This is a genomic window from Moraxella catarrhalis (assembly GCF_001632285.1).
In the GTDB taxonomy this organism is placed as follows: domain Bacteria; phylum Pseudomonadota; class Gammaproteobacteria; order Pseudomonadales; family Moraxellaceae; genus Moraxella; species Moraxella catarrhalis.
On sequence record NZ_LWAH01000016.1, the window covers coordinates 1 to 115,343 of the forward strand.

At 41.3% G+C, this 115,343-nt stretch carries 99 protein-coding genes, 3 tRNA genes and 1 pseudogene; 60 read left to right on the forward strand and 43 right to left on the reverse strand.

The window, feature by feature from the left end; genetic code table 11:
* Positions 1 to 11: 11 nt before the first annotated feature.
* Positions 12 to 507: pseudogene (locus A4U55_RS09410) on the reverse strand (IS1 family transposase).
* 202 nt (positions 508 to 709) lie between these two features.
* Here A4U55_RS09410 and A4U55_RS06410 point away from each other — a divergent pair.
* From A4U55_RS06410 to A4U55_RS06420, 3 genes are read left to right on the forward strand one after another with little or no spacing between them, the layout of a single operon-like run.
* Positions 710 to 1,462, forward strand: a complete 753-nt coding sequence (locus A4U55_RS06410) for an ABC transporter permease (RefSeq protein ID WP_063454135.1) — start codon at positions 710 to 712, stop codon at positions 1,460 to 1,462.
* A 2-nt stretch (positions 1,463 to 1,464) separates the two neighbouring features.
* Entirely contained in the window at positions 1,465 to 2,448 is a 984-nt protein-coding gene (locus A4U55_RS06415) for an ABC transporter substrate-binding protein (protein ID WP_003663511.1), read from the forward strand.
* Positions 2,449 to 2,458: 10 nt separating this feature from the next.
* A complete protein-coding gene (locus tag A4U55_RS06420) occupies positions 2,459 to 3,199 on the forward strand; it encodes an ABC transporter ATP-binding protein (RefSeq protein WP_003660212.1) in 741 nt (246 codons plus the stop codon).
* Positions 3,200 to 3,338: 139 nt separating this feature from the next.
* Here A4U55_RS06420 and A4U55_RS06425 read toward each other — a convergent pair whose 3' ends face one another.
* Positions 3,339 to 3,908, reverse strand: a complete 570-nt coding sequence (locus A4U55_RS06425; protein ID WP_003660210.1) for a septal ring lytic transglycosylase RlpA family protein — start codon at positions 3,906 to 3,908, stop codon at positions 3,339 to 3,341.
* Between the two features lie 473 nt (positions 3,909 to 4,381).
* On the opposite strand from A4U55_RS06425, the gene A4U55_RS06430 reads away from it, so the two are divergent.
* The 4 genes from A4U55_RS06430 to gloB all read left to right on the forward strand — a co-directional run bounded on the left by A4U55_RS06430 (position 4,382) and on the right by gloB (position 7,982).
* Complete coding sequence (locus A4U55_RS06430; protein ID WP_003663515.1) at positions 4,382 to 5,134, forward strand: D-Ala-D-Ala carboxypeptidase family metallohydrolase; 753 nt, start codon at positions 4,382 to 4,384, stop codon at positions 5,132 to 5,134.
* A 29-nt stretch (positions 5,135 to 5,163) separates the two neighbouring features.
* On the forward strand, positions 5,164 to 5,904 hold the full coding sequence (locus A4U55_RS06435) for a hypothetical protein (protein ID WP_003662495.1): 741 nt from the start codon (positions 5,164 to 5,166) through the stop codon (positions 5,902 to 5,904).
* A gap of 99 nt (positions 5,905 to 6,003) precedes the next feature.
* Positions 6,004 to 7,095, forward strand: coding sequence for a 3-phosphoserine/phosphohydroxythreonine transaminase (gene serC, locus A4U55_RS06440; RefSeq protein ID WP_003669445.1), 1,092 nt, complete (start codon positions 6,004 to 6,006; stop codon positions 7,093 to 7,095).
* 95 nt (positions 7,096 to 7,190) lie between these two features.
* Complete coding sequence (gloB, locus tag A4U55_RS06445; RefSeq protein WP_004461072.1) at positions 7,191 to 7,982, forward strand: hydroxyacylglutathione hydrolase; 792 nt, start codon at positions 7,191 to 7,193, stop codon at positions 7,980 to 7,982.
* A 157-nt stretch (positions 7,983 to 8,139) separates the two neighbouring features.
* Here the strand turns inward: gloB and A4U55_RS06450 are convergent, their stop codons facing one another.
* On the reverse strand, positions 8,140 to 8,616 hold the full coding sequence (locus A4U55_RS06450) for an Lrp/AsnC family transcriptional regulator (RefSeq protein ID WP_003660200.1): 477 nt from the start codon (positions 8,614 to 8,616) through the stop codon (positions 8,140 to 8,142).
* A gap of 194 nt (positions 8,617 to 8,810) precedes the next feature.
* Between A4U55_RS06450 and leuA the strand changes: the two genes are divergently transcribed.
* Together leuA and A4U55_RS06460 are read left to right on the forward strand one after the other, a co-directional pair.
* Complete coding sequence (leuA, locus tag A4U55_RS06455; RefSeq protein ID WP_003660199.1) at positions 8,811 to 10,523, forward strand: 2-isopropylmalate synthase; 1,713 nt, start codon at positions 8,811 to 8,813, stop codon at positions 10,521 to 10,523.
* A 392-nt stretch (positions 10,524 to 10,915) separates the two neighbouring features.
* Positions 10,916 to 13,507 (forward strand): YadA-like family protein, encoded by a 2,592-nt coding sequence (locus A4U55_RS06460; RefSeq protein ID WP_063454136.1) that lies wholly within the window; start codon positions 10,916 to 10,918, stop codon positions 13,505 to 13,507.
* A gap of 147 nt (positions 13,508 to 13,654) precedes the next feature.
* On the opposite strand, the gene A4U55_RS06465 is transcribed toward A4U55_RS06460, so the two are convergent.
* The 4 genes from A4U55_RS06465 to A4U55_RS06480 are packed head-to-tail and all read right to left on the reverse strand — an operon-like array spanning position 13,655 to position 15,485.
* Positions 13,655 to 14,116 carry a threonine/serine exporter family protein gene (locus tag A4U55_RS06465; RefSeq protein WP_003657408.1) on the reverse strand — a complete coding sequence of 154 codons (462 nt, stop codon included), beginning with the start codon at positions 14,114 to 14,116 and terminating at the stop codon, positions 13,655 to 13,657.
* Positions 14,116 to 15,015, reverse strand: a complete 900-nt coding sequence (locus tag A4U55_RS06470; RefSeq protein ID WP_003664726.1) for a threonine/serine exporter family protein — start codon at positions 15,013 to 15,015, stop codon at positions 14,116 to 14,118. Before A4U55_RS06470 ends, A4U55_RS06465 begins: the two co-directional genes overlap by 1 nt.
* 4 nt (positions 15,016 to 15,019) lie before the next feature.
* Complete coding sequence (locus A4U55_RS06475) at positions 15,020 to 15,268, reverse strand: hypothetical protein (RefSeq protein ID WP_003657409.1); 249 nt, start codon at positions 15,266 to 15,268, stop codon at positions 15,020 to 15,022.
* 31 nt (positions 15,269 to 15,299) lie between these two features.
* On the reverse strand, positions 15,300 to 15,485 hold the full coding sequence (locus tag A4U55_RS06480) for a DNA gyrase inhibitor YacG (RefSeq protein WP_003657411.1): 186 nt from the start codon (positions 15,483 to 15,485) through the stop codon (positions 15,300 to 15,302).
* Positions 15,486 to 15,796: 311 nt separating this feature from the next.
* Here A4U55_RS06480 and A4U55_RS06485 point away from each other — a divergent pair, with 311 nt between their 5' ends.
* The 3 genes from A4U55_RS06485 to A4U55_RS06490 all read left to right on the forward strand — a co-directional run bounded on the left by A4U55_RS06485 (position 15,797) and on the right by A4U55_RS06490 (position 18,414).
* Positions 15,797 to 17,290 (forward strand): DUF3360 domain-containing protein, encoded by a 1,494-nt coding sequence (locus A4U55_RS06485; RefSeq protein ID WP_003660191.1) that lies wholly within the window; start codon positions 15,797 to 15,799, stop codon positions 17,288 to 17,290.
* A gap of 166 nt (positions 17,291 to 17,456) precedes the next feature.
* The gene (locus A4U55_RS09055; RefSeq protein ID WP_003657415.1) at positions 17,457 to 17,624 is read left to right on the forward strand and encodes a hypothetical protein; all 168 of its coding nucleotides are present in this window, start codon (positions 17,457 to 17,459) and stop codon (positions 17,622 to 17,624) included.
* Between the two features lie 67 nt (positions 17,625 to 17,691).
* The gene (locus tag A4U55_RS06490; protein ID WP_063454137.1) at positions 17,692 to 18,414 is read left to right on the forward strand and encodes a nitroreductase family protein; all 723 of its coding nucleotides are present in this window, start codon (positions 17,692 to 17,694) and stop codon (positions 18,412 to 18,414) included.
* 177 nt (positions 18,415 to 18,591) lie between these two features.
* Here the strand turns inward: A4U55_RS06490 and A4U55_RS06500 are convergent, their stop codons facing one another.
* Genes A4U55_RS06500 through aspS form a run of 3 tightly spaced genes read right to left on the reverse strand, consistent with a single transcriptional unit; the run spans position 18,592 to position 22,054 of the window.
* Entirely contained in the window at positions 18,592 to 19,338 is a 747-nt protein-coding gene (locus tag A4U55_RS06500; RefSeq protein ID WP_004460958.1) for a hypothetical protein, read from the reverse strand.
* Entirely contained in the window at positions 19,331 to 20,254 is a 924-nt protein-coding gene (locus A4U55_RS06505) for a lysophospholipid acyltransferase family protein (protein ID WP_003673233.1), read from the reverse strand. Before A4U55_RS06505 ends, A4U55_RS06500 begins: the two co-directional genes overlap by 8 nt.
* A 3-nt stretch (positions 20,255 to 20,257) precedes the next feature.
* Positions 20,258 to 22,054, reverse strand: a complete 1,797-nt coding sequence (gene aspS, locus A4U55_RS06510; RefSeq protein ID WP_004463137.1) for an aspartate--tRNA ligase — start codon at positions 22,052 to 22,054, stop codon at positions 20,258 to 20,260.
* Positions 22,055 to 22,511: 457 nt separating this feature from the next.
* On the opposite strand from aspS, the gene A4U55_RS06515 reads away from it, so the two are divergent.
* The 4 genes from A4U55_RS06515 to A4U55_RS06530 all read left to right on the forward strand — a co-directional run bounded on the left by A4U55_RS06515 (position 22,512) and on the right by A4U55_RS06530 (position 27,616).
* Positions 22,512 to 24,374, forward strand: coding sequence for a potassium/proton antiporter (locus tag A4U55_RS06515; RefSeq protein ID WP_003660185.1), 1,863 nt, complete (start codon positions 22,512 to 22,514; stop codon positions 24,372 to 24,374).
* A gap of 134 nt (positions 24,375 to 24,508) precedes the next feature.
* The gene (sohB, locus tag A4U55_RS06520; protein WP_003662527.1) at positions 24,509 to 25,486 is read left to right on the forward strand and encodes a protease SohB; all 978 of its coding nucleotides are present in this window, start codon (positions 24,509 to 24,511) and stop codon (positions 25,484 to 25,486) included.
* 124 nt (positions 25,487 to 25,610) lie between these two features.
* Positions 25,611 to 26,465, forward strand: a complete 855-nt coding sequence (locus A4U55_RS06525) for an SDR family oxidoreductase (protein ID WP_050809201.1) — start codon at positions 25,611 to 25,613, stop codon at positions 26,463 to 26,465.
* 116 nt (positions 26,466 to 26,581) lie between these two features.
* Positions 26,582 to 27,616, forward strand: coding sequence for a mechanosensitive ion channel family protein (locus tag A4U55_RS06530; protein WP_003667103.1), 1,035 nt, complete (start codon positions 26,582 to 26,584; stop codon positions 27,614 to 27,616).
* Positions 27,617 to 27,663: 47 nt separating this feature from the next.
* On the opposite strand, the gene A4U55_RS06535 is transcribed toward A4U55_RS06530, so the two are convergent.
* The 6 genes from A4U55_RS06535 to A4U55_RS06555 form a co-directional block, all read right to left on the reverse strand.
* Complete coding sequence (locus A4U55_RS06535) at positions 27,664 to 28,278, reverse strand: DNA-3-methyladenine glycosylase I (RefSeq protein ID WP_003671207.1); 615 nt, start codon at positions 28,276 to 28,278, stop codon at positions 27,664 to 27,666.
* Positions 28,262 to 29,068 carry a serine O-acetyltransferase gene (gene cysE / locus A4U55_RS06540; protein WP_003660178.1) on the reverse strand — a complete coding sequence of 269 codons (807 nt, stop codon included), beginning with the start codon at positions 29,066 to 29,068 and terminating at the stop codon, positions 28,262 to 28,264. The genes A4U55_RS06535 and cysE overlap by 17 nt, the downstream gene beginning before the upstream one ends.
* Before the next feature lie 102 nt (positions 29,069 to 29,170).
* A complete protein-coding gene (locus A4U55_RS06545; protein WP_003662532.1) occupies positions 29,171 to 30,055 on the reverse strand; it encodes an RNA methyltransferase in 885 nt (294 codons plus the stop codon).
* Positions 30,055 to 33,777, reverse strand: a complete 3,723-nt coding sequence (gene dnaE / locus A4U55_RS06550; protein ID WP_038519326.1) for a DNA polymerase III subunit alpha — start codon at positions 33,775 to 33,777, stop codon at positions 30,055 to 30,057. The genes A4U55_RS06545 and dnaE overlap by 1 nt, the downstream gene beginning before the upstream one ends.
* Positions 33,778 to 33,783: 6 nt before the next feature.
* A complete protein-coding gene (locus tag A4U55_RS09060; protein ID WP_003660174.1) occupies positions 33,784 to 33,939 on the reverse strand; it encodes a hypothetical protein in 156 nt (51 codons plus the stop codon).
* 20 nt (positions 33,940 to 33,959) lie between these two features.
* Complete coding sequence (locus tag A4U55_RS06555) at positions 33,960 to 35,147, reverse strand: ribosomal protein uL16 3-hydroxylase (RefSeq protein ID WP_227513439.1); 1,188 nt, start codon at positions 35,145 to 35,147, stop codon at positions 33,960 to 33,962.
* 214 nt (positions 35,148 to 35,361) lie between these two features.
* On the opposite strand from A4U55_RS06555, the gene prmB reads away from it, so the two are divergent.
* From prmB to der, 9 genes are all read left to right on the forward strand, one after another.
* Complete coding sequence (prmB, locus tag A4U55_RS06560) at positions 35,362 to 36,474, forward strand: 50S ribosomal protein L3 N(5)-glutamine methyltransferase (RefSeq protein WP_003660172.1); 1,113 nt, start codon at positions 35,362 to 35,364, stop codon at positions 36,472 to 36,474.
* Positions 36,475 to 36,634: 160 nt separating this feature from the next.
* Positions 36,635 to 37,822, forward strand: coding sequence for a 23S rRNA (adenine(2503)-C(2))-methyltransferase RlmN (rlmN, locus tag A4U55_RS06565; RefSeq protein WP_003662538.1), 1,188 nt, complete (start codon positions 36,635 to 36,637; stop codon positions 37,820 to 37,822).
* A gap of 88 nt (positions 37,823 to 37,910) precedes the next feature.
* Positions 37,911 to 38,471 carry a tetratricopeptide repeat protein gene (locus tag A4U55_RS06570; RefSeq protein ID WP_013108030.1) on the forward strand — a complete coding sequence of 187 codons (561 nt, stop codon included), beginning with the start codon at positions 37,911 to 37,913 and terminating at the stop codon, positions 38,469 to 38,471.
* 58 nt (positions 38,472 to 38,529) lie between these two features.
* Positions 38,530 to 39,645, forward strand: a complete 1,116-nt coding sequence (ispG, locus tag A4U55_RS06575) for a flavodoxin-dependent (E)-4-hydroxy-3-methylbut-2-enyl-diphosphate synthase (protein ID WP_003660169.1) — start codon at positions 38,530 to 38,532, stop codon at positions 39,643 to 39,645.
* Positions 39,646 to 39,649: 4 nt separating this feature from the next.
* A complete protein-coding gene (locus A4U55_RS06580) occupies positions 39,650 to 40,606 on the forward strand; it encodes a hypothetical protein (RefSeq protein ID WP_003666483.1) in 957 nt (318 codons plus the stop codon).
* Positions 40,607 to 40,629: 23 nt separating this feature from the next.
* Positions 40,630 to 41,898: a histidine--tRNA ligase gene (hisS, locus tag A4U55_RS06585; RefSeq protein WP_003660167.1), complete on the forward strand. Its 1,269-nt coding sequence runs from the start codon at positions 40,630 to 40,632 to the stop codon at positions 41,896 to 41,898.
* A gap of 99 nt (positions 41,899 to 41,997) precedes the next feature.
* A complete protein-coding gene (locus A4U55_RS06590; protein WP_003660166.1) occupies positions 41,998 to 42,831 on the forward strand; it encodes a YfgM family protein in 834 nt (277 codons plus the stop codon).
* Positions 42,832 to 42,900: 69 nt separating this feature from the next.
* Positions 42,901 to 44,079 carry an outer membrane protein assembly factor BamB gene (gene bamB, locus A4U55_RS06595; RefSeq protein WP_063454138.1) on the forward strand — a complete coding sequence of 393 codons (1,179 nt, stop codon included), beginning with the start codon at positions 42,901 to 42,903 and terminating at the stop codon, positions 44,077 to 44,079.
* Positions 44,080 to 44,216: 137 nt separating this feature from the next.
* On the forward strand, positions 44,217 to 45,635 hold the full coding sequence (gene der, locus A4U55_RS06600) for a ribosome biogenesis GTPase Der (RefSeq protein WP_063454139.1): 1,419 nt from the start codon (positions 44,217 to 44,219) through the stop codon (positions 45,633 to 45,635).
* A 67-nt stretch (positions 45,636 to 45,702) separates the two neighbouring features.
* On the opposite strand, the gene A4U55_RS06605 is transcribed toward der, so the two are convergent.
* The 4 genes from A4U55_RS06605 to A4U55_RS06620 form a co-directional block, all read right to left on the reverse strand.
* Positions 45,703 to 46,422, reverse strand: coding sequence for a ribonuclease HII (locus A4U55_RS06605; protein ID WP_038519343.1), 720 nt, complete (start codon positions 46,420 to 46,422; stop codon positions 45,703 to 45,705).
* On the reverse strand, positions 46,415 to 47,695 hold the full coding sequence (lpxB, locus tag A4U55_RS06610) for a lipid-A-disaccharide synthase (protein ID WP_003660157.1): 1,281 nt from the start codon (positions 47,693 to 47,695) through the stop codon (positions 46,415 to 46,417). Before lpxB ends, A4U55_RS06605 begins: the two co-directional genes overlap by 8 nt.
* 213 nt (positions 47,696 to 47,908) lie before the next feature.
* Positions 47,909 to 48,613 (reverse strand): Smr/MutS family protein, encoded by a 705-nt coding sequence (locus tag A4U55_RS06615; protein WP_003660155.1) that lies wholly within the window; start codon positions 48,611 to 48,613, stop codon positions 47,909 to 47,911.
* Between the two features lie 149 nt (positions 48,614 to 48,762).
* The gene (locus A4U55_RS06620) at positions 48,763 to 49,860 is read right to left on the reverse strand and encodes a 3-deoxy-7-phosphoheptulonate synthase (protein ID WP_003660154.1); all 1,098 of its coding nucleotides are present in this window, start codon (positions 49,858 to 49,860) and stop codon (positions 48,763 to 48,765) included.
* Between the two features lie 226 nt (positions 49,861 to 50,086).
* Between A4U55_RS06620 and A4U55_RS06625 the strand changes: the two genes are divergently transcribed.
* Complete coding sequence (locus A4U55_RS06625) at positions 50,087 to 51,133, forward strand: polyprenyl synthetase family protein (RefSeq protein ID WP_003660152.1); 1,047 nt, start codon at positions 50,087 to 50,089, stop codon at positions 51,131 to 51,133.
* Positions 51,134 to 51,332: 199 nt separating this feature from the next.
* On the opposite strand, the gene A4U55_RS06630 is transcribed toward A4U55_RS06625, so the two are convergent.
* Positions 51,333 to 51,737, reverse strand: coding sequence for a thioredoxin domain-containing protein (locus tag A4U55_RS06630; protein WP_063454140.1), 405 nt, complete (start codon positions 51,735 to 51,737; stop codon positions 51,333 to 51,335).
* Between the two features lie 74 nt (positions 51,738 to 51,811).
* Between A4U55_RS06630 and mtgA the strand changes: the two genes are divergently transcribed.
* From mtgA to aroC, 4 genes are all read left to right on the forward strand, one after another.
* The gene (mtgA, locus tag A4U55_RS06635) at positions 51,812 to 52,483 is read left to right on the forward strand and encodes a monofunctional biosynthetic peptidoglycan transglycosylase (RefSeq protein ID WP_080534141.1); all 672 of its coding nucleotides are present in this window, start codon (positions 51,812 to 51,814) and stop codon (positions 52,481 to 52,483) included.
* Between the two features lie 231 nt (positions 52,484 to 52,714).
* The gene (gene ppk1 / locus A4U55_RS06640; protein ID WP_049148703.1) at positions 52,715 to 54,862 is read left to right on the forward strand and encodes a polyphosphate kinase 1; all 2,148 of its coding nucleotides are present in this window, start codon (positions 52,715 to 52,717) and stop codon (positions 54,860 to 54,862) included.
* On the forward strand, positions 54,859 to 55,344 hold the full coding sequence (locus tag A4U55_RS06645) for a YchJ family protein (RefSeq protein WP_063454141.1): 486 nt from the start codon (positions 54,859 to 54,861) through the stop codon (positions 55,342 to 55,344). The genes ppk1 and A4U55_RS06645 overlap by 4 nt, the downstream gene beginning before the upstream one ends.
* A gap of 116 nt (positions 55,345 to 55,460) precedes the next feature.
* Positions 55,461 to 56,567: a chorismate synthase gene (gene aroC, locus A4U55_RS06650; protein WP_003662565.1), complete on the forward strand. Its 1,107-nt coding sequence runs from the start codon at positions 55,461 to 55,463 to the stop codon at positions 56,565 to 56,567.
* A 119-nt stretch (positions 56,568 to 56,686) separates the two neighbouring features.
* Here the strand turns inward: aroC and A4U55_RS06655 are convergent, their stop codons facing one another.
* Both A4U55_RS06655 and lipB read right to left on the reverse strand, forming a co-directional pair.
* Positions 56,687 to 57,217, reverse strand: a complete 531-nt coding sequence (locus A4U55_RS06655) for an inorganic diphosphatase (RefSeq protein WP_003660140.1) — start codon at positions 57,215 to 57,217, stop codon at positions 56,687 to 56,689.
* 40 nt (positions 57,218 to 57,257) lie between these two features.
* Entirely contained in the window at positions 57,258 to 58,001 is a 744-nt protein-coding gene (gene lipB / locus A4U55_RS06660) for a lipoyl(octanoyl) transferase LipB (protein WP_003660137.1), read from the reverse strand.
* A gap of 212 nt (positions 58,002 to 58,213) precedes the next feature.
* Here lipB and pncB point away from each other — a divergent pair, with 212 nt between their 5' ends.
* On the forward strand, positions 58,214 to 59,446 hold the full coding sequence (pncB, locus tag A4U55_RS06665; protein ID WP_003671222.1) for a nicotinate phosphoribosyltransferase: 1,233 nt from the start codon (positions 58,214 to 58,216) through the stop codon (positions 59,444 to 59,446).
* Positions 59,447 to 59,543: 97 nt separating this feature from the next.
* Here pncB and xseB read toward each other — a convergent pair whose 3' ends face one another.
* Positions 59,544 to 59,774: an exodeoxyribonuclease VII small subunit gene (gene xseB / locus A4U55_RS06670; protein ID WP_003660134.1), complete on the reverse strand. Its 231-nt coding sequence runs from the start codon at positions 59,772 to 59,774 to the stop codon at positions 59,544 to 59,546.
* A 227-nt stretch (positions 59,775 to 60,001) separates the two neighbouring features.
* Between xseB and A4U55_RS06675 the strand changes: the two genes are divergently transcribed.
* Positions 60,002 to 61,447 (forward strand): SLC13 family permease, encoded by a 1,446-nt coding sequence (locus tag A4U55_RS06675; RefSeq protein WP_003660133.1) that lies wholly within the window; start codon positions 60,002 to 60,004, stop codon positions 61,445 to 61,447.
* A 136-nt stretch (positions 61,448 to 61,583) separates the two neighbouring features.
* Here the strand turns inward: A4U55_RS06675 and A4U55_RS06680 are convergent, their stop codons facing one another.
* Complete coding sequence (locus tag A4U55_RS06680; RefSeq protein WP_003660131.1) at positions 61,584 to 62,528, reverse strand: LysR substrate-binding domain-containing protein; 945 nt, start codon at positions 62,526 to 62,528, stop codon at positions 61,584 to 61,586.
* A gap of 204 nt (positions 62,529 to 62,732) precedes the next feature.
* Between A4U55_RS06680 and A4U55_RS06685 the strand changes: the two genes are divergently transcribed.
* The 4 genes from A4U55_RS06685 (at position 62,733) to A4U55_RS06700 (ending at position 67,362) form a co-directional block, all read left to right on the forward strand.
* Positions 62,733 to 64,277: an AmpG family muropeptide MFS transporter gene (locus A4U55_RS06685; RefSeq protein WP_063454251.1), complete on the forward strand. Its 1,545-nt coding sequence runs from the start codon at positions 62,733 to 62,735 to the stop codon at positions 64,275 to 64,277.
* 3 nt (positions 64,278 to 64,280) lie between these two features.
* Positions 64,281 to 65,168 carry a peptide chain release factor N(5)-glutamine methyltransferase gene (gene prmC, locus A4U55_RS06690; RefSeq protein WP_003660128.1) on the forward strand — a complete coding sequence of 296 codons (888 nt, stop codon included), beginning with the start codon at positions 64,281 to 64,283 and terminating at the stop codon, positions 65,166 to 65,168.
* Between the two features lie 23 nt (positions 65,169 to 65,191).
* Positions 65,192 to 65,953, forward strand: coding sequence for a HesA/MoeB/ThiF family protein (locus tag A4U55_RS06695; RefSeq protein WP_063454142.1), 762 nt, complete (start codon positions 65,192 to 65,194; stop codon positions 65,951 to 65,953).
* Between the two features lie 83 nt (positions 65,954 to 66,036).
* The gene (locus tag A4U55_RS06700) at positions 66,037 to 67,362 is read left to right on the forward strand and encodes an ABC1 kinase family protein (protein ID WP_063454143.1); all 1,326 of its coding nucleotides are present in this window, start codon (positions 66,037 to 66,039) and stop codon (positions 67,360 to 67,362) included.
* Between the two features lie 79 nt (positions 67,363 to 67,441).
* Here A4U55_RS06700 and A4U55_RS06705 read toward each other — a convergent pair whose 3' ends face one another.
* Genes A4U55_RS06705 through tusD form a run of 5 tightly spaced genes read right to left on the reverse strand, consistent with a single transcriptional unit; the run spans position 67,442 to position 70,375 of the window.
* Positions 67,442 to 68,836, reverse strand: a complete 1,395-nt coding sequence (locus A4U55_RS06705; protein ID WP_063454144.1) for a DUF3482 domain-containing protein — start codon at positions 68,834 to 68,836, stop codon at positions 67,442 to 67,444.
* A 5-nt stretch (positions 68,837 to 68,841) separates the two neighbouring features.
* A complete protein-coding gene (locus A4U55_RS06710) occupies positions 68,842 to 69,324 on the reverse strand; it encodes an acyl-CoA thioesterase (protein ID WP_003660020.1) in 483 nt (160 codons plus the stop codon).
* 22 nt (positions 69,325 to 69,346) lie between these two features.
* Positions 69,347 to 69,667, reverse strand: coding sequence for a TusE/DsrC/DsvC family sulfur relay protein (locus A4U55_RS06715; protein ID WP_003660019.1), 321 nt, complete (start codon positions 69,665 to 69,667; stop codon positions 69,347 to 69,349).
* A gap of 15 nt (positions 69,668 to 69,682) precedes the next feature.
* Positions 69,683 to 69,988, reverse strand: a complete 306-nt coding sequence (locus A4U55_RS06720) for a hypothetical protein (RefSeq protein ID WP_003660018.1) — start codon at positions 69,986 to 69,988, stop codon at positions 69,683 to 69,685.
* A gap of 9 nt (positions 69,989 to 69,997) precedes the next feature.
* A complete protein-coding gene (tusD, locus tag A4U55_RS06725; RefSeq protein WP_003660017.1) occupies positions 69,998 to 70,375 on the reverse strand; it encodes a sulfurtransferase complex subunit TusD in 378 nt (125 codons plus the stop codon).
* Between the two features lie 115 nt (positions 70,376 to 70,490).
* Between tusD and glnE the strand changes: the two genes are divergently transcribed.
* The 3 genes from glnE to A4U55_RS06740 all read left to right on the forward strand — a co-directional run bounded on the left by glnE (position 70,491) and on the right by A4U55_RS06740 (position 74,744).
* Positions 70,491 to 73,304, forward strand: a complete 2,814-nt coding sequence (gene glnE / locus A4U55_RS06730; protein WP_063454145.1) for a bifunctional [glutamate--ammonia ligase]-adenylyl-L-tyrosine phosphorylase/[glutamate--ammonia-ligase] adenylyltransferase — start codon at positions 70,491 to 70,493, stop codon at positions 73,302 to 73,304.
* 169 nt (positions 73,305 to 73,473) lie between these two features.
* On the forward strand, positions 73,474 to 74,406 hold the full coding sequence (locus A4U55_RS06735; RefSeq protein ID WP_003660015.1) for a branched-chain amino acid transaminase: 933 nt from the start codon (positions 73,474 to 73,476) through the stop codon (positions 74,404 to 74,406).
* A gap of 152 nt (positions 74,407 to 74,558) precedes the next feature.
* Positions 74,559 to 74,744 carry an oxidoreductase-like domain-containing protein gene (locus tag A4U55_RS06740; protein WP_003666498.1) on the forward strand — a complete coding sequence of 62 codons (186 nt, stop codon included), beginning with the start codon at positions 74,559 to 74,561 and terminating at the stop codon, positions 74,742 to 74,744.
* 22 nt (positions 74,745 to 74,766) lie between these two features.
* On the opposite strand, the gene A4U55_RS06745 is transcribed toward A4U55_RS06740, so the two are convergent.
* Positions 74,767 to 74,851 (reverse strand) — tRNA-Leu (locus tag A4U55_RS06745).
* Between the two features lie 320 nt (positions 74,852 to 75,171).
* On the opposite strand from A4U55_RS06745, the gene A4U55_RS06750 reads away from it, so the two are divergent.
* Positions 75,172 to 76,248, forward strand: a complete 1,077-nt coding sequence (locus A4U55_RS06750; protein WP_003660013.1) for a DUF475 domain-containing protein — start codon at positions 75,172 to 75,174, stop codon at positions 76,246 to 76,248.
* Between the two features lie 55 nt (positions 76,249 to 76,303).
* Here A4U55_RS06750 and maiA read toward each other — a convergent pair whose 3' ends face one another.
* The 5 genes from maiA to A4U55_RS06780 all read right to left on the reverse strand — a co-directional run bounded on the left by maiA (position 76,304) and on the right by A4U55_RS06780 (position 82,348).
* Positions 76,304 to 76,942 (reverse strand): maleylacetoacetate isomerase, encoded by a 639-nt coding sequence (gene maiA / locus A4U55_RS06755; RefSeq protein ID WP_003660012.1) that lies wholly within the window; start codon positions 76,940 to 76,942, stop codon positions 76,304 to 76,306.
* Between the two features lie 148 nt (positions 76,943 to 77,090).
* A complete protein-coding gene (gene cysG / locus A4U55_RS06760; RefSeq protein ID WP_063454146.1) occupies positions 77,091 to 78,440 on the reverse strand; it encodes a siroheme synthase CysG in 1,350 nt (449 codons plus the stop codon).
* Between the two features lie 24 nt (positions 78,441 to 78,464).
* Positions 78,465 to 78,842 carry a DUF934 domain-containing protein gene (locus A4U55_RS06765; protein WP_003660009.1) on the reverse strand — a complete coding sequence of 126 codons (378 nt, stop codon included), beginning with the start codon at positions 78,840 to 78,842 and terminating at the stop codon, positions 78,465 to 78,467.
* 61 nt (positions 78,843 to 78,903) lie between these two features.
* A complete protein-coding gene (locus A4U55_RS06770) occupies positions 78,904 to 80,580 on the reverse strand; it encodes a nitrite/sulfite reductase (protein ID WP_003660008.1) in 1,677 nt (558 codons plus the stop codon).
* A 175-nt stretch (positions 80,581 to 80,755) separates the two neighbouring features.
* Positions 80,756 to 82,348 (reverse strand): aminotransferase class I/II-fold pyridoxal phosphate-dependent enzyme, encoded by a 1,593-nt coding sequence (locus A4U55_RS06780; RefSeq protein ID WP_275297039.1) that lies wholly within the window; start codon positions 82,346 to 82,348, stop codon positions 80,756 to 80,758.
* A gap of 143 nt (positions 82,349 to 82,491) precedes the next feature.
* On the opposite strand from A4U55_RS06780, the gene msrB reads away from it, so the two are divergent.
* From msrB to A4U55_RS06830, 10 genes are all read left to right on the forward strand, one after another.
* A complete protein-coding gene (msrB, locus tag A4U55_RS06785) occupies positions 82,492 to 82,905 on the forward strand; it encodes a peptide-methionine (R)-S-oxide reductase MsrB (RefSeq protein ID WP_003669496.1) in 414 nt (137 codons plus the stop codon).
* Positions 82,906 to 83,253: 348 nt separating this feature from the next.
* The gene (gene carA, locus A4U55_RS06790) at positions 83,254 to 84,474 is read left to right on the forward strand and encodes a glutamine-hydrolyzing carbamoyl-phosphate synthase small subunit (RefSeq protein WP_036344465.1); all 1,221 of its coding nucleotides are present in this window, start codon (positions 83,254 to 83,256) and stop codon (positions 84,472 to 84,474) included.
* 91 nt (positions 84,475 to 84,565) lie between these two features.
* Entirely contained in the window at positions 84,566 to 85,510 is a 945-nt protein-coding gene (locus A4U55_RS06795) for a restriction endonuclease (RefSeq protein ID WP_063454147.1), read from the forward strand.
* Positions 85,511 to 85,601: 91 nt separating this feature from the next.
* Positions 85,602 to 85,901: a hypothetical protein gene (locus A4U55_RS06800; protein WP_003673204.1), complete on the forward strand. Its 300-nt coding sequence runs from the start codon at positions 85,602 to 85,604 to the stop codon at positions 85,899 to 85,901.
* A gap of 62 nt (positions 85,902 to 85,963) precedes the next feature.
* Positions 85,964 to 86,176 (forward strand): hypothetical protein, encoded by a 213-nt coding sequence (locus tag A4U55_RS06805; protein ID WP_003662331.1) that lies wholly within the window; start codon positions 85,964 to 85,966, stop codon positions 86,174 to 86,176.
* 65 nt (positions 86,177 to 86,241) lie between these two features.
* Entirely contained in the window at positions 86,242 to 86,751 is a 510-nt protein-coding gene (locus A4U55_RS06810; protein ID WP_003659995.1) for an isoprenylcysteine carboxyl methyltransferase family protein, read from the forward strand.
* A gap of 55 nt (positions 86,752 to 86,806) precedes the next feature.
* Entirely contained in the window at positions 86,807 to 90,043 is a 3,237-nt protein-coding gene (gene carB / locus A4U55_RS06815; RefSeq protein WP_063454148.1) for a carbamoyl-phosphate synthase large subunit, read from the forward strand.
* A 280-nt stretch (positions 90,044 to 90,323) separates the two neighbouring features.
* On the forward strand, positions 90,324 to 90,800 hold the full coding sequence (gene greA, locus A4U55_RS06820) for a transcription elongation factor GreA (RefSeq protein ID WP_003659991.1): 477 nt from the start codon (positions 90,324 to 90,326) through the stop codon (positions 90,798 to 90,800).
* A 15-nt stretch (positions 90,801 to 90,815) separates the two neighbouring features.
* On the forward strand, positions 90,816 to 91,178 hold the full coding sequence (locus tag A4U55_RS06825; RefSeq protein ID WP_003659989.1) for a SirB2 family protein: 363 nt from the start codon (positions 90,816 to 90,818) through the stop codon (positions 91,176 to 91,178).
* 267 nt (positions 91,179 to 91,445) lie between these two features.
* Positions 91,446 to 92,414, forward strand: coding sequence for a M23 family metallopeptidase (locus A4U55_RS06830; protein ID WP_003659986.1), 969 nt, complete (start codon positions 91,446 to 91,448; stop codon positions 92,412 to 92,414).
* A 129-nt stretch (positions 92,415 to 92,543) separates the two neighbouring features.
* Here the strand turns inward: A4U55_RS06830 and A4U55_RS06835 are convergent, their stop codons facing one another.
* Positions 92,544 to 93,848, reverse strand: a complete 1,305-nt coding sequence (locus tag A4U55_RS06835) for a peptidylprolyl isomerase (RefSeq protein ID WP_003666526.1) — start codon at positions 93,846 to 93,848, stop codon at positions 92,544 to 92,546.
* 151 nt (positions 93,849 to 93,999) lie between these two features.
* Positions 94,000 to 96,780, reverse strand: coding sequence for an LPS-assembly protein LptD (locus tag A4U55_RS06840; protein ID WP_063454149.1), 2,781 nt, complete (start codon positions 96,778 to 96,780; stop codon positions 94,000 to 94,002).
* Positions 96,781 to 97,069: 289 nt separating this feature from the next.
* Between A4U55_RS06840 and A4U55_RS06845 the strand changes: the two genes are divergently transcribed.
* The 5 genes from A4U55_RS06845 to A4U55_RS06865 all read left to right on the forward strand — a co-directional run bounded on the left by A4U55_RS06845 (position 97,070) and on the right by A4U55_RS06865 (position 100,255).
* Positions 97,070 to 98,110, forward strand: coding sequence for an aminoglycoside phosphotransferase family protein (locus A4U55_RS06845; RefSeq protein WP_063454150.1), 1,041 nt, complete (start codon positions 97,070 to 97,072; stop codon positions 98,108 to 98,110).
* Positions 98,107 to 98,823 carry an N-acetylmuramate alpha-1-phosphate uridylyltransferase MurU gene (murU, locus tag A4U55_RS06850; protein ID WP_063454151.1) on the forward strand — a complete coding sequence of 239 codons (717 nt, stop codon included), beginning with the start codon at positions 98,107 to 98,109 and terminating at the stop codon, positions 98,821 to 98,823. Before A4U55_RS06845 ends, murU begins: the two co-directional genes overlap by 4 nt.
* Before the next feature lie 216 nt (positions 98,824 to 99,039).
* A tRNA-Val gene (locus tag A4U55_RS06855) sits at positions 99,040 to 99,115 on the forward strand.
* A 3-nt stretch (positions 99,116 to 99,118) separates the two neighbouring features.
* Positions 99,119 to 99,195 (forward strand) — tRNA-Asp (locus A4U55_RS06860).
* A gap of 148 nt (positions 99,196 to 99,343) precedes the next feature.
* Entirely contained in the window at positions 99,344 to 100,255 is a 912-nt protein-coding gene (locus tag A4U55_RS06865) for a bestrophin family protein (protein ID WP_003657873.1), read from the forward strand.
* A 129-nt stretch (positions 100,256 to 100,384) separates the two neighbouring features.
* Here the strand turns inward: A4U55_RS06865 and A4U55_RS06870 are convergent, their stop codons facing one another.
* From A4U55_RS06870 to ppsR, 3 genes are all read right to left on the reverse strand, one after another.
* Complete coding sequence (locus tag A4U55_RS06870) at positions 100,385 to 101,260, reverse strand: M15 family metallopeptidase (RefSeq protein ID WP_003657876.1); 876 nt, start codon at positions 101,258 to 101,260, stop codon at positions 100,385 to 100,387.
* Positions 101,261 to 101,443: 183 nt separating this feature from the next.
* Entirely contained in the window at positions 101,444 to 103,012 is a 1,569-nt protein-coding gene (gene sthA / locus A4U55_RS06875) for a Si-specific NAD(P)(+) transhydrogenase (RefSeq protein WP_003671239.1), read from the reverse strand.
* 171 nt (positions 103,013 to 103,183) lie between these two features.
* Positions 103,184 to 104,050, reverse strand: a complete 867-nt coding sequence (ppsR, locus tag A4U55_RS06880; RefSeq protein WP_003657882.1) for a posphoenolpyruvate synthetase regulatory kinase/phosphorylase PpsR — start codon at positions 104,048 to 104,050, stop codon at positions 103,184 to 103,186.
* A gap of 300 nt (positions 104,051 to 104,350) precedes the next feature.
* On the opposite strand from ppsR, the gene ppsA reads away from it, so the two are divergent.
* The 4 genes from ppsA to ttcA all read left to right on the forward strand — a co-directional run bounded on the left by ppsA (position 104,351) and on the right by ttcA (position 112,000).
* The gene (ppsA, locus tag A4U55_RS06885) at positions 104,351 to 106,747 is read left to right on the forward strand and encodes a phosphoenolpyruvate synthase (protein WP_063454152.1); all 2,397 of its coding nucleotides are present in this window, start codon (positions 104,351 to 104,353) and stop codon (positions 106,745 to 106,747) included.
* Positions 106,748 to 106,863: 116 nt separating this feature from the next.
* The gene (locus tag A4U55_RS06890; protein ID WP_003657885.1) at positions 106,864 to 108,015 is read left to right on the forward strand and encodes a mechanosensitive ion channel family protein; all 1,152 of its coding nucleotides are present in this window, start codon (positions 106,864 to 106,866) and stop codon (positions 108,013 to 108,015) included.
* Positions 108,016 to 108,055: 40 nt separating this feature from the next.
* Complete coding sequence (gene rlmKL / locus A4U55_RS06895) at positions 108,056 to 110,863, forward strand: bifunctional 23S rRNA (guanine(2069)-N(7))-methyltransferase RlmK/23S rRNA (guanine(2445)-N(2))-methyltransferase RlmL (protein ID WP_063454153.1); 2,808 nt, start codon at positions 108,056 to 108,058, stop codon at positions 110,861 to 110,863.
* A 3-nt stretch (positions 110,864 to 110,866) separates the two neighbouring features.
* Complete coding sequence (gene ttcA / locus A4U55_RS06900; protein WP_063454154.1) at positions 110,867 to 112,000, forward strand: tRNA 2-thiocytidine(32) synthetase TtcA; 1,134 nt, start codon at positions 110,867 to 110,869, stop codon at positions 111,998 to 112,000.
* 80 nt (positions 112,001 to 112,080) lie between these two features.
* On the opposite strand, the gene aroQ is transcribed toward ttcA, so the two are convergent.
* Entirely contained in the window at positions 112,081 to 112,542 is a 462-nt protein-coding gene (gene aroQ, locus A4U55_RS06905; RefSeq protein ID WP_063454155.1) for a type II 3-dehydroquinate dehydratase, read from the reverse strand.
* A 283-nt stretch (positions 112,543 to 112,825) separates the two neighbouring features.
* On the opposite strand from aroQ, the gene A4U55_RS06910 reads away from it, so the two are divergent.
* The gene (locus A4U55_RS06910; RefSeq protein WP_003657892.1) at positions 112,826 to 113,032 is read left to right on the forward strand and encodes a cold-shock protein; all 207 of its coding nucleotides are present in this window, start codon (positions 112,826 to 112,828) and stop codon (positions 113,030 to 113,032) included.
* 173 nt (positions 113,033 to 113,205) lie between these two features.
* Here A4U55_RS06910 and msbA read toward each other — a convergent pair whose 3' ends face one another.
* Positions 113,206 to 115,071, reverse strand: coding sequence for a lipid A export permease/ATP-binding protein MsbA (gene msbA, locus A4U55_RS06915; protein ID WP_063454156.1), 1,866 nt, complete (start codon positions 115,069 to 115,071; stop codon positions 113,206 to 113,208).
* Between the last annotated feature and the right edge of the window lie 272 nt (positions 115,072 to 115,343).

The following is a 115,343-nucleotide window of genomic DNA, read 5'->3' on the forward strand; positions in this document are numbered from 1 at the left end:
GCATTGTTAAATTAAAATACATATCTTAAGCTACCATTCCACTTAGCAAATAATAAATTCAACGTGTTTTCTATCATTTTTTCGGATTTAGAATAACACTTTGACTTTCTTGTAAATCTTGCTATGAAATGCCTAATGAGACTATTATAGCCCTCTATGGTAAAAGTTTGAGCTTTGCTTGTTATATGTTTTGGCTTTAAAATGACTTGACGATAAGATTTCCAGTAGTCACTAAAAAACAGTTGAATGTTATGGGTATTTAACTGCTGATAAAGTCGTTTAAAGGTGTTAGTGTCTGTTTTACCACAGACAAAGCCTAAGATTTGTTTACTGTTTGTATCAATGGCTTGTTTTTTTAATGTCATTACTTTTTTGGTTGCTTCGTTGCTTCACAGAAAAATAGTGATTGCAACCTTTGCATTTGTATCGTTGTTTGCCATTGCCCAAACCTGCTTTTACAAAGTGTGTGCAGTAACATTTTGGGCAATTATTAAATGTTTCGTTCACAAGTTTCTTTGTGCTATGGTAAAGTATTGAGCTATTTTAACTTGGGTATTGTTTTTTAACAATACCTAATATTTAAACCTTGGCAAATCTAGCTTGCCAAGGTTTTTATTGAAATAACCAAACATGCCGCATTAAGTTTTTAGTTTTCACGGTTGGGTGGGTATGCTAAAATAGCCTATTATCTGATTTTTATAGCCGATTTATGCACCATTTGATCACATTGATTCGCCAATACAGCTTAGTGCTGATTATTTTGGTCATTTGGCAATTTGTGGTGGCAGTAGGTATACTGCCAGATTATCTTTTGCCAAGTCCTTGGCAAATTCTACACGCACTCATTGATGATGCCAAACTTTTGGCACATCATGCCAAATACACTTTAGCCACCGCCTTTATTGGCACTGTTATTGGCCTAGCGTTAAGTTTTGTGTTATCAATTTTGATGGATCTATCACGCAATTTTCGCCAAAGTGTGTACCCACTGATACTACTGAATCAGACCATTCCAACCATTGCTATCGCACCACTTTTGGTCATTTGGCTTGGCTATGGTATTTTACCTAAAGTGGTTTTGGTCGTGTTATCCGTGTTTTTTCCGATGACTATTGCACTGCTTGATGGCTATCGTTCTGTTAGTACGGATGAGTTAAATTTATTTTACTCCATGAAAGCCAACATTTATCAGACTTATCGGCATCTTAAGATTCCCTTGGCAATGGGGTATTTTTTTACAGGTCTTAAAGTTGCACTCAGCTATGCACTGATTTCAGCGGTGGTGGCAGAATGGCTTGGGGGATATTATGGTTTGGGTGTGTATATGACCCGAGTGCGTAAATCCTATGAGCTTGATAACATGTTTGCGGTCATTTTTTTGATCAGTTTTTTGACATTGGCGTTAATCGCATTGGTGAAATGGCTGGAGCGTCATGTGCTTGATTATCAATATAAGGAATAATGATGAAAATATTTTGTTTTCGACCACTGGTTGGCGTTGCCTTGGTAGCCGTATTAGCCTCATTAATGACTGCTTGCTCAAATGGGCAATCAGGCAATGAGCCAAAACTTCAAGAGTTGATTATTGCACTAGACTGGGTGCCAAACACGAATCACACAGGGCTATATGTCGCACTTGATCAAGGTTATTTTAAAGAAGCGGGTTTTGATGCTAAGATTGTGCAACCAAGTGAGGACAGTACTTCAACTTTGGTTGCAAATAAGCGTGCAGATTTTGGTGTTTATTTTCAGCCAAATATGGTTAAGCGTCTAAATAAAGGAGAACCAATTACTGCCGTGGCGGCGATTACACAGCACAGCAGTGCAGGACTGTTATCGTTAGCCAAGCTTGGTGCAGATAAGCCCCAAGACTTGCAGGGCGAGCGTTACTCAACATGGGAAGATCCTGTTGATGATGCCGTGGTTGAACAGATTGTTGGTACGCCCCTTAAGAAAATCCCCGGTGAATCTACTGATGCAACGACCGCACTACGCATGAATCAGTTTGATTATATTATGGCGTACTACAGCTGGGATGGTATCCATGCAGATATTAAAGGCGTGGATACAAACTTTTTTTATTTAAAAGATGCTGATCCAATTTTTGACTATTATGCCCCTTTATTAATTGCAAATAATGATGAGCTAAAAAATCACCCTGAAAAATATAAAAAGGCACTGGCGGCAATCAAACAAGGCTATCTATACGCCGCTCACCATCCAAATGAAAGTGCTGAAATCTTAGTTAAGTATGCACCAGAGATTAATGTAGAGCTTGCCAAACAAAGCCAAGCATATATCTCGCCGCAGTACCTTGATGAACAAGGTGATTGGGGACGATTTGACTATGATCGTTGGGATCGGTTTTTTAATTGGGTTTATCGCAAGGGTTTGATGAATGAATTTACGCCAAAATCAGGTGTGACCAATGATTATTTAACTCAATAATCTATCGCTTATGCACCCAAAGCTTGAATTTAAAAATATCAGTCATGCGTTCACCACGAATGCAAAGACGCCATTATTTGATGGTCTGAATCTTAAAGTCGCCCAAGGTAGCGTGGTTAGCATCGTTGGGGCAAGTGGCGTCGGTAAAAGCACGCTATTTAATATCGCTGCTGGTCTGATTTATCCTAGCCATGGGCAAGTAATGATCGATGGTAAGAATGTTACAGGCACATCTGGGTATGTGGGCTATATGCTCCAAAAAGACTTATTACTGCCCTATAAAACGGTTTATGATAATATCGCTTTGCCATTGATGTTGTCGCATAAAACCAAGCAAGAGATTGCAGCACAAATTCAGCCTAATTTGACAATTTTTGGGCTAGATGGGCTCACTAAAAAATATCCCAATCAGCTATCTGGTGGTCAGCGTCAACGAGTCGCATTACTTCGCACCTATTTATCCAATCGTGAACTGATGCTACTTGATGAGCCATTTTCTGCTTTGGATTTTGTGACTAAGGCGGATATGCATGAGTGGTTTGGACAGTTTCGCCAAGCCAATCAGCTGACTTGTTTGATTATCACACATGATATTGATGAAGCCATTTATTTATCTGATGAAGTTTATGTATTAAAAGGCATGCCAGCGATGTTTACGCATCATTTTTGGGTACCTAAACAGCGGGATTTTTATCAATCTACTGAATATTTAACCCTAAAGCAGCAAATTTTAACCGCCATTCGATATTAAGCATGCGTTTGGGAAAAATTTAACTTCAGGTTTTTCTAAAATTGTTTTTCTAAAATTAATACAAAAAAACCAGCTTTAGCAGCTGGTTTTGGATATCTTGATAAATAATCAAAATGATTAATATAAATAATCAAGATGATTAATCAATACGCTCAATGGTTACATTACCAACATTACCAGTCATACCAATGGCTTGGGCAGCACCATAAGACAAATCAAGCACACGATTGGTTTTGGGTCGATCGTTGATTTTGACGACCACAGATTTACCATTATCACGATTGGTCACTCTGACATGGCAATTCATTGGTAAGCTACTGTGTGCTGCCGTTAAGGCATTCATATCAAAGGTTTCGCCACTGGCAGTTTTACGACCATGAAACTGACGACCATACCATGAAGCGATGCCATTTTGTTTGAACTTATTGACAGTGCTTGAAGCGACTGCGGTCAGACGGTCAAGCACAGGAATATCTTCATCGGTTTTTTTGGATTTGGTGGATTGAGCAATCATTGGACTGTTAAGCGCCAAAGAGGCAGGTTGACGCGCTGATTTGACCAAGCTTGACGCATTATTATGCTGCGTGGTAAGCTGCTGTAGTACATTGTCGATATTGGCAGGGCTATTGCCAGCTTGTGCATTCATGCTTAAACTTGCGGTTAAAGTAATGCTCGCTAATCCAAGTAAAGATTTGCTCACTGTTTTCATGGTTACACCTTTAGTATTGCATACTCTGACAATAATTGAGAAAATCTCAACATACTGACCAAAATATGTACACAAAAATGTACAAATAGGCACAAATCAGAGTCAAAACATTATGTAAAATACCACTTTAAAAGATCAATGCAGTATCAATAAAAATTAATAAAATAAAAGGCTCATTGATGTTGTGTGCATCAAATACCTTATCTTAGCACTATTTTTTGAAATTACAAGGCTAATTATTCACCGTTTTGGCTGATATTGATCAAATTTTGTACAAAATATGGGCAAATGTTCAAAAACAACTGCTTGGAGAAATCATCATCTGATTTCATTTAATACAAAATCTAAATACCAAAACAGGTATTTATAATTGATATTATTAATAATATCTTTATAATATTGGGCTGACTGACCAAATTTAAAGTAATTAGGTATTGTTTTGACGATAAATCAAATAATTTGGTGATAAATTGATGAAAAATTTTAATCAATACTTTATAACTACACTTATCAGCAGTATGCTGGTTGCATGCAGTGCACCCATACCAACCAACCCACAAGTATCCCCAATAAAAACGCCATCGGTACTGATTACTAAAGATAAAATCGGTGATCATCATACACATGAGCACGATGAATCTGTAAGCCATGTCGGTTTGCAGGCACATTTTGAGACTTGGCTACAGACGCACCATGCCACCAAACAAGAGGTAGTTAGGTATCAGGCGTATTTACAATCAAGACTTGGTAATTATCTGCCACCAATGAGTCAACTACTAACGACTGCACGGTCATGGCAGGCATGTGGTCATGAACCTTATCAGCTGCCACCAGAACATCTTTGGGGTCAGATTGTACCAACATTGCACTTGTATCAAGATCTCAAAAGTAGGGGCATATTGCCAGCAAATACCCAAATTCGCTCAGTTTATCGCAATCCTGAACTCAACCAATGTGCTGGTGGTGCAGCTATGAGTAAGCATTTGACCAATAGTGCCATTGATATTTGGGTGCCTGACCTTGAAATAAAAAGCCAGGCACTGTATGAGCTTCAAAACCGCCTATGCCAATATTGGCTAGAGCATGGCGAAAACCAAAATTTTGGGCTGGGTTTATACGCCACAGGGGCGATTCATCTGGATACCCAAGGGTTTAGAAAATGGGGTGCTCAATTTTCTGAAACAAACTCTATTTGTCGTCATGTCTTACCAAAAAATAAGCTATAATTATTGGCTAATTTTGAGCGGTATATCGTATGTTGCCAACACGCCTTATTCAAAATCGTCATATCTTAACGAAACTTGGTATCACCATATGGGCATCAAAATATGCTGATGTGACGACGCTACCATCTGCCCATCAGCCACCACCGCAGAAGGGGGTGCCGAAAGCACTGGCCCAACAAATTCCAACCCAGCAAAATCCAAATGCCCAAACGCAGTTAGCATCAACACCCGTCACACATCGCCCAAAGCAGGTCATTGATACACCGCCAAAAACTCAGCAAACCAAAACATCTCATCTAACATTACCGCCACATCATGAAGTTTTGGAGATTAATCAGTCGTCTTTTGCAGCCAAGTCAATTGAATATCATTTGAAAGTGATGATATATCGCAACTGGATAATGATGGCTGATGTCGATGCTTTGGACGCAGCAGGGCATGAACTTTGGCTGTCGTTACATCGGTCGCTGACTCGGCAGGCAAAACAGCAGCAGCTGACATTGGTCAGCAGGCAATTTGACTACCCATTATTTGAAGATGACCTGACAGGTGATTCTGTTTTTTTGGCAAATATCAGCCTAAGAGGGTTTATATTTGGGTGCATGCGTGAATCTGGTCAGATAAAATACCTTGCACCATTGACAGCTTTACCTGATTATCTGAATTTGCAAAGTATTCAAAATTTAACACTTATTAGCGATTATCACATTGACCAAATGTTGCTAGATGGCACGACAAAAAAAGCATTTTGGCAAGCGTTGCACCGTTGAATGATGATTTTCATTGATGAAATTTTAAATACAACCAAATGCCATAAAGTTTCATGCTATACTATGATAAAAATTTAGGCATTTTTTAAGGATAATCATATGACTCGTTTTGCCAATTTTTGTGCAGGTCCCGCCAGTATGCCGACCGCCGTCCTTGAGCGTGCTCAAGCTGAAATGCTTGACTGGCAAGGTCTTGGCACATCGGTGATGGAGATTAGCCATCGCAGTACAGATTATATTGAGATGGCTCAAAAAGCCGAGGCAAATTTACGCAAGCTCATGGGTATCAGCGATGAGTACGCTGTGCTGTTTTTGCAAGGCGGTGCAACGCTACAATTTTCAGCAATTCCGCTAAATCTGATGAATGGTGGCGTGGCGGATTATCTTGAGACAGGTACATGGTCAAATAAAGCCTATAAAGAAGCTAAGCGTTATGAAGCGTTGGGTCTTGGTCAAGTCAATTTGGTGGCGGCGGGCAGTCAGACACAGTTTAGCGACATACCAGACCCAAGCACTTGGCAGCTCACCAAGGGGGCAAGTTATTTTCATTATTGCCCAAATGAGACCATTCATGGTGTTCAGATGTTTGATGTGCCGAAGGTTGATACGCCCATCGTGGCAGATATGTCATCGTGCATTTTATCTGAGCCGATTTCGGTGGATAAATTTGGTCTCATCTATGCAGGTGCTCAAAAAAATATCGGTCCAGCAGGATTGACTTTGGTCATCATTCGTAAAGATCTGTTGGAGCAAGCCAGCGAATACTGTCCGATGGTGATGAATTATAACAATCAGCATACCAATGATTCTATGCTCAATACGCCATCAACTTATGCGTGGTATTTATCAGGCCTTGTGTTTGAGTGGCTGCTTGAGCAAGGTGGCGTTGAGGCGATTGCAAAAGTCAATCACGCTAAGGCAAAAACGCTGTATGCCGCCATTGACGGTAGTGATTTTTATCATAATACAGTCAATCCAAACCATCGTTCAATCATGAATGTACCGTTTCATTTGGCAGATGACAGTTTGGATAAGCGATTTTTGGAAGAATCCAAAAAAGCAGGTTTGCTAAACTTAAAAGGTCATCGTGCGGTAGGTGGTATGCGTGCCAGCATTTATAATGCCATCACACTTGAGCAAGTTCAGGCACTGACGGCATTTATGGCGGAATTTGAACGCAGATACGGCTAAGCATACCCAAATTTTTATGGTGATTTGGTTATTAAGTCCAACGATGCTATCAATATTTAGCACACCCTAATATTATCCAAATTTTAAGGTAAGAGATGAGTGATTGTCGCATTCAAGCAGTTTTGGCATTTGAAGATAATTATATTTGGCTCATTGAAAATCAAATGACCACAATTATCATTGACCCAGGCAGCAGTCAAGAGGTGCTGGCGTACTTACAAAAAAATCAGCTGACGCCCAGTGCAATTTTGGTGACGCATCATCATGACGACCACACAGGCGGTGTCAGAGACTTACTTATTCAATATAAAAACTGTGCCTTATACGCACATGCCAATCATGGTTTTGATGATATACCCAAAGTCAATTTGGTCGATGAAGGCGATCATTTTGCGGTTGGGGACATCTGCTTTCAAGTATGGCGTACCGCAGGTCATACCGATAGCCACTTAAGCTATGTGACGGAGATTGACCAAAAAACGCGCGTATTTTGTGGCGATACGCTGTTTAGTGCAGGCTGTGGGCGAGTATTTACAGGCACGATATCGCAGTTATTTGCCAGTATGAAGCGTTTTAATGACATGGATGAGCAGACCGTTTTTTATCCTGCCCATGAATATACCGTATCAAATTTAAAATTTGCCAAAAGTGTGGCTTTGGACGAACATCAAGATGCCATCAAGCACGCCACTCACATCGCAATCACACAGCGACAAAATAACCAAATGACACTGCCTGTTAGCTTAGCACACGAACGCCAAATTAATGTCTTTTTACATGCTTGTGATGATAATAAAGCCAAAAAGCTTGCCAATCAGCATGGATTAAATGATAATTCGGCGTTGGCGGTATTTAGATGGTTGCGTGAACAAAAAAATCATTTTTAAACTTAAAGCGTGCCTGCCTTTGGTTTTTTGGATAAAAAGCGTTGACCGATTTTTATACAAATTTCATGCAGCAATAGACAAAAATCTAGGCTCTAGGCATGCCTTAATACTCTTATAAACCCATCATTTAGAATGGATATGCCCAAACTCTTAAGCGTCAAATGGCAGAACGATGAAACACCTCTCTTAAAACAAAACTGGTATGTAGCTGGCTTACGCCCTCAATTTTACTGAGCCGATGTAATAAAAACTCTTCATAATGACGCATGTCTTTGACCAATACTTTCAGTAAATAATCTTCACTGCGTCCTGTCACAACGCTACAACTGACCACCTCGTCAAAATTTTGGATTTGGCTTTCAAATTCATAAAATCGCTCAGCGGTATGCTTGTCCATACTCACCGCAACATAGACCGATAAAGCGTAGCCAAGTGCCGTAGGATTGGTAGCAGCGTGATAGCCTGTGATAACGCCAATATCCTCAAGGCGTTTGATTCGGCGGATGGTGGGGGTGGGCGACAGATGAATCTGTTCGCTAATCTCTGCTATGGATAATCGGGCGTCATCGGTCAGTATACGCAGTATTTTTTGATCGGTTGTATCTAAGTCGGTCTGTTTGGCGACATGGCTCATATGGATTATCCAAAGAATAGCGATAAAATTAGTTATTTTTACTATATATTAGCATATTTTTAGCAAAATCCTCTAAAATATCTTATAATGACTATCAAAATAAGTAAAAATTACCATACGATATTTGATACAATTGAACCATCAAAATCGTTACCATTCAATATCTAAAAGTCAATGAACTTTTTGGAGCTTTTATGCCACACATTACCCCAAAAAACCCTGCGTTTGATTTTAATAAATACCAGCCGTTTGCGTTTGCCCCTAAGCTTGAAAACCGTACTTGGCCTGATAAGACCATCACCAAAGCCCCAATTTGGGCAAGTGTTGATTTGCGTGATGGCAACCAAGCCTTGATTGATCCGATGAGCATCGAACAAAAATTAAAATTTTTTAAACTGCTTGTAGAGATTGGCTTTAAAGAAATTGAAATCGGTTTTCCGTCAGCGGCACAAGTTGAGTTTGATTTTACACGCCGCTTGATTGAAGAGGGTCTTGTACCTGATGATGTCACCTTACAAGTCTTGGTGCAGGCGCGTGAGCATTTGATTGATCGAACCTTTGAGGCGCTTAAAGGCGCACGCCGTGCGATTGTACATGTGTATAACTCCACCTCAAAAGTGCAGAGAGATAAAGTTTATCAGATGGATAAAGCACAAATTAAACAAATCGCTATCGATGGTGCGACCATGCTGCGTGATAAAGCAAAGCATTATCCAGACACGCAGTGGGTGTTTGAATATTCACCAGAAAGCTTCAGCCAAACCGAAACCGATTATGCCGTTGAGGTGTGTGATGCGGTCTGTGAGATTTGGCGGCCTGACACTGGGCAAGCAGTGATTTTAAACTTACCTGCCACTGTCGAGGCATCGACGCCAAATGTCTATGCCGACCAAGTGGAATATTTTTGCCGACATCTAAAAGCACGCCCACATGTTACCATCAGTCTACATACGCACAATGACCGTGGCTGTGCTGTGGCGGCCTCTGAGCTGGGATTAATGGCTGGGGCTGATCGCATCGAGGGTACGCTTTTGGGTAATGGCGAGCGTACGGGCAATATGGATATTTTGGTTATGGCGATGAATCTGTACACCCAAGGCATTGACCCAGAGCTTGATTTTAGTCAGGTGAGCGACATTGTACAAATTGTCAGCGAATGCAACAATCTGCCAGTACATCCACGCCATCCTTATGTTGGCGAACTTGTCTTTACGGCATTTAGTGGCTCACATCAAGATGCCATCAAAAAATCTTTAGATTATAATGAAAAACACCCCGAGACCCAGCAGCATTGGGATGTGGCATATCTGCCCATCGACCCAATACACATCGGTCGAGGCTATCAAGATGTGGTACGGATTAATAGCCAGTCAGGTAAGGGCGGTGCTGCGTATATCTTGCAGCGGCATTTTGGTTTTAATTTACCACGCTGGACACAGATTGATTTTGCCCGTGTGGTACAGGCTTATGCAGAAAGTATGGCGCGTGAGCTAAAAACTGATGAGCTGCTTGAAATTTTTACCCAAGCGTATCTTAAGCAAGATAAATTCCGCCTAAGCGACTACACCATCAGCAATAAAGGCGATGCTGTCAGCTTCCAAGGCCAAGTGGCGACACCCAAAGCGGTGTTTGAGGTGATTGGTCAAGGCAATGGTGCGTTATCTGCGTTCATTGATGGCTTGGTGAAATCCACAGGCAGACAGATTCATGTCACCAATTACGCCGAACACGCCATCGATAACAAAACCCATCAAAAAACCGATACAGATAACCAAACCGATGCCGCCGCCGCCGCTTATATCCAGCTGTCGGTAGAGGGGCAGATTTATTCAGGCATCGCCACTTGCCATAGCACCGTATCAGCCATGCTAAAAGGTGCATTATCCGCTTTGGCACAGGCGTGGTAATCTGACCCAATCAAAATCCTGCATGATGGCAGGATTTTTTTATTTAGTGGGCTGCCTAACAATGATGATCATCAGCATGTGAGCAAATGACTGGCGTAAATGACTGATGAGTGTCTATTTAATGAAAGATATCAATATATAAAAGTTGACTATAGCGATGCAATACAGTAAAATTTGTTACGGCTAAACATAACGACGGTCCAAGATGGCGGATATCGCCATTTACCAACCTGATAATCAGTTTGATAGCCATTAGCGATGGCATCAAGTTGTGTTGTTGTATTGTCATATAAACGGTAAATTTGGTTTGGTGGATGCCCCATCTGATTTACCGTCCCCCTAATAAGTAATAAGTGAGGGGGGAGACCCCAGTCATTTATTAGGAGACTAAGATGAACAAAATTTATAAAGTGAAGAAAAATGCCGCAGGTCACTTGGTGGCATGTTCTGAATTTGCCAAAGGTCATACCAAAAAGGCAGTTTTGGGCAGTTTATTGATTGTTGGAATATTGGGTATGGCAACGACGGCGTCTGCACAAAAAGTAGGCAAGGCAACCAATAAAATCAGCGGTGGCGATAACAACACAGCCAACGGCACATACCTTACCATCGGTGGTGGCGATTATAACAAAACCAAAGGCAGATACTCTACCATCGGTGGTGGCCTTTTTAACGAAGCCACAAACGAGTACTCTACCATCGGTAGTGGCGGTTATAACAAAGCCAAAGGCAGATACTCTACCATCGGTGGTGGCGGTTATAACGAAGCCACAAACCAGTACTCTACCATCGGTGGTGGCGATAACAACACAGCCAAAGGCAGATACTCTACCATCGGTGGTGGCGGTTATAACGAAGCTACAATCGAGAATTCTACCGTTGGTGGTGGCGGTTATAACCAAGCTAAAGGTCGTAACTCAACGGTTGCAGGGGGCTATAACAACGAAGCCACAGGCACAGACTCTACCATCGCAGGGGGCAGGAAGAACCAAGCCACAGGTAAAGGTTCATTTGCAGCAGGTATAGATAACAAAGCCAATGCCGACAACGCCGTCGCTCTAGGTAACAAGAACACCATCGAAGGTGAAAACTCAGTAGCCATCGGCTCTAATAATACCGTTAAAAAAGGTCAACAAAATGTCTTTATTCTTGGCTCTAACACAGACACAACAAATGCACAAAATGGCTCCGTGCTGCTGGGTCATAATACCGCTGGTAAAGCAGCGACCATTGTTAATAGTGCCGAAGTGGGTGGTCTAAGCCTAACAGGATTTGCAGGTGCATCAAAAACTGGTAATGGTACTGTATCTGTTGGTAAGAAGGGTAAAGAGCGTCAAATCGTTCATGTTGGTGCAGGTGAGATCAGTGACACCTCAACAGATGCTGTTAATGGCTCACAGCTACATGCTTTGGCCACAGTTGTTGCTCAAAACAAGGCTGATATCAAAGATCTTGATGATGAGGTGGGTTTATTAGGCGAAGAGATTAACTCACTTGAGGGTGAAATTTTTAACAACCAAGATGCCATTGCTAAAAACCAAGCGGATATCAAAACACTTGAAAGCAATGTCGAAGAAGGTTTATTGGATCTAAGCGGTCGCCTGCTTGATCAGAAAGCGGATATTGATAATAACATCAACAATATCTATGAGCTGGCACAACAGCAAGATCAGCATAGCTCTGATATCAAAACACTTAAAAACAATGTCGAAGAAGGTTTGTTGGATCTAAGCGGTCGCCTCATTGATCAAAAAGCAGATCTTACAAAAGACATCAAAGCACTTGAAAGCAATGTCGAAGAAGGTTTATTGGATCTAAGTGGTCGCCTCATTGATCAAAAAGCAGATATCGCTAAAAACCAAGCTGACATTGCTCAAAACCAAACAGACATCCAAGATCTGGCCGCTTACAACGAGCTACAAGATGCCTATGCCAAACAGCAAACCGAAGCGATTGACGCTCTAAATAAAGCAAGCTCTGCAAATACTGATCGTATTGCTACTGCTGAATTGGGTATCGCTGAGAACAAAAAAGACGCTCAGATCGCCAAAGCACAAGCCAATGAAAATAAAGACGGCATTGCTAAAAACCAAGCTGATATCCAGTTGCACGATAAAAAAATCACCAATCTAGGTATCCTTCACAGCATGGTTGCAAGAGCGGTAGGAAATAACACACAAGGTGTTGCTACCAACAAAGCTGACATTGCTAAAAACCAAGCAGATATTGCTAATAACATCAAAAATATCTATGAGCTGGCACAACAGCAAGATCAGCATAGCTCTGATATCAAAACCTTGGCAAAAGTAAGTGCTGCCAATACTGATCGTATTGCTAAAAACAAAGCTGAAGCTGATGCAAGTTTTGAAACGCTCACCAAAAATCAAAATACTTTGATTGAGCAAGGTGAAGCATTGGTTGAGCAAAATAAAGCCATCAATCAAGAGCTTGAAGGGTTTGCGGCTCATGCAGATGTTCAAGATAAGCAAATTTTACAAAACCAAGCTGATATCACTACCAATAAGACCGCTATTGAACAAAATATCAATAGAACTGTTGCCAATGGGTTTGAGATTGAGAAAAATAAAGCTGGTATTGCTACCAATAAGCAAGAGCTTATTCTTCAAAATGATCGATTAAATCGAATTAATGAGACAAATAATCATCAGGATCAGAAGATTGATCAATTAGGTTATGCACTAAAAGAGCAGGGTCAGCATTTTAATAATCGTATTAGTGCTGTTGAGCGTCAAACAGCTGGAGGTATTGCAAATGCTATCGCAATTGCAACTTTACCATCGCCCAGTAGAGCAGGTGAGCATCATGTCTTATTTGGTTCAGGTTATCACAATGGTCAAGCTGCGGTATCATTGGGCGCGGCTGGGTTAAGTGATACAGGAAAATCAACTTATAAGATTGGTCTAAGCTGGTCAGATGCAGGTGGATTATCTGGTGGTGTTGGTGGCAGTTACCGCTGGAAATAGAGCCTAAATTTAACTGCTGTATCAAAAAATATGGTCTGTATAAACAGACCATATTTTTATCTAAAAACTTATCTTAACTTTTATGAAGCATCATAAGCCAAAGCTGAGTAATAATAAGAGATGTTAAAATAAGAGATGTTAAAACTGCTAAACAATCGGCTTACGACGATAAAATAAAATACCTGGAATGGACAGCCCCAAAACCAATGCTGAGATGATAAAAATCGCCTCAAAAAAATGACGCATCATAACGATAAATAAATCCATATCAAATCCAAAATAGCCAATTTGTACCATGCTAACCATGGCTTTATAGGCAGCGATTCCCGGCATCATACAAATCAAGCTAGGTACAATCAAGGCTTTGGGTGGCAGGCCATGACGCTGAGCAAAATGTACACCCAAAAAGCTACCCGCCATCGCCCCAAAGAATGTTGCCACAACCAAATGCACACCAAAAGTTACCATCACTTGTTTTAAACCAAAACCAAGTGCTGTTACCATCATGCAATGCATGATGTATTGCTTTGGCAATGTAAACATTAAACACCAGCCCACAGTAATGATACATGACAATACAATTGTTTGGATAATCTCGATAATGCCCATCATAGTCCCCAATGTGGAATTCTAAGAAAAATCAAGGTCATCACAATCCCAACACAGGCTGATAGGGTCAGCATGGTTGCAAACATCCATCGACCTACGCCCATATTCATATAGCCTTTTAAGATATCAGATAACGCATTAATAATAGGAAAGCTTGGTACAAGTAATAGCACACTGGCGGCGACAGCAATGTCAGCATTAGTACCTAAATTTAAAAAATATGCCAAAGCTGCCAATAAAGTTGCGGTAAATGCCGTTATCATAGCGACGACAAAAGGATTAAAATGTTGCTTTAAAAGATACATACGCAATCGCATCGCAACAAAACTGGCAATAAAAGTAATCAGAGCAATCACCAATGTTGCACCGTTTAAATAGGCAAAACTGGCACATGATACGCCCACAAAAAATGATACCAAATGATTGGAATAGACCGTTTGGTAGATGGCATCAAACCCTTGTTCTACGCTACTGATACATGCGTCATGGCTTTGGGTGTTTAAACAATGGGATTGATTGGCTTGATGATTTTCGGCACTTAAGATAATTTGTTGAATTTGGACTAAAATACTGACATTAATGCCTTGATGAACTGTATTTCTCACCGTTGTGATACAGCGACCTTGATATAAAGTGGTTAAGGTGACCGCATTAAATGACAAACCGCACTCAACACCATCAATCCCAAGTGCCGCCCCAAGCCGCTTTGTTAAATCAACCACCACCACAGACTCTGCACCATATTGCATGAGTAGTAAAGCACAGCGGATACATAAACGAGTGATTCGTTGTTGCTGAGCATAGTTTAGGCGGCTGGTATGCGTATCAAATAAAATACTGGGCATCTCGTCGGTCAAATTAGTCATTGGGTGACTTTTGGTGGCTTGAATGGTTGGCATAAAATCACTTAAATTCTAAATTCAATGAAGCCGATGAAATAGCCAATTTTAGGACGCATTCATTGGCTTTAGCACCCGAATTGGCAAAAAAATACTTGCACCATGCCAGCGGCTTGACACAGCACAGTCGCCGCCTTTTCCTGCCAATCAATGCCAAATAAGCCGTACCATCTTTGGTGTACAGGTATGAACCTTCGCCACGCACAAAACTGATGGGTTGGCGGACATAAGTGGGTATGATGTGACTGTTCATGGCATATCCTTATGTTGACTTGAATGATTAATTAATAGTCTGTAACTTCATGATGTTCAGGCGATGGCAGTTCATCGCCTGCAATCAAATACTCATCAGACGCCCATGCACCCAAATCAATGAGCTTGCAGCGTTTTGAACAAAATGGACGGTTTGGGTTGTCAGACCATGTGGTTACTGCTTGACATAGTGGGCAAGGGTGGGTTATTTGGTTCATTTAATAGGTATAAGATAAAAATAAATTGTATTTTATCATAATTTGGCAAAACTAAGCAGCCAAATACTCAAGTAACTGATATGATGAGATAAAATGTGTACAAAAGTGTCGCCAAATACCAGTGGTAACCAGACTTGACGCCACTTTTACCATGGATTGTTCTTTTTATATGATAAAGTTCGTAAATAAGACATGACAGAAGTATTAAAGCAAGCTATAATCCCATGTGATTATTTTAAAATAAGACTTAAAATAAGACTAAAAACTGCAACAGCAGGTGAATTATCAATAGCAATAATAAGGAGGATATTGTGAGTGATTCAAATCTGGTCACCGATGATAATCATAGTTTGAACAAATCATACCGTGAACTGCATCGTCCTAGCTCAAGTTTTGAAAAACGAGAGGATTATTTAAAGCACGAACTACAAATTATGCAGCCTCGTCGCTGGCGTATCAATTTACCGTTTCGTGATTACCGTTTTGAATTAGAAGATACTATCCCTGCAATGGCAGGCACCATTGGTAAGATTGTGATGGTGGGTGCGATGGCAGCTGCTTTTGCTGCACCGCTAGGGCTTGGCGAGGCATTTGTTTTAGAAAATGTCCGCTATGAGATGATTATTGCTGCATTTTTTGTACTTATTTTCTCATCATTTATCCTACCGACATCTAATTTACCAGGCACGCATGGCCCTCTTCTTCCACTCATTCCCATCGTGGTAGCGGCAGGAGGGCATCCACTTGCCTTTGGTGTGCTCATTGGCGTGTTTGGGCTGATTTTGGCATTGGTAAAGGGTGGCAGTCTCATGACTCGGCTTACCAGTAATGGGGTGGCAGGAGGATTGTTGCTCTATTTGGGTTTTGTTGGGCTAATAGGTCAGGTCAAAAAGCTGATAACATGGGCAGATGCCATTGGTCTGCCACACATCGCCTTTATCATTATTTTATCTACCATCATCATGTATGCCCTATTGGAGCATTGGCAAAAACGTTGGCTTGCTGTGCCTATTGGCTGTATGTTGGCGGGTTTTTTGGCATTTATCCTAGGAGCACCGTTTGAGTTTAAGACCGAACCGGGATTGCCTCCGCTTAGCCCAATGTACTGGTGGGGGGAGAATACAGGTTGGACGCTTGGTCTGCCAGATTTGAAGGCGTTTATCGTGGTATTCCCTTTTGCAGTATTGGCGGTTGCCATGTGGACACCTGACTTTTTGGGACATCAGGTTTTCCAAAAAATCAGTTATCCCAAACACTCAGAACGTACGCATATGAGTATTGATGATACGACCATCACCTGTTCATTGCGTCAGATGGTAGGCTCTGTCCTTGGAGGGGCAAACTTTACATCATCGTGGGGAACATATATCGTACCTGCATCTATTGCCAAGCGTCCGATTCCCGCTGGTGCTGCCTTGACTGCGATTTTTTGTATTGTGGTGGCGGTGTGGGGTTATCCCATGGATTTGGCGGTGTGGCAACCTGTGTTATCAACAGCACTTATCGTGGCGGTATATGTGCCACTGCTCGAAGCAGGCATGGAGATGACTCGTAAGGGTAAGACTACACAGTCTGCCAGCATTGTGGTATTCTCATCAGCACTGGTAAATCCTGTGTTTGGTTGGTCTCTGACCATGATGCTTGATAACTTAGGCTTGATTGGGGATAAAGAACGCAGCCGTCAGTTGGGGCTGTCAGGCAGAGTAATCATTCCTGTCATTGGATTTGTGGTACTTTGCCTTGCCATGGCTTCGGTAGGTATGTTCCCTGGTGTGCCAGCGTTGATACCACAGTTTAGGGTCTAATTTAAATTGGTTTAATCAATCGCTCCACTGGTTTGGGGCGATTGTCATGACTAACAAAAGATAATGTATCGCCATAGTCATTGCAAAATGTAGACAGCTATGCTAAATTGTGCAATTTAAACTACTGACAATTAATCTATTGATAATCAAAGCCTTGGAGATTTTTATGAAACAAAGTGAGCAGACGACTTTTAATATGCGTGTAGATAAGCATTTGGTGGAGCAATTTAAGCAAGCGGCACGAGATAATAACCGTACTGCCAGTCAATTATTGCGTGATTGTATGATTGATTATGTGAAAAAAAACCGCCAAGCAGATATGTTTAAGCGTTAATTTCGTCTGAATTTAAGATGGTGTTTGATGATTGTGGTTGACAGTTACACAGTTTTAGGAGAAATTGATGGAATTTAAACAGGCTGTTGAGTATCGCCGTGCGGTGCGTGATTATGACTCAAATAGACCGCTAGATCCGACATTGGTGATCGATTGCCTAAAGCTTGCACAGCTATCACCCAGCAGCTCAAATATGCAGTTGTATGAATTTTATCATATCACAAACCCCGATATGCTCAAAAAACTTACCAAAGCTTGCCTGTCGCAACAAGCAGCTGCCAGTGCATCACAAATGGTTGTTTTTGTGACACGCCAAGATTTATATCGCCAAAGAGCCAAATCAGCGTTATTATTTGAGCGTGATAATATCAAAACCTACAGCCCACCCAAGCGGCAAGGAGCCAGAATTCAGCGTATGCAAAAATATTATGGTGTACTAATGCCGACAATTTATCGTACAACTTTTGGTGTACCAAGTTTACGCAGTGCGGCATTTTTAGCAATCCAAAAATTTAAACCAACCTATGATCGTGTATCTGTGGCTGATGTGCGTATTATGGTGCATAAAAGCTGTGCTTTAGCTGCTCAAACTTTTATGCTGGCAATGAGTGCAGCAGGTGCTGATACCTGTCCGATGGAAGGCTTTGACAGTAAGTTGGTTAAAAATCTACTCAATTTACCCAAAGAGGCTGAAGTTAATATGATTATCTCATGTGGCTATCGCACCGAAAAAGGGGTTTGGGGTGAGCGATTTCGTGTGCCTTTTGATGAGGTTTATCGGCAGATTTAATCAACCAAATCAAAATCGTTTGTTTGGTAGAGGGTTTTTAATTGAATACTTTTATCAATTGTATTGGCTGATTTATTTGCTTTGTGTTTACAAAGGCTGGTGTCAAAATCTGATTGCCATGACTGATTATAAGACAAAATGATTAATACATCATAACAGCTGTGTGATATGATGTCATCATTGCCATGCATCCTTAATCCATTTGCTTGGCAATACATGACGATACCATTTGCCACCACCGCCAGCGATGGCATCAGGCGGGTTAATCTCACCATGAAAGATGACAATTTTGGCATTGATGGGCTTTTTGGGTGGTACAAAATACGCCATAGGAATCTTTTGTAGACAGTGGTATTTAAAGCTTACGCACCAAGATGAATCCCAATATTCTAAATGGTGATGTTCTCTGAGATAATTTGATAAAAAGGCTTGTTCATGGCGAACCTCTTTACGGATTTTCTCAAAATTTTGTTCAAAATATTCCAATAAATGCGGATAAGTCTGATATCCGACATTGAAGCGATACACAGAACTATTACCCACCATTCGCCATGGTTTCTTCCAATCACGAATAATCATCACACTGTCATCATGTTGGGCTTTATGAGTAAAAAAAGCATCAATATTATCAATGATTACAATATCAATATCCAAAAATAGTGCAGTTCCTTTTAGCCCATATAAGTCAGGCTTAAAAGTGGTGAGTTTTTTCCAGCCACGCTCTGGGATATCACTTGGTAAATTTAGCTCTGGGATGGGGTAGCAGGTGATTTCATCACGAATGCCTGTGCTGTTGTCGGTTAGACACACCATCGTAAATGGTAAAGTCAGATTACGCTTGACCATATTATATAAGCGATTGACATATTCGGCACCGTATTTGGTGCCCCATTTCATACAGATGATGTAGTTGGTATCACTCATAACTATCCTTTGACATGGCTTGAAGCTTTATGGCTATTTTTTTTAGCTCATTTTCATTGAGTAAATAAGGATTATTTAATAGTGGTGTATGCTTGAACCGACGATAGCTCCACATATAATGCAAAAAATGTGGATAAATCATTTGTTCCATCGCACCATTTAAAGCAGTGGTTGCAATTTTGGTATTTTTTGAATAAAGTTGTTCATCATTTAATTCATAACAAAAAATTTCAAAACCATCGCCATCTTCACGCCGAATACAGCTTAAGCCAACAAGAGCACAACCAGTTTTTGCAGCAAGCTTTGACGCCAGCGTACTGGTTAGGGTTTTAATACCAAAAAAAGGAGCAATCTCACCACCTGATGGATCAGGTACATGGTCGGGCAGTATGATACTAAATCCACCTGCTTTGAGTGTTTTAAAAATTGCCTTAACACCACTAGCATCTGTGGGTACAAGGCTGGCATTTAGTCTTTCACGCCCCTGTAAAACAAAGCGATCTACCGCCGCATTTTTGATGGGCTTATACATGATAGTAGGGGAGCCAAAGGTATTGAGCCAAGCATTCATCATCTCCCAAGTGCCGATATGAGGCACAATGGCAAGCATACCACTTGGATTGGCAAGTGCTTTGATTAGGATATCTTCATGATGAACCGTTTTAATTTGTGCGATAGACCATTTTGGTGGCATTGCCCAAGTTTTAAGACTGTCGACTGCACTGATGAGCTGATTTTTTAGGATTTGTTTGGCGAGTTTTTGCCGCTGTGCGTCTGGCATCTTGGGGTGAACCAAGATTAAATTGGCTTGGATGCTGCGATAAATACTAAGCCTGCAATGATAGGAAATATAAGACGCACACGCCGCCAATCCATGCAGGACTGACAGCGGTACATATCTTAAAAAACCAAGCACTGACTATTCTGCTTTTTGTTTTTCACGAATGCGAATGCCCAACTCACGCAACTGGCGATTATCAACTTCAGCAGGTGCTTCGGTCAATGGGCAATCTGCCGTCTTGGTTTTTGGGAAGGCGATCACATCACGGATTGAGCTGGCACCAACCATCAGCATAATCAGGCGATCTAGACCAAATGCCAAACCACCGTGCGGCGGTGCACCAAAACGCAATGCATCCATCAAAAACTTAAACTTAAGCTCTGCTTCTTCTTTAGAAATACCCAAGGCATCAAATACCGCCTCTTGCATGTCAACCGTATTAATACGCAGCGAACCGCCACCAATTTCTGTGCCATTTAGTACCATGTCATAGGCAATGGATAGGGCGGTTTCGGGACTTTGTTTGAGTTCCTCAACCGAGCCTTTTGGGCGTGTAAAAGGATGATGAACTGATGTCCACTTACCATCATCAGTTTCCTCAAACATTGGAAAATCAACGACCCAAAGCGGTGCCCATTCACAGGTAAATAAATTTAAATCAGTACCGATTTTAACACGCAATGCACCCATAGCATCATTGACGATTTTGGCTTTATCGGCACCAAAGAAAATGATATCGCCAGTTTGGGCATCGGTACGCTCAATCAGCTCAATCAAAACCTCATCGGTCATATTTTTAATGATGGGTGATTGTAATCCTGATTCTTTTTCAACGCCATTATTGATATTGCTTGCGTCATTGACCTTAATATATGCCAATCCACGAGCGCCATAAATACCAACAAATTTGGTGTACTCATCAATCTGCTTGCGACTCATGTTACCGCCATTTGGAATGCGTAAGGCAACAACACGGCCTTTAGGATCTTGGGCGGGCCCTGAAAATACTTTAAATTCAACATGTTGCATGATGTCAGCAACATCAATAAGTTTTAAGGGAATGCGTAAATCAGGCTTATCTGAGGCATAATCACGCATGGCATCTGCGTAAGTCATGCGGGGGAAGGTATCAAACTCAACATCCAGCATGGTTTTAAATAAATTTTTGGTTAAGCCCTCGGTGATGTCCATAATCTCTTCATCTGATAAAAATGAAGTTTCGATATCAACTTGGGTAAATTCTGGCTGGCGGTCAGCACGCAAATCTTCATCACGGAAGCATTTGGCGATTTGGTAATAACGGTCAAAACCTGCCACCATCAAAAGCTGTTTAAATAGCTGTGGTGACTGTGGCAATGCAAAAAAGTTGCCTTGGCGAGTGCGTGATGGTACCAAATAATCACGGGCACCCTCAGGTGTGGCACGGGTTAAAACGGGTGTTTCAACATCCAAAAAGCCATGGTCGTCCAAATAGCGGCGAATGGTTGAGGTTGCTTTGGCACGAAATTTCATCCGCTCCTGCATTTCTGGGCGACGCATATCCAAAAAACGATACTTTAATCGCAGCTCTTCTGAGACTGTGATGTTGTCATCATTCAAAGGAAATGGTGGCGTGTCTGATTTGGCAAGCAGTTCAATCTCTTTACCCAAAAGCTCAACTTGACCGCTGACCATATTTGGATTTTCGGTACCTTCATAGCGACGACGCACACGCCCCGTAATCTTAAGCAAATATTCTGAGCGAGCAGCATCGGCGGTCGCAAATGCTTCGGGCGTATCAGGGTCAATCACAACCTGTAACAAACCTTCACGATCACGCATATCCAAAAAGATCACACCGCCATGGTCACGGCGACGATGTACCCAGCCTGCGATGGTAATGGTTTGGTCAATTAGCTCTTCGGTCACTTGACCGCAATAGGTGCTACGCATCATAATTTTGCCCCAAAAATTGCAACCAAATAAAAACAGTTGCAAGAATGATTACATAAAAAAGAATGTTAAATTAAAAGGTTTTAAACGCTACATTATGCCTTTTAATTGAATTTCGTGCAAGTATTGCCGTGATAAATTTATGATTTTTGGCAATGATTAGCTTGCTATACTTGATTGATGAAATTGACAAAAATTAGCAAGAAAGTTTTTCTCTATCTATAAAAATAAAGTTACAATTGAATACGGATAAAATTTTTAACGCTTAATCATGGATAAATTGCATAAAAATGGTGATTTTTCAAGATTTTTGATGGTATCTAAAAGGTGGCTATGATAGGATTTGATTAATTTGATGGTGTGAGTTTGAATGGATTTAACATTTAAGTCAATCACTGATACTTAACTTTGTTGTATTTGCGGTAAAATAAATCGCCTTATTTAGGATTGTAAATTATCGATGGTCACCTTAAATATTTTGTATGTTGTTGCTTCATTATTGATATTTGCCAGTATCATGACAAGCACGCTTTCAGCACGCTTAGGCGTACCTTTGCTGTTGTTTTTTTTGGGCGTGGGTATGCTGGCGGGTGAAGAGGGTATTTTAGGCATCGAATTTGCTGAATATAATTTGGCAAACTTTATCGGTCAGGCGGCACTTGCGTGTATCTTATTGGATGGCGGTCTTCGTACTTCAATGCGTTCGTTCCGTGTGGGGCTTAAGCCCGCGGTAACTTTGGCAAGCTTAGGTGTCTTGGTAACGGTGTTAGTGGCAGGTATTTTTACCACTTGGCTTTTGGATGTTGATTGGCGGCTGGGCGTCTTGATGGCGGCGATTGTGGGTTCAACCGATGCAGCAGCGGTATTTAGTCTGCTAAGAAATGGTGGTGTCAAGCTAAACGACCGTGTACAAGCCACGCTTGAGATTGAGTCAGGTGCAAACGACCCATTGGCAATTTTATTGGTTACGGTGATGATTACCTTGAATCTTGATCCGACAAGCCAAGGGATTGGTGACATTATTTTTATGCTCATCAGCCAAATCGGTATTGGTTTGGTACTTGGGTTATTGTCAGGTTGGGCATTATCTAAGATGTTGCCAAAAGTTTACTTGGCAGATGGTATGTATGCCATTTTAATTTTATCTGCTGGCTTGATTGTTTTTGGTATCACAAACCTTTTGGGCGGTTCTGGATTTTTGGCGGTATATTTGGCAGGCGTCGTGATTGGCAATACCAAAGTGCGTGCCACAGAGCATGTACTGCGTGTGATGGATAGTTTTGCTTGGTTATCTCAAGCGGTGTTATTTGTGGTGCTTGGGTTATTGGTACAGCCATCAGGCATCTTAGAGGTGATTCATTACTCATTACTGATTTTTATCTTTTTATTATTCGTCGCCCGCCCAATTGCGGTATTTAGTTCATTGTTGCCGTTTCGTTTTGGCATTCGTGAGATCGGTTTTATTTCTTGGGTTGGTTTGCGAGGGGCGGTGCCGATCACGCTTGCCATTATCCCAGTGACGATGGCGGTACCTGGTGCTGACTTGGCATTTAACATTACTTTTGGCATGGTAATTTTATCCTTATTGGTACAAGGTGCAACCATTCCACTGATGTCTCGTTTATTTCGGGTGTGGGTACCAACCAATAATGAACCAAAAGCTGAGCATGAAATTTGGGTGGCAGATCAGGCGAATATTACTTTATATGAATTTGAAGTCAAACAGGGTGCATTTGCCATCGGTCGCCATCCTCAATCCATCTCGAGTAAATTTGACGCCCAAGCCTTATCCTTATTTGCATTGGTGCGTCATAATAAGCTTGTTAATGTGAATGAAGATACCATCTTAAAGATGGGCGATGTGGTTTGGTATGCCATGCGTGGCGATGATGCACCAAGTATTGCCAAAATTTTTAATAATTCCGCCACCCAATACCAAAAAAATAGTGAGTTTTATGGCGATTGGCTACTGTCTCCTCATGCACGCATTGCAGATTTGCCATTTTATAATTTGGCAGCACGCTCACTTGCCACCAACGCATCTAGCCGCCTACCAAAGCCTGTTGCCAGTGCGCTTGATATATTCACCGTTCCGCCACAGGTTGGGGTAATGACTGGTATTGATGAAGATTTGGTGAATAAATTGACCGAAGCTAAAAATCAAACTGTCGAAGAATTTATGATGCAGTATTTTAAGACAGAACCTGTCAAAGGAGATGAGGTATATCTGAATGAAACTTGGTCGCTCATCGTGCGTGATGTGGACGGACGAGGTCGCTTGCGTGGCGTGGGTCTAAAAAATAAAATTAAAAAAGAGGTTTGATTGAGTAATGATAAACTTTCGTTTTTGATTTGTGCGATTTTTGTAATCAAGTTATGTTGGGCATTTAAATCATGTATTTTTTCCCCATTTACCACCAAATACGCTTTTATTGATTGATATTTTAAGGCAAAATTATGTTACACACTTCAAAAAAACCCATTGAGCTACACATTACCCATCTAAATAACGCTCAAAAAGATACCAAAAACAAAATCAAAACCATCCAATCTGAGCATCATGGTGCATCACACAAATTCAAAGATAAATTGTGTCAATTATTCAAAGATATTAAAACATTAGACAAAAAATGCCAGCAGTCTACCGACGATCATACACAAAAAGCAGCAATTTATGTCCTTGATTTTGATGGAGATATTAAGGCAAGTGCGGTCGCTCATTTGCGTGAAGAGATCAGTGCCATCATCAGTGTGGCAAATCGTGGTGATGAAGTGGTGCTTCGCCTCGAAAGTGGCGGCGGTCAAGTGCATGCCTATGGGCTGGCTGCCGCACAGCTTGTGCGTATCAAAGAAGCAGGGTTAAAGCTGACCATCTGTGTTGATAAGATTGCTGCCAGTGGTGGCTATATGATGGCATGTACTGCCGATAAAATTATTGCCAGTGATTTTGCGGTCATTGGTTCGATTGGTGTTGTCAGTCAGCTGCCTAACTTTCACGAGTTTTTGAAAAAGCATGATGTGCAATTTGAGCAGTTTACAGCAGGCGAGTATAAGCGTACTGTCACGATTTTTGGAGAAAATGACGATGAAGATCGTGCCAAGCACCAAGCTGATATTGAGCGTATTCACGAGTTATTTAAAGGTTTTATTCATAAATATCGCCCCCAACTGGATCTTGAGCGTGTCGCTACAGGTGAAGTGTGGTTTGGTGAAGATGCTCTAGAGCTTGGGTTGATTGATGAGATTGGTACTTCAGATGCGTATTTGCTCGATCAGCTAAAAGCTTGTGAAGCGTATTTGTTACATTCTCGTAGCAAGCCAACTTTGGCAGAGAAAATTGGCTTGGCTGAGCAACTTGGTAGCAGCGTCACAGATGTGATTGGACAAACAGGCAATTTACTTGGGCAAGCTTTGGCTAAATTTAGCAGACCTTAAGTGATGACCAAGCGTCTTTAGAAAACTTAAGCTAAATAAATTAATACTGTGATTTTTGGCTTGGCTGCGTTAAAATATGCGATTTAGTCATTTGATGATGCAGATTAGCTTGGTTGTAATTTCTATGAAAAAACTTGAAGAATTGTTTAGTAAAGCCGATAGATTTGGACGCATTGTCGCCAACCGTTTTAATAAAATTAAAGACTTAAATGACATTCGTGGCATTGGGGCGGGTAAGACAGTGCTGATTACAGGGGCAAGCTCGGGTTTGGGTGCGATGATGGCGCGTAAGTTTGCTTTTTTGGGCTATGATTTGGCGATTTGTGCACGCCGCCTAGAAAGGCTTGAGGCAATCAAGGCTGAGCTTGAGGGCGATTATGGCATTACGGTACATATCACACGCTTGGATGTGACGGATTACGAGCAGATTTTTGAAGTCTTTGGCGAATTTACCAAGCAAATTGGTCAAATTGATAAAATCATCGTCAATGCAGGCGTAGGCGACAGTCGTGTGATTGGGCATGGTCGATTTAATATTAACCGTGCGACCGCCGAAATAAACTTTATTGCCGCCATTGCCCAGTGTGAAGCGGCAATGCAGATTTTTCGCCGTCAAAATAGCGGTCAATTGGTGGTTATCTCAAGTATGTCTGCGGTGCGAGGGTTACCGCGTCATTTGACAACTTACGCCGCCGCTAAGGCTGGTCTCGCTAGACTTGCTGAGGGCATTCGCGCCGATATGATCAAAGAAAAGTTACCGATTACGGTATCGACCATTTACCCAGGTTATGTACGCACAGATTTAAATATTGGGGCGAAATATCTGCCTTTTGAAGTTGAAGAAGATGAAGGTGCTGATGTCATTATCAAGGCCATTGAAGCCAAAGTTGATGAAGCTTATGTGCCACTATGGCCATGGTTACCTATTGGACTTGGTATGAAATATTTGCCATTAAGACTAATTACTAAGTTTATGTAATTAATTGATATAATAAATAATAAAATTATTTGTTAGGTTTTTGCCATAGGTAAGATAAGTATCTAGACTTGGCAAATAGACTTAAAGGTTATAAAAATAGAATTGATGGAAAAGTCATGAGTCAAAGTAATAAAGTAGCCAACAGCGAGTCTAATACCGTTGTTCGTACAGTCGCTGATACCGCTGAAACAGCCAAAGAGGTTGTGACAGATGCAGCAAGGCTGACGAAAGATACCCTTGAGCATGGTGCCAATGATACTTTACAATTTTTGGGCGTACCAATTGATATCAATACACTAACCCAGCTGGCAATTGACTTTTCGGGGCGTTTGGTATTGGCATTGCTGATTTTCTTTGTAGGTCAATGGATTGGTAAACGCATCGTTGGCGTTGCCAAACACATTATGGTAAAAAGCCGACTGGATCGCACGGCTGCCAACTTTTTGGGTAATTTGTTATATGGTTTGATGTTGGTCACGGTCATTTTGGCATCCTTGAATAAATTGGGCGTCAATACCAATTCATTTGTTGCTGTCTTGGGTGCGGCAGGTGTTGCAATTGGTGTATCGCTCAAAGACCAGTTATCAAACTTAGCAGCAGGTGTTTTGATTGTGATTTTTAGACCATTTGGGCGTGGTGATTTGGTTGAGATTGGCGGTAAACTTGGCACAGTACTTGATATTAGCTTAGTCAATACCCGTATTCGTACCGCCCATAATCACGAGATTATTATCCCAAATGGTGATATTATGACCTCTGCTAGTATCAACTATTCCTCCTTGCCAAATCGCCGTGTAGATGTTGAGGTGGGTATCGGTTATAATGCAGATATTCGAGAGGCACGCAAGGTAATGATTGGTCTTGCCGAAGCCCATCCAAATGTTTTGGATGACCCAAAACCAACTGTCATTGTCACAGCATTGGCCGATAGCTCTGTGGATTTGGTGCTGAGAGTATGGACCAATAATGACGATTGGTTTATGACGCAAGCAGATTTGCTTGAGCAGGTGAAATATGCGTTTGATGAAGCGGGCATTGATATTCCCTTTCCGAATCGTACGGTACAGATTGAAGGGCTGCAGATGGATAAATTTAAAACAATTTTTGAATCAAATGCCAAGCATCCTGAGCCTAATTCATCCAATCTATAAACAGCCTAAGTAAATTTAATCAATCCATATATTTAAGCCCTGCGTATCTATGATGATACAAGGGCTTTTTTGCGAAAATCACAATCAATCAAATGATCATTTACCATGCCAACTGCTTGCATAAAGGCATAGCAGGTCGTTGAACCGATGAACTTAAATCCTTGCTGTTTTAGGGCTTTTGCCAATCTTGCCGAGACTTCATTTTGGGTGGGTATGTCGGCAAGTGTTTTGGGGTAGTTGATGACGGGTTTGCCATCTGGTGTTGTAATCCCCCACAGATAGTCACTAAAACTTTGATGCTCTGTGATGGCAAGGTAGGCTTTGGCGTTATTGATGATGGCGTTGATTTTACCAAGGTGGCGGATAATACCCGTATTTTGCATTAATGCTTCAATCTTAGCTTGATCATACTGAGTAATTTTTATGGCATCGAACTCATCAAAGGCATGATAATAATTATCACGCTTTTTTAAAATCGTAATCCAGCTTAAGCCTGATTGCATTGACTCTAGGCAAAGTTGAGCAAATAGCCTCTGGTCATCATAAATGGGCTTGCCCCACTCATGATCGTGGTAGTGAATGTAAAGTGGATCGGACAAGCACCAACTGCAGCGATTGACTGTTTTTGCGATTGGATTGTTCATATCAAATGTGATAATCAAGCTCTAAGCCTTCGCCATCAAAAACATCCAAATCATCTTTGCACAGTGATTTTATGCTTTGGGGATTAAAATTTGGATCTAGTTTTTTGACTGCGGCGGTGAGTTCACAGATTTGCTTATCACGCTCTTGGATATGTGCCAATAAAGCTGCAATACTTGATGCAACAGGGTCTTTGGAATCAGGTTTTAAGCCATAAGCGTTAAACAGCTCCTTAGATTGTGCGTGATGTTTGGTGGATATTTGTTCTTGTTTGTGCTTGACGACCATGCGGGCGGCACTACCGACCATCGTGGCACCAGCTGGCACTGCCTTTACGACAACAGCATTTGAGCCAATCTTGGCATCATCACCAACACGAAAGCCGCCCAAAATCTTAGCACCTGCACCAACAACCACATTGTTGCCAAGGGTCGGATGGCGTTTGGCACCTTTTTCCCAAGAGACACCACCTAAAGTGACACCATGATACAAAGTAACATCATCACCAATTTCGGCAGTCTCGCCAATAACGACGCCCATGCCGTGATCAATAAAAAAACGCTTACCGATCTTAGCGGCAGGGTGAATTTCAATGCCTGTTGTGCAGCGACTAAAATGAGAAAGCGCTCTGGCCATAAACTTATGGTCCAAATTCCACAAGTAGTGTGCCCCTCGGTGCATGATACGCGCATGAATGCCAGGATAGGTTAACAGTACTTCCATTTGGCTGCGTGCAGCAGGGTCTCGTGCAAGCACAGCTTTCACATCATCTGTGATGGTGTTTTTTAATTTCAACAGTTTTTTTAGCATGTATTTTTCCTAAAATTTCTCTCATCATATGGCTGAATGTGAGATTTATCAAATCAAGCCTAGTATACCGATATGATTGAATGAACGGCGATGCCACCCAAGCTAAGGCAAATTCTGATTAATCTTAGCAATCAAAGCACGGACTAAGGCGTATTCTTTTTGGTCTAGCTGCAAGCGACGATTCAAGCGAGATAAGCGATTTGGTAGGTGCTTAAGATCATCGTCGTGTGCAAGATTGAGCCGTTGCATCAATGTGATGATGGCACTTTCAAGATTGGCTGACTGTGCTTGAGTGATCGCAGGCTCATCCCAGTCGCTGCGTATGTGTATGGGCAGCGAGTATTCCTCTTTTGGCATGCCTTGTATCTGCTTGGTACTAACAAGAGAAGATGGTGTAAGCGTACTGGCAAATTGATCAAAAAAGGTAGCTGTGATGACTTGTATGGCACTGGCAACATTGAGTACAGGATAATTCAAATTGGCAGGAATCTGGATATGATAATCAGCCAATGACAGCTCTTCATTGGTCAAACCTCGGTCTTCACGCCCAAATAAAATGGCAATTTTAGGTAAGGCATTGACCGAATCATCAGCTGATTGATTCATATGATCCAAAGATGTCGCCAAAGTATTTTTTGAGACAGTCTGTGATAATTGCTTAAGTGCAACTTGTGCAGCCATGCTTGGCGTCAGCACAGGCCTAGGCATTTGGCGTGATCGGGCGCTGGCTGCAAAAATGAGTGTACAATCACCAATGGCATTTTTGATATCTTTTGTGATGCAAGCTTTGTCCAGTAATATGCCTGCACCTGCTGCATTGGCATAACTGCTGTCATCAATCGGTAAGCGTGGATTGACGACCACCAAATCATCTAAGCCCATGGTATGCAGTGCACGCGCCGCCGAGCCGATATTGGCAGGTAGGGTAGTACCAACCATCACGATGCGAATGTGTGATAGCCAAGATTTGAGTAAATCGTTCATCATTATCGAAACACCAAATGATCATCAGTGATATGATTTTTTAATTGAGCAATATTGTGGTCGCTGGGGTATAGCCGTAATCGGTCATTGGTTTGGATGCGTGCAACACTGCATTCATCATATAAGTATAATGATAAAGGTACACATAAATCGCCCACTTGACTGATGTCTATATCATCATGCTCTGAAGTTGGGTGAGAGCCTCGTTTGATTAGCTCAGGCGGTGGGCTATTTTCTTTTATCACACTTAAAATCCCCTCAAGTGCTTGAGTGTCATCACAAGCAAGCTTTAGATGAATTTCCTTTAGTCGGCGAATCCGAGCATTTTCGATAGACTCAATGTGATGTAGGCGAGTAAAAATCCGACCATCATCATTTTCTCGGACGCTGATTTTGGCGATGACGATATTTGCAATGGTCATATTTGCACGCTCACCTTTGGTGTATAACGGTTTGTATTCTTCATCAATACCAAGCACACGCTTACCTGCGGTCAAAACTTCTTTAAATTGATTAAAAGTCTCACCATAGCAGCTCATTTCAATGCGACCTTTGCCATCGTCAAGCTTGACGACAATACGCTCCCCAAAAAATGCCACATCATAAATCAAGCCTGCAATCCATGCAAAGCCTTTGGCGGTATCTTTTAAATCAACGACACTTTTAACAGTAGTATATAAGGGTAGCTCACTGCGATATTCATCCAAAGGATGACCAGTTAAATACAGCCCAAGCGTCGCTTGTTCATAGCGTAAGCGATCTTGTGGCTGCCAGTAGACATCTTCAAGTGGCGGTGCGACAAATAGTGAATCATCGACATCTGTAAATAAATCCATCGTCCCAATTAATTGGTTTTGGCGGTTTTGGTCGGCAGCTGCCATTGCTTCGGGGAGCTGCCGCCACAAGCCACGGCGAATTTGGTAACTGCAATCTGAGTGATCGGTGATATAATGTGGTTTTAAGGTTTCGGCTAAAATATCAAAACAGCCTGCTTTAATGAGTGCTTCTAGTGAGCGTTTACCCACTTTTTTGATGTCAACACGATTACAAAAATCGTATAAATCCTTAAAAGCACCGTCCTTGCGTGCAGCGACAATGCTATTAACCGCCTCTTCACCGACGCCCTTGACAGCACCAAGCCCATAAACAATTGTCTTGGCATCTCTGACCACAAATTTCCATTGGCTATGATTGACACTGGGTGGGATGATAGTTAACCCAAAATTATCACGGCAATCAGACAGTAAAAAAACCACCTGGTCGGTATCATCCATTTCAGATGTTAAGACCGCTGCCATAAATTCAGCTGGATAATAATGTTTTAGGTAAGCAGTCTGATAAGCAAGCACACCATAGGCTGCCGAATGTGATTTATTAAAACCGTAGCCTGCAAATTTTTCAACCAAATCAAAAATTTGTGCCGCCAAACCGCCATCGATATTTTGCTCAATCGCACCATCCACAAAAGTACTACGCTGCTTGGCCATCTCTTCGGGTTTTTTCTTGCCCATGGCACGCCTTAGCATATCTGCACCACCTAAGGTATAACCTGCTAAGACCTGTGCAATCTGCATGACTTGCTCTTGATAGACGATGACCCCATAGGTTGATTCAAGAGGTGGTTGCAGCAGTTCATGCTGAAACTGAGGATGGGGATAAGCCACTTCTTGAATACCATGCTTTCTGTCGATAAAATCAGACACCATACCAGACTCAAGCGGGCCGGGTCGATATAAAGCACACATCGCAATGACATCTTCGATATTTGAGGGCTTAAGCTGTGCTAAGTATTTTTTCATGCCGCTACTTTCTAGCTGAAATACCGCACTGGTTTTGGCCTCTTGAAGTACTGAAGTGTATACATCGGCGTCATCGAGTGGCAAGGTTTCTAAATCAATTGAGGATTGACCTTGAGCTTGACGAGTTTGGTTAATGTTATCAACAGCGGCTTGAAGTACGGTCAAATTTCGAAGTCCTAAGAAATCAAATTTTACCAAGCCGACAGCTTCAACATCGTCCTTATCATATTGGCTGACAGGATGACCTTCACCATCACAATAGATGGCCGAAAAATCACTGATGCGATTGGGTGCGATGAGTACGCCGCCTGCATGTTTGCCGACATTACGGGTGAGACCTTCAAGCTTTTTGGCCATCTCCCATATCTCAAGAGCCAATTCATGGTCTGGTGCATCTGGATTGGTCAGCAGCTCTTTGAGTTGAGGTTCTTGATCAAAGGCATCTTCAAGCTTAATACCAGGTGTTTTTGGAATCATCTTTGAGATGCGATCACCCAGACCAAAAGGCTTACCCTGAACACGGGTGACATCACGAACCACCGCACGCGCCGCCATCGTACCAAAGGTGATGATTTGGCTGACTGCTTGGCGACCATATGTTTGTGCCACATAGTCAATCACACGGTCACGCCCTTCGATACAAAAATCGATATCAAAGTCAGGCATTGAGACACGCTCAGGGTTTAAGAATCGCTCAAATAACAAATCATAGCTCAAAGGGTCAAGATCAGTAATATTAAGCGAATAAGCAACCAAAGAGCCTGCACCTGAGCCACGACCAGGACCGACAGGTACGCCATTGGCTTTTGCCCAGCGGATAAAGTCCATGACAATTAAAAAATAGCCAGGAAAACCCATCTTAAGAATGATATCAAGCTCATAGTCAAGCCTTTCATCATAAGGTTTGCGTACTTTATCCCAATCATCATCTCGCTGATCAACAGGATAAAGTTTCTCAAGCCGTCTGTTTAAGCCATCAGCGGATACTTTTTTAAAAAAAGTCTCAATGGTCTCACCTTTTGGGATGGGAAAATCGGGCAGAACATTAATCCCAAGTGTGATAGTTATATTGCATCGGCTGGCGAGTAGGCGCGTATTTTTAATTGCTTGGGGCAGATCGGCAAACAGCTCGGCCATCTGCTTTTGGCTTTTGAAATATTGAAGTTCGGTGTATTCTCTTGGGCGTCTGTCATCTGCTAAGGTATAGCCATTTGCGATACACACACGAGCTTCATGTGCATCAAAGTCTGTACTGACGGTATTATTTTTGTCATTTGTCTCAGTTGGGCTTGCGTGAATAAAGCGTACATCATTATGTGCAATGATAGCAATGCCAAGCTTAGCAGCTTGAATGATGGCACTTTCATTAAACTTATCATCGCTGGCTTTGACTCGGCGAATGCCAATGTAGAGCCTATCGCCAAAAATATCTTGCCATGTTTGTAAAATAGGCAGGGCATTGTCAGGGTTATTGCCAAGTAAAGGCTGAGCAATCTCTGAGCGATGTGTTAAGATGGCGATTAATTCATCGGAATATTCAGCCAAAGCCGCTTTGGTGATGACGGGTGTTTCAAACTCTACCGAACCATGATTATTCATTGGGCGGTTGGTATAAGCATCTGAAATCAAACGCATCAGGTTTTGGTAGCCATGATGGCTCATCGCATAAAGGATGACGCTGTGGCGTGCATCAGCTGCATCTTTATCACTATGCTCACCAACCACCACCTCAGCCCCAATGATTGGCTTAATACCAGCGCCGATACACGCTTTATAAAACTTGACTGCTGCAAACATATTATTCCAGTCAGCCAAAGCAAGTGTATCTTGACCATCAGCGACGGCGGCTTTGACCAAATCTTTGATACGGACAATTGAGTCTATAATGGCGTATTCGCTACGAATACCTAAATGTACAAAGGACATAATCTTCTAATTTTGAGTTAAGCTGACTGTGCCTAAAACACAGAAAACCACAGGAATGGGATTGACATTGTCTGAATGATGATTTTGGAATTGACCAAACACATATGCACCAATCAACAAAAGGATCATAAATAGCATCAGCATACGAATGACGCTTAACATAATATTAAACCAAAATCATATTAAACCAAAATCAGCCAATTATCATTCAGCCACTGGCTAAGCCAAGGCAGATTTTGTAAATTGGCGTCTTCGGCAGTAATGGCATCACCGTGAATCAAATGCTTAAGATATGCTCGTTCATCATCTGACAAGTCAACTTTTTCGCCATTGATATACCACACATCACGCACATGGACAAAGCGGCAGGCAGGGTTTAATACCAAGCACTCACCATCTTCAAGGCGAGTTTTGAGTGTATCAGCATCAAGCTCATCTTCAAACGCAAGTAATTCATACTGGCGTTGACTGACCAGCTCGCCGATGGCATCTGTCAATAACGCATCGCCTTCTTTGGAATTTAGCAGGTTAATTAGCTTATCTTTGAGTGCTTGAATGCTATCTTGGCTAAGCTCATAGGCATCTGGCTGGTCAGCTTGCGGTAAGGTTAGGACATGAAACAGATTGGCGTGATTGGTGGCGACATCTGCCAGCTCGTCCATAATTTGTACAAGATTGGGTCTGCGAAAACCAAATGAAAATGTCAAGCAATCATTCATCGCAATCCCATGATGGCTAAGCCTTGGCGGTACATAAAGCACATCACCTGCTTGCAAGACTTCATCAAAAATAATCTTACCCATGTCATCTAAAAGGCGTATTGGTTGATTAGGCACAAAAGGGGTATCAGAAGTACACATCTTGCCCAACTGCCATCGACGCGCACCATAACCTTGGGCAAGAAATACATCATATTCATCATAATGTGCACCCACCGAACCGCCTTTTGGAGCAACAGATACCATGATATCATCTTGTTGCCATTTGGGAATAAAATCAAAATGCGACCAAAGCTCACCAAGCTCAGGCGACCATTGCTCAAGATTTTGTACCAAGATTGTCCAAAGCTTGGGGGTTTGATAGATATCGTCTTCATCAAGCGGAGCAGATTTTAGCGACCATTGATTGATATTTTTATCACTTTGGCTGATCAATCGAGCAGACACGCCTTCTTCAAGTGCCAAACCAAGTATATCTTCAGGCTCAAACATCCCTATCAAGTCAGGCAAACCCCCCTTAATTAGCAGCGGCTTTTTTTGCCAATATTCTGCCAAAAAAGTCTTATGGCTCATGCCTTTGGGTAGGCAAAATCTTATATTATCGGTCATGATGGTCTCAAAATTAATCAAAAATGCGATAAAATTTGGCATACTTTATGCTTAATATAAACCTTTAGTTTAACAATTTTTTGGTTTAAAACCAATCACATTCACCAAATTTTAGTATTTTTGTGGTTTTTATTGAATAAGATTGTACCAAGATTTTGGTTGGCATGATGAAAACAGTGGCAAATTTGTGCTAAGTTGATTATAATAAAAATTATTTAAATAGCACTGTGACAGGGCATGACGAAAAGGCAGCTTGATGACAATTGATACCCACTTTGACGCTGACGATTTGGCGGAATATGACTTTGATTATACGATGAATGAAAATGGTCAGCTCACCCAAGCGGAGATTGCTACATTATATACCGAGCTTGGTGAAGCTGAGCAGGCATTGGTAACCATTCGTGATTTTATCCGCTTTGTGGTGACCAAGCTTCGCCAGTATGATGTCGTTGTGGCACAAGGGACGACAGATGAGTTTGCTGAAGCGGCGGCAATTGTTTTGCATTCTTTATCGCTTGAATGGTCGGCAGATGAGCAGATTTTGGCGTGTAAGCTGACTCCCAGCGAAAAGCAAGAAGTCTTGACTTTATTATCTGAGCGTATCATTCAGCGTAAGCCTTTGTCTTATTTGATTAATTTGGCGTATTTTTGTGGGCTGCCTTTTTATGTTGATGAGCGTGTTTTGATTCCACGCTCTCCGATTGCCGAGCTGATTAATCAGCAGTTTTATCCATATTTTGATGTCGATGATGTACGCAAAAACTCATTTTTTAGCCACGGTTTAGAAGAGTCGCAGTTGGCAGCACCTGAGCGTATTTTGGATTTATGCACAGGTTCTGGTTGTATTGCCATTGCACTTGCTAAGGCATTTCCTGATGCCAATATTGATGCCACAGATATTGATAAAGATGCCCTAGAAGTGGCATGGACAAATGTTGAGCATCATGAGCTTGCTCATCAAGTCAATCTACTTGAATCAAATTTATTTGCCAAACTGCCCGCTGAAAATCAGTACGAGCTTATTGTGACTAATCCGCCTTATGTGGATGCAGCGGTAATGGCAGAGCTGCCACCTGAGTTTTTGCATGAGCCTGAACATGCACTTGCAGCAGGTCAAGATGGCTTAGATTTGGTACATCAAATTTTATACCACGCACCTGATTATTTGACCAAAGATGGCTTGTTGGTTTGTGAAGTTGGTGATAGCGAGTGGGCGCTACGCCAAGCTTATCCTGAAATTCAGTTTGATTGGCTGACCTTTGAAAAAGGCGGTAGTGGTGTTTTTGCCATCACATGCGAAGAGCTTTTGGAATACCGAGAAGATTTTGCCAAACAAGTTGAGCGTGTGCAAGGTTTGACCCACTGATACCGTTTTATGATATGTTTAATAAAAAGCAAATGGAACATCCGTTTGCTTTTTATTATCTGTATCTGATTATTATCTATATCTGAGTGCATTAGCATGACTTTGATGCAAAATTTTAGTATAATAATGGGTTTAATTAAATACTTGTATAGAGTGTACCGTGAATAAAATTCCTGTCATCACCTCCGCTGAGCAGTCCGACCAAGCAGCCAAGAAAGTTAATCTTTTAGGTATGTCAAAAGATGAATTATCGGCATTTTTTGTGTCTTTGGGCGAAAAGTCGTTTCGTGCAACGCAGGTGATGAAGTGGATTTATCAATTTGGTGTGACAGATTTTTTTGAGATGACAAATATTTCAAAAAAACTTCAGCATAAGCTACATGAGGTAGCTTGCGTCGTGCCGCCGACTGTGAAATATAAAGAATTTAGCCAAGATGGTACACGCAAATGGGTCTTTGAGGTGGCGGGTGGTTCGTTGGTTGAGACAGTCTTGATTCCTGCCGATGATGGTAAGCAATTTGGGCGTAAGACTTTATGCATTTCATCGCAAGTGGGCTGTGCGTTGGATTGTTCGTTTTGTAGTACAGGTAAGCAGGGTTTTGAGCGAGATTTAACGCCAAGCGAAATCATTGGGCAGCTTTGGGTCGCCAATCAGTCTTATATGGAAAATGTGCCGCCAACCGAGCGAGAAAACCGTGTGACCAATGTCGTCATGATGGGCATGGGTGAACCGTTATTAAACTATGATCCTGTGGTGGCGTCCATGTCACTTATGCTTGATGATCATGCATTTGGCTTATCCAAACGCCGTGTCACACTTTCAACCTCAGGCGTTGTTCCAAAAATGTATGATTTGGCCAAAGATATTGATGTGGCACTTGCCATTAGCTTACATGCACCCAATGATGAGCTTCGTAATGAACTTGTGCCGATTAATAAAAAATATCCTTTAAAAGATCTTATTAAGGCTGCCAAATCTTATGTGTACGATGAAAATCCTCGCCACAAAAAACACATTACCATCGAATATGTTATGCTGGCAGGTGTTAACGATTCTGATGAACACGCACATCAGCTGGTTGATTTGCTAAAAGATTTGCCGAGCAAAATTAATTTAATTCCGTTCAATCCATTTCCGCACGCACCTTATGGGCGTTCAAGCAATAATCGGATACATGCTTTTAGTCATATTTTAAACCAAGCAGGATTTGTTTGTACAATTCGCCAGACTCGTGGTGATGATATTGATGCTGCTTGTGGGCAGCTGGTCGGTCAGGTCGCTGATCGTACACGCCGTGCCAAAAAATGGCAAGAAAGTATCCAAAAACGCCAAAGCCATCATGAATGAATTGATACATCTATTTACTAATGATATCAAAGCCTGATAGAATGGACGCTACATGAAAATCCGAGTAAAGTGGCCTATGGTAATGGCGATGGGGTTGGTTTTAAGTGCCTGTCAAAGTACACCAATACCGCCTAAAAATAATCCGCAATTGGCACAAATCCGAACCCAAATTGCAATCTCGCTACTGGACATGGGTAAGCTTGATCAAGCCAAACAGCAGTTGGATGCTGCTTTATCGGCTGATCGGCAGTTTGCACCTGCCTATCGCACCTTGGCAAAGGTTTATCAAGCTTCGGAGGATGCCACTCACCAAACCAAAGCTCAACGCTTGTTTGAAAAGGCGATTGAACTAAATCCTAAAGATATGCAAAGTTATATGGATTATGGATTTTATTTGGTGCAGATGGGAGACTTGTCAGGTGCGTTGATTTATTTTGATAAACCTAGCCGAGCCATCGGTTATGAAGGGCGTGTGGTAGCCATCGAAAATATGGCATATATTTATTATCATCAATATGAAGCTGCCAAATCACCAACAAAAGATGACTATAATAACGCCAAATCAGCACTTGAGCGTGCGTTAACTTCAGGCACTCAACATGATGAAATCAAAAAGTCTTATGACAAATTATTAAGTGATTATAAATAGTTTATGATGATTATCACGCCATGTATTTGGTCAATTGAACAAGAATAACGGTAACACCATGTCAATACACAATCCGATTAAACGCCGCCCTACCAAAAAAATCTATGTTGGCAATGTCGCCATCGGCGGCGATGCACCCATCAGCGTGCAAAGTATGACAAATACAAACACCTGTGATATTGATGCAACAGTTGCACAAATTCAGCGATGCGTGGACGCAGGTGCGGACTTGATGCGTGTATCGACACCAACGATGGAGAGCGTCGCTGCCTTTGCTGAGATAAAAAAACGCGTATCCATTCCACTCATTGCCGATATTCATTTTGATCACAAAATCGCCATTGCAGTGGCGGATGTGGGTGCAGACTGCCTGCGTATCAATCCAGGTAATATTGGCAATGATCAAAAAGTCAAAGAAGTGGTTGCAGCGGCACGCCATCATAATGTGCCGATTCGTATCGGTGTGAATGCAGGCTCACTTGAAAAGGATTTACAAAAAAAATATCGAGAACCGACAGGTGAGGCGATGCTAGAATCGGCGTTACGCCACATTGATATTTTAGAAAATCTTAATTTTCAGAATTATAAAATCTCAGTCAAAGCCTCCAATGTATTTTTAACCCTTGATGCGTATCGATTGATTTCAGCACAAATTGATAATCCATTGCATCTTGGCGTTACCGAAGCGGGTGTATATCGCACTGGCACGGTCAAATCTGCCATTGCTTTGGGCGGTTTGCTACTTGATGGCATTGGCGATACCATGCGTATCTCTTTGGCGGCAGCACCAGAAGAAGAGATTAAAATCGGCTTTGACATTCTAAAATCACTGGGTATTCGTAGTAATGGTGTCAATTTTATTGCTTGTCCAAGTTGTAGCCGTCAAGAGTTTGATGTCATCAAAGTGATGAATGAGCTTGAAGCTCGCTTAGAGGATATTCGTGAGCCACTGGATCTGTCAGTTATTGGCTGTAAAGTCAATGGGCCAGGTGAAGCCAAAGAAGCGACGATCGGTGTCGTGGGAGCAAGCCCCAATAGTTTAGTTTATAAACATGGTACAAAAAGCCATCTGATTGATACCAAAAAATTGGTAGATGAGATTGAGGCGATGGTGCGTGCTCAAGTCAAAGACATTCAAGATAAACGGGCAAATGAGATCATTCGCATAGGCTAAATGTATGAGCGATCAGGATAAATTGGGCTTTTTAGATTTGGCGGTGCATGCGATGAAAATGGTCAATCGACCAATGACAACGATGCAGCTGTGGGAGTTTGTTCTTAAAAATAAATTGCATCGTCGGTTAAGATCTTATGATGTTTCCACCGAATCTTTCATTGGCAAATCACCAGAAAGAACATTTGGTAGTTCAATTACTCGCAATAAACATATCTTCAAGGAAGTTCCAAATACAAATACCAAGCCAAAACAATATATTTTAAAATCTCAGCAAACAAAGTTAGAGGTGATAAAAAATCTTGATCAAACCACTCATCGCTTAGCAAAATATCATGAGCGAGAGTTGCACCCTGTCTTGACTTATTTTTTGAAATTTGATAAATATTTTCAAGCTTATTCAAAAACCATTTTTCATGAAATCAGTCCAAAAGGAGCAAAAGGCGAGGATAAATGGCTGTATCCAGATATGGTGGCGGTGCATTTTGAATACGCCAACTATCAAAAAAACCATGTACTTGGTTTTATTACGAAATTTAATAAGCCACCAATAAAAATCTATTCATTTGAGATTAAAAAAGAGCTAAATTTTAGTAATTATAAAGAAAGCTTTTTTCAGGCAGTCAGTAACTCAAGTTGGGCAAATGAAGGTTATTTGGTGGCGGCACAAATCCTGCCTGACGGTCAATTTATTGAGTCGCTCAAAAAACTTAGCCAAAGCTTTGGGATTGGTATCATTGAGCTTAATAGACACAATGTGAAACAAAGTAAGATTTTATCACCTGCCAAATTTAAAGAGATGATGGATTATTCGGTGGTTGATGAATTGGCGAATAAAAATGACAATTTCTCACAATTTTTAAAAACCATTATCGATTTTGATGTTAATCATCCTCATCGATATGACAGCGAGTTTGACAAAATCTTAAACCTATATGAACCGAATGACAGCAATCATTGATTGTATATAATTAAGGAATATTTATGAATAAAATTACCGCTATCCGTGGCTTTAATGATGTGTTGCCCGAGCAAACACCAGCATGGCGTGCAATGGAACGAACATTAATTGAGGTGATGGATAGCTATGGCTATAGCCAAATCCGTTTGCCTTTGGTTGAAGAAACTCAGCTATTTGCACGAGGTGTCGGTGAAGCGACAGATATTGTTGAAAAAGAAATGTTTGGCGTTGTACATGGCGGAAATAAGGGCGATGAAGGATCTTCTTTTACTTTACGCCCCGAAGGTACTGCAGGATGTGTACGGGCAATTGTTGAGCATAACTTAACTCGTGGCGATACACCAAAATTATGGTACTTAGGCCCGATGTTTCGTTATGAACGCCCCCAAAAAGGTCGCTATCGCCAATTTCATCAATTGGGCGTAGAGTATTTTGGCGCTGAGTTGCCTGATGCTGATGCTGAGTTGATCGCTATGACTTATCATATGTGGCAAAAACTGGGTATCGGTGAGCATGTGACACTCCAGCTAAATACTTTGGGCGAGACCGATGAGCGTGTTGCATACAAATCAGCACTGGTTGAATATTTGACAACACACCAAGAGGCTTTGGATGATGATTCAAAACGCCGTTTAAATACCAATCCACTGCGTATTTTGGATTCCAAAGATGAAAACACTCAACAAATCCTAAAAAATGCACCTAAGCTTGGTGAGTTTTTGGGTGAGGCATCGTTGGCTCATTTTGAAAAAGTACAAAACTATTTGTCCGCATTGGGTATTTCGTTTGAGATAAACGATAAATTGGTGCGTGGCTTGGATTATTATAACAAAACCGTTTTTGAATGGGTAACTGACAAATTAGGTTCACAAGCGACCGTCTGTGGCGGCGGTCGTTATGATGGCTTGGTGGGTATTATCAAAGGTAACGCTGAGCAGTCAGAGCCTGCGGTTGGGTTCGCTATGGGTCTTGAACGCTTAATGCTATTGATTGATGCCGTTAATCCTTATCAGGTCGCATCTTGGTGTGATGTTTTTGTGATTGCTCACCCTGATTATTATATTGATGGCTTAAAGTACGCCGAATCACTTCGCTTGCGTCAGGATAATTTACGCGTCAAAATGGCAAGTGCAACAGGCTTAAAATCACAAATGAAAAAAGCCGATAAATCAGGTGCAGCTTATACGGTCATCATCGCAGAAGATGAGGTAAATGCCAACCAAATCACCATTAAGACAATGGCAACTGGTGAACAACGCCGTGCACCCATTGATTATCAATTTATACGATAAAATATGCATGACTTATGCGATAAAATCTATATGGATAAAAACCGCATGAAAATGGTTGTGTGTGATATAATGCATGCAATTTTCAATTAGAGTTTGATTATGATTGACACTCCGAAGAATGATAATAATTTTACTGATCAAAAATCTTTAAATGCCTTAAAACTGCATGGCGAAAAGATTATTTATGCCGTACTTTTGGTATTGGCTGTCTTTTTTGGTTGGCAGTATTATCAAAAAAATTATGCCAAGATAGATACGGTCGCTGCAGATACTTATACTTCAATTTCGGTGCGTGATGAGCGACTGGTGCAAGCGTATTTAAATCCACAATTAGATGAAGTGGCTAAGCAGGCATTGGCGGAAGAAGAAAAGCAGTTATTTGGTGATATTGATGCACTTGTTGCAGCACATGGTAACACTGTTTACGCTTGGCAAGCATTGATGATCAAGGCACGCCACCAGACCAATAATAACGATCTTGACGGTGCGGTCGCAACGCTCAGCCAAGCCACTTCAATCAATCTTGATGACGACGGTTTGACAGCAATAGCCAAAATACGCCATGCACGAGCCATGTTGGCAAATGGTGATACAAACGGTGCGTTATCGATTGCCAATGAAGCCATGCCGACAGCTTTTGAAGCATCACGCCAAGAGCTTTTGGGTGATATTTATCATGCCAAAAATGAAATTGACAATGCCAAATCTGCTTATACTAATGCATGGGAGGTGCTCCGTGAGCGTCAAGAAAACCGTGCGGTATTGGCTTTAAAATTACAGTCACTTGGGGTGAATGTTGAACCAATCGAACCTACGCCATCAGTGGTATCGATACCAAATACTCAGCCAGTCATTGAAGGTGGCGAGATATTTGAGATGATTGAGCATGATTCGGCAGTGGCAGACACACAAAACCCACACACTGGCAATTAGTGCTTACAAAAGATTCGTTAATCATGGTCAAATAAACTTAATTAAAAATAGCAAAGTAAGGATATTTTTATGTATCAGCGCTTTATCAATACCGCATTGGTTGCAGCTTTGGCGGTAACTATGGCAGGTTGTGGCACCAAAGCCATCAAGCCAACCGAACGCAAGCCTGCCAAATTGGTTAATATTCAGACGCCAGTCGCTGTATTAACACAGGTATCAAGTATCCGCTTGGATCAAGGTCGATCTGGCTTTAGTCGTCGTAATACCAACCTAAGAAAGGATGTTATTGATTTACAAATTGCACCGTTGGCAGATGGTATGATTGCAGCAAGTCGCAGTGGTATCGTCAGTGGTTACATGGGTGAATCGATTGCTTGGCAATATAATGCTGAAGATGTGATCACTGGCGGTGTCGGTATTGATGATCAAGGCAGTGTGGCGGTCATTGGTACGCGTTCAGGGAAATTAATTGCATTAGATGCTCGCACAGGTGCAGCACGCTGGGTGGTAGAATTGGCTTCTTCTAGTTTGGCACCAGCATTGATTAGTGGTGATAAAGTGATTGTCATCACTAACAGTGGCACGATTTTTGGATTGGATATTAATAGTGGTGCGACAGTTTGGCAGTATGCCACTCAGGTACCAAATACCAGTGTGCGTGGTATGGCAAAGCCTTTGGCACTGGATGCTCGCACGGTATTGATTGGTGGTGCTGATGGGCGTATTCATGCACTAGATACCATGACAGGTGCACCAGTGTGGACTCGCCGTGTGGGACTGGCGATGGGTTCTGGAGAAATTGATCAGCTGCGTGATATTGATGGGACACCGACCGTCGTAGATCATTATCTATACGCTGCCAGCTACAGCGGACAATTAGCTGGGTTTGATATGACAACAGGGCGTACCATGTTTGTCAGCGAGCTATCTAGCACCAAAAAGCTGACCACTTTGGCTGATGCTGTCATCGGTAGTAGCACTGATGGTGATGTGGTTGCCTTTAACCGAATGACTGGCGAGAAGCTTTGGGAAAATCATGATCTAAAATATCGTGGATTGACCAATCCTGTAACCATCGGCACTTATATTGCTGTTGGGGATGCAGATGGTGTGGTACATATTTTAAATCATCAAGGTCAAATTATCAGCCGAGTCAATACCAAAGGTGCTTTGACCAACTTAACTGTGATCAATAATCGCTTATATGCCCAATCAGCAGATGGCGTTGTGACTGTTTGGCAATTTTAAATAATCAATAAAATCAGCATCCTTTGTCATGATATCGGTGGCAAAGGTTTTGCTGTTTTGGTTGAATGATGATTGATGCCTGATCATCCAAATCCTCATTGCGACAGATTCAATTTTAACGATATTAAGAGTAAAACATGAGTATAAAACCTGTGGTCGCCTTGATTGGTCGCCCTAATGTCGGTAAATCGACTTTATTTAATCAGTTAACAAAGAGTCGTCAAGCATTGGTGGCGGATTTGGCGGGTCTAACCCGTGATCGTCAGTATGGTGATGCACATTTTGAAAACAAGTCATTCATTGTCGTTGACACTGGCGGTATCGGTGAGATGGATGATGGTTCGGGCAATATTGATGATTATATGGCGACTCAGTCATATACGGCGATTCATGAAGCGGATATTGTTGTTTTTGTCGTAGATGCTCGTGCAGGATTGATTGGTGCAGATAGTGAGATTGCACATTTTTTACACACCTTGGGTAAGCCTGTATTTTTGGTAGCAAACAAGATGGATGGCGTTCATGAAGCGGCATATGCAGAGTTTTTTGCTTTAGGTTTTGGTGAACCGTATGCTACCGCAGCCAGTCATGGTAGAGGCGTTACCAATTTGCTTGAGTCTTTGACGGCGGATATGCCTGAAGATATGCCCAAAGATGAGCTTGATAGCAAAACCTTAAAGCTTGCCATCATTGGTCGCCCCAATGTCGGCAAATCAACCCTAGTCAATCGCTTGCTGGGCGAAGATCGTGTGGTGGTCTTTGATATGCCAGGCACAACGCGTGACAGTATTTATATTCCTTTTGAGCGAGAAGGGCGTAGCTATGTCCTCATCGATACAGCGGGCGTGCGTCGCCGTGGTCGCATTGATGAGAAAGTGGAAAAATTTTCTGTCGTCAAGACGCTACAAGCCATTAAAGATGCCAATGTTGTGGTGGTGGTCATTGATGCCAAAGAAGGTATTGTTGATCAAGATTTGCATATGCTTGGATATGCACTAGACGCAGGGCGTGCCATTGTCGTGGCAATCAATAAATGGGATGGCTTAAGCCAAGACCAAAAAGACTTTGTCAAAATTGAAATTGACCGCCGTTTTAATTTTGTGCCTTGGGTAAAAATTCATTTAATTTCTGCTTTATATGGTAATGGTGTGGGTAAACTTTATCCTTCTATTCATAAAGCCTATGAAGCATCAATGTTTAAGGTTTCAACCAATCAGCTGACACGAATTTTAGAAGATGCTGTTGCCAGCCATCCACCACCAATGGTGGGTGGTCGTAGAATTAAGCTAAGATATGCACATTTGGGTGGGCATAATCCTCCTGTCATCGTCATTCATGGCAATCAAACGAGCAGTCTGCCAAAAAGCTATCAGCGTTATCTTGAAAATGTTTTTCGCAATGTCTATAAACTCGAAGGGACACCACTACAGGTAGAATTTAAGCAAAATGCCAACCCATATGAAGGCAAGAAAAATCCTGTCGTTAAAAACAAAGCCAAGTTGATGCGTGAGAAAAAACGCATTCAGCGGTTTAAGCGTGCCGAGAAAAAACGATAAAAGCAGGTAATATGCACTTTATTAATTGGCAGTCACTGAGCTGTTATGTGCTTAATTATCTTTATTGCTATGAATGCCAATAGTTAGAATTAATAAATCCTTGATTGTATAATTCACGAATCGGTGAGAAGCTACGCCGATGCTCAGGTAAAATACCATATTCTAAGATGGCAGCTTTATGCTTGGCGGTCAGATAGCCTTTATGTTTATCAAGCAGATATTCAGGATAAGATTTGGCATGCTGAATCATCAAACGATCACGATGCACTTTAGCCAATATGCTGGCACAAGCAATACTGCTATGAGTAGCATCTCCTTTGATCATGGCATAAATCTGATGAAAGTGTTCGCCCAAACTGCCATCCATTGAAGGTAGCTGATTGCCATCTATCAAAATAGTTGTGTTTTTTTCATTTAAATTATTCTTAATAATAATTGTCTCAATGGCAATTTTCATCCCAAGCATCGTTGCTTGATAAATATTAATCTGATCAATAATAGTGCTTGGTACATCAACAATCGCATAATCAAGTGCCAAATCTGTGATGATGTCAAACAGTTGTTCTCGCCGTTTTTCGCTCAGCTTTTTACTGTCATTTAATAAAGAAATTTTAGTATTTGTTAAATCTATCTCATCAAAGCGGCCGCTGAGTTCATTGGGCAAGATAACCGCACCGACAGTCATATTGCCAAATAAAGTGCCCCGTCCAACCTCATCGATACCGACGATTGGGGCATGACTTGATAAAACCGCATTGGGTTTAGTGAAGATGGTACAATCATTCATAAGCTTTGGTGATATGGTGTGTGTCATATGATTTTTTAGTACTCATAAAATAATGATCCAGCACGGCTTTGGCGGAGTTTTGGTGACTTTGGCTGCGTAGCCACGCTGAAATATTGCTAAGCTGTTTGGTTTGTTTGTTTGGGTGGTGAATAATCCCTAATGCTTTGGTGCTGACTTTTTCGGCGGTGGCGTCAGATTGTAGTAGTTCAGGTACGATTGGATGACCAAGATACTGCTTGGCCAAGATATTGGGCAATGACACATAAGGAATTTTAACCAAACGCTTGGCAATCATAAAAGTAAGCGGATTGACTTGATAGACGACAACCATAGGACGCTCAAGTAGTAAGCATTCTAGCGTTGCTGTACCTGATGCCAAAAGTACCACATCACTGATGGTCATACACGCATGACTGATCGCAGGTTGGTTTTGTTTTTGAGACCGATTGTGATCATCCAAAATATGGACACAGTTGACCAAATTGGCATGATGAGTGTGCAAAATTTCATGCACTAATCGTGCATGCTCAGCACTCACGACTGGCAGCACAAACTGCACGGTTGGTATTTGCTGATGAATGTTTTGTGCACTTGTTAATAATAGCGGTAACATGGCTCGGATTTCAGAGGTGCGTGAACCTGCCATCAGACAAATAATATGACTTGCTTTTGTGAGTGATGTTACACTATGATGGTGATTATGATATTGGTGAATAAAATTTTCCAAACGCACCTTTGGGCTATCCTGATGGGCGTGAAGTTTATTTAAAAGTGGATGTCCAACGCAAACAGCAGGATGGGCATATTTTTGATAAACACCCAGTTCAAACGGAAACAAGCACAATACCAAGTCTGTCGCTGCTTTGATGTGATGAATGCGACCTTCTCGCCATGCCCAAATCGAGGGGCTGACATATTGGACACAAAAAACACCTTGGGGCTTTAATATTTTACCGATTCGAAGGTTAAAATCGGGTGCATCAATACCAATAAACAGATCAATCTGATGCGTTTTAAACGCTGTGATGATTTGCTTTTTGGCTTTTAACAAATCAGGTAAATGCATCATCACCTCTGCCAAACCCATCACCGATAAGCGCCCCATATCAATCACTGAGCTTAGCCCCTGTGCTGCCATTGACCGCCCACCGACGCCGACCCATCGAATATTTGGGTGTAGGGCGTTCATTTTCTGCATAAAATCACCGCCAAGTGCATCTCCTGAGACTTCACCTGCCACGATGCCGATCGTAAGTGACGATGTATTTGTCATAATTTTCTCAATACTAATCAGTAAATTTATTAAAAGATTGGCTGTATTGTCATGCCAGATTCAAATACTTGCCATAAAAGTCATAAAAATAGGTCAAAAAATTGACCTTTTAAAGATGCGATTGATGTTAAGTAATTCGGGGTAAAATAATAAACATATATTTTGTGATAACACTATTTTATTGTTAAGTGATCACAATCGCATATACAACCATCACGACTGGACGACTTTTTTGAGTAATACCAATACTGAACCATTGCCCCCGTCTTTAGCAGGTGCAGAAACAAACGCCATGACCTCTGGCATTTGGCGTAACCAGCCATTAACGCAGGTTTTAAGAATGGCATCTTTACCTTTGCCGTGTACAATTTTGACCACAGTTTCACCATGATTGATGGCTTGGCTGATGAGTAATAAGACAGCCTTGCGTGCGTCATCAATGCTTGAGCCGTGTAAATCTACCGCATCATACCACCGTAGTTTGCCTTGTTTTAACTGCTCAAAGACTTTATTTTGTAAGGTGGGATTTTTGTAAGATAAAAAAGCCTCACTTGCCACAGGATTTAATAACGCTTGCATATCAGACAAAACGCCTTTAATTGGCTCATCGCCTTCAGCTGACGCACGGCGACGCAACATATTTTCATCGGTTTGGGTGGGTTTGGTATGGCTGACGACAGCATCGGTTTTTAACGGTATGACGCCACTCATCGCCTGCATAAATAGCACGGTATCATCATTGATGGCATCATGATTAAAACGTTTCACTTCATGTAAAATTGCCTTTGAGCTGGGCAAATTGACCGTCTCGTTAGGTTTATCACTTGCCATTTCAGGTTTGGTAGAAGCCTTGGTCATTTGCTTTAAATCTTCTTGTAGAGATTTTGATAACAAATCTTTAAAACTTGGATTACTCATAACAGTATTGCTCTTATATATGTTGTTATCTGTGATTGCTGTCTTTGATGCTTGGGGGTTAACACTTGTTGGTTTTGTGCCATCATATATCCAAACTTAAAAAACAGATGGCATAAAAACCAACAAAAATCAACCTATTTTAAAAACCATCAGCGATTTTGTAGATGTGCTTTCACTGTTTTAGCGAAGGTGCGTAAGGTTTCAACGGTTGCCTCCCAGTCCAGACAGCCATCAGTAACGGATTTACCATATTCTAAATCATCTAAATTGACAGGAATATTTTGGCGACCACCTTTCAGATGGCTTTCAATCATGAGTCCCATAATAGATGAATTGCCATTTTGGATTTGGCTTGCAACATTTTGGATAACCATGGGCTGAAGATAGGGGTCTTTGCCACTGTTGGCATGACTGGCATCAATCATGATTTTACCGTTTGTTTTACCTTTAGCAAGCTCATTTTCAGCGGCAGCAACAGCGGTTTCATCGTAGTTTGGCTTATCATTACCACCCCGTAGGACAACATGAGCGTAGCGGTTGCCTTTGGATTTGATGATAGATACTTGACCATCGCCAGACAATCCCAAAAAGCTATGACCTGACTGTACTGCTTGCATGGCATTGACGGCAACAGTCATACTGCCATCGGTACCGTTTTTAAAGCCAACGGGGCAAGATAAGCCAGAACTCATTTCACGATGTGTTTGGCTTTCGGTTGTGCGTGCACCAATGGCAGACCAGCTGATTAAATCTTGCATGTATTGAGGCGTATTGGGATCAAGTGCTTCGGTGGCGCAAGGCAGACCCTTTTCGTTTAATTCAAGCAAAAGCTTTCTTGCGATATGTAGGCCTTTTTCGATATCAAAGCTGTCATTCATATCAGGGTCATTGATTAAGCCTTTCCAGCCTGTTGTGGTACGAGGTTTTTCAAAGTAAACACGCATCACAATAAAAAGCTCATTTTTAAGCTCTTCTGACAGTACTTTAAGTTTGTCAGCGTATTCATGTGCTGCCACAGGATCATGGATAGAGCATGGTCCAACAACAATCAAGATTCGCTTATCAATACCATCTAAAATATTTTGAATGGTTTTTCGTCCATTTAGAACGGTATGATAAGCCAACTCCGACAGTGGCAGCTCGCTTTTTAGGCAATTTGGGGTAATTAGCGGAATGAATTTTTCGATATTCACGTCATCAATTTCTTTATGTTGCGTAATGGGATTGTGCGTCATTGGGTGGCTCATAATTGCTCCCTGTTTTATTTTAGATGTGCCAATAAGCTTATCAAGATAAGCACAAATCAGAACCCACATTATGCCTATAGTTGGTTTGATTTACAAGCGTAAAAAGTCATTTATCCGCCAAATTTGTCTTTATAATGATGAAAATTTGTTTTAACCAAAGCAACCGATTGAAGGGAAAAAATTCAGATTAAGTGATTAAAAAAGCCAAACGCTGTTTTAAGTTGCTTTGATTTTATGCTATGATAGCGTTTTTGATTTTAAGACAGATTTATCAATCATGAATAACGCTCAGCTGACTTATGCCGATATCCAAGCCATTGTTTCTGAAGATTTTGCTATTATGGATAAGCAAGTTTTTGGCAGTTTAAATTCCAAAGTGCAGTTGGTGATGAGTGTGTCTAAGCATGTCATTGACGCTGGTGGTAAAAGAATGCGTCCTTTAATCACGCTACTGACCGCACGCATGTTACATGATGAACAAAGCCAGCAAGCCATGCAACTGGCAGCCATTACAGAGATGCTTCATACCGCAACTTTGGTGCATGATGATGTGATTGATGCATCTGGTTTAAGACGAGGCAAGCCAACTGCGAACGCCACTTGGGATAATCCGACAGCGGTTTTGGTGGGGGATTATTTGATTGCTCGTTCATTTAATTTGTTGGTAGGATTTAATCATTTGCCCTTATTAAAGCTATTTAGTGATGGCACTTGTGATATTGCTGAAGGGGAGGTATTACAGCTACAGCATCAACACAACCCAAAAACTTTAGAATCTGATTATTTGCAGATTATTGATGGCAAAACCTCCAGATTATTTATGATGGCGACAAAAGGCGCTGCACTGCTACAAGGGCGTGAGGAGTTTTTGGATGATTTGGGTGCATTTGCGTATCATTTTGGTAATGCATTTCAAATGATTGATGATGTGCTTGATTTTAGTGGCGATGCTGCCATCATGGGCAAGAACTTAGGCGATGATTTGGCGGAAGGTAAACCGACTTTACCCATTATCAAGACTTTGGAGTTTTTAGAACATAGCAATCCAGCCATGTATGATAAATTGCGTATTGCGGTGCAAACGGGCAAAGTAGTAGATGATGTGCAAATGCTTATCAAGCTTGTTCAGTCTTCAGGTGCACTTGATTATTGTAAGGCACGCGCGCTTGAAGAAACTAAAAACGCTCAACACGCCCTTAATAATCTACCCAACAACCGTTATCGTGAGGGGCTATATCTACTTACCGAGCTTGCCAGTTCTCGTCTTGTATAGATTTTAATCTAACCAAGATGCGATCAATGATGATGACATTTTTATAACAAGTTAAATCCCACAAAATGATGTCATCATGCCCTTATGGCGTATTTAATGAAGCCTAGAAAACCCCCTGGATTGCCTGCATGTCGGCACATGATTTAGCTTGCCAAGCCTTTGGTGCGGATAAAAGCCCGTATGTGCTTGGCTTAAAAAATCAGACAATCCATGGTTTAACAGCGGATGATTTAAGTAAATTCATCACATCCATCAGCCCAAATGGGTACAGCATCATTTGATCTTGGGTAAGTAAGATGGGAATGTATACGCCAAGTGCGTCAATCAATGCTTCATCTTGACTATCTGCTAAATCCAAAACACGAAAAACAATCGGCACGGCAGTCATTGCCAAAGCATGCTCAATGATCGCTTGGATGTTGTGGCATAAATGACAGCCTTCTGTACCAAGCAAATACCAACCCGTATTTGTTACACCCAAGGTCGCCAAAATTTGTGCGTAAATGTGCTGATAAGTTTCTTTGGGTAATCTTGATAGAGCATGGCGATCATCCAAAAGCTGATCGAGTGCCTTAAGTGTCTGTGAGCTAAGATAATTTGACATAAATTTGCAAGGCTATACAACCAAGTGCTGATAAGGTATGATAAGCGTATTAATTAACAGATGAGTATTTTAGCGTGTTTCGCACATTTTTTAAATGGATTCTGACACCTTTATTGATGCTATTTTTTAGTTTTCATATGATGGTGATGGGGCTGTTGGTGGTGTGGGGGAATTTGCCTGTTCAAAATTCTGCTTTTATGCTTTGGCATAGGTTATCAGGCGGTCGTGTTACCCAAATTTGGGTAGATTATGATCACATTGCCAAGTCTGCCAAGCAAGCTGCCATTGCCAGCGAAGATGGTAAATTTGTTGCCCATTATGGATTTGATTTTGACAGTATGCAAAAAGCCATGCACCGTAACGAGAGTCAGGGTGCGGTATCGGTAGGCGGCTCAACCATCAGTCAGCAGCTGGCAAAAAACTTATTTTTGACATCGCATCGCTCTTATGTCAGAAAAGCAGAAGAAGCCATCATTGTTGTGATGATGGAAACCTTATGGTCAAAGCAGCGTATTTTGGAGGTATATCTCAATGTTGCTGAATTTGGCGAAGGGATTTATGGTATTGAAGCTGCGTCACGGCATTATTTTGGGCGTTCGGCAGTAAATTTAAGCCGTGATCAGGCGGCTTTATTAATCAGTTTGTTACCAAATCCTAAATATTATGGTAAAAGACCCAATGCCAAGCGTCTTAAAAATAAGCAAAGGATTATCATGCGGCGGATGAATGGTGTGCAGATTCCTTGAGACTGTTTGGCTATATATTTGCTTCATGTGTCATGCAATTATCATTAATTTTTGGTATTTTAATAAAGATGCTTAAGCACTCACATGGCAGTAGGGCAGCCAGTTATGAGTTAGTTAAGATAAATAATAACTTAATTTTAATCATTAAAATTTAACATGAATCATCAATTTCGCCTTCAGGCATTATACACATCTATCCGCCAAATTTTAGCAACTTTTAGGGAATATGCCATGATTAACACTATGAATGATGTCAATCAAGCCAATCACGCTGATCATACCAACCCAATGACGCAGATTGATCATTTATTTGACGAAAAAGGTGCTTTTACGCCTAAATGCTATATTAACCGTGATTTATCAGCGTTAAGATTTCAGCTTAGAGTATTGGCACAAGCTGCCAACCCAAATCATCCTTTGCTGGAGCGTATGTTCTTTTTGACCATTTTTTCCTCAAATTTAGATGAGTTTTTTGAGATTCGTGTTGCAGGCTTATTGCAAAAAATGAAACAAGGCGATCAGGTGAGTAGCTTAGATGGTCGAAAGCCCAGTGAAATCTTACAAATCATCAGCGATATCGCTCATGGTGCTGTTACGCAGCAGTATCAGATTTTAAATGATGAAATCCTGCCGCAGCTTGCCGAACATGAAATCCGCTATTTGCGTCGTGATGAGTTGAATGCCAAGCAGCGTGCATGGCTAAAAGACTATTTTGTCAGCCAAGTCAAGCCAGTATTGACACCCATCAGTATTGACCCTGCGCACCCATTTCCAAGACTGGTGAATAAATCTTTGAACTTTATCATCAGCCTAGAAGGCAAAGATGCCTTTGGGCGAGATATCAATCGTGCGATTGTGCCAGCACCTCGTTCATTACCTCGTGTTATTCGCTTGCCTGATGAGATTACTGACGGCAAGGAGCATCATGTGATGCTCTCAGCGGTCATTCATGAGCATGTCAATGAGTTATTTTTGGGCATGAAAGTAACGGGTTGCTATCAGTTTCGCCTGACACGCAACGCAGATTTGGCACTGGCTGACGATGTTGATGATATCGCCAAAGCGTTAGAAGGTGAGCTTGATAATCGCCGCTTTGGTCATGAAGTGCGATTAGAGGTTACCACAAATTGCCCTCAAGACATTTGTGATTTTTTATTAGATGAATTTGAGCTTGATAAATCTCAGCTGTATCGTGTCAATGGTCCTGTGAATTTAACACGGCTTTTGACCAGCTTTGATAGACCTGAATTAAAATTTAAGCCCTTTACGCCCGCCATGCCAAAGGCATTTCGTGATATAGATATGAGTAGTGCAGGCTCTATGTTTTTGGCAATATCACGCCAAGATGTGCTTGTTCATCATCCATTTCATACCTTCAATCCAGTGATTAACTTACTGTGGCAAGCAGCAAGCGATCCCAATGTTCTTGCCATTAAGCAGACCATTTATCGCTCAGGGGTAAACTCTGAGATTGTACAAGCACTTGCCGCCGCCGCTCGAAGTGGTAAAGAGGTGACTGCGGTCATTGAGCTGCGTGCTCGGTTTGATGAAGCGTCAAATATCGCTGTCGCCAATATGCTCCAAGAAGCGGGTGCTGTGGTTGTTTATGGTATCGTAGGCTACAAGACACATGCCAAGATGATGCTGATTGTACGCCGTGAAAATGGCAAAATTCGCCGCTATGTGCATTTGGGTACGGGTAACTATCATGCAGGCAATGCCAAGGCGTATACAGATTATGGGCTGTTTACCGCTAATGCTGAGGTTACCGAAGATGTGGCAGGCGTGTTCCAGCAGCTGACAGGTATGGGTAGACCACTGCCATCAAAACAAATTTTACATGCACCATTTACGCTCCATGATACCTTGATGCGTTTGATTGATCATGAGATTGCCCATGTCAAAGCTGGCAAAAAAGGGCGTATCATCATGAAATTTAATGCACTCACCGAATGCAAAATCATTAATAAATTATATGAAGCAAGTATCGCAGGCGTTCAAATTGATTTGATCGTGCGTTCTATTTGCTGCCTTCGTCCGCAAGTGGTCGGCCTGTCTGAGAATATCCGTGTTCGCTCAATTGTCGGGCGTTTTCTTGAACATACCCGAGTATATTATTTTGCCAATGGTGGGGAAGAGCGTCTGTACTGTAGCTCAGCGGACTTAATGGATCGAAATTTATTGCATCGTGTTGAAGTGGCATTTCCTATACTTGATAAAAAGATATTTAAGAAAATCTATGAAGATGGCTTGATGAATTATCTAAAAGATGATGTACAGGCTTGGGAGCTGTTGGGTGATGGGAAGTGGCAACCGCTTTTAGTATCAGGTGGCACACACGATGCCCAAAAAACCTTACTTGAGAAAATCACCTTGTGAAAGTAGATGATAACTGCCCGTGTGGCTCACTAAAATGCTATACTCACTGCTGCCATCGATATCATGGCGGTGATGAGTTTGCACCCACTGCCGAATGTTTGATGCGATCTCGCTACAGTGCGTTTGTCATTCAAAATATTGATTACATCGTACAAACCACTCTACCAGCTTTGCAACCGCTTTTGGATGTCGCTGCACTAAAGGCATGGGCAGAGCAAACTTGGTGGACTTATCTTAAGATAATATCTACTACGCCTAAAATTGGTAAGCGTCATGCCCAAGTGCATTTTTGTGCGTATTTTGAAGAGTTGGGCGTTCAAGGGTGTCATAATGAGCGTTCGGCATTTGTTAAAATCAATGAAAATGGACAAAATCGGTGGTATTTTCTTGATCCGACATTGCCAATCACTTTGAGTGGCAAGCAGCCATGTTTATGCGGTTCTGGCGAAAAATTCAAGGCATGTTGCGGTAAATTTTTATAAATCATTGTTTATTAATCATCATGATATCTAAAAGGCAAGGTATCAATATCTTGCTTTTTAATTACCCAAAATATGCTAAAATAACGCATTTATATTAATCCGATAAAGGCAGTATCATGGCAGGTAATACCATTGGGCAACTATTTACTGTAACAACCTGTGGAGAGTCGCATGGCACAGGTTTGATGGCGATTGTGGACGGCGTGCCACCAGGGCTTAAGCTTGATGCTAAAGATTTACAATGTGAGCTCGATCGCCGAAAGCCTGGCACATCCAAATTTGCCACCCAGCGTAAAGAAGAAGATAAGGTTGAGATTATCTCTGGTGTCTTTGAGGGACATACAACAGGCACACCGATTGGGCTTTTGATTTATAATACCGATCAAAAATCCAAAGATTATGGCAATATTGCCAATACATTTCGCCCAAATCACGCCGATTATACTTATACCATGAAATATGGTTTTCGAGATTATCGTGGTGGCGGTCGTTCATCAGCTCGTGAAACAGCCATGCGTGTGGCAGCAGGTGCAATTGCCAAAAAGTACCTCAAAGAGCGTTTGGGCATCGTGATACGAGGGCATGTTACCCAAATTGGTACACAAAAAGCCCATGCACTTGATTGGGACTTGGTGAATACCAATCCGTTTTTTTGTGGTGATAAAGATGCCATTCCCAGATTTGAAGCACTGGTGACATCGCTGCGTGAACAAGGCACCAGTTGCGGTGCTAAGCTTGAGATATTTGCCGAAAATGTCCCTGTCGGGCTTGGTGAGCCTGTTTTTGATCGTCTGGATGCCGATATTGCTCATGCCATGATGTCAATCAATGCCGTTAAGGCGGTAGAAATTGGCGATGGTTTTGATGTGGCAGCTCAATTTGGGCATGAAAGCCGAGATGAGCTAACGCCTGATGGATTTACTGGCAATCATGCTGGCGGCATTTTGGGCGGTATCTCAAGCGGTCAACGCATTCGTGTTGCCATCGCTCTAAAGCCGACCGCCAGTATCACCACACCTGGTAAAACAATCAATTTGGCTGGTGAAGCGGTTGATGTGATTACCAAAGGTCGCCATGATCCTTGTGTGGGTGTGCGTGCCACACCAATTGCTGAGGCGATGCTTGCAATGGTGATTTTAGATCATTATTTGCGTCATCGTGCTCAAAATGCTGATGTTGTGCCACCAATTGAACCGATCAATAAGCCAGCAACATCCTATTAGTCAAACTTTGTAATATCAATGGGTAACAAATCAATAAAATGGCTAAAAACTCATCTTTTTTAGCCATTTTATTTATAATGATATTATTTAAAGAACAGTAATTTTTTTTAATGTATGACTTATTGCTCTGTCCAGCGTTTTTGGCTTTCTTTGATGACCTCTTTGGCAGTGTTGGCATCAAAAAAGCCCTCAACCACAGTTGAGCCTGGTTTTTTTAAGTCTTTATAATGACTAAAATGAAATTCAAGTTGCTTTATTAACTGTGGTGGTAGGTCGTCAAGACTATTATAGGCGTTGCCATTATTACGATCATCGGCAGGAACAACGATGACTTTATCGTCGACCTCGCCATCATCCACAAATTTCATTACCCCGATGACTTTGGCTTTAAGAAAAATACCCGTCGTCAAAGGCTGTTCTGTGATGATTAAGGCGTCTAATTCATCACCATCTTCGTCTAAGGTTTGGGGAATAAAGCCATAGTTGCATGGTTTGGCAAAGGCAATTGGCTCAACACGATCAAGCTCAAAGCATGCCAAATGACGATTCCACTCAATTTTATGATTTGAGCCAGTCGGAATTTCAACAACCACATTGATGATACCATCATCAACATTGCCAGCATCTAGAATTTTATTAAAGTCAGCCATGATTTGCTCCATAAAGTAAATAAGATAATAAAAACCAAGCTTATTTTAGCGTATCTTGGGTTCGTAATTCAACCAAACCAGCGTGCCGACGAGCAATATTTTTAATCAACTGGGTGATAAATACCCCCATATCATCTGCTGTAAATTGCCCAAAACTTGATAATTTCGCCATTGGCATCCCTGCATAGCCACAAGGATTGATGGCATGAAAGGCACTTAAATCATTGATAAGATTAATGGCGATACCATGATAGCTAAAACCTTGCTTAATCTTAAATCCTAAACTTGCAATCTTACCAAGCATATCGCCTGTATGATTATAAATATACACACCGGGTGCATCACGGCGTGCTTTGACGGTGAGTGTTTTGGGTAAATAGTGTGCCACAATATCAATGATGGCTTGTTCGGCATGGCTGACTAAGTCTCTTACGCCAAAATTTAAACGATGTAAATCAAATAGCCAATACACGACCAATTGACCATCTCCATGCCAAGTGACCTGACCGCCTCGATCTGTTTGAATGATGGGCGTGTCTGTACGATATAAGATATGCTCAGGTTTGCTTGCTTGCCCAAGTGTATAGACATTTTGATGCTCAACAATCCATAGCTCATCAGCATGATGCTGATTAATTTTCTTATTCTCAATGCGTTTTAATGTGTGGTTTAGCATGGATTCATGCACGGTCTGATAATCGGCATTATCCAAAAGACGCACCGTCAGCGTATCGGTGGACAAAGCAAGTAAATCAAGGTGTGAAGATGGAATGATTTTATTCATAATAAAGCGGTTTGGTTTGTTAAATGGTTGATGTTATATTGCTTTTATTGATGATATTAGATTGGTGTCAAAGTTTGTGATAATATGCTAAAAACGAATGTAATTATGATAAGGTGTTTGGGATAAGAATGCAAGATGATTGATAAACTGATGCACAATCAATAGTTTTTGTGTATGATAGGCTGACATTTACCTAAACTTGGATAAAACTTATGAGCGTGATTTTAAATGATAATCAGCCCATCATCACCTCGCTGCTTGATAATGATTTGTATAAATTTACCATGCTACAAGCCATGTTACACCAATTCCCACAAACGCATGGCGTATATCGATTTCGTTGTCGTAATAATCATGAAACCGCCTTTGCTTTGGGTGAGATTAAAGCAGATCTTGAGCAGCAGCTGGATTATTTGTGTCAGCTAAAATTTACTCAAGACGAGCTTGATTATCTGCGTGGCTTAAGATTTATCAAATCAGATTTTGTGGATTATTTAGAATTATTTTCACTCAAACGCCGCTTTATCACCGTTTCAACTGATGAAAATCATTTTTTAAATATTGACATTGAAGGTCCGATGATCCAAGCGATGTTTTTTGAGATTTTTGTACTTTGTCTTGTTAGTGAGCTGTATTATCGCCGCTTGGCAACTGATGATATCATGGCAGAAGGTCAAAAACGACTGGATGCTAAGATTGCCTTATTGCATGAGTATCACGCCAAACAAATCACGCAGCCAATGCCTGCCGATAACGCTTTTACGGTGGCTGATTTTGGGACACGCCGCCGATTTAGTAAAGCTTGGCAATATCATGTGGTCAAATCGCTTCATGAGGCTTGCCCTTTTATTGTTCGTGGGACTTCTAATGTTTATTTGGCAAAACAGCTTGGTATTACCCCAATTGGCACCATGGCACATGAATTTTTACAGGCATTTCAGGCATTGGATGTCCGCCTAAGAAATTCTCAAAAAGCCGCTCTTGAAAGTTGGGTGAGAGAATATCGAGGTGACTTGGGTATTGCATTGACCGATGTGGTTGGTATGGATGCGTTTTTGCGTGATTTTGATTTGTATTTTGCCAAGTTATTTGACGGTCTTCGCCATGATAGTGGCGACCCATACGAATGGGGTGATAAGGCGATCGCCCATTATCACCAACTAAAAATTGACCCAAAAACCAAAATCTTGACTTTTAGTGATGGTCTAACCCTACAAAAAGCATGGGATTTACATCAGTATTTTAAAGATAAAATCAAAACGGGATTTGGAATTGGTACAAATTTAACGAATGATTTGGGTGAAGTGCAGTTAAACATTGTTCTAAAACTGGTTGCTTGTAATGGCCAGCCTGTTGCCAAGTTGTCAGACAGCCCTGGTAAGACAATGATTGATGACGATACTTATTTGGCATATCTTAAGCAGGTCTTTGAAATCAAAGCATAAATATAAACATTAAACAGCCAAATACTGACTCAGTTTGCCATTTGGCTGTTTAAATTTTATGTATTGTTCAGTCAATCTATGAAATATGTATAAAAAATTATTCAGATGATTTATCTTGCGTGGCGACTTCTGCTTGTTCAAACGCTGATTGCAGTGCCTGCTCTACCGCTTCAATACGAGATTGACAAACACGGTATGCCGCCAAAGACTCCTCAACCAGTGTTACTAAGTTATCAATATCTAAATTATCATAGTGTTCAAGTTTATCGGCATTAGATTGTAAGATTTGGTAAGCGTCTTTAAAGTTTTTGGGGGTCGTGTGGCTCATAGTTTTTATCATTTGGTCAAAGTATTTTGGTTATTGTAACGAATTTTTGGGTTGATGTTAAGTTGTTTGTTCATTTAAACCAAAAAGATAAGGTTTATCAAAAAGATGGATAAACCTTATCTATTATTATCACAAAATAATTGCAAATTATAGTATTTTTGTTATTATATTTTTATTGGTAATTATTGAATTTTAAATTGATAAAAAATTATGGTCAAGGACTTGGTATGGCACAATCAGATCAATCAAAACAAACAGACTTTACGCTAAGAACGGATTTTCAGCATGATGATGATGGCGTACCACCATCAGGTGAGGTGCGACCCGATGCCATCAAAGGCATCGTGATTACCGTTATTGCAGCCATCATCGCTTATGTGCTGTATGCTTTTTTACCATTTGAGCCTTTGGCAAATAAAGGCTTGGCACTACTTTCATTCATTGGTATTTTATGGCTTACCGAAGCGATCCATGTGACCGCAACAGCGATTTTGGTGCCGCTGCTTGCGTTGTTTATTGGTATTCCTGATTTTAATACCAAAGCGGCATTAACCAGTTTTGCCAATCCCATTATCTTTGTCTTTTTTGGGGGATTTGCATTAGCAGCCACCTTACATGTCCAAAAGCTGGATAAAAAAATTGCCTATGGCTTGATTGGGCTGGCTGGTGGTCATTTGGGGCGTGCTGTGATGATGATGTTTGGTGTTACAGCAGCGTTGTCCATGTGGATTAGTAACACGGCGACAGCTGCCATGATGTTGCCTTTGGCAATTGGTTTGCTGGCCCAAGTAGATGCCAACAAAGATCGTAATACCTTTTTATTTGTACTTTTGGGCATTGCTTATTCTGCCTCTATCGGTGGTTTGGGTACATTGGTTGGCTCGCCGCCTAATACAATTGCCGCCAAAGAGCTTGGTATTGATTTTCGTGAATGGATGAGTTTTGGTTTACCAATGGCAATTGTGCTGATGCCGTTTTTGATTGGTGCGATGTATGCCATCTTACGCCCAAATTTAGGTCAGCGTGTTGAGCTGGGTACTCAAGAAGCCATTCCGATGACTTTGCCACGCATTTTAACAACGATTATCTTTATTGCCACAGCAGCTTGCTGGATTTTTGGTAAGCAGTTGGGTGCTGTTTTAGGCTTTAGTAATCCTGATACGGTCATCGCTTTATTTGCTGCAGTGGCGGTATTGCTGCTTGGTTTGGTCAGCTGGAAGCAAATCTCGGATAATACTGACTGGGGCGTATTAATGCTCTTTGGCGGTGGTATTGCTTTATCAGATGTGATGAAAGATACGGGTGCATCTGCTGTCTTGGGTGAAAGTATTGCGACATTCTTGGGCAATTCATCAACTTTATTGGTTATTTTTGTGATTGCAGCATTCATCATCTTTTTGACGGAATTTACCAGCAATACCGCATCTGCTGCCTTACTTGTGCCACTGTTTGCACCAATTGGCGTTCAGCTTGGGCTGCCGCCTGAAGTTTTGATTATGGTTATCGGTATTGGTGCATCTTGTGCATTTATGATGCCAGTTGCCACACCGCCGAATGCCATCATTATGGGTTCGGGTCATGTCAAACAAAAAGATATGATGAAAGTTGGCTTTTGGCTAAACTTAGTTGCCATCGTGATTGTAACCGCATGGGCGTATCTATTCTTGGCTTAATGTGATTGTAACAACAAATCCCCAAATGAGATTTTGGGGATTTTAATCTTTTTGATTTTTTGTAAATTCTCATTGACCCTTAAAATCAAACAACCATCACTCAAAGGTGGCTTAAAAAGGTTTTTTGGGGCTTGAATTAGTTTTGGTCAAACTGTGCTTGGCATAATTTGATAAACTCATGACCAAATTTACGAATTTCGCTATCGTCACGCACCGCAATCCAGCTGGTAAATCGCCCAAAATGGTTCACAGGAATGGCAACCAAATCAGGATAATGCTTAGGCTGATATGCCATCTCGGCAATAATACCAACACCAAGCCCTGATGATACATAAGTGCTGATGACATCTGAATCAAGTGCTGCCAAAACAATGTCAGGATAAAATCCTGCTTTTTCAAAGACCTTATCAATCGTGCCACGACCCGTAAAGCCGCCATGATAAGTGACAATCGGATAACTGGCTAAGGTCGGTAAATCAACACCATCAGGCACATCGGCAAATTCTGCCAGTTCATGTGTTTTTGGAACAATCACCACATGCGACCAATCATAATAGCGATGACAACGAAGCACGGCATTATTAAGTAGCGACTCGGTGGCAATACCAATATCGGCTTGACCACGAATCACCATTTGAGCAATCGTTTCAGGATCAGCCTGCTGTAATACTAAGTTGACTTTATCAAATTTTTCACGAAATTCTTTGACAATTTGGGGTAAGACATAGCGGGCTTGGGTGTGTGTGGTGGCAACAGTCAAAGTGCCTGCTTGAGCATTATTAAAATCAAGGCTTAAATTCTCAATGGTACGAATTTCAGCAAAAATCGCTTCAATGTGTGGCAAAAGTGCCCGACCGATAGGGGTTAGACCTGTTAAACGCTTACCTTGACGCGTAAATACATCTGCTTTTAGCTGATTTTCAAGTGCAGCGATTTGCTTAGATAGGCTGGATTGACTGGTGTGCAAAAGCTCAGCTGCTTGGCTAAGATTATAGCCATTCACCACAGTATGCCAAACAGTCTCAAGCTGTTTGAGCTGAATTTGTAGATGACGCTGGTTGATGACAATGTCGATAGCCATAAAATTCCTTGAGTAAATAAGTTGTCAAGATAAATTGGCTCATCATACCGAATTTTTACCCAAAAAGGTAAAAAAATTTACTAAAAAAACAAGAAAAGTATACAAAATTCAGCTAATTCAGGTAAAATGCAAAGAAAGATATCTCCTATTTTTACGCCATTTTGGCATTATTATTTGATACCATTAAAATTGGATGACATGATTATGAGCAGGATAACTCAATCTTACACAAAACCAAGTGCATGGCAAGCATTTTATCACGCATATTTTAATAAACAGTCAGTTGCACTGTTATTTTTAGGATTTTCAGCAGGCATACCCATTTTATTAATTTTCTCAAGTTTGGGGCTTTGGCTTCGTGAAGCAGGCATTGACCGTGCGACAGTGACGATGTTTAGCTGGGCAGCACTGGGCTATTCATTTAAATTCATTTGGGCACCGCTGGTAGATGCACTGCCGCTGCCGATATTAACTGGGCTGCTTGGCAGACGCCGCAGCTGGTTGCTGTTCACCCAAATTTTGGTAATTACTGCTTTGGTTTTGATGGCGATGACCAACCCTCAAAGTGGTGAGGCGATGTTAAGCATCATGGCGGCAGGTGCAGTTTTGCTTGGATTTTCTTCAGCCTCCCAAGATATCGTGATTGATGCGTATCGTATTGAGAGTGCACCTGCTGATATGCAGCCTGCTTTATCGGCAACCTATGTTATGGGTTATCGCATTGGGATGATTGTATCGGGTGCAGGTGCGTTGTATTTGGCAGATTTTTTTGGTTCAATGATGGAGGCTTACTCTTATCTGGCATGGCAAAAAACCTATTTGATTATGGCAGCTGTCATGGGTATTGGTATTTTGACCACGCTGGTGATTTCAGAACCAAAAACAGTGGTTAAGCCCATCACCCAAACCTCAAAAAACGACCTGAGACTTGTTGTTGTCTTTATATTGTCTGTATTGGCATTCATCTTGGTATTTCGTGGCATGGGTAGTATCCTACCTGAGACTGATGATGTTTTACTGCAATTTGTCTATGGAACAGTGAGATTTATGCTTAGTATCATCGCTTTTGGTTTGGCAAGTTTTGGATTGGTCCAAGCCAAAATCGCCCCCAAAGAGATGGTTATAAAAACTTGGGTTGATCCTATGGTGGATTTTTTTCATCGTTATGGTCAAAAGGCAGTGCTTTTATTGGTATTGATTGGCTTGTATCGCATCAGTGATATTATTGCTGGTAATATCTCAAACATTTTTTATCAAGATTTGGGCTTTAGTAAAACCCAAATTGCCGATGCTGTCAAAGTTGTGGGTGTGGTTGCTTCGATTGCTGGCGGATTTGTTGGTGGCTGGCTTGCCCAAAAGATAAATATCATCAAAGCGATGAGTCTTGGTGCGATTTTGGCTTGCACAACCAATCTGTTATTTATTTTTTTATTTTATACGCCAACTGTGCCGATGATGTACTTTGCTGTCATTACAGATAATTTGGCAGCAGGTTTGGCCAGTACCGTATTCATTGCGTTTTTATCAGCATTAACCTCCATTCGGTTTACTGCGGTGCAATATGCATTATTTTCATCATTAATGACTTTGTTGCCCAAATTAATTGGTGGCTATTCAGGTAGTATCGTTGATGCAACAAACTACGCATTTTTCTTTGGATTTACCTTTGTGATCGGTATTCCTGTGTTATTATTGATTTATTTGGTTAATAAGCATATTGATATCAACCAACCGCAAATTGATGAATGAGCGATGCAAGTATCCAATCGGTTAGCCCTAACAGGTCTAACCATTAAACAAATTCGTGCAATCTTTAAGCAGCTTCAGTCTGATGTATTACCAATGCATTGGCTTGATGGTTGGTTGATGCATGTGCTTGATAAACCCTTTATATTTCTGATGACGGATGAAGATTATCAGCCAACTTTGGAGGAATCATCAAAAATTACCGCAGGTATTATGCAGCTGTCAGCAGGTAAGCCTTTGGCATATCTGACTGGGCAACAAAGCTTTTGGGGGCGTCATTTTTTGGTGAATGCCCATACGCTGATACCCAGAGCTGATACTGAAATTTTGGTTGAGACAATCTTAAATTATGCCAAAGCTCAACAAAAAATCCGCCAAACAGACAACAAAAATTTGGTTAATATTTTGGATTTGGGTACGGGTACAGGTTGCATTGGTATTACGCTGGCACTGGAGTTGGAATTTGCTCAAGTAGTTTTGGTAGATATCTCTTCTGAAGCACTTAAAGTTGCTGAGCAAAATAACCATCGCCTGAATGCACGGTGTCAACTTTTGCAATCACATTGGTTGCAGAAAGTCAGTGGTCAATTTGATATTATCGTCAGTAACCCCCCTTACATCAAAGAAAATGACGAGCATTTGGTGAATCTTAAGCATGAGCCAATCACGGCACTTGTGGCAGCTGAAGATGGTTTGACAGATATTCGCCATATTATTGAAACAGGTAGGGCGTATCTCAAAGATGGCGGATTGATGGCAATTGAGCATGGTTTTGATCAAGCGGAGGCAGTGCGTAACTTATATTTGTCATCTGGTTATCTTGATGTATATACTATCCAAGATTATGGGGGTAATGACAGAGTAACGCTTGGGAGATATAAAAACTGTGGATAAACTGCGGATCAATAAGGTGTGTTATGGACAGTCATACAGTTGATGGTCATCTTACTGATGATGAAATGATGCGATATGCTCGTCAAATCTTGCTAGATGATTGGGATATCACATCACAAATTCGCCTAAAAAATAGCCATGCGATTATTGTGGGTATGGGCGGCTTAGGCTGTCCTATCGCACAAATCTTGGTGCGAGCAGGGATTGGCTCAATAGATATCATTGATCATGATGTTGTTGATTTCAGTAATTTGCAGCGACAGATTTTATACACTGCGTTGGATGTCGGTAAATCTAAAGCGATGGCTGCCAAAGATGCACTACAAAAGCAAAACGAATGGGTGAGTATCACCGCCATCACTGATAAAATCACCCAAACCAATGCTGATCAATTCATCAAACATACTGATCTTGTGATTGATTGTACGGATAATTTTTTGATTCGTGATATATTAAATCGCACTTGTCATCAGCACAAGCTTGCACTGTTATCAACATCTGCCATCGCTCAGACAGGTCAGATTGCGCTTTATACGACTGATACGGCGTGTTATCAGTGCGTCTTTGGTGATGCGTTAGGCGATGAGATGAACTGTAGTACCTCTGGTGTGTTGGCAAGTACCGTATCTGTGATTGGTGCTTTGGCATCACAGGTTGCACTTAGTTTTTTGGGCAAGCATATCAATCCGATTGCCAATGAATTGCTGATTTGGCAAGGTGAGCAATTTCAATTAAAAAAACTAAACATTTGCCGTGATGAGCATTGTTCGGTTTGTGGCGCATGACCGCCAAAGCAGTTTAAGTATTTTTGTGGTACTCTTGAATTTACGGTCTTTGATGACCATTTCAATTATTTCATAAAAAAACGATGATTATGCCAACATTTTTACCAAAAAATCCAGTATCTACCGCCAAAAAAGCACTGAACCAAAGTGTGCATGTTTTAGGTCGTATTCAAAAAACTGCCAGTGTTGCAGGCTTGTCAGCACTTAGAATGGCTAAGGGTGATAAAATGGATGCGTACCTTTTGCGTGAAGCGTTTGAGCAGATGGGCGTAACTTATATCAAACTTGGGCAGTTTATCGCAAGCACGCCTTCTATTTTCCCTAAAGCGTATGTTTTGGCTTTTCAAGGGTGTTTAGACCAGACAGCGCCAGTACGATTTGAACAAATCCGCCAAGTGTTGATTGATGAACTTGAAACGCCTGAGCGTGGATTGGGTGATATTTTTTCTTATATTGACCCTAAGCCTCTGGCATCTGCCAGTATCGCCCAAGTGCATAAAGCGGTACTTGCTGATGGCAGACAAGTGGCACTAAAAATCCAAAAACCAGGTGTAGATACGGTCATGCAAACCGATTTGGGGGTGCTGCATAGTGTATTTTGGGTGTTAGAAAAAGCAGTGCCTAGCCTAAAAGCGGCAAATCTTGCACCAATTATTGATGAAATGCGTGCCAGAATGTTGGCAGAAACTGACTTTTTGGCGGAGAGCCATCATATTGATAAATTCTTAGCACATCTACATCAATTGGGTAATACCCAAGTGACTGCCCCCAAGGTACATCATAGATTATCCACCAAAAAGGTGCTGGTCATGGACTTATTAGTCGGTAAGTCATTGGTCGATGAGTCGCTTGTTTGGGATGGTACAGTAGGCAAAGACAGTAAAAAAATCATGAATGATGTTTTGGATACATGGTTTTTATCCTTGATGATGACGGGTGAATTTCATGCTGACTTGCATGCAGGCAATCTGATGCTACTTGATGATGGACGAATTGCTTTTTTAGACTTTGGCTTAATGGGGCAAATTCAACCAAGTAGCCTGCAGGCATGTTTTAATTTGGTACAAAGCCTACAAATGAACGATTATCATGGTATGGCACAAGCGATGGTCAATATTGGTATGACGCACGCACCTAATAAGATGAATATTGATCATCTGGCAAATGACTTACGGCGGATGCTTGGTAAAATCATGCCTGAGTCCACGCCTGCACCAGCCAATAACGACAGCCTAAATGTCATGATGCTAGAAATGGTCGATATTGGTAAGCGTCATGGTATCCATTTCCCTAGAGATTTTGCATTATTAACCAAGCAGCTTTTATATTTTGACCGCTTTATGGTAACTTTGGCACCAGATATGGAGCTGTTTGAAGGCAATCGCTTGGACTTGGTTAAATTGAATTAATCTGTCTGCGTGCATGTGATTGGGCTAGATTTTAAATTTAATACATGGACTTAAAAATTTGGACATTGATCAAACTTTTTTAGTGATTTATGTCCAGTCTTTGTAAGTGCATCACTAAAATTTCTGCCAAATGTTGTGCCAAGTCTGATCTAAGAGCTGTCTTATCGTCATCATTGTCAGTTAAGCTTGAGTAATTGGGATGGCTGCGTGCTTTTTTGATTGGGCTTGGTAATTTATCGCTCTGCCAAGGTAAATTTTTATCGCTGGCGGTAATATCTAAGAGACTGGCATGCCCACGATGTCTTAGGTGGTGGTGCAGATTTTGGGCACGAGCGGCAAGTAAAGTCATCGTCGGTGCATTAATCATGAGTGTTTGTACGCCCATGGCTTTATCTTTGAGTGTGGTGGAATTGGGCAGCAGTCCACCAATCACACCGCCGATGGCTGTGCCAAGCCCAAGGCTTGCACCCAAAGTCGCCACATCAATGCCTGCACCGATAATCATTCCCGTGACGCTACCGCCTGCTGTGCGTATGCCATACTGAGCCAATAGCTCGCCATCAAACACATCTTGGGTTTGGCTTTTGATATCTGGGCAATCAGAGACGATATTTTGATGATAAAACTGATACAAATTTAATAAGTTATCATGCAAGACAGATTCAGCTTGACGCACTGCATTTTGCATCTGTCTTAATGTCGGTGTCGTATCAGCACCGCTTGCAATTTTTTGGCGATAAGCGGCGACATTGATTAAAAAATCAGCGATCATCTCAGAGCCAATTTCCAGCAGCTCATGCCATGTATCACTGCGTTCTTGCTTGAGCTTTTCGATATTTTGATCGTGGTTGGACAGTAGGCTAAGATTTGACCATAACGCCATTTCATTTTCAAAGTCAAAAGCAACCGTATCAAAGGCATTGACCACATGTAACGCACGCCGTGACAGCATTTCTCGCCAAGCCTGCATATGATGATTGGGGTCATTGATGAAGTTAAAGACTGGCAAAATTGGCGTCCCCGAACCAGCCAAGATGGCAAGCTCATCTTTATATTTACCAAGTACGGGTTCTTTGGCATTAATGATATAAAGTGCAATATCTGCCTCAAGTAAGCTTTTGATGACCTTGGCTTCTTGGCTAAAATCACCCTCTAATCGTGCATCATTATGATGAATTGCTTGTAAAAACACAGATAAGCGTTCCATACCATCTGCACGGCCATCGGTATGATTCTGCAAAAAATCCATCACACCTGTGGCGTCCTCTAATCCTGGTGTGTCATGTAAAGTAATTAGTGGTACATTGTCTTTGCTTAGTATATCAACAGCGACGACATGCCGTGTAGTCGCTGAGGCGTTTTTTACTTCACCAAAATCGCTGTCTCGTAATAAGGTTCTTAGTAGCGATGTTTTGCCGACATTAGTGTGTCCGATGATAGAGATGGTAGTCAGATGAGATGGCGTGGGCATCATAGGTTTTACCAGTCGTGTTGCTGAAGCTTTATGCGTAACTCTTTACGCTTTTTTGCCATTTCGTAGCGTTGTTTGGCAAGAGAATCATCCACAACCAAAGGCGGTACAGGCACAGGCTTACCCGCTTGGTCGACAGCCACCATGCTAAAATAACAACTGTTGGTATGACGTGCTGTGCGAGTTTGGATATTTTCTGCTTCTACGCGTATGCCCACTTCCATCGAAGTGGTGCCGACATGGTTAATACGCGCCAAAAAAGTTACCAGCTCACCAACATAAATCGGCTCTTTAAAAATCACTTGGTCAACCGATAGTGTCACTACATAGCCACCAGCATAACGACTGGCACACGCATAGGCGACTTGGTCAAGCAGCTTTAAGATAGTACCGCCATGCACATTACCTGAAAAGTTCGCCATATCGGGTGTCATCAATACTGTCATGGTCAAATCAGTAGAGGCGATATTTAGGGTGCAAAATCCACTCATAGTAAATCCTAATATTAAGTAATTATAAACAATTTGGTGGCTTGGGTAAGCCTGCAATGCGGTTGACATGCCGAGCAACCAAGCCTGTATTAAACAGTTTTTGTAGCTTTTGATTGCTAATATCAAGGTTGGGCAAGCTTGCCATCAGATACTTAATTAATGGGCGTGTTGATGGACTGTGGTGATAAGTTTCAAAAAAAACACGCACCTCGCCAATGATTTGATAATGCTCGCTTTCAAGTGTTACCCCAATCGTATCCGCAAGTCTTTGTGCGATTTTGGGTGTCCAATCGGTATGATTTTTTAGGTGACCATCGTCATCTAGGCTGGGTAAATGGTTCATAGTGGTGATAATTATCTACTGAAAATAAAGTTTTGAGTCATAGTCATCCAATGCCAAACTGCCTGATTGTAATGATAATTGAATGACCTTATCTAAGGCGTTAACTGCTTGAAAATTATGGTATGCTTTGGGAAGATCATACAGTGCCAAAGACTGTATCATGCCATATATTCGGCTTTTGGGATTATTTAGTAAAACTAAAACTTTTTCACCCAGCTCAATCTGAATATCATGATCAAATGTCGCCAAAGTCAGTGCCAAAGCAATTGCTTCATAGCTGATTAATTCGCTGTCGGTATTGATATGAATTAAAAATTTCATCCATTATCCTTAAAACTGTACCACTGATGTTGTATCATCAATCATCATAGCAAGCTCAGACAGTCCAACCAAAGAAAACGGTGGCAACAGATTATCACCGATTAGCCCATGGCGAGTGGCATTTTGGGCATCACAGACACCTCGAGCCAAAGCGGTACTAACGCAGACGGGCAGGGTGATGCCATGATTATTTGATAATGCTTGCCATTGCTTAGCAACGCTTGGTACATCGGCAGTTTGCCACATCAGTCGATTGGCGGTATAAGCCCCATCGCCATAAAAAAATACCGAAATCTGATTACCCAAGTGTAATTGCTTGGTTGCGTATTCAACTGCAAGTTTGCCTGCATGGCTGTGCGGTGATGAAGTAACAAGTAGTAAAATCATAAATTAAGGTCGCTTTTTAATCAACAAATCATGATAATCGTTTATTATAGCCCAAAAATTGGTGTAAAATAAGCCCAAGTCATTTTTTATTGATATATGATTTTAAGGCGGCTGCATGGTTTCTTTGCATTTTATGCCCAATCAAGCTCAGCTTGACTGCTTATCACTGGCAAGCCCATTTGCATCTCAAATTTATCAAAAACACAGCGATGACGCCCAAGCATTTTTGGGAGAATATGGTTTTGAGCGAAGCTTGTCAAGCTTAGATTTTGATGCATTGGTTCGTCGTTTTGTTGGGCTTGGTAAGACCAATTATCTTGATTTTACCAATGAAGAGATGGTCATGTCAGGACTGCGTAAGCTACGCCAAATGCTGATGCTTAAGTGGATTTGGCAAGATGCCTTGTCGGTGATTTCTTTGGAAGAGTTGACGCATGAGTTGTCTGATTTTGCCGACAGCTGTATCCAGTTTTCAAAGGATTTTGTGTATCACAAGCTGACCAAACGCTATGGCGAGCCTATGATTCGCCAAAAAAATAAAACACTCAAAGATGAACTTGCCATCATCGCTATGGGGAAATTGGGCGCACAAGAGTTGAATTTATCCAGTGATATCGATCTAATTTTTGTGCATATCAATAATGGTGAAACGAACGGCAAAAAAGTCATTGATAATTATAAATTCATGCGTGATCTTGGGCGTGGCATAATTAAGCTTTTGGATAAAAATACCGAACATGGTTTTGTCTTTCGAGTGGATATGCGTCTGCGTCCTTGGGGGGATGGCTCACCGCTGGTGATGCATATGGCGGCATTGGATAAATATTTTAGCCAACATGGGCGGACTTGGGAGCGTTTTGCTTGGCTAAAGGCGCGTGTGGTCAATGACATTAGCGATGAATTTGAACAAACGCTTAACCAATTATCAAGAAATTTTGTGCATCGCTATTATATTGATTATAGTGCGTTTAGTGCATTGCGTGAAATGAAAGCCATGATCATCAATCAGCAAATCCAAAGACAGGATTTGGATAATGTCAAGCTTGGCGTAGGCGGTATTCGTGATATTGAATTTATTGTTCAAGCGTTTGCCCTGATTTATGGCGGTCACCATATTCGTATTGCTGAAAATCCTGCATGTCTTGACTGTTTGACGGTATTAACCGAGCTTGATTATATTGATAATGATGAAAGCAAACAACTGGCAGCGGCGTACCGATTTTTACGCCGTTTAGAACACGCTATCCAAGCACGCTACGACCAACAAACCCAGTGCCTGCCAAGTGATTCTGATGAGATGCTTGCCATCGCACAGACCTTAGGCTATGAGTCGGTTAAGGCATTTCGCTCGGTGCTGGATGCACATCGTCATAATGTCAGCAGACCGTTTGGACGCATGGTAACAGATAGGCAATCCCCCAAGCAAGAAAGCTTGGATATTGCTCAGATTCGGTCGTCATTGGATGATGTGCTGGGGGATAATTCAGCAGTCGTGCTCGATGAGTTTATGAGTTCTCGGTTGGTGACGGGGCTTGATGATGTCGCAAAAGATAGGCTTAATCAGGCCTATCCCATTATCTTACATGCTTTATTGACACACGCCCAAAAAGGCGGTGCGGAGTTGGCAAAAATCGCCTTGCCCAGATTGATTGCGTTACTAGAGGCGATTTGCCGTAGGTCAATTTATTTGGTGATGTTGAGCGAAAATCCAGATGCAACGGTGCGTTTAATCCCAACACTATCGGCAAGCTTATGGATCGCCCGAGAGCTTGCACATCATCCCGTACTGCTTGATACATTCCTTCAAAAGCGTTATCTACATCTGCCTGATAAAGCTGAGCTTACCGATATTCTAAGACAAAGCTTACTTAGAGTAGAACCTTTTGATGATGAAGGCTATTTGACCACCATACGATTATTCAAAAAAACTCAAGTTTTGGCAGTAGCCACCGCCGATGTATTAGGTTTGCGGCACACCATGAAAGTATCTGACAGTTTGACTTATATCGCTGAAGTGGTACTTGAGTCGGCATTGTATCGAGTATTTCATGAGTTGTCTGTCAAGCACGGTTTTCCTTTATTAAATACTCATGAGCGTGCAAGCATCGCTGATTGTGGCTTTGCGATCATTGGTTATGGAAAATTAGGCGGTCTTGAGATGGGTTATGCATCGGATTTGGATTTGGTGTTTTTGCATCGCATTGACGAAAAAAGCGAAACTGATGGCGAAAAGCCAATCAGTGGCATGAAATTTGCTTCTCGCTTGATCCAAAAACTCATGAACTATCTGGCAACCCAAACCCGTGATGGGCGTGCTTATGAGATTGATACACGCTTACGACCCTCAGGCAATGCTGGCGTGCCAGTGATTTCTGCCCACGCTTTTAAGATGTATCAAACAGACAAAGCTTGGGCTTGGGAGCATCAAGCTTTGGTTCGGGCAAGGGGGCTGACGGGCGATGTGTTGGTACTACAAGCATTTGACCATATTCGCAAGCAGGTCTTAACCACGCCCAGACAAGAGACACAGGTACGCCAAAATGTCATTGAAATGCGTCAAAAAATGCAACATCATTTGGGTACAAAAACGATGCGGCGTGCGTATGGCGAGACTGAGCAGTTTAATCTAAAACAAGATTTTGGTGGCCTGATAGATATTGAGTTTTTGGCTCAATTTATGGTGCTTGCCTATGCAAATAAGTACCCAAATTTGGCAATTTGGCCAGATAATGTACGCATTTTTGAGGAAGTTGAAAAAACGGGTATTTGGACCGCCAATCGCTGTCAAAAGCTGACACAAGCGTATTTGGACTTGCGTAAAAAAACCCACGAACTTGCCTTGTCTGAACAAAAAAATATCGTCGATGATCAAGCGTGGCATGAGCTACGCCAATTTGTGCGAGAGGTTTGGGAAGATGTCTTAGGCTGATCAATAACATAGCGGTTAATCCAAAAAATTTATGATGAAAAGTGTGTTTTGACATAATAAAAAGCAATCAATTTGGCTAAGAAAACCATTTTATTATTTTTATGGCATCTGATATAATCGCTTGAGATACTAAATGGTAATAATTTTAACAATCGATATGGAGTAATTTATGAGCATGGCAACCCAAGAAGGCAAAATGTGGCTAGATGGTGCCTTAGTAGAGCAGCCAGATGCTAAGGTGCATGTGCTGACTCACAGCTTACATTATGGCTTGGCGGTGTTTGAAGGGGTGCGTGCGTATCAGACGCCAGATGGGCGTACAGCGATTTTCCGTTTACAAGCGCATACAGAGCGTCTATTAAACTCCGCCAAAATTTTTCAATTAAATTGTACTTATGGCTTTGATGAGCTTGTCCAAGCTCAAAAAGATGTTGTGCGTCTAAATAATTTGGCATCAGCATACATTCGTCCATTGATTTGGGTGGGTTCTGAAAAGCTTGGTATCGCTGCCAAAGATAATACCATTCATGCTGCGATTGCTGCATGGCATTGGGGCGCTTATTTGGGCGAAGAAGGTATTAAAAAAGGCATCCGTGTTAAAACCTCAAGCTATACCCATCATCACCCAAATATAACCATGTGCAAGGCAAAAGCTGCCAGTAATTATCCTGTCTCAATCCTAGCCAACCAAGAGGTGACTCGTAATGGCTATGATGAAGCCATCTTAATGGATCCACAAGGTTTTGTCTGTCAAGGTTCTGGCGAGAACCTATTTTTGGTCAAAAATGGCGAGCTACATACCCCTGACTTATCAGGCGGTGCGCTCGATGGCATTACACGCCGCACGATTATTGAGTTTGCCAAAGATTTGGGCATTAAGGTCATCGAGCGTCGTATTACTCGTGATGAGTTTTATTTGGCAGATGAGGTGTTTATGACTGGTACAGCAGCTGAAGTGACACCGATTCGTGAATATGATGATCGTATGATAGGCAATGGTGGTCGTGGTGAATTGACCGAACAACTACAAACTTTGTATTTTGATGTTGTTCAAGGTCGCAGCGATAAGTATCAGCATTGGTTAAGCTATATCGATGAATGATCAGCCATTGCAATCATATCAATCATCTTGAGATTGGTCTTGACAGATTTCTTAATAGTCTTATTAACAGTTAAAAGGCGCTTTGGGTAACTTAAGCGCTTTTTAACTTTAATCAAATTTTAAAATACAAAGGTTAAAATACAAACAGGTTGATGATGAGTCAAAGTGATTTTAATGAAATATTGCTACCTAAACCTGAATATCCTGAAGCATGGGAATGCTGCGGCAGCGAGTGCGGAGATTACTGTGTTTATGAGATTTATCGGCGTGATAAGATAGACTATGATGCACAACAAAAACGCCTTAAGGAATTTTTGGACAAAAAAACAGCTGAATGATTTGCTGTTTTTATTTAATCAATGGTGGGGACGGAGAGACTCGAACTCTCACACCTTGCGGCGCTGGAACCTAAATCCAGTGCGTCTACCAATTCCGCCACGTCCCCAAATTTGGTTATAAGTTTTACTCGTTTGTGTGCTATTATAGCGGATTTTTATCATTTGACAAGCATTTTATGCAAATTTTATTTTTTCAGGGATTTGACATATTGTTATGCTTAATTTTGACAAGTCATCGTGGTATTGCTGGTATTGATGATAGATCTGACATATTCGTCGATTGATTGGTACGGAATTTAGCGGTATAATTATTCTTAAGTCAATTGCAAATCCTGTCGCTCGGTAGTGATGTTCTCTGGGCGATTTTTTTGATAATTATTTTTAATACAATCTAAATAATTAATTTTAATATAATATAAAGGCAGTTATGCGACATTTTTTATTTGATATCATTTTCACTTTTGTCTGTTTGGTGATTGCAGCATGGTGGGGGTATAGCCATGGTGGCATCTCTGAGATGTTTTTGGCACTGGGTATTACAGCAATTTTGGCAATCATGGAGATTTCATTATCATTTGATAATGCCGTGGTGAATGCCTCTATTTTAAAGGGTTGGAATGATTTTTGGAAAAAGATTTTTTTGACTGTAGGCATTTTGATCGCAGTTTTTGGGATGCGATTGATATTTCCAATCGCCATTGTCGCAGTAACTGCCAATTTGGGTATGGGTGAGGTGATTCATCTGGCGTTGAATAATCCAGTCCAGTATGCCGAGCATCTTAATGCACATCATGCCGAAATCTCAGCATTTGGAGGAATGTTTTTATTGCTGGTGTTCTTAAATTTTATGTTTGGCGATAAGGATGTGCATTGGTTTAAGTGGCTAGAGTCTCGCTTGGTCAAGTTTAGTAAAGTAGACGCCATGAGTGTGTTTGTTGCGTTGGTTGTTTTGATGATCTCTATGAGCTGGGTAGAAGAAGCAAAGCAAGGCGTCGTCATGGTCGCAGGCATTTGGGGGATTTTGGTCTATTTGGGGGTGAGTGTACTATCGGCACTCCTAGAGGGTGATGGTGACGATAAGGCGGCGGTATATGACGCAAAAGGCCGTGAGATCACAAATACCGCTGGCGTATCATCCACAATCCTAAAGGGTGGTATTGCAGGCTTTTTATATCTTGAGGTGCTTGATGCGTCTTTTAGTTTTGATGGTGTCATTGGTGCCTTTGCTATCACTAATGATGTGATCGTCATTATGATTGGCTTGGCTATCGGTGCGATGTTTGTTCGTTCTATGACGATTTATTTGGTAAACAAAGGGACTTTAAGCGATTTTATTTATTTGGAACATGGTGCACATTATGCCATCGGGGCGCTTGCCATCATTATGTTGCTATCGACACGGTTTCATGTGCCTGAGATTATCACTGGATTGATTGGCGTTGCATTTATTGTGTTGTCAGTATTTAATTCGATTCAATACAATAAAAGACATGCCAACAGTTAAGCCATCAAAAGCCAGTGTTTTACTGGCTTTTTTAATTGGATTTTTAATTAACCAATCATTCAACAGCATCTTCTTGATTTTTTGGCATAGCAGCAATAAAGGCAGGCTGAGTGTTGGCATATTCATAAATTCGGCAAAGTGTTGGATAGGCACTCAGATCCACATTAAAGCGAATGGCGTTGTACATTTGAGGAATTAAAAAACAATCAGCAAAGGTTGGTGTATCACCAAAGCAATATCGACCTGCCGTTTGGCTTAATGTTGTCTCTAAGGCATCAAAGCCCAACTGTATCCAATGTGCGTACCAAGCATTAACACCAGTTGCATCCAAGTGTAGCTTATTTTTTAGATAATTTAATACTCTTAAATTATTGAGTGGATGGATATCGCAAGCGATGTGCTGCACCACACTTAAAATCTCGGCTTTTTTGGCAGGGTCGCTGGGCAGTAGGGCGGGTGTGGGGTGCTTATCCTCAAGAAGTAGCATGATGGCAAATGACTGACCATAGCTACCAGAATCATCCTCCCATGCAGGTACAAGACCTTGGGGGTTGGTTTGGTGATATGCTTTGGTTGTTTGCTGTGATTGCTTTAGATTGATGAAATTTTTTTGGTACGACAAACCTTTTAATGCCAAAAAAATTCGGACACGATAAGCGGCCGAGCTGCGAAAATAAGTGTGTAAAGTTGCCAAATTAAAAATCCTTTTATCAGTGATTAAGCGGTTTTGATAAATTCATAACATCCAATCAAGCTGTTATTATTACTGATATTGATGAATTTTTCAATCAAAATCAACTCAGTTTTTATGAGTTACTCAAAACTTGGGCAAATTTGGATGATTATGGCTGATACAAATCGACCACATGACCGACAATAATAATGGCAGGTGTGATAAGATTGGATTGATGCTTTTTATCAATAATATCTGTCAGTGTACCTGTTAGCACCTGCTGGGTGGGTAGGCTGGCATTTGAGATGATGGCGATGGGTAAATCATTTGGCAGGCCAGCACTGATTAAAGAATCAATAATTTTAGTCAGTGCGTGCAGACCCATATAAAACACCAAAGTCTCATCAGTTTGGTAAGTACTATTTAGACCATTAAACGGCTCATTTGTTTGATAACAACCCGTCAAAAATCGTACAGAAGTTGCGATACCACGGTGTGTGAGTGGTATGCCTGCATAACTGCTTGCCGCCAACGCAGCTGTAATCCCACTGACCACCTGATAGGGTATATGGGCAGCTTGGCAGGCGAGCATCTCTTCACCGCCTCGCCCAAAGACAAATGGATCACCACCTTTTAGGCGTAATACCCGATGCCCCTGTTTGGCATAATCAACTAATAGTTGGTTGATTTCATCTTGAGTTTTGGTGTGATCTTTTCTTTTTTTGCCCACAAAAATCTTTTGGCTATCACGGCGACAAAGCTCTAAAATGTCATTTGATACCAGTGCGTCATAAAGTACGATATCTGCTTGTTGCATGAGCCTGAGTGCCTTAAAAGTCAATAAATCTGGATCGCCTACCCCTGCACCCACAATATAGACCTCACCCAAGCGGGTATCATGATTTTTAAATTGATTAAGCTCATCGCTGAGTGTGCCAATTGTTTCATCTTTTAAGGCACGATCAAAAATTGACTCCCAAAAATATCGGCGTTCAGTGATGGTGGGTAGAGAGTTTTTGATGGTATCTCGAAATTTACCTGCTTTGTCTGCAAGCTCTCCTAAGCGACTGGGCAATGATGATTCAATTTTGGCTCTAATCAAGCGTGCAAGTACAGGCGCTTTGCCATTACTGGATACACCAATCACGATTGGGTTTCTATCTACAATAGCAGGAAAAATATAATCACACAAATCTGGCGTATCGACAATATTAACCGGCACACCATACGCTTTTGATGCACGATGAATGACCAAATTTACTTCATGGTCATCGGTTGCACCGATCACTAAAGTGGGTGTATGCTGATTAAGATCGATTGGTTCAAAGGATTTTTGAAAAAATACATGATGATGAGACTGTAAAAAATCCAAAAATTCAGCCTCAAAATGTTTCGCAATCACCACAAGCTTTGCTTTAGCCTTTGCCATTAATTGTGCTTTTCGGTAGGCGATATCGCCCCCACCGACAATCAGCACGGTTTTGTTATTTAGGTTAAAAAATAATGGCAAAGTATTCATAATGCTCACTTTATTATTTTAATATTAACTAAATAACGGTAAGTGACTAACAGCCTTACCATCATAACCAGTTGCCAAATCTTGCAAAGTTTTTGTTAGTGTCTCAACATTGGTTTCATCGACCAAAAATGCCGTCGCACCAGATTTGACAAAGTAATTGGCCTGATCAAGGGCAAATTCACCGCCTACAATAATCTCACCTTGAAAACCTTGATGTCTAGTATGGCGAATTAGGCTAAAAATACGACCGTCCATAAAGTTAGCAACCAAAAAAATAAGGCAATCTTGGTGAGCGATGGCAGATTCAATGTCATTGGGCGTTGCGTCAGCTGTCAGTGCTTGGCTTAGATCAAGCGTGGCAGGTTCTGAATTGGTATGGCGATCAACTTTGATTGTACTCATGATTTATCCTGAATATAAAAAATTTATATATTTTATATTATCTTAAATATTTATGAGATAATTAGTGATAGACAGCTGTTTTAAAGGGTGTTATACCAAGTCTTTCAATGACTTGAGCGAAGCTTTCGATATGTCCATGGCTTTCTATACGCTCATTTTTATAGACATTTACAATGGTGGCGATGGTTTGAGCAACTTCGTCAGCAGCGACAGCACGCCCAAGGATTTGCCCCAATTTGGCATGCTCGCCTGAATTGCCGCCCAAGCTAATTTGATACCAATGCTCGCCTTTTTTATCAACACCTAAGATACCAATATCGCCCACATGATGATGTGCACATGCATTCATACAGCCTGACATATTTAAGCGAATGTTGCCTAAGTCATACAGATAGTCTAAGTCATTGAATTGTTTTTCGATGGATTCGGCGATATTGTGGGTGGTGGCATTGGCAAGCGCACAATAATCAAAGCCAGGGCAGACGATCATATCGGTTAAAGTGCCGATATTGGCACGAGCAAGGTCAAGTGCACTTAATTTTTGCCAAAGTATGTATAAATCAGTTATTTTAACATCGCTAAGTACCAAATTTTGCTGATGTGTGGCACGAATCTCGCCCAAGCTGTATTCATCTGCCAAATCTGCCAGTGCAAACATTTGTGCATCGGTAATGTCGCCTGCAGGCACATAGTTACCATCAACAACGCCAGCCTTTAATGAGATGACAACGGCTTTATAGCCATTGATTTTGTGGGCAACAGTGTTATGCTCATACCAATTGTAAAAATCCTTATCAGCCAAAAACTCATCTAACTGTGTTTGTACTGCCAAGCGATCAATCTGCTCATAAGCTGGGGTAGTAAAATAGCTTTCGGCTTTAGCAAAATGTGCCTCACTTAATGTCAAATCACCATCTTTTAAAGTTTGCCATTCATCATTGACTTTTTGGATAAAGGTATCTTTGCCTAAGCTTTCTACCAAAATTTTGATGCGTGCTTTATATTTATTATCTCGGCGACCTTCTAAATTATAAACACGCAAAATGGCATCAAGATAACTCAGCAAATGCCTGCGTGGTAAAAATTCATGAATCAACTTCCCGATAATCGGTGTGCGACCCAAGCCACCGCCAACAATGACCTCAAAACCGATTTCGCCGTCACGCTCCACCAAATGTAGACCGATGTCATGCACCTGTGTGGCAGCACGGTCAGTTCTTGTGCCGATGACGGCAATTTTAAATTTGCGTGGCAAAAAGGCAAATTCAGGATGAAAAGTACTCCATTGGCGGATAATTTCGCAATAAGGGCGTGGGTCGGCAATCTCCTCGGCATGAATGCCAGCATAAGGGTCGGTGGTGGTGTTGCGAATACAGTTACCTGAAGTTTGAATGGTATGCATTTGATTGGCAGCTAATTTTGCCAAAATATCAGGCACTTCTTCAAGTTTTACCCAGTTTAATTGTAAATTGGTGCGTGTGGTAAAATGCCCATAACCTTTATCATAATCACGTGCAATCTCTGCCAAAGTACGCAGCTGATGACTGCTCATTAAGCCATAAGGAATCGCAATACGCAGCATTGGCGCATGACGCTGAATATAAAGACCATTTTGCAGACGCAAAGGTAAAAATTGCTCTTCAGGCAGCTCACCTGATAAAAAGCGTTCAGTTTGGCTGCGAAATTGTGACACCCGCTCATCGACGAGCTTTTGGTCGGCATAGCTGTATTGGTACATTCATATATCCTATTTTGGCTTAGCTGATTTGTTTTGCATTATGTTAAGTGTTTGATACCAAAAATTTAAATTCAAAAATGGAATATGGGTAGTGATTTTGGGGATATTATCGCCATGACCAATCATAAAAAACGCCCCATGTAAAAGCCAAGGCGTTTTTATCATGACTGATGGGTTAATTTGTTCCAAATTCTCGACGCTTTTTGGCAAAAAAACGATCCAATCTGTCCATGGCATCTTCTAAATCAATAAGATTTGGTAAAAATACGACTCGGAAATGATCGGGCTGATCCCAGTTAAATCCTGTACCTTGGATTATCAATACTTTCTCTTCAATGAGTAGATCCATCATAAATTTCATATCATTATCGATAGGGTAGATATCACGGTCAATCTTAGCAAAGCAATAAAATGCACCTTGGGGCATGGTGCAGCTGATGCCTTTGATGGCATTCAGACGCTCAACCGCTAAATTACGCTGCTTATATAAGCGTCCTGTCGGTGCAGTCAAAGCTTGCATTGATTGATAGCCGCCCATGGCTGTTTGGATGGCGTATTGGGCGGGAACATTGGCACACAGACGCATACTTGCCAGCATGGTCAGCCCTTCAATAAAATCGGTGGCATGGTGTTTTTTGCCCGAAACCATAAGCCAGCCTGCGCGATAGCCTGCAATGCGATGTGACTTGGATAGCCCATTATAGGTTAGAACCAAACAATCATTTGTGATTGTACACATGGGGGTATGCGTGACGCCATCATATAAAATGCGGTCATAAATTTCATCTGCCATAATCACCAAATCATATTTTTTGGCAAGTGCAGCAATGCTTTTTAGGATTTCATCAGTATAGACCGCACCTGTTGGATTATTGGGGTTAATGATAACAATACCCTTGGTGCGTGATGTGATTTTGCTTTCAATGTCTTTTAAGTCTGGTTGCCAATGATCATCTTCAAGACAGCGATAATGTACCGCTTTACCGCCTGCTAAATTTGCCGCTGCCGTCCACAAAGGATAATCAGGCATCGGAATTAAAATCTCATCATCGTCATCAAGTAGCGCTTGCATGGTCATGACAATCAATTCACTGACACCATTACCGATATAAACATCATTGACATCTATCGCAGATAACAGCCCCTTGCCTTGATAATATTGCAATATCGCTTTTCTGGCGGAAAAAATTCCTTGAGAATCAGAATATCCAGATGCTTCAGGCAAATTAAGTGCCACATCACGAACAATTTCTTCAGGAGCTAATAGCCCAAAAGGGGCAGGATTACCGATGTTGAGCTTAATAATCCGCTGGCCTTCAGCTTCCATACGGTTGGCGGTTTGTAATAACTCACCACGAATATCGTAGCAAACATTGGCAAGTTTATTGGATTTTTTTAAGGGCTTGGTTTGGGGCATGATGGCGTATTCCGATGATAAAATAATGGGCGTTTGATTAACAGATGATTTGATGAGGGTTGATTTTGGCCAAATTTCATTAACGGTTTTTTGTTTGGTTGTCTGTAAGGTCAAATGATCACCACTTATAAGATAACTTTCACTGACACCTAAAGCTACCGCTAATATGGGTAATTTACTCATGACAATGCCATTTTTACCGCATTCCCAATTGGCGATCGCACCACGACTGACAGGCACGCCAAGCTCACTCATCTTAGATGCCAAGGCTTCAGCTGATAGCCCCAAAGCTTTTCGCCGTAATTTTAGTCGCAAACCTTGTTTTATGATGGTATTTTGTGGGTCATTCATGGTAATATATCCTGTATTGCAATTGATGATTTTATGCCATAAAATCATCAATTGCAAGTTATACTTTACAAATTTGATTAATGAATTAAGATTTTGATATGCAAGTAAATCTTGCATACTGATGAAATTTGAAGGAGTGAGTGATGAATCCGCTTGACAAAGCAGTGATAAATACGATGAGTGAGGCAGATTGGCAAAATCGCTTGGATGATTTGTCGTATTATGTCCTAAGACAAAAAGGCACCGAGCAAGCTTTCACAGGGCTTTATACCGATACCGAAGTGGAGGGTATTTATCGCTGTAAGGGTTGTCATACGCCACTATTTGATAGCAGTGCCAAATTTCATTCAGGTTGCGGCTGGCCAAGTTTTGATAAGGTTATCGGCGATAATGTCGTTGATGAAACGCTGGATTTATCGCATGGGATGCGTCGCATCGAAGTCACTTGCCATCATTGTGGTGGGCATTTGGGTCATGTTTTTCCAGATAATTATGTCACCGATACGGGGCTTAGATATTGTATTAATTCAGCAGCGGTTGTACTTGATAAAACCTAAAGCGATTTTAATCTATATGTTGAGTAAAAATTTTTAGTCAAAATATGGATTAAAATATAGATTTTTTGTATTTTTTTATATATAATAAGCAAAATCTACGATGAGCGAGTGATTATGAATCCACATAACTTTATCTTGGCAGAGACGCAGGGTGAGTTATTTGTTTTAATCATTCGCTTTTTTGTGGAAAAAATCAGACAGTAATGATAATTTTTTAGCGGTCAATCGCTAAAAAATTTTATCTAAAATTTGGTAAATTGCAAATTGCTTAATAATTAATTTATAATATTTTATCATATAAAAGTTTAATACTAATAAAAAATTCGGGTGAAATTCATGACAGCTCAAATAGCAAAAAAAGCCATTTTAGCCCTCGCTGACGGTACAATTTTTCACGGCATCAGCATTGGTGCAATGGGCAGTAGCGTTGGCGAAGTGGTATTTAACACCGCCATGACAGGCTATCAAGAAATCCTAACCGACCCAAGTTACGCCAAACAGCTGGTTACCTTAACCTACCCACACATTGGCAACACAGGCACCAACAGCGAAGATGGCGAGTCTGGCAGTGAACATCGCATTTGGGCATCAGGGCTGATTATCCGTGATGCCACCATCATCAGTTCAAGTTTTCGCAACGATGAATCACTCACCGACTTTTTACAACGCCATGACACCGTTGCCATTGCCGAAATTGACACCCGAAAGCTGACCCGAATTTTGCGTGATAAAGGGGCTCAGCACGGTTGTATTTATGCCATAGACAGCGACACGGACATCACAGCTGACGATGAAAACAAAGCGGTGCAACTTGCCAAAGAGTTTGCAGGCTTGACGGGGCTTGATTTGGCAAAAGAATGCTGCCACCCACAAGGATTTGAATGGGTAGAAGGCACTTGGGAACTTGCTGACAACCCTGCCGCCACCGCCAAATATGGCAAAACAGACAGCCCAACAGGCGGGTATTTTAAACAGCTTGGCAAACACATTAGTAAAAAATTTCATGTGGTTGCCTATGATTTTGGCACAAAAACCAACATTCTACGCATGCTGGTGGATAGGGGTTGTCATGTGACGGTTGTCCCTGCCCAAACACCAATTAGCGAGGTTTTGGCAAAAAACCCTGATGGTATTTTTCTCTCCAACGGCCCTGCTGACCCTGCCGCCTGCACCTATGCCATTGACAATATCAAGCACATCATTGAGCAAACGGAGATTCCAACTTTTGGTATCTGTTTGGGGCATCAATTATTGGGCCTGGCCAGTGGGGCAAAAACCATCAAAATGAAATCGGGGCATCATGGGGCAAACCACCCTGTGCAAAATTTGGCAGATGGTACGGTGATGATCACATCACAAAACCATGGCTTTGCCATTGATGAAGCGACCTTACCTGCCAATGTTAAAGCCACGCATCGCTCACTGTTTGATGGCACAAATCAAGGCATTGAGTTGACCGATAAACCTGCATTTGGCTTTCAAGGACACCCAGAAGCCAGCCCCGGTCCACATGATTGTTCGGTGTTGTTTGATAGATTCATTATGGAAATGCAAAAGGCGAAAGTGTGAATTTGGGCAGTGACATTTTGAACGGTAAATTGGGTGAATTTGCTTTATGGAACGCACCATCTAAAATAACTTGCTCTTTTGGAAAGCTGTTATGAATTTTAATAATCGTGAATACCGTGATAAATGCCGTGCTTTAACATTAAAGCTGATGAGTGATAATAAAGTTCGTAAACGCCAAGAGATTTATCAAGGTGTCATTCAATTGGGGGAATTTTCTGATGAAATTTTAACTTTGCGTTTTAACAGTGGTCAGCCAAAAGTAGAAAATGCCATCGCTTGGTCAATCAGTTCTCGAACCAAAGCAGGCATCTTAAATCGCATCAGTAAAGCCACCTATCAAATCACACCCATTGGTTTAAAAATGGCGACACTGTGGCAAAATAAAACACACATTAGCGAAAAACTGTATGATGAAGCTAGTTTACCTGATTGGAAAAGTTATTTAAAAAGCAGAGCAGAAATTAAACGCAAGAAAAAACTGTCAGATAAGACCAGCATTGAAACTGATGATAATGATGACATGGATTTTGAAACCCAAGCCAAAAATGCCATTAAAAATCTTGAAACAGAAATTTCAGTTGAACTGTTAAATAAATTACAAAAAGGCACGCCTTTATTTTTTGAAAAATCGGTATTAAAGTTATTGCTTGCCATGGGATATGGCGGTAAAGAAAACTTGTTTGAACATACTGGCAAATCACACGATGGTGGCATTGATGGGGTCATCAAACAAGACCCATTAGGCATTCAAAATATCTACATTCAAGCCAAAAGATATGCCAGTGATAACATGATTGGTTCAAAAGAATTACAATCCTTTTCAGGGGCATTACAGGGCAATGGCGTGGAACGGGGTGTGTTTATCACCACATCATCATTCACCAAATCCGCCCAAGGATTTTCTCAAAAATTATTGGGCAGAATTGTCCTGATTGGTGGACAAGAGCTGGTTGGTTTAATGATTAAATATAAAGTGGGCATTCGAGTCAAAGAAGTGCTTGAAATTTGTGAAATTGATGAAGATTTTTTTGAATGAATATGCCCATCATGTTTGCTGACAAATTCAACCTCACTCTTGAACAAAATCGGTTTTTGGCGAAAAAAACATCGTTGAAGTCATTCACAGCATGTCACGCTTGGAAAATATCAATACCACTTTTCCCCAGAGCAAAACCATGATTGATGGCATGAGTGTGAGCGGCATTTCAACCCATGACATGCAAGTGCTGTTAAATCTAAAAAATGCGTGGCAATTTATTTTATCATCGGACAGTCAATTTGACTTGGCATTTGCGTGCAAAGTCAATGGTTTTGTGGCATACAATGAAAGTTTGGCGTGGGGCGAGCTAAGAACTGGCAATGTTTGCATTAGTGGCGTGAGTTTTGTGCCAGACATTCTGCTTAAAACAAGGTTGAGCAAGCGTTAAATGAATTGAATCACTTACCCATATCAAACACACATCATATTTTAAGAACCATGTATTATATGATGCGACATCAATTATTTTGGGACGGTAATAAACGCATAGCAATGATTTGTGCCAATTACGAACTTATCATGGCAGGTTGTGGCATGTTAAATATCAATGAAAATCAACTTGAAACATGGCATACATTATTATCAGCATTTTATGAAAGCAATGATGATAACAAGATTGTGGCGTGGACTTATGAGAATTGTTTATATGGCATGACAGTCTAAAACATCATTCATTAAAAATACCATTAATCCGATTTATATTTTTAATTTCAATGGAAAAAACATCAATGACAATGATTTTAAGCATTTTAATCCTATTTTTTATCATCAGACTGTTATTTTTAGCCGTCTCCATTAAACATGAAAAAGCCTTGATTGCCAAAGGGGCAATACAATACGGAAAAACCAATTCTACGGTGCTTGCGGTGGTTCATACGCTTTATTATTTGGCATGCTTTATCTCGGTATGGCTTTCTGACACTGCTTTTAATGGCATATCCTTGGTTGGCACGCTGATGGTAGGTGCTTCATTTGTGATATTGGCGTTGATTATCAAGCAGTTGGGGGAGATTTGGACGGTTAAAATCTATATTTTGCCAGAACATCAAATTAATCGTTCGTGGTTATTTAAAACATTTCGCCACCCCAATTATTTTTTAAACATCATACCTGAACTGATTGGCATCGCCTTATTGTGTCAAGCGTGGTATGTTTTATTGATTGGCTTGCCCATTTATTTGCTGGTCTTATTTAAGCGTATCCGTCAAGAAGAACAAGCGATGGCAACACTTTTTTAACCCATTTTATCAATCAAAAAAAATTATCAATAATTTATCAACAAAGAGAACCGCCATGCCAAAGCGTACCGACATTAAATCCATTCTTATCATTGGGGCAGGTCCCATTGTCATCGGGCAAGCCTGTGAATTTGACTATTCAGGCGCCCAAGCCTGCAAAGCCTTAAAAGAAGAGGGCTATCGGGTGATTTTGGTAAACTCAAATCCTGCCACCATCATGACTGACCCGTCCATGGCTGATGCCACTTATATTGAACCGATTACCTGGCAGACAGTAGAGCAAATCATTGCCAAAGAGCGTCCTGATGCCATTTTGCCAACCATGGGTGGACAAACGGCACTTAACTGTGCGCTTGACCTTGACAAACATGGCGTGCTTGCCAAATATGGCTGTGAGCTGATTGGGGCGACCAAAGAAGCCATTGAAAAAGCCGAAGACCGTGAACTGTTTGATAAAGCCATGAAAAAAATCGGTCTGGAATGCCCCAAAGCAGAAATTGCACAGAGCATGGATGATGCTTTTGCCATTCAAGCTAAGGTTGGTTTTCCGTGCATTATCCGCCCATCATTCACCATGGGGGGTTCTGGGGGTGGCATTGCTTATAACCGTGAGGAGTTTATTGAGATTTGTGAGCGTGGGTTTGACTTATCACCCACCCACCAGCTGCTCATTGATGAGAGTTTAATCGGTTGGAAAGAGTATGAAATGGAGGTGGTGCGTGATAAAAAAGACAACTGCATCATCGTCTGTTCCATTGAAAACTTTGACCCCATGGGTGTACATACAGGCGATTCCATCACCGTCGCCCCTGCCCAAACCTTAACCGACAAAGAATACCAAATCATGCGTAATGCGTCCATCGCTGTGTTGCGTGAGATTGGTGTGGAGACAGGTGGTTCAAATGTCCAATTCGGCATCAATCCAAAAACAGGGCGTATGGTGGTGATTGAGATGAACCCACGAGTCAGCCGTTCATCAGCATTGGCATCTAAGGCGACAGGCTTTCCCATTGCCAAAATCGCTGCCAAACTTGCCGTCGGCTATACCCTAGATGAGCTAAAAAATGACATCACAGGGGGCAAAACTCCAGCGAGTTTTGAGCCTGCCATTGACTATGTGGTTACCAAAATGCCACGCTTTAACTTTGAAAAATTCCCCCAAGCTGAGAGCGTGCTAACCACTCAAATGAAATCAGTTGGCGAGGTGATGGCAATTGGTCGTAATTTTCAAGAATCCATGCAAAAGGCACTGCGTGGTCTGGAAATAGGGGCGACAGGCTTTGATGAGCAATTAGACTTTGAACAAAATGATGACAGCATCATCAGCACCTTAAAACTCAAACTCAAAACCCCCACCCCAGAACGCATTTTTTATATCGCTGATGCACTGCGTTTTGGCTTATCGGTTGATGATGTTTTTGCTGACACCAACATTGACCCATGGTTTTTGGTGCAAATTGAGGACATTGTTCATACAGAAAATCAGCTAAAAACCCTTGGCATGGGCGACTTAACCCCCAATTTGCTACGCCGTCTTAAACGAAAAGGTCTCTCCGATGCACGCATTGCCAAATTGATGGGCGTGTCTGAAAAACAATTTCGCAAAACCCGTTGGAACATGGGCATTTATCCTGTATACAAACGGGTGGATACTTGTGCCGCTGAATTTGAAACATCAACCGCTTATATGTACTCAACATATGATGAAGAGTGCGAGGCCAACCCATCAAATAAAGACAAAATCATGGTCATCGGTGGCGGCCCTAACCGTATCGGACAAGGCATTGAGTTTGATTACTGCTGTGTCCACGCCGCCCTTGCCATGCGTGAAGATGGCTATGAGACCATCATGGTTAACTGTAACCCTGAGACCGTTTCAACCGACTATGACACATCAGACCGTTTGTATTTTGAGCCAATTACCCTAGAAGATGTGCTTGAAATCGTACGCACCGAAAATCCCAAGGGCGTGATTGTGCAATATGGCGGACAAACGCCACTAAAACTTGCCCGTAGCCTAGAACAAGCAGGCGTTCCCATCATTGGCACAAGTCCTGATGCCATTGACCGAGCCGAAGACCGTGAACGCTTTTTACACATGATACAAAAATTGGGCTTGACACAACCCAATAACAGCATCGTTAAATCCTTTGAAGAGGGCATATCAGAAGCCACCAAAGTGGGCTACCCCTTAGTTGTACGCCCATCATATGTTTTGGGCGGTCGTGCCATGGAGATTGTCTATAACGAAGATGAACTTAAACGCTACTTGCGTGATGCGGTGCAAGCGTCTCATGAAGCGCCTGTCCTGCTTGACCATTTCTTAGATGATGCCATTGAGGTAGATGTGGACTGTGTATCGGACGGTAAAGAGGTGGTGATTGGTGGCATCATGCAACACATTGAACAAGCAGGCGTGCACTCGGGCGATTCTGCTTGCTCCATTCCGCCTTACTCATTAAGTGATGACATTCAAGATGACATGCGTCGCCAAACCGTCGCCATGGCAAAAGAGCTTGGTGTGGTCGGCTTGATGAATGTGCAATTTGCCATCAAAGGTGAAACAGTCTATGTCTTAGAGGTTAACCCAAGAGCGTCTCGCACCGTGCCATTTGTCTCCAAATGTATCGGCGTGTCTTTGGCAAAAGTCGCCGCCCGCTGTATGGCAGGACAGACTTTGGCAGAGCAAAACTTCACCCAAGAGATTGTGCCAAGTCATTATTCAGTCAAAGAAGCGGTATTTCCTTTTGCCAAATTTCCAGGCGTTGACCCCATTTTGGGCCCTGAGATGAAATCCACAGGCGAGGTGATGGGTGTGGGGCAGACCTTTGGTGAGGCGTATTATAAGGCAACACTGGGCAGTGGTGATAGATTGACAGGGCTGCCACAAGAGGGGGAGACCAAAACGGTCTTTATCTCGGTGCGTGATAGCGACAAAGCGGGCGTGGTAGATGTGGCAAAACGCTTGGCAGGCTTTGGTTTTAACATCGTTGCCACAGGCGGTACACATGATATGCTGGTAGGTGCTGGCGTAGCGTGTAAGCGTGTTAATAAAGTCAGTGAAGGTCGCCCTCACATCGTGGATATGATGAAAAATGGCCAAATTCACCTTGCCATTAATACCACAGAGGGCAAGCAGGCATTAAAAGACTCGTTCCCAATTCGCCGTGAAGCCTTGCAAAATAAAATACTGGTTGCAAATACACTCAACGCAGGGCGTGCGGTGTGTGAAGCCTATGAGACGACTTTACCGTTTAATGTTTATAAGCTGCAAGATTTGCATGCAAAATAGAAGTGCTGGGGTAAATTTGCTCACGCATTTGTGTTGAGCAAATTTATGTGACTTGATGCAACTTAATATTTTTACTTTGGAGTATTTACCAAATTGAGCTTGCATTTTTTCTAAAACTCAGTACAATATATTAATAAATCTGATTTAACAAAATCTTGCCAGATATCGTATTTGGCAAGTTTTTTTACATTTTTAATATTTTTATTTAAATGATTTTTTGGGTTAATGTTTGATGAATTAACTTAAATTGATTTAAATCATAAACATTGAAAGGAAAATTATGCAACGCTATCCAATGACGCCAGAAGGGCATAAAGCGCTTGAAGATGAGCTAAAACAGCTAAAAACCGTTGAGCGTCCACGCATTACCACCGCAATCGCCGAAGCTCGTGAACACGGTGATTTAAAAGAAAATGCCGAATACCACGCCGCCCGTGAGCAACAAGGGTTTTGTGAAGCTCGCATTCGTGACATCGAAGCCAAACTTAGTGGGGCTCAAATCATCGACCCTGCTAAACTGCCCAAAGAGGGACGAGTGGTATTTGGGGTGACTGTTGTGCTTGAAAACATGGATGATGGTGCTAAGCGTCGCTATAAAATTGTCGGTGATGATGAAGCAGACTTTAAAGTCGGTAAAATCTCGGTCAATTCACCGATTGCGCGTGGTCTTATCGGTAAATCTGAAGGTGATGAAGCCAAAATCCAAACGCCCAGTGGACTGGCTGAGTTTGAGATTTTGGAAGTGATTTATGCATAATCATTAGAGATTTTTATGAAACATTTACACATGCTTTTGGCGATTATTGTGCTGTTTATTTTTATATTACAAGCATTACCAATGTTTATGGGCAAAACACCAAAAGCATCCAATACCCTCAAAATCTTAAATCATGTATTTTATACAGCGGTTATTTTGACTGGATTGGGATTATTTTGGCAGATTTATCAGGTTGCAGGTACTCAGCATTGGGCACTTGCCAAGTTGGTTTTACTGATTGTTGCTGCGTCCGCCACCATTAAGGCACAGCGTCATTATACCAATACCCCATCCCAAGCCAAAGCAGGACTGATGATTGCTTCGGTGGCTTATGTGGGTATTATTGTATTGGCGATTACTAAGCCAACGCTATTTTGATTGAGTCATCTGAATTTACAGTTAAAACGGCTAAAGGTTTTTAGTCGTTTTTTGATAATTATTGATTTATAATATTAATTTAAAATATTATAAATTATATTATGCTGTTATTTTTATTTTGGCAAAAAACTTTGACAAAAAAATACAAAAGCTCAATTATTGTGGGTTTTGCGTTAACTGCTCCCATGTTACAATAGGGTATTTGTCATTCAAATTTGGACAAAATCATTTGCCAAATCTGCTTAATAAATCATTCGGTACTGGAGTATGACTGTGACGATAGCAATCAATTCACAAAATCAAAAACCCATCAAGCGATTGGGCTTGATTTTTGGTGTGATCACCACTTGCATTTTGGCAGGATGTGCCAGTAAGCCAACCTATAATAGCACCTCAGGTTCGGGCAGTCATCGTACTTCAGGTTCAGGTGGTTTGGCAATAGGTTCACAGGTTATCACGGACAGTCAGGGCGTACCAAATCGCTATCAGGTGAAGCAGGGCGATACTGTCAGTAAGATTGCTCAGCGTTATGGATTAAATTGGCGTGAGATTGGACACATTAATAATCTAAATAGCAGTTATACGATTTATACAGGTCAATGGCTGACTTTATGGTCAGGTGATCTCAAGGTGCGTGAGCGTAGTATCAGCTCTGGTGTGAATACAGCTCACACACCTTCGCCTGTGGCGGTTCAGTCAAGCAGACCACCAGTACAGCAGCATCCTGCCGTACAAAAACCCACGCCACCTGTTGTTGTGGTAAAAAAACCCACACCGACTCCGCCTGTGGTTCAGCAGCCAGCACCAGTTGCCCCACCAGTGACAGAAGCACCATTTGCCACGGGTAGCTCAGGGGTGATGCAATTTCGCTATCCTGTTGGTGCGACCAATCCAGTGGTTCGACGCTTTGGTACGGCGACAGTGGCCGGCTCAACTGTTACCAGTAATGGCATGTGGTTTTCTGGACGAGATGGCGATTTAATTAACGCCAGTAATGCAGGCACAGTCATTCAAGCTGATCACAATATGGACGGGGCGAGTATTGTGATTCAGCATACCAATGGATTTGTTTCAAGCTATATCCATATTAAGGACGCTCAAGTTAAAACAGGCGATACGGTGCGTACCGGTCAGCGTATTGCAAGCATGAAAAATCAGCCAAGCGGTGCGGCACTATTTGAATTTAGAATTTCTAGAAATGGCGTGTATGTTGATCCATTGACAGTACTTAAATAGCTTTATATATAAGCTAGCCAGATTTTATATCTTAGTTAGCTTTGCTTAAATTCCCAAGATCATTTTATTTGCCTTAATAACCTGAGTAAAAAATACCGAAGTATAAATCTTCGGTATTTTTATTTTTATTTATTCATAAATTTTAATATAAGCACTTGAGCGTAATTCTTGCAACCAATCTTCTTGAGCCTGTGGTGCGCTGCGCAAGAATAGATATTCGTGTGCAGCGTTGCGTCGATATTGCTCGGTAATATCATGTTGTTTAATATCGTTGACTTTTAGGATATGCCAACCAAATTGAGAGCGAAATGGTGTTGAAAAATCACCTTTTGCTGTATTTTTCATCATGGTTTCAAATTCTGGCACCATATCGCCTTCATTAACCCAGCCTAAACTGCCATGTTGTGAAGCTGAACCTGTGTCATCTGAATAAGTTGCCGCCAAGGTCCCAAAATCGGCACCTTGTTGTAATTGTTGATAAATGGCATTGATTTTTTGTTCAGCGATATCACTGCTTTGATTGCTATCAATACGAGCCAAAATATGGCTGGTTTGCCATTTAGGTACGATGACTTGATTTTGTTGTTGCTTATTAACCACTTTGACGATATCAATACCATTTACGGTAACGATCGGCGTTGATGTTTGTCCAATAGTTAGCTTATCTACTTTGGCAGCAATGGCTGGCGGTAGAGCGGTGGCATTAATCAGCCCAGTATCAGCACCTTGAAGATCGGGCGTATAATCACCACGAGCATTTTGCATGGCTTGATCCAAATTCATGCCAGCATCTAAAGAAGATTTAACACGCTCAGCAACTAAGGCGGCCTGCTGGCGGTTTTGCTCGCTGGCAGTATTATCAAGATAAGGCACACGAATATGTAAAAGGCGGTACTGAACTTGATTTAAGCGTGCTGATTCAGGACTGCTTAAAAAAGCATCAATCTGATCGTCGGTAATACGTACACGGCTTTGAATCTGATTTTGCCATAATGCTTGTATGGCGGCATCTTGAATTAAGTTTGCACGCAACGCAACATAACTGCCTGCACGCTCGGCATCAAGTTTGGATTGAAACTCTGATAAACTATTCACGCCTTGGGATTGGGCAATTTGTAATAACTGCTGATCAATCACCTCATCATTTGGAATGACACCAGCACGATTAATGATGGCAAGCTGAAGTTTTTCATTGATTAGCTCATCTAAAGCCAGCGTTTGTGCTTGATCTTGAGTGACATTGCCGCCGTTTTTTTGGATTTCAGTTGCGACCAGCTCAGTGGCTTGATTGAGCTCACTTTTTAAAATAATTTCATCATTGACAACAGCGACAATACCGTCATGACTATTTCCGCTGATTGATGCTTGTGACACAAGGCTTGTGCAGCTGATGACAGCAGCGGTTAAAGTTTTGATGATAAATTTACCTTGCATTGGATAATCCTTAATTGTGAATAATAAAATATCAACTTAAATGCGTAGAGTTTAGCACTTGTCTGCTTGAGCGTCAAACCAAACGGCATAGTATTTGCTGATATGGTGGTATGAATTTTAGGCTCTATTTGAGGCTACGGCTGGCATGCATTTAGTAATCATGTCTCCAAGCATTTTGAACCTGATCATAGCCTAGTACCTTTTCGCTCAAAAGTCGATTCAAACGACCGCCGCCACCGATACCGTTTAGGCGAACTTCTGCCATTACTGCAGTATCAGGTGATAAATGTGGATTGAAAGCATCACGATAGCGTCTTGCATAGATTGACAAACCATAACAGCAATCTTCATAATTTAGCCCCATCAAAGAATCCATGACATAATCTAAGTTGTAGTCGTATTGTAGTTGACCCATCATACGCCAGCGATTATTGATTGGAAAAATGGCGGAGGCAGTATATGCTGATAATGCTGATTGATTAAAAGCACGATTTTCTTTTCTTTTGACAATACCTAGGTTAAATAACTTACGATCACTTGGACGATAGCGAATTTGTGCCACAATACTGCTCAAATCATAATTTGTTCTAAATGAACCTGATGCATCAAACCATAAATTATCTTTTGGCTGTAGGCTGGCTTGCCATGCCAAACCAGAGCTTCTGCTGCTATAGCTTTCGCTGTCATTGATACCAACACGGATATGACTCAATAAAATCTGTTCTGCGATCCCGCCTTCAAAGCGTGTCCTGCCCATTTTATCTATATAACGGTAGCTGACTGCAGGCGTGACGGCGTGTAAATCTTGAATGCGATCATGACCCAAAAACCAGTTATTGTTCAAAAGCTGCTCATAGCTAAGCTGTGCAATTTTTGTCTCAAAATTTGGTACATTGTGTTGATCTTTAAAAGGCGTGTAAGTATAGTGTAATCTTGGTGTCAGTACTTGATAGCCACCTGTATCTTGATGCATGCCAAATGGTGCACCCGCTTTTTCAAAAAATAGCCCAGCATCCAAGCTGACCGTCGGTGCAAATACCGAATGGCGACCATTTTTCTTAGCGATATTTTGGTCGGCTAAGCTGTCTTCGTCATAGCTGGTATATAGATGTGTCAGGCTAAGTTTTGGCGTCAAATAACCCCAAGAGCGAAGCAGTGGATAACTGGCTGTGAATTGGTTAAATATTCTACCACCGCTTTTTTCTGGTTCAGAGTTATCTTTAATGGATTTTTTGAAATAGGCAGAATTATGAATACCACCCAGTTCAAGACCGCTGGGTGTACCCATCCATATGCGAGGCAAACGATAGTTGACCGATAGCTGTGGTAGGCGTGCATATGGTCTATCTTTGTCTGTAATTGGCCGACCATCTAAGCCAAAACCGTCTAAACGCTGAAAATCTTCAAATCTTAAATCAGCTGAGACATTTTCATCCAAGAAGCTTGTGCCGATGCGTCTTGGTAGATTTAGCTTAGCACTCTCAACACCCAAGGCATTAAAGTCTGATAAATAATTGGCATCAGAAACAGATTGATATTGTGCGTAAGTGGTAATTTTATCAAACTGCTTGGGTTGCCATGTATGATCAAATTGTATTCGGCTACGGTCTTTATCATGATATTGCTGATCTTTTGGAAGATACGAAGCAGTCAACACCCCTGATCCATAATCTTGGGTCAGATAACGAAATTCGCCAGTCAGCATAGGATTGCGGTTAGTAAATACAGTTGGCATAATGGTTGCATCATAATTTGGTGCCAAATTCAGATAATAAGGCGTACTAATTTCAAAACTGTCCGATGCACCAAATCCCATTGATGGTAATAAAAATCCAGAAGAGCGACGAGCATCGATCGGAAAGTTAAAATAGGGCAGGTAAAAGACAGGTACTTTTTTGATACGCAAGGTGGTATTTTTGGCGATAGCACGACCTGTATCGGTATTGATATCAATGCTATCAGTATCTAAGTACCATTTGCGTTCTGTGGGTGGACAGGTGGTGAACATGACATGTTGAAGCCGATATTCGCTACTGCTTATTTTATCCATTTGACTGGCATAACCGTGAGCATTGATGGTAGTGCTTGCAAAAGCAACATCTTGTGCGGTCGCTGTCTGACCATCTGTATGGTATACTAAGTTTTCAGCCATGCCAATAATGCCAGCACTGTGATCACTTGCACCGCCATCACTAAATTGTACTTGACCTGACGCAGTGGCTTGCCCTGTTTGGGTGTCTAAAGTAAGCTTATCAGCGGTTACACGCCGACCGTTTTGTTCCATAATGACATTGCCAGACAGTTCGGCATAAGTTTGAGCGTCATAATATCCATAATCAGCTTGAGCAAAAATACCATCTTCTGTAATCGGATTACCATTTTCATCCAGTTTTGGGGTGGTAGGGCGGTTTGTGTGTGTTGCTTGGTGGATTGGCTGCATCCACATACCCTGACAACGATGAGCGTCTGGATCGGACTTAATATGGTAATTTTCGGCTAATTTGGCTAAGCTTTTACTGGCAGAGGGTGTATCATGCTTATCCGTCAGCCTGGCAGTGTTTAAACTTGGATTGTCTGACTTACTAGCAAAGGCGTCAAGCTGGCTCATCTGATGATTGCCTTGATTTGCTTGACTGCTTGTCTGCTCGGCTGCCTGCTGTGTGATAACTTCAAAATCAAAGCCATCAAAGGCATTGGCAGTATCATCATGACTTTGTAGATGGGCGTCTAAGGCTAAGACAGTATTGGGTTTGGTATTTGGTGTATCAGGCAAATTTTTTGAGCTGTCAGCACCAACGACTGTCAGTGAACGGCTGGTATTGAGTTCTGCATAAGTTGGTATGACAAATGGCAAACTGGCGATACCAAATAGTGCGTAACGAATAGCGGTAGTCAAATATGTCTTTGAGCGATGGTGATGAGCGGTGTGCATTAAACTTGCACAAAGAATACGAGAGCGAATCACAGCCAAACCTTACGAATACAGATAAATTTTTGCTATTTTACACCATTCTGAGCGTTTGGTGCGATTATTTTATCGGTTTTATGGATGAAATTTTAATCTAGGTATGATGAGATACTTGGTAGAGCAATCAATGTTTGACGACGCTTTTTAGACAAAAGTTTGTCAAATGCTTGATTATTTTGTATAACGATACTGGTTTAAACCACCAAAATCCGCTAAACTGTCATTTTGATATCACCAACCGTTGAGAAAATTTATGAGCGATGTACGCCACACTCAGATGATGGAATTTTTAAATGCAAATTTGGCGACCGACTTTCGTGTAGAAAGCTTATCGGGAGATGCCAGTTTTCGTCGTTACCACCGCATTTATTTACCCATGCGTGGCGAGGTGGGCGGTCATGAGATGACATATCTTTTGATGGATGCACCACCTGATAAAGAAAGTATTCAAGATTTTATCCATGTGGCAGGTATCATGAGCGAAACGGTAAATGTACCTGATATTATGGCGTGTGATGAAGCGATGGGATTTTTGCTTTTACAGGATTTTGGTACGGTGGAGTTTGCCCATGCCATTGCCAAAGACACTGATAACAAAGATGGCTATTACACCAAGGCGTTACAGACATTGGCTCAGCTACAGACGATTAAGGGAGCTGATTTGCCTAAGTATAGTAATGAAAAATTAGCCCAAGAAATGGACTTATTTAGCGAGTGGTTTTTACCTTATTTGGGAATTGGGCTAACTCAGAAAGATGCTCAAAAATGGGAAAGTTTAAAACAAACACTCATCATGCAGATTAATAAGCAGCCTCAAGTGATTGTACATCGTGATTACCACAGTCGTAATTTGATGATGGATAAGGGCAGTGATCATCTTGGTGTGATTGATTTTCAAGATGCGGTGATTGGTGCGTATACTTATGATTTGGTCAGTCTGGTGCGAGATGCATATATTGATTATAATGAGGTGTGGGCCCAAAAGCGTATTCATGAATTTTATCAATTGATTAAACCCAGCGTTGATTTGGGAACTTTTATTTCACAAACCAATATAATGGGCATACAGCGTCATTTGAAAGTTTTGGGGATTTTTATTCGCTTGTCAGAGCGTGATGGCAAGCACCGCTATCTTAAAAACATCCCCAAGGTAATGAGCGACTTGGTGGCTGAGCTGTCTTGGCTGTCTGAGCGTAGTCATGATGCGATTTATGGTGAATTTATGGCATGGCTTAAAAATAGCGTACTACCTGCTTATAGCAACAAATTTGGGTACTTATCGGAGCGGTTATGATTCAGCAAGCGATGATTTTGGCAGCAGGTAAAGGCACCCGTATGCGTCCATTGACGCTCACAAAGCCTAAACCTCTGATTCCAATTGCTGGTAAGCCGCTGATTGTATGGCATATCGAGCGTTTGGCGACGGCAGGTGTACACCGCATTGTCATCAATACCAGCTATCTATCTGAGGTGTTACTCACAGAACTTAAGACACTCAATTTATCTAAAAAATTTGGCATTGAGATTTTACTTTCTATTGAACAAGGTGAGCCACTTGAGACTGCAGGCGGTATTAGATTTGCTTTGGATCAAGGTTTGTTGTGTGATTTGCCATTTATTTTGATTAATGGCGATATTTGGACGGAATTTGAGTTTGATCGGCTGGTTCATCATCAGCTTAATAAGCATTTGGCACATCTAATCTTGGTGGATAATCCCAAGCATCATCCTGAGGGTGATTTTGGGCTAATCAAAGAAAAAGTATGCTTAAAAAGTGATCATACCGCATTAACCTTTGCAGGGATGAGCGTCATGTCGCCTAAAATCGTGGCATCACTGAACCAAGGGCAAATTGCACCACTGGCACCCTATTTAAAATCTGCCATCAATCAGCAGTTGGTGAGTGGCGAGCATATGACAGATCACTGGATGGATGTTGGCACGCTTGATAGGCTTGCCAGGACCGAAGCCTATGTCCAAAATAAATATGCCAATGCTAAAAAATAACCCATTAAATATCAATAACTTATAAAATTTATCCAAAATATCAAATAATTTATCCAAAAAGTATTTGACACTGTGATAAATTTCTATATAATACGCACCACAAAGAACAAACAAACATTTGTTCAAGAACTTAAAATGAAGATATATTGACACCATATCTACTTTGTTTGATACAGTCACTTTGATAAAATTACTGTTATCAACAAAAACATTTTAGGGTGGTTAGCTCAGTTGGTAGAGCATCTGCCTTACAAGCAGAGGGTCAGCGGTTCGATCCCGTTACCACCCACCATATGCAGCGGTAGTTCAGTTGGTTAGAATACCGGCCTGTCACGCCGGGGGTCGCGGGTTCGAGCCCCGTCCGCTGCGCCATTTTTATAACCCCAAGTCAACGATGGCTTGGGGTTTTTTATTTAAAACTTTTTAAATCCATGTCAGATGCCTGTTCGTATTTGCTTGGGTTTAACTGATATCTTGCCTTATTTTAACTTGATTGCCATCTTGTACTTTGGGGTATTTTATGATTGTCCGAGATAAATCAAACAGTTTCAAACTACTATTTGCATGGCGTGGCACAGTGCTACCCAAAGTGTTGCCAACGATATTAGGTATCATGGTACTGTCTTTCATCGCTGGTTTTGTGGCACAGTTTCAGTGGTATTATATTGCCACCGTGCCTGCGGTTGGCTTTACGATGTTTGGTGTCATCATCTCTATTTTTTTGGGATTTCGTAATAATGCTTGCTATGATCGATGGTGGGAGGGTCGTAAGCTTTGGGGTGCTTTGGTTGCTAATACGCGTCATCTAAGCCGTGATAGCCATTTTTTAGCACCAAATGAGCGAGAATCACTACTGTATCAGATGCTACTATTTGTGGCGATACTTCGTGATCGGTTGCGTGGACAAAATATTCAGCGATCACAGTTTGGCTACACGAAGATTGATGACCATTATTTGGATTGGCTTGATCAACAGATCAATGCACCGCAACGAGTTTTGGAGGCGATGCAGCAACAATTAATAAAATTAGTTCAGCAAGGTCAAATGAGTGATGTCATTTATATGACAATCCAAAAACATGTGATTGAAATGGGGGGCATCCAAGCGGGCTGCGATCGTATTCATAGCACGCCATTGCCATTTCCTTACTCAGCACTACTGCATCGGGCGGTATATTGTTTTTGTTGGGCTCTGCCGTTTGGTTTGCAAGCCGTCATGGGTTTTTGGACACCGTTATTGGTTGGGTTTATTTCTTATTTATTGCTTGGGCTAGACGAGCTGGCACGGCAACTAGAAGAGCCTTTTGGCTTTGACCATCATGATTTGGCGCTTGATATGATGGTGAGAATGATTGAGCGTGAAACCTTGATGCTGATGGATAAGCCACTGCCTAAGCCGTGGGAGATTGATAAGAATTTTAATATGAGCTAATTTTTTGCTTATTATTTGGGTTCTGAAAGATTATCCTTAGTATTTGGTGCAATCTTATGACCCTTATGAGAGATATAGAGCAGATCCTAAGGATGGCTTGGTTAGTGCTGGCGGATTTGGATCTGAGAGTTACTCTGACTGATTGGTATCATTTGGCGGGAGATCTTGAGGAGTTTGTATATTTTGCTGTTGATTGTGTGGATATGTGACTTGGCAAGCGTTAATACTGGTCACATAATTCATTAAATCCCCTGATTGTCGAACTGCTTCAGAACCCTTGACGCCTTGGTTTAATACAACCTCTAAAACCGCAGGATTACTGATTTGAGCAAGATACCTATCAGCGACTGGCATATATGACCAATGCCAAGGTTCAGAATTATATCCATGTTGTCTACCATCGTCATAAGTTTGACAAAATCCATATTTGGGTGCATTATTTTGCAGCCAATTATAAACCTTTACACCTTCTTTTGATTTCCAATAGGCCGTTTCCACACTATTAAAATCCACATCAGTCCCCCAATGATGGCGACTGGTGCCTGGAAAAGCAGACCATTTTAGGATATTTTTGGCATGATTAATATCATCATTTGGGCGATTTCCCCATTTATTCTCCCAAATTTGCTTTTGTCTTTGATAAGAACGAAATGCTGATACGACGCTAAGTTTAATATTATCCTTTTGTGCCTTATCAATCATATCGATCAAAGAGTTATAAACTTCAGGATGAATTTTTTCGGGCTTTGGGGTGTATTTTTTTGGAATGGACTTCAGTTTGGTTGAACTTTGATCAAAGACTCCATGAACTTCTTGTCGGTCATCTAACCAAGCTTGATTTGAGTGATTTTTCGATGGTTGTGTTGATACATTGGCGGTATCGTTATTTATGATATTCGATATCTCTTTTTGATGACCAAAAGCTGTCATCTCTGATAAAACAAAAATCAGTAAAATCCAACTGTATTTTTTTAATTGTTTTATTAAAATATTTTCAATAGACATTATTATTCAGCAAAAAATCTAGCCATCTTGACTTAATTTATTAAATTCATCTTATAAAATATCAGATTATAAAGACAAAGCCACAATCAAATAAAAAGTGATTAAAACCAAAAACAGCTGATGTATTCATCAGTCATTTTTGGTTTGATTAATGTTTAGTTTAATTGGTATGGAACATGCCAACTAAAAAATTCGGTTCATCCCATTTAAGGCAGCAACACGATAGGCCTCTGCCATGGTTGGATAATTAAATGTGGTATTGATAAAATATTCAAGCGTATGACCACATTTCATGACTGCCTGCCCAATATGAATAATTTCAGAAGCATGGTTACCATAGCAATGGATACCAAGAAGCTCAAGTGTTTCACGGTGAAATAGGATTTTTAAGACACCTGAACGCTCGCCAATAATCTGTGAGCGTGCCAAGTGCTTAAAAAAAGCCTGCCCAACTTCATAAGGTGTTTTTTCGGCGGTCAGCTCAGCTTCAGTTTTACCAATGCTTGAGATTTCAGGAATGGTATAAATGCCAGTTGGGACGCTATTGACAAACTCAGCATCTTCATCACCTACCATAAACCCTGCTGCATTACGCCCTTGGTCGTAGGCTGCCGAAGCCAATGATGGCCAGCCGATGACATCGCCCACAGCATAAATATGTGGTATGCTGGTACGGTAGGTTTTGTCCACTTCAAGCTGACCACGGCTATTTGCGGTAAGCCCAACCGCTTCTAGGTTTAGGCTATCGGTATTACCCGAGCGGCCATTACACCATAAGATCGCGTCGGCTTTGATTTTTTTACCGCTTTTTAGATGTAATACCACGCAGTCATCATGCGTTTCAAGGTGATCGATTTCTTCGTGGTTACGAATGCGTACGCCAAATTGACGGAAGTCATGGCTTAGTGCATCAGAAATTTCTTTATCTAAGTAGCTTAAAAGCTGATCTTTATTATTAATCAAATCAACCACATAGCCTAAACCTGTAAAAATAGAGGCATACTCACAGCCAATGACACCAGCACCATAGATGATGATTTTGCGGGCAATATAATCCATTTGTAGGATTTTATCAGAGTCAAAGACGCGTGGATGATCGAAATCTAAAATCTCAGGGCGATAAGGACGAGAACCAACCGCAATGATTGCCTGATTAAAGGTAATGGTTTTGGTAGGCTCCTGATCATTGATGTACACCTCTAGCGTATGTGCATCAATAAAACTGCCCCAACCATGAATGACTTGAATTTGGTTACGCTCATAAAAAAGCTTATGCGTATTGACCTGATGACGGATAACTTCACGCGCACGACTTAAGACTTTACTTAGTGGAACTTGATAGCTATCTTTATTTTGTTTAAACAAAGGATCTCGGCGAAAGTTAATAATATTAAAAACAGACTGACGCAGTGCCTTACTTGGAATAGTACCAACATGTGCACAATTACCACCGACTTGGTCACGCGGATCGATGACGGCAACACGATGCCCAGACTTAGCAAGTTTCATTGCAGCCGCTTCACCAGCAGGGCCTGCACCAATGACGATGGCATCATATTCATAATTGTGCTTTATTTTGTTTTTATTGGAGCGATCCAAACCCACACGCCGACCATCTAAAGGACTGATGAGACTAGGATGGGTTTGATCGTTCTCTACATGCTCAAAAGTTTGAGATTTTTTTGTTTGTGGAGCGGTTTCAATCAAGGCGACTGGGTCGGTATCTTGGGTGGTTTTGGGTTTTTTTGACATAAATAATCCTTAATCATGGTTTTGTTGGTTGCAACGATCCTAAATGTCTGGCGAGTGCGTTTTGGTGGTAAGTCCATTAAGCGATCAAGCTAAATTGAGACGATAAGTCAAATAATCAGAAGCTTTTGACACAGTTGGCTTAAATGATGAACCATCAATTTATGCCAATGCTTAAACACCAATCCGCCGCTTTAGGCCTGTAATTTGTAAAATACGGGTGGCAATCTCCTCAACAGACATTTCAGAGACATTCAAACTGGGGATTTTTTGGTGACTATAAATGGCTTGAATGGCCCTTTGTTCTTCTTGACATTGTGCCAAACTTGCATAGCGACTACCAGCTTTGCGTTCTTGGCGGATGCGTACTAGGCGTTCTGTATCAATGGTCAAACCAAAAAGTTTATGGTGATATGGTTTTAGCACTCTTGGCAATTGACTGGTGTCTAAGTCTTCTTCAGTTAAAGGGTAGTTGGCGGCACGGATGCCATATTGTAGTGCTAAGTATAAAGAAGTTGGTGTTTTGCCTGAGCGTGATAAACCAATCAAAATAATATCAGCACCGTCATAATGGTTGGTACGAGCACCGTCATCATTATCAAGCGCAAAATGCACCGCATCAATGCGTGCCTTATAATCATCTGAATCAACTCTGCTATGTGCCATGCCAGTATGAGGGTTGGGTTTGTGGTTGATTTCGGTGGCGATACGATTGATTAAACCTTCATAGATGTCTAAATTGTGTGCATCGGCAGCATTGATAATTTCACGAATATCATCCGAGACAATGGTATCAAATACCAAAGGGCGTAGATTGCTGGATTGATAAGCGTTATTAATGCGTTGAACGGCTTCACGCGCTAAAAGTGGCGTATCAACATAAGGAATGACCTGAATGTCAAATTCCACATCGCTAAACTGACTTAGCAATGATTTTCCCAAGGTTTCAGCGGTGATCGCTGTCCCATCAGAAATAAAAAAAGCACTTCGGATATTTGACTGTTTTTCTTGTTGAGCAGGTGTGGGCGTGTGGACATACATGTCAGTACTTCATCATTAAACCAAAATAAGTGTTTGATTATAACATAAAAAAGCAATTTTGCACGCCATGGGCAGATGAACTTTAAAGAGCGTGGCTGTCATTTAGAGATATTATTAGAGACATTATTTTTATCATTGATGGGTATATTTTTATTATGAATAAATAGATAAATTGATTGAGAAATGGCACATTTATCGCTATAATCGCTAAAAATATCCCAAAAATCTTTGGTATCATTTCTTTGACAAAGGCGTGGGTAACATCATGCCAAAGTTTTTGTTCACCAATCGGAGCTAACTATGAACAAGCAAGTCCAAGTCATTACCTTTAATCAACTTGGTAAAAATGATGTTGACATTGTCGGCGGTAAAAATGCCTCATTGGGCGAGATGATTAGCCATTTGGGCGGCTTGGGCGTTAATGTGCCTAATGGTTTTGCAACCACGGCAGATGCGTTTAACCGCTTTTTGAATGAAACAGGCTTGCTTGATAAAATCAATACCGAACTTAAGGGTTTGGATGTCGATGATGTGGATTTATTAACCCAAATAGGTGCCAAAATCCGTAGCTGGATTATCGAACAAGAGCTACCAAAAGATTTAGAAAATGAAATTCGTACCGCTTTTGCAGAATTATCCAAAGGTGAAGATATCGCCGTTGCTGTACGCTCGTCAGCCACGGCTGAGGATTTGCCCGACGCCTCTTTTGCAGGTCAACAAGAAACCTTTTTGAACATTCGTGGTATTGATAATGTGCTTATCGCCATCAAAGAGGTCTTTGCCAGTCTTTATAATGATCGTGCGATTGCCTATCGTGTGCATAAAGGCTTTGAGCATGCAGGCGTGGCGTTGTCCGCAGGCATTCAGCGTATGGTGCGTTCAGAAACGGGTACTTCTGGCGTCATGTTTACGCTTGACACCGAGTCAGGCTTTAATGAAGTGGTGTTTATCACAGCAAGCTATGGCTTAGGCGAGATGGTCGTCCAAGGGGCGGTCAATCCGGATGAATTTTATTTATCAAAAGTATTGCTTGAACAAAATCGCCCTGCAGTTATACGCCGTAATTTGGGTTCTAAACAAAAGAAAATGATTTATGGCGATGAAGGCAGTACCACCAAATCGACCAAAATTGTCGATGTTGATAAAGCTGAACGCAATCAATTTGCTTTAAGCAGTGAAGAGCTAACCCGCCTTGCCAAACAAGCCATGATTATTGAAAAACATTACGGTTGTCCGATGGATATTGAATGGGCAAAAGATGGCGATAGTGGTGAAATCTTTATCGTACAAGCTCGTCCTGAGACAGTTAAATCTCGTCAAGACAAAAACCACATGGAACGCTATGTCATCAACTCAAAAGGTGCTAAAGTCTTGACAGAAGGGCGTTCAATTGGTCAGCGTGTCGGCAGTGGTAAAGTACGCATCGTGACCAACTTAACTGAAATGAGCAAAGTGCAAGATGGCGATGTGTTGGTCTCTGATATGACAGACCCTGACTGGGAACCTGTGATGAAGCGTGCCAGTGCGATTATCACCAACCGTGGCGGACGCACTTGCCATGCTGCCATTATCGCACGAGAATTGGGCGTGCCTGCGATTGTTGGTTCAGGCAATGCAACCGAAGTTTTGGTTGATGGTCATGAGGTGACAGTTTCTTGTGCAGAGGGCGATACTGGCTTTATTTATGAAGGCATTTTGGATTATGAAGTTCAGCGTAATTCAATCAGCACCATGCCCGAACTTGCCTTTAAGATTATGATGAATGTGGGTAACCCCGACCGTGCCTTTGGCTTTGCACAGATTCCCAACCAAGGCGTGGGTTTGGCTCGACTTGAATTCATCATCAATCGTATGATTGGCGTACATCCAAAAGCTTTATTAAACCTTGATACGCTACCACAAGAAACCGTGCAAGCCGTTCAAGAACGGATGGCAGGCTATAATTCTCCTGTGGAATTTTATATCAATAAATTGATTGAAGGCATCTCAACTTTGGCGGTAGCATTCCGTGATAAGCCTGTGATTGTGCGTATGAGTGACTTTAAGTCAAATGAGTATGCCAATTTAATTGGTGGTAAGCTGTATGAACCTTCAGAAGAAAACCCAATGCTTGGTTTTCGTGGGGCAAGCCGTTATGTGTCAGACAATTTCCGTGACTGCTTTGAACTTGAATGCCGTGCGTTAAAATATGTGCGTGATGACATGGGCTTGACCAATGTTAAAATTATGATTCCATTTGTACGCACGACAGGCGAAGCCAAGCAAGTGATTGAACTACTTGAAAAAAATGGCTTAAAGCGTGGCGATAATGAGCTTGAAATTATCATGATGTGTGAGTTGCCAACCAATGCAGTGCTTGCCGATGAATTTTTAAAATATTTTGATGGCTTTTCAATTGGATCAAATGATTTAACTCAGCTGACATTAGGTCTTGATCGTGATTCTGGTATTGTGTCGCATTTATTTGATGAGCGTGATCCTGCTGTCAAAAAAATGCTAAGCCTAGCGATTGATGCCTGCAATAAGGCTGGTAAATATGTGGGTATCTGCGGTCAAGGCCCCTCAGACCATGCCGATTTGGCCTATTGGCTGATGGAGCAAGGTATTGACTCGGTTTCTTTAAATCCAGATTCAGTGCTTGATACTTGGTTCTTTTTGGCAGATAAAAATAACCAACCAGCAGACGATTACGCATAAATTCATCTAATTTCACACCCTTGAGGTATGTTACCTTAAGGGTTTTGTGCTTATTTTTCCTGCTTGATTGTATTTTATTGTATTTAACTTTATTCATAAGCCGTACGATATTCGTCATGACGACACCAAAAATCGCTGAATTTTTTGAAAGAATTTTAAAAGAGCTATACCAAAATATCTACCAACTGTTTGGCGGATCGTTGGATGATCAAAAGCTAACCTTAGCACACATCGGCTTATCGATATTAAGTAGCGGCATTAAAATCATCATTTTGCTTCTGCTGGTGGGATTTATCTATTGGTTTTTGGTTTATACCGTTAAAACTGTACGAAAATTATTTGGTCTGCCTTATCGCTATACGCGTATCGCTCGTGCGACTTTGCGATATTTATGGTTTATGACCAGCTTGCTTGCGGTCATGTCACAAATTGGCATCACTGATAAAACTGTCACAGCCACAGCCAAAGCAGCAACATGGGCGGGTTTTTATTATGTGCTTTGGGCGTTGAGTGGTCAAATGGTCAGCAGTGTACTAAAGCATTATGATTTGAATGCTTCCATTGAACAGCTTTTAAAAAACCTGTTACTGGTCATGATACTGGCACTTGCTTTTGCCACAGTCATGGCAAAATTTGGCTTTGATATATTTTCCATCGTGGCAGGTTTGGGTATTGCTGGTCTTGCGGTTGGCTGGGCATCTCAAAGCACCCTTGCTAATTTTATCGCTGGTGTCGTGATTTTGGTTGAACAGTCGTTTCAAGTTGGTGATTGGATTCGCTTGGGTGAAAAAGAAGGTCGTGTGGTTAAAATCTCCTTGCGAGCTACCCAAATTCTTGACCGTGATAATATCATTATTATCATTCCAAATTCAACGGTTGCCTCATCCGAGGTCGTTAATTTAACTTCCAAAAAAATGATTCGCTTTGATGTTAAAACTCGCATCGGATTACACGCAGACATCACAGCAGCCAGAAGTGTGATTATGAAAACACTACAAAAAGATGAAGTGGTCTTAAAGCATCCTGCACCACTTGCGACAGTATCAGAAATTGGTGAGTCTGGTATTTATTTGATTGTGCGTTTTTGGGTAGCACCACTTTCGGTCGCTAGAATTCCAATCATTAAAGAAAATATCAATGAAAAAATCAAGCGAGCGCTTGATGAATCAGGCATTGAAGTGCCATTTCCTTATATGAAGCTGATCATGACTGCAGACGGTGATCAAGCACAGCGGTTTAAATTTGAAGATGATGAACAAAAAATTTAAATATCCAAAAAACATCTAAAAATATGAATCGCCTAAGAACATGGGCGGTTCATATTTTTTAAATTGCTATCATGGTTTATGCTATAATACTCTGTTATTTCAAACCAAAATTTGGACTTTTATGACTCAGCACAGACCTTCTTATTTTGCCGATCTTAAAAACTTTGATGTCAATGAGTTTACAGTCATTGTGACTTGTGCCGATGGTCTTGAGGCTGCCTTGCAAATCGAACTGAACAGTTTTGGCTTATCAAGCGATGTGCTGCGTGCAGGGCGTGTGGCAGTCATTGTGGATTTGGCAAAATTTTATCACATTTGCCTATATAGCCGAGTGGCCAGCCGTGTTTTATTGCCGCTTGGCGAATATCATTTTAAACAGAAATTATCGCAAGCTACAACCAACCAACCTGTTGAAGTATTGGATGAGGATGTGCCTGAGGCATTATATCAATTTGCCAGTCGTATTGATTGGATAAATTTATTTGGGCTTGAACATCGTTTTGCGATTCGTCTTTCGACTGACAAACGCCTATCGGTCAATCAACAATTTGCCACTTTACGCATTAAAGATGCCATTGCAGATACCTTTAATCGTGCTTTTGGTGCACGGCCTGATGTTGATGCCAAGCAGCCTGATTTTCAGATTTTTGCGACAGCCAACCATAAATTTGCCGAAATTTTTTTGGATTTATCGGGTGTCAGTTTACATCGCAGAGGCTACCGTGTTGCTAATACCGCAGCGCCACTCAAAGAAAATTTGGCAGCGGCACTGTTGTATGAATGCGGTTGGCATCAAGGCATTCATGATGCCATCATCGATCCGATGTGTGGCTCAGGCACATTCATCACCGAAGCATTACTGATGCGTGCGGATTATCCTGTTGGGCTTGAAAAGGCAGCTGATGAATTTGGATTTTATTGCTGGCAGCATCATGATGATAAACTGTGGGATGAGATGGTGTCCGATGCCACACAGCGATTTCATGCGTGTTTATCACATCTGCAAAACAATCCTTTGACAGTGATTGCCTGCGATGCCGATGCTTATGTGGTACAGGCTTGCCATAAAAATCTGATAGCGGCAGGGCTTAGCCCCATATTAGATCAAGTCACCTTGGCCCAGCGTGCTTTATATCGGCTGCCTAAGCTTTTATCCACTTTGACTTGCTCAAAGCCTTTAATCATCACCAATCCACCCTATGGAGAGCGATTGGGGGATACCGACTTTATTAAACCTTTATATCATGGGCTTGGATTGCATATTGCCGCTGCCATGCGGTCAGTTTCTGCCAATACAGGACAAGCGATTGATGCCACGATAGCGGTCTTGGCAAGTCATGTTGAGCATGCAGATACTTTACCAATTATAAGTCCTCAGACTTTGCGTTGCCATAATGGTGCTTTGACGGTGTATTTTCGCCATGGTGAGCTGAGCTTGTCTGAGCCATCTGCCCTAATTTTTGAGTGGCAAAAACAAGAGATTATCCATCCAGATGCTCAAGATTTTATTAATCGCTTACAAAAAAATTTATCTAATCTTAAAAGACAAGCGACCAAAATAGGCGTGACCAACCTGCGTGTCTATGACGCTGACCTACCAAATTTTAATGTTGCGATTGATGTCTATGGCGATAAAATTCATGTACAAGAATACGCACCACCCAAACAAATTCCCGCTGATGTCGCCAAAACTCGCTTTAATCTTGTTCTGCAAGCTGTTCGAGAAGTTTTTGGCGTATCTCGTGAAGCCATTTTTATCAAGACGCGTGCCAAGCAGTCGGGTAATGAGCAATATACCAAAAATGATAACGCCACCAAACGCAAAAAAATGTGGGTGGTGCGTGAGCTTGGTGCTTATTTTTATGTTAATTTCACTGATTATTTGGACACAGGACTATTTATTGACCACCGCCATATGCGTGCCAAAATCGGTGATGCCAGCCGTGCCAAGCGAGTGTTAAATTTATTTTCATACACCTGTACGGCTTCTGTTCATGCAGCTTTGGCAGGTGCAAAATCGGTAACCAGTGTGGATCTGTCTGCCAATTATTTGGATTGGGGAAAACAAAATTTTGCCTTAAATGGTCTGGTGCTTGATGCTTTTTATGATGATGGTGAGAGGTATCAATTCATCGCACACGATGTTTTTGAATGGATTAAACACCATACCGAGCAATATGAAGTTATCTTTATTGATCCGCCAACTTTTTCTAATTCCAAAAAATTTAAAGGGACATTTGATGTCCAAAGAGATCATGTGGCATTAATCAATCGTGCGATGAATCGCTTAACTTCAGACGGTGTTTTATACTTTAGCAATAATTACACCCGTTTTGAATTTGACGAAAGTTTGATGGCACGATATGATGTCAAAGATATCACGCATGAAACCATTGGTTTTGATTTTGATCTAAAAAAACCCATCCATCGCAGTTATGAGATTCGCCATAAAAATGCAGTCAAATCTATGACCGTTATCACCAATAAGACCATGGATCAAAATGCACAGCATCACATGCCCAAAAACCATGATCAGCCCAAGCGTTTTACTAAAACACGCAATCAAAGCACCGATAAAAAACCTCATCAAAAGTTTGGCAAAGATGGCAAAAAATCGCACACTGACCGCTTTGGTCATTTTGATAAATCCGCAAAACGAGCGACGCCTAACGCTCGCCGTTCAAATCATAGCGAACATACGCCAAATCAACCAAACATAAAACGAGTTTATGTCAATCCAAAATCAGCAGATGAAAATTTAGCCAAGCGTTTGACTGATAAACTTGCCGAAGCCAATCTGCAAGGCGAAAAACGATATACAATTAAGAAAAAAGCTAAAACAGAGTAGATTATGACAAATTCACACATTGAGCATTCTCAAGCAAAAACCACCGACGAGCAACATATTGCCGATGTTCTTTTGGGTAAATCCGTTCATATGACAGAAGATGGCGATGATGGATTACCGCCAGATGATGAGCCTCATGAGCTTGATGATGGTATCACATCTGGTCGATTTAAAAAATTACAAAAAAAGCTAAGAAAAGAGGTTTCTTGGGCAATTCGTGATTTTAAGATGATTGAAGATGGCGATGTTGTCATGGTGTGCATTTCTGGCGGTAAAGACAGCTTCACTTTGCTGGATATTTTGTTATTCTTAAAACGCATTGCACCGATTCATTTTGAGGTAGTGGCGGTCAATCTTGACCAAAAACAACCCGGATTCCCCGAAGAAGTATTACCACGCTACTTGTCAGAGCAAGGCATTCCTTATTATATTCTAGAAAAAGATACTTACAGTATCGTCAAATCTGTTGTACCAGAGGGCAAAACTTATTGTTCAGCTTGCTCACGCCTACGCCGTGGTTCACTTTATGGGTTTGCCAAGCAAATTGGTGCAACCAAAGTGGCACTTGGTCATCATCGTGATGACATTTTGGCAACTTTTTTCTTAAACTTATTTCATGGGGGTAGTTTAAAAGCCATGCCGCCCAAACTGCTATCAGATGATAAGCAAAATATACTCATTCGCCCACTGGCGTATGTTGCCGAAAAAGATATTATTAGATATGCCAATTATAAAAAATTCCCCATTATTCCTTGTAATTTGTGTGGCTCACAAGAAAATCTACAGCGTGCCATGATTAATGATATGTTGCGTGAGTGGGATAATGCTCACCCCAAGCGTTTGGCAAGCATGTTTAAAGCCTTGCAAAATGTTGCACCAAGCCAGCTTGCTGACCGAAATTTATTTGATTTTGAGCATTTAACGCTTGATCGTAATGATGATGAGCGTTTATTTGAGGGCGATAATATCCAATCAGGTGTGACTGATGAGCTTGATAAAATGGGCCTGCCAATCAATCCTTTGGTTCAAAGCTTTAATCCAAAATTTCAGCAAGAAGGCGATAATTCTGATGAGTGTCAGAAGACAGATCAAAAAGATAAGCCGTATAAAATCCCTATAATCAACCCATTGGTATAATTGGTATGATCATTAACAGCCTGATTTTTACATTAGGCTGTTAATTTATCAGTACCCTGAACATAAATTTTACCAAATAGCTAGTTAAGATGCTTGATAAACCAGTCCATTGCCATCGTATAACCCATGTCACCTAAACCGCAGATAACACCAACTGCTTTATCAGACAAATAAGAGTGACTACGAAAAGGTTCACGTGAGTGAATATTTGATAAATGCACCTCGATAAATGGCTTATCCATGGCTGATAAAGCGTCACGAATCGCCACAGAAGTATGTGTATAAGCCCCAGGGTTAATAATAACACCGTCAATAGGATCGGATGATAAAAGCCCATACTCACCGATGAAATCGACAATCGCACCTTCGTGATTTGATTGATAAGCGATTAGCTCAATTCCATGTGATATCGCTTGAGATGTTAAGCGATTGGTGATATCTGTCAGAGTAACTGAGCCATAAATTTCAGGTTCTCGGATACCCAAAAGATGTAAATTAGGTCCATTAATCAAAGCGACTTTTTTGGTGGTTTGAATGGTCATAAAGTTAACTGCATTTGCCAAAAAATTATTGTAGCCAATTTAAGCAATTTTGGCAAATGGTTTAAATACAAGATTTTGAGTTAACACAATTAATCATTTTAAAAATAAATGTTCACTATTTATAAAATTTTATTGTATTAAGCCTTTGTTCTTGATGAAAATAATGTTAAGATGAAATTTCAAAATCAATCATGATTTTTGGTAGGCTGATGATATGATGAAACCATCAGCCTCTTTTGGTAATGAAGTAGCTCAGTTTGTTGAGCATTTAAGGAAAATTGTTATGTCTAAAGAACAAGGTGTTGTAAAGTGGTTTAATGACGCCAAAGGGTTTGGGTTTATTCAGCGTGAGACTGGCGAAGATGTTTTTGTGCATTTTCGTGCAATTCAAGGGGAAGGCTATCGCTCACTAAAAGAAGGTCAAGCGGTAGAATTTGTCGTAACAACTGGCGATAAAGGTCTACAGGCTGAAGAAGTTACCAAATTGTAATTTTATAATAGCATGAAACATCATCATATGATGATACCAACCATACTATTAAAAAAAGCACATGGCAAGCTTGTAGTTTGCCATGTGCTTTTTATCCAACTGATTGATTAGCATACTAATATTTCTTTTGAGCAGAGATAATTAATCAAGGATAATCATACAATAAGCATGCGTCAAATCGATTGACCACAAATCGCATTTGAGGTATTGTGCAACATGGCATAATATCCACCTTTTGCCAAAAGCTCCGTATGTGAGCCTTCTTCGATGATTTTTCCACCGTCCATGACGATGATACGGTCAGCTTGTTCGATGGTGCTTAAGCGGTGTGCTACAATAATGCTGGTGCGTCCTGTCATGAGACGCTCAAGTGCTTGCTGTACAAGACGCTCAGACTCATTATCAAGAGCACTGGTTGCCTCATCTAGTAGCAAAATTGGTGCATCCTTTAAGATGGCGCGTGCAATAGATACCCGCTGACGCTGACCTCCTGATAAAAGACTGCCATTAGTACCGATCGGTTGATGTATGCCTTTGGGGTGTTTATGAACCAGTTCGCTGAGATTGGCGGCCTGCAAAGCTGCCATCACTTCCATTTCGGTCGCAGCTGGGCGTGAATAACGCACATTTTCAAATAAAGTATCATCAAACAAAAAAATCTCTTGAGAGACTAAGGCAAACTGACTTCTTAGATTGGCAAGATCAACCTCTTGAATATTAATATTATCCAACAAAATCTCACCAGCAACAGGATTGATAAAGCGTGGTAGCAGATTGATGGCAGTTGTCTTACCAGAGCCTGATCGCCCAACAAAAGCGATTTTTTCGCCAGGGCGGATATCAAGATTAAAATCATCCAAAGCTTTGGTTGTTTCATTACCATACTGTACGCTGATATGATTAAAATGAATATAACCTTGGACATTGCCAAGCTTGGTTGTACCTTGATCGGTCTCGGATTTGGTATCCAAAAAAGCACACACCGAATCGGCTGCCAAAAACATCGTCTGCATCGGTATGCTAATATTAGCAAGATTTTTAATAGGACCAAACATTTGCATCATTGCCACAATAAACGCCATGAATTCGCCAATGGTTGTCATGCCTTGCTGGCTTTGCCACAAGGCAAAAAATATCACCACCGCCAAAGCGGTTGAGCCAACAACTTCACTGATGGGAGAGCGTGCAGCATCTGCTTGACTGATTTTTTTGCCAAGTCGAACGATGAGCGTATTGACTTGATTAAATTTATTGGCTGAGTGTTTTTGCCCGCCAAACAGCTTAATGACTCGATGACCTTGATGGGTTTCGTTAATCACGGTATTTAAAGAACCAATACTTTTTTGGGCATTATTAATGACACCTTTTAGGCGATTACGGTAATAGCGTGATAACCCCGATAAAATTGGAAACATGACCATGATCAGTAAGGCAAGTTGCCAGTTTAAATAAAACAGTACACAAACCAGCCCAATGACAATTAAGGTATCTCGTGTTAAAACAATAAAAACACCGCTGGCATGATTGATAGAATTTTCTACCATTTGTACCATGTTCATCAACATTTCGCCCGATGACATACTTTGGTACTGCTCTGATGGCAATAACAACATTTTATCAAACATATCTTGTCGCAGATGACCAATCGCAGTCGTGGCTACCCATGCCATCAGATAAGCACTGATAAAACGACATATACCACGAAAAATGACCAAACCCATAAAAAATAGCGGAACAACCCAAATTTTATGCTTGGTACCCCAAATGGCATGCTGAAAACTATCTACATAATACTTAAGCTTTTCTAATATACCATCGCCAATCAGCATGGGCATATCTGTACCGTCAGGTAAAACAAAACCTTGGTTGACAAGTGGTGCAATGAATGCTGCTAAATAGCTTTCTGTGAATGCTACTCCAATAATAGCAAGTAAAGCAAACACGATACGCATTTTATAAGGTTTAACATAAACCATCAGTTGCATAAAACTTGCGGTGTCTTTTTTAGAAAACAGACCAAAGGTAAGGTTGTGTAGCATTGGCTTTCCAAATTGGATTTATAAGATAAATTAAATATTATAAATTTAAATACTAATATCAATGGGTAGGATTGGTCAAGCTGATGGCTAATTTTGACCCACTAAAATCTACCAAACACTGGTTAAATTTATTGACCGTTTTAACTTGGCTTTTTATTATCGGTACATATTGATTGGGGTATTTTATCATAAGTGGATATTTTTAGGTATAATGGCTAATTTTATCTGCAAATTGATTGATAGATATGATTAGGTGACTGTACCTAATTGTA

Bases quoted from the DNA above. Each gene is read 5' to 3' on its own strand.
- A4U55_RS06410 (WP_063454135.1), top strand. From the start codon at position 710: ATGCACCATTTGATCACATTGATTCGCCAATACAGCTTAGTGCTGATT.
- A4U55_RS06415 (WP_003663511.1), top strand. From the start codon at position 1,465: ATGAAAATATTTTGTTTTCGACCACTGGTTGGCGTTGCCTTGGTAGCC.
- A4U55_RS06420 (WP_003660212.1), top strand. From the start codon at position 2,459: ATGCACCCAAAGCTTGAATTTAAAAATATCAGTCATGCGTTCACCACG.
- A4U55_RS06425 (WP_003660210.1), bottom strand. From the start codon at position 3,908: ATGAAAACAGTGAGCAAATCTTTACTTGGATTAGCGAGCATTACTTTA.
- A4U55_RS06430 (WP_003663515.1), top strand. From the start codon at position 4,382: ATGAAAAATTTTAATCAATACTTTATAACTACACTTATCAGCAGTATG.
- A4U55_RS06435 (WP_003662495.1), top strand. From the start codon at position 5,164: ATGTTGCCAACACGCCTTATTCAAAATCGTCATATCTTAACGAAACTT.
- serC (WP_003669445.1), top strand. From the start codon at position 6,004: ATGACTCGTTTTGCCAATTTTTGTGCAGGTCCCGCCAGTATGCCGACC.
- gloB (WP_004461072.1), top strand. From the start codon at position 7,191: ATGAGTGATTGTCGCATTCAAGCAGTTTTGGCATTTGAAGATAATTAT.
- A4U55_RS06450 (WP_003660200.1), bottom strand. From the start codon at position 8,616: ATGAGCCATGTCGCCAAACAGACCGACTTAGATACAACCGATCAAAAA.
- leuA (WP_003660199.1), top strand. From the start codon at position 8,811: ATGCCACACATTACCCCAAAAAACCCTGCGTTTGATTTTAATAAATAC.
- A4U55_RS06460 (WP_063454136.1), top strand. From the start codon at position 10,916: ATGAACAAAATTTATAAAGTGAAGAAAAATGCCGCAGGTCACTTGGTG.
- A4U55_RS06465 (WP_003657408.1), bottom strand. From the start codon at position 14,116: ATGGGCATTATCGAGATTATCCAAACAATTGTATTGTCATGTATCATT.
- A4U55_RS06470 (WP_003664726.1), bottom strand. From the start codon at position 15,015: ATGCCAACCATTCAAGCCACCAAAAGTCACCCAATGACTAATTTGACC.
- A4U55_RS06475 (WP_003657409.1), bottom strand. From the start codon at position 15,268: ATGAACAGTCACATCATACCCACTTATGTCCGCCAACCCATCAGTTTT.
- A4U55_RS06480 (WP_003657411.1), bottom strand. From the start codon at position 15,485: ATGAACCAAATAACCCACCCTTGCCCACTATGTCAAGCAGTAACCACA.
- A4U55_RS09055 (WP_003657415.1), top strand. From the start codon at position 17,457: ATGAAACAAAGTGAGCAGACGACTTTTAATATGCGTGTAGATAAGCAT.
- A4U55_RS06490 (WP_063454137.1), top strand. From the start codon at position 17,692: ATGGAATTTAAACAGGCTGTTGAGTATCGCCGTGCGGTGCGTGATTAT.
- A4U55_RS06500 (WP_004460958.1), bottom strand. From the start codon at position 19,338: ATGAGTGATACCAACTACATCATCTGTATGAAATGGGGCACCAAATAC.
- aspS (WP_004463137.1), bottom strand. From the start codon at position 22,054: ATGATGCGTAGCACCTATTGCGGTCAAGTGACCGAAGAGCTAATTGAC.
- A4U55_RS06515 (WP_003660185.1), top strand. From the start codon at position 22,512: ATGGTCACCTTAAATATTTTGTATGTTGTTGCTTCATTATTGATATTT.
- sohB (WP_003662527.1), top strand. From the start codon at position 24,509: ATGTTACACACTTCAAAAAAACCCATTGAGCTACACATTACCCATCTA.
- A4U55_RS06525 (WP_050809201.1), top strand. From the start codon at position 25,611: ATGAAAAAACTTGAAGAATTGTTTAGTAAAGCCGATAGATTTGGACGC.
- A4U55_RS06530 (WP_003667103.1), top strand. From the start codon at position 26,582: ATGAGTCAAAGTAATAAAGTAGCCAACAGCGAGTCTAATACCGTTGTT.
- cysE (WP_003660178.1), bottom strand. From the start codon at position 29,068: ATGCTAAAAAAACTGTTGAAATTAAAAAACACCATCACAGATGATGTG.
- A4U55_RS06545 (WP_003662532.1), bottom strand. From the start codon at position 30,055: ATGATGAACGATTTACTCAAATCTTGGCTATCACACATTCGCATCGTG.
- dnaE (WP_038519326.1), bottom strand. From the start codon at position 33,777: ATGTCCTTTGTACATTTAGGTATTCGTAGCGAATACGCCATTATAGAC.
- A4U55_RS09060 (WP_003660174.1), bottom strand. From the start codon at position 33,939: ATGTTAAGCGTCATTCGTATGCTGATGCTATTTATGATCCTTTTGTTG.
- A4U55_RS06555 (WP_227513439.1), bottom strand. From the start codon at position 35,147: ATGCCAAATTTTATCGCATTTTTGATTAATTTTGAGACCATCATGACC.
- prmB (WP_003660172.1), top strand. From the start codon at position 35,362: ATGACAATTGATACCCACTTTGACGCTGACGATTTGGCGGAATATGAC.
- A4U55_RS06570 (WP_013108030.1), top strand. From the start codon at position 37,911: ATGGGGTTGGTTTTAAGTGCCTGTCAAAGTACACCAATACCGCCTAAA.
- ispG (WP_003660169.1), top strand. From the start codon at position 38,530: ATGTCAATACACAATCCGATTAAACGCCGCCCTACCAAAAAAATCTAT.
- A4U55_RS06580 (WP_003666483.1), top strand. From the start codon at position 39,650: ATGAGCGATCAGGATAAATTGGGCTTTTTAGATTTGGCGGTGCATGCG.
- hisS (WP_003660167.1), top strand. From the start codon at position 40,630: ATGAATAAAATTACCGCTATCCGTGGCTTTAATGATGTGTTGCCCGAG.
- A4U55_RS06590 (WP_003660166.1), top strand. From the start codon at position 41,998: ATGATTGACACTCCGAAGAATGATAATAATTTTACTGATCAAAAATCT.
- bamB (WP_063454138.1), top strand. From the start codon at position 42,901: ATGTATCAGCGCTTTATCAATACCGCATTGGTTGCAGCTTTGGCGGTA.
- der (WP_063454139.1), top strand. From the start codon at position 44,217: ATGAGTATAAAACCTGTGGTCGCCTTGATTGGTCGCCCTAATGTCGGT.
- A4U55_RS06605 (WP_038519343.1), bottom strand. From the start codon at position 46,422: ATGAATGATTGTACCATCTTCACTAAACCCAATGCGGTTTTATCAAGT.
- lpxB (WP_003660157.1), bottom strand. From the start codon at position 47,695: ATGACAAATACATCGTCACTTACGATCGGCATCGTGGCAGGTGAAGTC.
- A4U55_RS06615 (WP_003660155.1), bottom strand. From the start codon at position 48,613: ATGAGTAATCCAAGTTTTAAAGATTTGTTATCAAAATCTCTACAAGAA.
- A4U55_RS06620 (WP_003660154.1), bottom strand. From the start codon at position 49,860: ATGAGCCACCCAATGACGCACAATCCCATTACGCAACATAAAGAAATT.
- A4U55_RS06630 (WP_063454140.1), bottom strand. From the start codon at position 51,737: ATGTCAAATTATCTTAGCTCACAGACACTTAAGGCACTCGATCAGCTT.
- ppk1 (WP_049148703.1), top strand. From the start codon at position 52,715: ATGATTAACACTATGAATGATGTCAATCAAGCCAATCACGCTGATCAT.
- aroC (WP_003662565.1), top strand. From the start codon at position 55,461: ATGGCAGGTAATACCATTGGGCAACTATTTACTGTAACAACCTGTGGA.
- A4U55_RS06655 (WP_003660140.1), bottom strand. From the start codon at position 57,217: ATGGCTGACTTTAATAAAATTCTAGATGCTGGCAATGTTGATGATGGT.
- lipB (WP_003660137.1), bottom strand. From the start codon at position 58,001: ATGAATAAAATCATTCCATCTTCACACCTTGATTTACTTGCTTTGTCC.
- pncB (WP_003671222.1), top strand. From the start codon at position 58,214: ATGAGCGTGATTTTAAATGATAATCAGCCCATCATCACCTCGCTGCTT.
- xseB (WP_003660134.1), bottom strand. From the start codon at position 59,774: ATGAGCCACACGACCCCCAAAAACTTTAAAGACGCTTACCAAATCTTA.
- A4U55_RS06675 (WP_003660133.1), top strand. From the start codon at position 60,002: ATGGCACAATCAGATCAATCAAAACAAACAGACTTTACGCTAAGAACG.
- A4U55_RS06680 (WP_003660131.1), bottom strand. From the start codon at position 62,528: ATGGCTATCGACATTGTCATCAACCAGCGTCATCTACAAATTCAGCTC.
- A4U55_RS06685 (WP_063454251.1), top strand. From the start codon at position 62,733: ATGAGCAGGATAACTCAATCTTACACAAAACCAAGTGCATGGCAAGCA.
- prmC (WP_003660128.1), top strand. From the start codon at position 64,281: ATGCAAGTATCCAATCGGTTAGCCCTAACAGGTCTAACCATTAAACAA.
- A4U55_RS06695 (WP_063454142.1), top strand. From the start codon at position 65,192: ATGGACAGTCATACAGTTGATGGTCATCTTACTGATGATGAAATGATG.
- A4U55_RS06700 (WP_063454143.1), top strand. From the start codon at position 66,037: ATGATTATGCCAACATTTTTACCAAAAAATCCAGTATCTACCGCCAAA.
- A4U55_RS06705 (WP_063454144.1), bottom strand. From the start codon at position 68,836: ATGATGCCCACGCCATCTCATCTGACTACCATCTCTATCATCGGACAC.
- A4U55_RS06710 (WP_003660020.1), bottom strand. From the start codon at position 69,324: ATGAGTGGATTTTGCACCCTAAATATCGCCTCTACTGATTTGACCATG.
- A4U55_RS06715 (WP_003660019.1), bottom strand. From the start codon at position 69,667: ATGAACCATTTACCCAGCCTAGATGACGATGGTCACCTAAAAAATCAT.
- A4U55_RS06720 (WP_003660018.1), bottom strand. From the start codon at position 69,988: ATGAAATTTTTAATTCATATCAATACCGACAGCGAATTAATCAGCTAT.
- tusD (WP_003660017.1), bottom strand. From the start codon at position 70,375: ATGATTTTACTACTTGTTACTTCATCACCGCACAGCCATGCAGGCAAA.
- glnE (WP_063454145.1), top strand. From the start codon at position 70,491: ATGGTTTCTTTGCATTTTATGCCCAATCAAGCTCAGCTTGACTGCTTA.
- A4U55_RS06735 (WP_003660015.1), top strand. From the start codon at position 73,474: ATGAGCATGGCAACCCAAGAAGGCAAAATGTGGCTAGATGGTGCCTTA.
- A4U55_RS06740 (WP_003666498.1), top strand. From the start codon at position 74,559: ATGATGAGTCAAAGTGATTTTAATGAAATATTGCTACCTAAACCTGAA.
- A4U55_RS06750 (WP_003660013.1), top strand. From the start codon at position 75,172: ATGCGACATTTTTTATTTGATATCATTTTCACTTTTGTCTGTTTGGTG.
- cysG (WP_063454146.1), bottom strand. From the start codon at position 78,440: ATGAATACTTTGCCATTATTTTTTAACCTAAATAACAAAACCGTGCTG.
- A4U55_RS06765 (WP_003660009.1), bottom strand. From the start codon at position 78,842: ATGAGTACAATCAAAGTTGATCGCCATACCAATTCAGAACCTGCCACG.
- A4U55_RS06770 (WP_003660008.1), bottom strand. From the start codon at position 80,580: ATGTACCAATACAGCTATGCCGACCAAAAGCTCGTCGATGAGCGGGTG.
- A4U55_RS06780 (WP_275297039.1), bottom strand. From the start codon at position 82,348: ATGAATGACCCACAAAATACCATCATAAAACAAGGTTTGCGACTAAAA.
- msrB (WP_003669496.1), top strand. From the start codon at position 82,492: ATGAATCCGCTTGACAAAGCAGTGATAAATACGATGAGTGAGGCAGAT.
- A4U55_RS06795 (WP_063454147.1), top strand. From the start codon at position 84,566: ATGAATTTTAATAATCGTGAATACCGTGATAAATGCCGTGCTTTAACA.
- A4U55_RS06800 (WP_003673204.1), top strand. From the start codon at position 85,602: ATGTCACGCTTGGAAAATATCAATACCACTTTTCCCCAGAGCAAAACC.
- A4U55_RS06805 (WP_003662331.1), top strand. From the start codon at position 85,964: ATGCGACATCAATTATTTTGGGACGGTAATAAACGCATAGCAATGATT.
- A4U55_RS06810 (WP_003659995.1), top strand. From the start codon at position 86,242: ATGACAATGATTTTAAGCATTTTAATCCTATTTTTTATCATCAGACTG.
- carB (WP_063454148.1), top strand. From the start codon at position 86,807: ATGCCAAAGCGTACCGACATTAAATCCATTCTTATCATTGGGGCAGGT.
- greA (WP_003659991.1), top strand. From the start codon at position 90,324: ATGCAACGCTATCCAATGACGCCAGAAGGGCATAAAGCGCTTGAAGAT.
- A4U55_RS06825 (WP_003659989.1), top strand. From the start codon at position 90,816: ATGAAACATTTACACATGCTTTTGGCGATTATTGTGCTGTTTATTTTT.
- A4U55_RS06830 (WP_003659986.1), top strand. From the start codon at position 91,446: ATGACTGTGACGATAGCAATCAATTCACAAAATCAAAAACCCATCAAG.
- A4U55_RS06835 (WP_003666526.1), bottom strand. From the start codon at position 93,848: ATGCAAGGTAAATTTATCATCAAAACTTTAACCGCTGCTGTCATCAGC.
- A4U55_RS06840 (WP_063454149.1), bottom strand. From the start codon at position 96,780: ATGCACACCGCTCATCACCATCGCTCAAAGACATATTTGACTACCGCT.
- A4U55_RS06845 (WP_063454150.1), top strand. From the start codon at position 97,070: ATGAGCGATGTACGCCACACTCAGATGATGGAATTTTTAAATGCAAAT.
- murU (WP_063454151.1), top strand. From the start codon at position 98,107: ATGATTCAGCAAGCGATGATTTTGGCAGCAGGTAAAGGCACCCGTATG.
- A4U55_RS06865 (WP_003657873.1), top strand. From the start codon at position 99,344: ATGATTGTCCGAGATAAATCAAACAGTTTCAAACTACTATTTGCATGG.
- A4U55_RS06870 (WP_003657876.1), bottom strand. From the start codon at position 101,260: ATGTCTATTGAAAATATTTTAATAAAACAATTAAAAAAATACAGTTGG.
- sthA (WP_003671239.1), bottom strand. From the start codon at position 103,012: ATGTCAAAAAAACCCAAAACCACCCAAGATACCGACCCAGTCGCCTTG.
- ppsR (WP_003657882.1), bottom strand. From the start codon at position 104,050: ATGTATGTCCACACGCCCACACCTGCTCAACAAGAAAAACAGTCAAAT.
- ppsA (WP_063454152.1), top strand. From the start codon at position 104,351: ATGAACAAGCAAGTCCAAGTCATTACCTTTAATCAACTTGGTAAAAAT.
- A4U55_RS06890 (WP_003657885.1), top strand. From the start codon at position 106,864: ATGACGACACCAAAAATCGCTGAATTTTTTGAAAGAATTTTAAAAGAG.
- rlmKL (WP_063454153.1), top strand. From the start codon at position 108,056: ATGGGCGGTTCATATTTTTTAAATTGCTATCATGGTTTATGCTATAAT.
- ttcA (WP_063454154.1), top strand. From the start codon at position 110,867: ATGACAAATTCACACATTGAGCATTCTCAAGCAAAAACCACCGACGAG.
- aroQ (WP_063454155.1), bottom strand. From the start codon at position 112,542: ATGACCATTCAAACCACCAAAAAAGTCGCTTTGATTAATGGACCTAAT.
- A4U55_RS06910 (WP_003657892.1), top strand. From the start codon at position 112,826: ATGTCTAAAGAACAAGGTGTTGTAAAGTGGTTTAATGACGCCAAAGGG.
- msbA (WP_063454156.1), bottom strand. From the start codon at position 115,071: ATGCTACACAACCTTACCTTTGGTCTGTTTTCTAAAAAAGACACCGCA.